The organism is Curtobacterium sp. MCLR17_042 (genome assembly GCF_003234695.1).
Taxonomy (GTDB): Bacteria; Actinomycetota; Actinomycetes; order Actinomycetales; family Microbacteriaceae; genus Curtobacterium; species Curtobacterium flaccumfaciens.
In genome coordinates this window covers 1-110,840 of the sequence record NZ_QKTD01000003.1, presented here as the reverse complement: position 1 = coordinate 110,840, position 110,840 = coordinate 1, and the positions used below count along the sequence as shown (strand labels likewise).

Genomic DNA, 110,840 nt, shown 5'->3' with positions numbered 1-110,840 from the left:
ACGCCCGCGGCATCTCCGACTCGCTCAAGAGCAACGTCGTGATGACGATCATCGAGGTCTCCGGCCTCGTCATCGTGATCGTCGTCGTGGCCGTGATGCTCGGCGGTGGCGGCGGCGACGTCTCCCGGATCGGGGCGTTCCCGTCGGAGGCGAACCCGGCCCTGGCGACCCTGAGCGCCGCGATCGTCGCCTACTACTCGTTCGTCGGCTTCGAGACGTCCGCCAACATCGCGGAGGAGGTCCGCGACCCCCGCCGCGTCTACCCGAAGGCCCTGTTCGGGGCCCTCGCCACGGCCGGTGTCGTCTACGTCCTCGTCGCCCTCGCCAGTGCGATCGCCCTGCCCGCGTCGGAGCTGTCCGAGTCCAGCGGCCCGCTGCTCGCGGTCGTCTCCGCCACGGGTGTCCCGATCCCCGACTGGGTCTTCAGCCTCATCGCCCTGGTCGCCGTCGCGAACGGCGCGCTGCTCACGATGATCATGTCGAGCCGCGTGACCTACGGCATGGCCGAGCAGCGGCTCCTGCCCGCCCTGCTCGCGAAGGTCCTGCCGAACCGGAAGACCCCGTGGACCGCCATCGTCGCCACCACGGTCGTCGCGATGCTCCTGACCCTGGTGGGCGACGTGGGCGTGCTGGCCGAGACCGTCGTGCTCCTGCTGCTCTTCGTGTTCATCAGCACGAACGTCGCCGTGCTGGTGCTCCGCCGCGACCACGTCGAGCACGACCACTTCCGGGTCTGGACGTTCGTCCCGGTGCTCGGGGTGCTGTCGTGCATCCTGCTGCTGACGCAGCAGAGCGGTCAGGTCTGGCTCTACGCCGCGATCCTGCTCGCCGTCGGCGTGGTCCTGTACTTCGTCGCCCGGTTCACCGGGCGCCGTTCCGGACGCGACCACGAGGCGGGCGTGATCCACTGACGTCACGCACCACGGGCCTCCAGGCAGACCGTCTGGAGGCCCGTGGTGCGTCCGCCGGTCCGCCCGCGTGGTCAGCGCAGGTCGCGCACCCAGGCCTCGATCGCGTCCGAGATCTGCTGGCGGGCATCAGCACGGCTGATGGTCGCCGTGCGGTCGCCGGGCTGGTCACCGTAGGCGCCGAAGTCGGCGTGGTTCGATCCCTGGATCTCGGTCATGGTGGCGGTCGACGGCAGCTTGTCCCGCGCGGCGTCGACCTTGGCCGGCGTCGACAGGCCGTCACGCGAACCGGAGACGCTCAGCACGTCGATGTACGACCGGCTGATGTCGTTCGCGCAGTAGCTGCCGAGCAGCAGCAGGCCGTCGGCGTCCTGGGCGAGCTGGCACGCGCGGACCCCGCCGAGGGAGTGCCCACCGACCCCCCAGCGTGTGACCGAGGGGGCGTGGGCCTCGAACGTCGCGAGCGGCCGGGTGTCGAAGAACGCGAGGTTCAGCGTCGGTTTCGTGATGACCACCGTCGTGCCGTTGGCGACCACCTGCCGGAACGTGGCCATGTAGGCGTACGGATCGACCTTCGCGCCGGGGATGAAGACGATCCCGACCCCGTCGGCCTGGCCGGTCGGGGTCATCACCACCGAGTCACCGGCGTCCCGGACCGCGATCCGGTCGTCGCGCCAGACCTGCAGGGCAGCGCTGCGGGTGCCCTGCATGACGATGTGCGCCCAGACGAGGAACACCACCGCGATCAGCACGACGACGGCGACGATCCAGGTGGTCCAGCGCAACGCTCGGTTCATGTGGCCACCGTACGGCGCATCGGAGCCGGCGGCGTTCGCTTCGTGAGCAGGAATGGTCGGGTGCGACGTGCACACCCGACCATTCCTGCTCACGATGTCGCCCGCAACGGGCGACCGTGCCGGACTACTCCTTGATGGCGGCGCGGATCTCGGCGGCTGCTGCGCCGACGTCCGAGGCGCTGTAGATCGCGCTGCCGGCGACGGCGATGCGGGCACCGGCCTCCTGCACCGAGGCGACCGAGGACGCGTTCACGCCGCCCGCGATCGAGAACGGGACGCCCGAGTCCTTGCCGGCGTCGAGCAGGGTCGAGAACGTGAAGCCCTCTTCCGCCTGCTCGTCGAGCCCGGCGTGGACCTCGACGAACTCGGCGCCGAGCGCGACGACCTCACGGGCACGGGCGGCCTTGTCGGAGACGCCGATCAGGTCGACGACGATGCCCTTGCCGTGCTTCTTGGCGGCCTTGACGGCGCCGACGATCGTCGAGTCGCCGGCGACACCGAGGACGGTGACCAGGTCGGCACCGGCCGAGAAGGCGATGTCGGCCTCGAGCTCACCGGCGTCCATGGTCTTGAGGTCGGCGAACACGATCTTGTCGGGGTGTGCTTCCTTGATCGCGGTGACGGCGGACAGGCCGGCGCTCTTGATCAGGGGCGTGCCGAGCTCGAGGACGTCGACGTGCGGCGCGGCCGCGGCGGCGAGCTCGAGGGCGGCTTCGGTGGTCAGGGTGTCCATGGCGAACTGGAGCTGCATGGGTGTGCCTTTCATTCGAGGTTGGCGTGACGGGGCCAGAGGTCGTCGGCGGACTGCCCGCCTCGGGTCCACAGGGCGTGGAACACGGCGTCGCCCACCAGGGCGACCGCCTGTTCGAAGAGGCCACCGGCGTACTGGGCCGAGGCGGTGCCGGAGCGGTCGGTCTTCGTCGCGGCGGGCAGCACGATCGTGACGTCCGCCAGCTCGGAGAGCGGGGAGTCGTCGGTGGTCGAGAGCGCCACGACGGATGCGCCGACCTCGTGCGCGGTGCGCGCGGCCTGCACGATGCCGGTGGTCGTACCGGAGCCGCTCGCGACGAGGAGCAGGTCACCCGGTCGGATGGCCGGGGTGGTGACCTCGCCGACGACGTGGGCGTCGAGCCCGAGGTGCATGAGGCGCATCGCGGTCATGCGGAGGGCGAGGCCGGAGCGACCCGCGCCGTGGACGAACACCCGGTCGGCGCCCTCGATCAGGTCGAGTGCGCGCTGGGCCGGGGCGTCGTCGAGGCGGGCTGCCAGGTCGCCGACCTCGCGGACGACCAGGTCGAGCGCTGCGGAGACGGTGGTTGCTGCCATGCCGTCGATCCTTCCGTCGCGCGTCCCGGTCCGCCGCTACCCGCCCCGGCAGGGGTCCCATCCCATCGGGTGGGCCCGTTCGCTCGGGTGGGACGGGTACGGTCGCGTCCATGGACGCATCGGTCGACACCCTGGAGGCCCGGGGCGGCTCCGCCATCCGGCTCGCGGCCGCCGAGCACGCCCGGACCGTCGCCGAGCAGGCGGACCGGCACGCGCTCACCCTGGAGTCCGTCCTCGCCGTGCTCCGGTCGTCGCGGGTCACCGACGCGGCCGCACGGGCCGAGGCCGTCGAGATCGCCTCGGCCGCCCTCGTCGACCTGCGCACCGTGACCGATCAGCAGCGGAGCACCCTGCTCGAACCCGTCACCGGCGCGTTCTCGCGGTTGCGCGCCGACCTTCGACCGCTCGTGCGCTTCGGGGACCTCGACGTGCAGTTCGTCGAGCCGCCGGCCACCGGCCGCGCGCTCCCGGGTGACGTCGCCCACGCGGCCCGGGCGATCGTCCGGACCGCGGTGCTCGCCCTGGTCGACGACGGTGCGGCGAAGCGGGTGCGCATCCAGTGGGACTGCGACGGCCGGAACCTGCTCATGCAGCTCCGGGACGACGGCTCCGGCACGCTCGACGTGCAGGACGACGCCATGCGACCGATCGCGGAGCGGGTCGTCACGCTCGACGGGCGGGTGCAGGTCGCGAGCACGCCCGGCTGGGGGTCCGTGCTCGACATCTCACTGCCGCTCGACCCGCGGCCGACCGAGGTGGACGCGGTCGACGACGGCGATCTGACCCCGCGGGAGCGCGACGTGCTGCGGCTCGTGGCGACCGGTGTCGGCAACCGGGAGATCGCCGAGGGGCTCGGCATCAGCGTCAACACGGTGAAGTACCACGTGGCGAACCTGCTCCGGAAGCACGGCGCCCGGACCCGGGCGGAGCTCGCGGCGTTCAGCTCCCGGGCGTGAACCGACGGGACCGCGACGAGGCGTCCCGACGAGACCGCGACAACGGGTACCGACGGTCGAGCGCGGGCTCGACGACGGTCGCCATCAGGAACTGCGAGAGCAGCCGCCCACCCGCCCAGTAGATGGGGATGACGAAGATCGCGGCCCCCGGCCAGATGCGCGAACCGATGAGCGCCAGGGTGCCGAGCGTCACGACGATGCCGACACCGGAGTACAGGTACTGCCAGCCGCGCGAAGCAGCGTCGCGCTGCGCCTGCTCGCGCTCGGCACGCTCGTCGAGACCGCGCACCCCGGGGTCGAGCGACGCCGGCTCCTCGGTGGCGAACAGGTCGCGCACGGGGACCTCGAGGGCCGTGGCCACCGCGGACAGCGACTCGAGGCTCGCGTCGTTGCCGCTCTCCATCCGTTGCACCGTCCGCACGGCGATGCCGCTCGTCTCGGCCAGTCGTTCCTGGGTCCAGCCCCGCAGTCGTCGGAGTTCACCGATCCGCATCTCGTTCATGTCCTGAACAGTAGGGACCCGCGGAACGGCGCACCACGACAGGGACCCGCCACCGACACGACAGTTCCCCGACAGCGGCCCGCCAGGGTGTCGGCGGCGGCGTCCCCTACGCTCCGGGGGCGAAGCGGTAGCCCATGCCGGACTCCGTCACCAGGTAGCGCGGGTGCGCGGGGTCGGGCTCGAGCTTCCGCCGCAGCTGGGCCATGTAGAGGCGCAGGTACCCGGAGTCGTTGCCGTGCGTCGGCCCCCAGACCTCGGTCAACAGCATCTCGCGGGTCATCAGGCGGTCGGGGTTCGTGACCAGGACCTCGAGCAGGCGCCACTCGGTGGGCGTCAGGCGGATCGCGGGACCCTCGGCCGGGGTGACCTGCTTCGCGACGAGGTCCACGAGCAGCGGTCCGATCGCGATCGTCGGGGTCTCCTCCGACGCCACCACCCGGCGTCGTCCGAGTGCCCGCAGCCGGGCGAGGAGCTCGTCCATCTGGAACGGCTTCGTCACGTAGTCGTCGGCACCGGCGTCGAGCGCGTCGACCTTGTCGGACGAGTCGGTCCGGCCGGAGAGCACCAGGACGGGCACCTGCGACCAGGCCCGGACGCCCTCGAGCACCCCGATGCCGTCGAGCCGGGGCATGCCGAGGTCGAGCAGCACCAGGTCGGGGCGCTCGGTGATGACGGCGTCGATCGCCTCGCGCCCGTCCCGAGCCGTGACGACGTCGTACCCGCGCGCCGAGAGCGTCACCGAGAGGGCGCGGACGAGCTGCGCGTCGTCGTCAGCGATCAGGACCTTCATCGGATCTCCACTCCCACGTGCCCGGCGATCGGGAGCCGCACCACGACGGTGAGCCCACCGCCCGGGGTGTCGTCGACCTCGATCGTGCCGCCCATGCCCTCGGTGAACCCACGCGCCAGGGCCAGGCCGAGCCCGAGGCCGGTCTCGTTGTCGGTGTCACCGAGCCGCTGGAACGGCTGGAACACCTCGTCGCGGCGGTCCTCGGGGATCCCGGGCCCGTGGTCGGCGACGCGGAGTTCGACCCCGCCGGCGAAGGCACTGGCGGCGACCCGGACGTGGGTGCCGTCCGGTGCGTACCGGGCGGCGTTGGCGAGCAGGTTCACGACGACGCGCTGCAGCAGGACCGGGTCGGCGAGCACCGGTGGCAGGTCGGCGGGCAGGTCGAGGTCGACGTCATCGGGGCCGAGCTCCAGCTCGTCGAGTGCGGGGGCGACCACCGTCTCGAGCGCGATCGCCGCCGGGGTGACCGCGAGGACACCGGCCTGGACCCGACTGACGTCCAACAGGTCTGCCAACAGCACCGCCAGCTGACCGAGGCTCTCGTCGGCGGTCGCGAGCAGCGCCTCCCGGTCGGCCCCGGACAGGTCGATGTCGGACGCACGCAGCGTCTGCACGGCGGCGGAGGCCGCTGCGATGGGTCGGCGCACGTCGTGGCCGACGGCCGCGAGCAGCGCGCTCCGGACCCGGTCGGCGGCGGCGATGCGCTCGGCGCCGACGGCGGTGCGGGTCAGCTCGCGGTGCTCGACGGCGGCGTCGAGCTGCTGCTCGACGACCCGCAGCAGCCGGCGCTGGGTCGGGTCGTCGGGCGCACCGGCGAACTCGAGCACGGCACCGGACGCCAGCGTCGTCGACGCGTCCGGCGTCGCACCGAACTCGCCGGAGGTCGCCGGCACCTCGTCACCCTGGCGGATCCGGACCCCGACGAAGCCGAAGGCTTCACGGGTGCGGTCGAGCAGTGCCTGCAGGGCGTCGTCGCCGCGGAGCACGCTGCCGGCGATGCCCATCAGGAGCCCGGACTCGGCCGAGGCCCGACGGGCAGCGCGCGACCGCCGCGCGGACCGGTCGACCACGAAGCTGACCAGCACCGCACTGATCACGTACATGACCAGGGCGAACAGGTGCCACGGCTGCTGGACGGTGACCATGTAGAGGGGTTGCACGAAGAAGTAATCGAGACTCAGCCCGGACAGCACGGCCGTGAACACCGCCGGCCACATCCCGCCCACGAGCGCCACGACGAGGACGAGCAGCTGGTACGCCAGCACGTCCACCGTGATGGCGTCCGGATCGCTGCCGATCGACAGCACCCACGTGAGCAGCGGCCCGACCAGGACCGACAGGACGAACGCGGCGACCACCCGGCCGCGCGACAGGCTGCCGCCGAGCTTCGGCAGGGTGATCCCGCCGCCGGCGCGCTCGTGCGTGACGACGTGCACGTCGATGTCACCGGACTCGCGGATCACGGTGTTGCCGATCCCCGGACCGGTCATCGCGGCAGCGAGCCGGCTGCGACGGCTGACCCCGATCACGATCTGGGTGGCGTCGATCGACCGCGCGAACCGCACCAGCGTGCTCGGCACGTCGTCGCCGACGACCTGGTGGTACGTGCCACCGAGCTGCTCGAGCAGGGTCCGCTGCTTGCCGAGCGCACCGGGGTGCCGGACGCGCAGGCCGTCGTTCGTCGTCACGTGCACGGCGGCGAGCTCGCCACCGGCACTGCGGGCGGCGATGCGGGCGCCGCGGCGCAGCAGGGTCTCGCCCTCGGGGCCGCCGGTCAGGGCGACGAGCACGCGCTCCCGGGTCTCCCACCGGTGCTCGATGCCGTGCTCGGCGCGGTAGGCCTTGAGCGCGTCGTCGACCTCGTCGGCGAGCCAGAGCAGGGCGATCTCGCGCAGTGCGGTGAGGTTGCCGAGGCGGAAGTAGTTCGACAGCGCGGCGTCGATCCGGGCCGCCGGGTACACGAGCCCGTCGGAGAGCCGCTCGCGCAGCGCTGCCGGGGCCAGGTCGACGACCTCGATCTGGTCGGCCGCGCGCACCACGGCGTCGGGGACGGTCTCGCGCTGCACGGTGCCGGTGATCTCGCGGACCACGTCGCCGAGGGACTGCATGTGCTGCACGTTGACGGTGGAGATGACGTCGATGCCGGCGTCCCGCAGTGCCTCCACGTCCTGCCAGCGCTTCTCGTTCGGGCTCCCCGGGGCGTTGGTGTGCGCGAGTTCGTCGACCAGCGCGACCTCGGGTGCCCGGGCGATGACGGCGTCGAGGTCGAGGTCGTCCAGGTCGACACCCCGGTGCGAGACGGTGCGGCGGGGCACGACCTCGAGCCCGTCCACCAGTGCCGCGGTGGCGGCGCGCTCGTGCGTCTCGACGACGGCGACGACCACGTCGCGACCCTCGTCGAGCAACCGACGCCCCTCTTCGAGCATCGTGTAGGTCTTGCCGACACCGGGCGCCGCACCGAGCAGGACCCGCAGCTTCCCGCGCTTCACGTGCTCATCCTCTCGCGTCGGGGGGTCGGTCTCCGCAAAACACCGGTGTTCACCTGTCGCACCGCGGTCTGCGGGTGTTCGACGCGCGAGCACCGGTGTCTTGCGGAGGGGTCACCCACGGTCAGGAGGACTTCGCCAGCGCCAGGTTCAGCGCGAGCACGTTCACCACGGGCTCACCGAGGAACCCGAGCTGCCGCGACTCGGTGTGCGACGCCACGAGCTGCCGCACGGTGGCGACGGACAACCCCCGAGCCGAGGCCACTCGAGCCGCCTGCTGCGACGCGTACTCCGGGCTGATGTCCGGGTCGAGCCCCGAACCGGACGCGGTCACGGCGTCGGCAGGCACCTGCGCGGCGGGGACCCCGTCGGCCTTCGCCAGCGCCGCACGACGCTCCTCGACGGCCTTGAGCAGGTCGGCGTTGTTCGGCCCGAGGTTCGAGCCGGAGGACGCCCCCGCGTCGTAGCCGTCCCCGGCGGCGGACGGCCGCGACTGGAACCAGCGGTCGGCCTGCTTGCCGGTGAACGACTGCCCGATCAACGAGGAACCGACGACCTTGCCGGACGAGTCCGTGACCATCGAACCGTTGGCCTGGTCGTGGAACGCCGCCTGGCCGACTCCCCAGACGGCGAGCGGGTAGCCGACGCCCAGGACGACGGTGGCGACGAGGGTGAGGCGGATGGCCACACCGGCGGAACGGAAGGTGGAACGTGCAGATGCCATGACTAGAACCCCGGGATGAGACCGACCACGAGGTCGATCAGTTTGATGCCGATGAAGGGGACGACCACGCCGCCCAGCCCGTAGACGAGCAGGTTGCGGCCGAGGATCGACGACGCTGCGGCCGCACGGTACTTGACGCCACGCAGGGACAGCGGGATGAGCGCCACGATGACGAGCGCGTTGAAGATGACCGCCGACAGGATCGCGGACGACGGGCTGTGCAGCCCCATGATGTTGAGCGCCGCGAGCCCGGGGAACGCCGCCTGGAACATCGCCGGGATGATCGCGAAGTACTTCGCGACGTCGTTGGCGATGGAGAAGGTGGTCAGGGCACCGCGGGTGATGAGCAGCTGCTTGCCGATGCGGACGACGTCGATGAGCTTGGTCGGGTCGGAGTCGAGGTCGACCATGTTGCCCGCCTCCTTCGCCGCCGTCGTGCCGGTGTTCATCGCGACGCCGACGTCCGCCTGGGCCAGGGCCGGGGCGTCGTTGGTGCCGTCACCGGTCATGGCGACGAGGTTGCCGCCCTCCTGCTCGCGCTTGATGTAGGCGAGCTTGTCCTCCGGGGTGGCCTCGGCGAGGAAGTCGTCGACGCCGGCCTCGTGGGCGATGGCGGCCGCGGTTCGGGGGTTGTCGCCGGTGATCATCACCGTGCGGATGCCCATCGACCGGAGCTCGGCGAACCGCGACGCCATGCCGTCCTTGACGACGTCCTTCAGGTGCACGACACCGAGCAGCGTGACCGCGCCCGTTGACGAGCGGCGACCGACGACGAGCGGGGTGCCGCCCTGGTCGGAGATCTCCGCGACGGTCGCGTCGATGGCCGAAACCACACCGGCTTCGGTGGTGTCCGCCCAGGCGAGCACTGCCGCAGCGGCGCCCTTCCGGATCTGTGAGCCGTCGGGCAGGTCGAGACCGGACATGCGCGTCTGCGCCGTGAACGGCACCTCGACAGCGCCGTCTGGCAGGCCGACGGCGGCGCCGTCCTCGCGCGCCAGGTCGACGATCGAGCGCCCCTCAGGGGTCGAGTCCGCAGCGCTCGACAGGGCTGCCGCTTCCATCAGCGAAGCCTCGCTCACGCCCGGCACCGGCACCACACGGGATGCCCGACGGTTGCCGTAGGTGATCGTCCCGGTCTTGTCGAGCAGCAGCGTCGTGATGTCACCGGCGGCCTCGACCGCGCGGCCCGACATCGCCAGCACGTTGTGCTGCACGAGCCGGTCCATGCCGGCGATGCCGATCGCGGAGAGCAGGGCTCCGATGGTGGTCGGGATGAGGCAGACGAGCAGGGCGATGAGCACCGGCACGCTGACCGTCGCGCCGACGAGTCCCGCGATCGGCTGCATCGTCAGGCAGACGATCACGAAGACGATCGACAACGAGGCGAGCAGGATGTTCAGCGCGATCTCGTTCGGCGTCTTCTGCCGTGCCGCACCCTCGACCAGGCGGATCATCCGGTCGATGAAGGTCTCGCCCGGCGTCGAGGTGATGCGCACCACGATCCGGTCCGACAGCACCCGGGTGCCGCCGGTGACGGCACTGCGGTCACCACCGGACTCGCGGATGACCGGTGCGGACTCACCCGTGACGGCCGACTCGTCGACCGACGCGATGCCGTCGATGACGTCACCGTCGCCGGGGATGACCTCGCCGGCGACGACCACGACCACGTCGCCCTTGGCCAGGTCGACGGACGCGACCTCCTCGGTCTCGTTGCCGGTCGCGGCCGCGTCGGTCGTCGCGTACCCGAGCACCCGACGGGCGCTCGTGGTCGAGCGGGTCTTCCGCAGGGTGTCGGCCTGCGCCTTGCCACGGCCCTCGGCCACCGACTCCGCCAGGTTGGCGAAGACGACGGTGAGCCAGAGCCAGACGGCGATGGCGATCGTGAACGCGGACGGCTCGACGACGGCAGCCGCCGTCGTCAGCGCCGCGCCGACCTCGACGATGAACATGACGGGGTTCCGCCACATGAGTCGCGGATCGAGTTTCCGCAGGGCGCCCGGGAGGCCCGCCACCAGTTGGCGGGGTCCGAATGCGGACGAGCGGGTGGCCGGTTCCACGGCGGTGCGCGGTTCCGACTCCGTGGTCACGGGGGTGGTCATGACAGTCCTTCTGCGAGCGGACCCAGTGCGAGCACCGGGAAGTAGGTGAGTGCGGTGACGATGACGGCGACGCCGCCGAGCAGCCCGATGAACAGCGGGCGGTGGGTGGGCAGCGTGCCGGCGGTCTCCGGCACCCGGTCCTGCGCGGCGAGGGACCCGGCGAGCGCCAGGACGAACACCATCGGCACGAAGCGGCCGAGCAGCATCACGACGCCGAGCGAGGAGTTCATCCAGGTGGTGTTCGCGGTGAGACCGCCGAAGGCCGAGCCGTTGTTGTTGGCACCCGAGGTGAAGGCGTAGAGCAGCTCGGTCAGCCCGTGGTTGCCGGGGTTGAAGATCGACGTCCCGAGCACCTGTTCGCGGACCCCGGGGATCACGAGCGAGAGCCCGGTGGCCAGGAGCACGAGCGTCGGCGTGACGAGGATGTACAGCGCCGCGAAGGTCATCTCCTTGGCGCGGATCTTCTTGCCGAGGTACTCCGGGGTGCGACCGACGAGCAGGCCGCCGATGAACACCGTGATGACGGCGAGCACGAGCATGCCGTACAGGCCGGATCCGACGCCGCCGGGGGTGACCTCGCCGAGCATCATGTTGACGAGCGCCATCATCCCGCCGATCGGGGTGTAGCTGTCGTGCATCGCGTTGACGGCACCGGTGGACGTCGAGGTGGTCGCGGTCGAGAAGAGCGTCGAACCGAGGATGCCGAAGCGGCTCTCCTTGCCCTCCATCGCGGCCCCGGCAGCGTGTGTGGCGACACCGCCGCCGCCGAGTTCGGCGATCGACATGACCGACAGCGACACGAGGAAGATCGCGCCCATCACGGCGAGGATCGCGTATCCCTGGCGGTCGTCGCCGACCAGGCGCCCGAACGTGCGCGGGAGCGAGAACGGGATGACGAGCATCAGGAAGATCTCGACGAGGTTCGTCCACGCCTGCGGGTTCTCGAACGGGTGCGCCGAGTTCGCGTTGAAGTAGCCACCACCGTTCGTGCCGAGCTCCTTGATCGCCTCCTGCGACGCGACGAACCCGTCCGGGATGTGCTGTGTGCCGCCGATGAGCGTGGTGACGTCGGTGCCACTCCCCCACGACTGGACGACCCCGCCGGCGACGAGGATGATCGCGAAGACGAACGCCCCGGGCAGCAGCAGTCGGCCGAGCCCGCGGACGATGTCCACCCACACGTTGCCGAGCGTGCCCGACTTGCGACGGGCGAACCCACGCACCAGGGCCACGGCGACCGCCAGGCCGACGGCTGCGGACAGGAAGTTCTGCACCGCCAGGCCGGCCATCTGCACCGTGTAGCCGAGGGTGACCTCGGGCGAGTACGACTGCCAGTTCGTGTTCGACACGAACGACGCCGCGGTGTTGAACGCCAGCGAGGGTCCGACGCCGGGCAGCCCCAGGTCGCCGGGCAGGACGACCTGGATGCGCTGCAGCAGGTAGACGAGCAGGAGCCCGGCGACGCTGAAGAGCAGCACGCCGCGCAGGTACACGGGCCACGACTGCTCGGCGTCCGGGTCGACCCCGATCAGTCGGTAGACCCCGCGCTCGACCCGGTTGTGGCGGACGGGCGTGAAGACCTTCGCCATCCAGTCACCGAGCGGGCGGTACGCGACGACGAGCAGCAGGACGAGGGTGGCGACCTGGGCGATGCCCGCCCAGACGTCCGCGGCGCCCACTAGAAGCGCTCCGGACGCACGAGCGCCCAGACGAGGTACACGACTGCGGCGATGCCGAGGACGGCGGCCGCGATGGTGATGCCGATCACAGCCGTTCCACCCCCTTGGCGATCAGTGCCACCACGCCGAACACGGCGAGGACACCGGCGACGACGAACACGTCGAACACGAGGGACTCCAGAAGATCTGCGGTGTCCGCGCCGGGTGACGCGGACCGGCACCACGAGTGGTGCCGAACCGATGCTGCGTCCTGCGCCGCGCCTCCAGGCCGCTCCTAACGGATCCCTGACGCCGCCCTGGCGGACGCATGCACGCTCCTAACGCGCGTGACCGAGGCGGCTCAGTCGGCCGCGGTCGCGAGTCGGGTCGACAGGTCGCGGACTGCGCCACGCAGCGCGTCCGGCCCCTCGACCCGGATCGGCACGGCCAGCCCGGCGATGACTCCGGCGAGCCCGCCCCACGACCACGACCCGAGGGTGACGCGGGCCCGGTCGTCCTCGAGCTGCTCGACCACGGCGTCCTCGGGCAGGTACGGCGCGATCCGCCGCGCATCGCCCGCGGTCATCGACACCGACCCGGTGCACGGCCACACGTCGTCGACCGCCGACCCCTTGAACCGCGCGGACACGAACGCGGCCGCATCGCCACCGGGGATCGGTCGCGGCGTGAAGGGGACGCGGGTGCGCATCCGGGGCGTGATCCGGTCGATGCGGTGCGTGCGCCAGTCGTCGCGGTCGGCATCCCAGTCGAGCAGGTACCAGCGACCGTTCCGGGCGACGACGGCGTGCGGTTCCACCCGGTGCGGAGTCTCGTCGTCGCCGTACCCGAAGCGGAAGACCTCCTGCAGGTGGACGGCCTCGCTCACCGCCACCAGGACCTCCGGGCCGGTGGTGGTCCGGCTCGTCGTGGTCACGGCCTGCACCGCGTCGACCCGGGACCGCAGCCGCGCGGGCATCACCTGCCGGACGGTCGCCAGGGCGCGGGCCGCCGACTCGGCGACGTCCGCCCCCGATGCCGGTGCCACGGCGAGCGCCAGGGCGATCGCCACCGCCTGGTCGTCGTCGAAGAGCAGCGGGGGCAGGTCGGAGCCGGCCTCCAGCCGGTAGCCGCCGGCCGGGCCACGGAGCGCCTCGACCCGGTACCCGAGCCCGCGGAGCCGATCGACGTCGCGGCGGACGGTGCGCGGACTGACGTCGAGCCGCCCGGCGAGCTCGTCCCCCGGCCAGTCGCGGTGCACCTGGAGCAGGGAGAGCAGCGCGAGCATCCGTGCGGAGGGTCCGGCCATGGCGTCCATCTTCGCCCGAGAAGCGGACACGATCTGACCGCATTGCCCGAGATCCTCGTTCCATGAGCATCGAAACGACAACCCACCTCAACTTCGACGGCAACGCCCGCGAGGCCCTCGACTTCTACGCATCGGTCTTCGGCGGCGAGGTCACCGCCGCCACCTTCGGCCAGATGGGCGCCCTGGACGACCCGGCCTGGGCGGACCGCATCGTCTTCGGGCAGGTCTCCACGGCGGCCGGCTTCCGCGTCATGGCCTTCGACGTCTGGCCCGGGCAGCCCTACGACCAGGGATCGAACGCCTTCTACGTGTTCGTGCACGGCGACGACACGGCCGAGATCGAGCGGTACTGGGCCGTACTGTCCGACGGTGCCGAGATCCGGCAACCCCTGGAACCCTCGGCCTGGGCACCGTTGGCCGGGCAGCTGCGCGACCGCTTCGGCGTGGTCTGGCAGCTCGACGTCGCCCCCGCTGGCGACTGATCCGTCCTGAGAGCCGCGGTCAGCGCGTCGGCGTCCACGTCGACACGGTGACCGCGGCCGTCACCGTCGCCAGCTCGAACACGGCGTCCGCCGCGACGTGGTGGTGGCTCGGCCCCATGTGCACGACGTCGTGGACGTCCTCCGCCGACAGCTCCATGGACCACGTCAGGTCCTCGGAGGACCGCAGCGCGAACGACGGCATCAGGGAGTCGTGCAGCCGGCGCTCCTTCTCCGGGTCCACGCTGATCGTCGCCTCGGCGAGTTCCGCCAGGTGGCCGGCCCGCGGGGTCACCACCGCGAGCACGCCGTCGGCGTGCAGCACGCGGGCGTACTCGGTCTGGTTGCGGGGTGCGAAGACGTCGAGCAGGACGGCGGCAGCGCCGTCGACGACCGGGAGGCGCTCGGTCACGTCCCCGACGACGGCCCCCGCGCGCTCGTGGGCGCGTGCCGCACGCCGGATCGCGACGGCCGACAAGTCCAACGCGACCCCGAGCCTCCCGTCCGCCGCGCGCAGCGCATGCGCCAGGTAGGTCCCCGGGCCGGAACCGACGTCGAGCACGATGCCGGGCGCGGTGGCGTCCGCGACGATCGCGGCGAGCGCCCGCTCGACGGGCGCGTAGTGGCCGCGCCCCAGGAACCGCAGCCGCGCGTCCACCATCTCCGGGGTGTCCGCGGTGAGTGCGCGCCGCTTCGCGGGCAGGAGCGTCAGGTGGCCCTGCTTCGCCTCGTCGAACCGGTGACCGTTCGGGCAGCCGACCTGACCGCCGTCGACGCGACCGAGGGGCTCGGCACACACGGGGCAGGCGAGCATCGGCAGCAGGTCGTCACGCACCGGCCCAGCGTACGGGCCTCGGTAGCCTGACCGGATGTCGCTGCAGCAGCTCTTCGGCCTCGACGGCCGCACCGCACTCGTGACGGGAGGCAGCTCCGGCATCGGCCGAGCGATCGCCACCGCACTCGCCGACGCGGGTGCCCACGTCCTCGTCGCCGCCCGGACGGCCGCGACCATCGACGCCACCGTCGCCGGCATCCGCCAGGCGGGCCGCTCGGCCGACGGCATCGTCGCAGACCTCTCCTCCCGCGCCGGAGCCCACGCACTCGCGGACGCCGCCGGGGACGTCGACGTGCTGGTGAACTCCGCCGGGATCAACCTGCGGCCGCCGATGCCCGAACTCGACGAGGCCACCTGGGACGCCACGATGGCCGTCAACCTCGACGCGCCGTTCGTGCTCGGGCAGCGGCTCGCACCCGGCATGGCGGCCCGTGGGTACGGGCGGATCGTGTCGATCAGTTCGCAGCAGGCCCACCGCCCCTTCGCCGCCAGCGGCGCGTACGGGGTCTCCAAGGCCGGTCTGGAGGCGCTGGCCCGGTCCCAGGCAGAGGCCTGGTCCGCGCAGGGGGTCACCTCCAACGTCCTCGTCCCCGGTTTCGTGCGCACCCCGCTCAACGAACGACTCGGGTCCGACCCGGCGACGGTCGCGGCCCTCGCCGCACGGACGCTGGTCGGGCGGAACGGGCTCGCGTCGGACTTCGCCGCGGCGGCGGTGTTCCTCGCCGGACCCGGGTCGGCCTACGTCACCGGGCAGTCCATCGCGGTGGACGGCGGGTTCTCCGTCCACTGACCTCGAGCGACGCCGATGCCGACGGCACGGTGCTGCGCGGCAGTACGGTCAGGACATGGCAGTCATCGAGCAGGCAACGCTCCGCCCCTCCAAGGCCGAGGCGCTCGCCGCCTGGCTCCCCGACCAGGCGTGGAGCGGCGTCGTCGCGGGATCGCCGCTCCAGGTCGTCGGGCAGTTCCGGTTCGACGACCCCGCTGGCGAGGTCGGCGTCGAGGTGCTCCTCGTCCGCACCGACGACGGCCGGGTCCTGCAGGCGCCACTGACCTACCGGGACGCACCGCTGCCGGGTGCCGACGCGTTCCTGGTCACCGAGATGGACCACTCCGTGCTCGGGCGACGGTGGGTGTACGACGCCGTGGGCGATCCGGTCCATGCCGACGTCCTGCGCCGGGCGATCGTCACCGGCGGACACGAAGCCTCGCTCGAGTTGGCCAACGGTGCCGGACAGCGGCCGAAGGACGCCTGGGCCAGCGGCAGCGGCTCCGCGCCAGACTCCCCCACAGTCACCTCGGTGCACGCGACGACGGGTGCGGTGACGTCGATCGCGACCGACCACGGCACGATCGTCATCGCTCGGGTCGTCGGTACGGCCCTGCCCGAGGGCGAGACGCTGACCGGGACGTGGACGGACGGCTCCGAGGTGCTCGCCGTCCTGCTGCCCGAACGCGCCTGAGGTACTGGCAGGGCCTGCCTGTGCCGGGGAGCGGCTGGCAGGATCGAGGGCGTGAAGACACTGGAGTTGCCACAGACAGACCTCACCGCCTCCGACGTCGTCGTCGGACTGATGCGGATCAACGACATGAGCGACGAGGACATCCGTTCGCTCTACAGCGCCTCGCGCGATGCGGGCGTGAACATGTTCGACCACGCCGCGGTCTACGGCGAGTGGCACGGCTGCGAGGAGCGGTTCGGCGCCGCCGTCACGCTGACGCCCGCGGAACGCGCCGAGATCGTGCTGCAGACCAAGGTCGGCATCCGGCCGACGCCGAAGGGCGCGTACTTCGACTTCTCGTACGAGCACATCCTCGAGTCCGTGCACGAGTCGCTCGAGGCACTGCAGACCGAGTACGTCGACGTCCTGCTGCTGCACCGCCCCGACGCCCTGGTCGAGCCGGAAGAGGTCGCGAAGGCATTCGACGAGCTGCACGCCGCCGGCAAGGTGCACCACTTCGGCGTCTCGAACCACACCCCCGGCCAGGTCGACCTGCTCAAGAAGCACGTCCGCCAGCCGCTCGCGTTCAACCAGGTGCAGCTGAGCATCACCCACGCCAACGTGATCTCGCAGGGCCTGACCGCGAACATGGGTGGCCTGGAGCAGTCGGTCGATCGCGACAACGACATCCTCAACTACTCGCGCATCAACGACATCACGCTCCAGGCCTGGTCGCCGTTCCAGAAGGGCTTCTTCGACGGCGTGTTCCTGGGCGACCGTGAGCAGTACGCCGACCTGAACGACGTGCTCGAGGAGGTCGCCGCCGCACACGGTGTCACCCCGACGGGCATCGCAGTCGCGTGGATCACCCGCCACCCCGCGCACTTCCAGGTCGTCCTCGGCACGACGAACCCGCAGCGCGTGCGGGACTCGGCAGCCGGCTCGGACGTCGAGTTGTCGCGCGAGGAGTGGTACCGGATCTTCACCGCGGCCGGACACACCGTTCCCTGAACCGGGACCATCCCGTGGGGTCGGGCAGGGTGGGATCGTGCTCCACGACCTCGCCCTGCCCGTCCGCCTGACCACACGCTCCGGCGAACTGACGCTGCGGAACGCGGTGGACGAGGACCTCGATGCGCTCATGGCGCTGTTGTCCGACGACCCGATCAGCGCCGCACGGGGTGACGTCGCCGCGTCGGAGGACCGCCCGCAGTACGCCGAGGCACTCCGGTCGATCCTGGACGACCAGGCGAACGCGCTGCTCGTCGCCGAGGACGCCGACGGACGGCTCGTCGGGACGCTGCAACTCACCCGGATCCCCGGGATGGCTCGTCGTGGTGCCACCCGGCTGCTCGTCGAGGCGGTGCGGGTCAGCAGTGCGCTGCGCTCCGGCGGCATCGGGAGTGCGCTGATGCGCTGGGTCACCGACGTCGCGGCGCCGGCCCTCGGGACCCCGCTCGTGCAGCTCACCTCGGACGCTGCACGGACCGATGCGCACCGGTTCTACGAGCGCCTCGGCTTCACCGGCTCGCACGTCGGGTTCAAGTACCGGGTCCCCGACCCTTCCGCGCGCTGACGTTCTTTCCCAGAACGCGTGCGATGCAAGGTGCTTTCGGGCGTACCGGGTCGAAAGTTTCGACCAGGTATGCCCGATTCGACCAGGTACGCCCGATTCGACCAAGCGCGCTAGTCGTCGGAGGCGGAACCAGCAGACCTCGGCGTCGGCACGTTCACGTCGACCGGGGACACCCCGGCGGGGTCGGCCGAGGCGCCGCCCACGACGTCGAACGAGATCCCGAGCATCGCCGGGTCCTCGTCGAGTTCGAGCCCGTCCTGGCGGACCTGGTCCTCCGGGATCGCACGGCCACCGGACGGATCCCACGAGTTCGCGATCGACATGCGCACGAGCATGCCCGAGCCGCTTGGCAATCGCCCAAGAAACCCCTGAGGGCCCCCGGACCGCTCAGCCGGCGAGGTCGTCCGGGTGCAGCCGATCGCCGGCGTGCGGACGCCGGAACACCGGGCCGCCGCCGGCCTCGTCCTCGTCGTGGTGACTGACGGGCGAGACGCTCGGGTCGGCGGAGTCGTCGCCGACGTCGGCGCCGCGGTCCTCCTCCATCTCGAGTTCGGACTCGTCACTGCCGTCCACGGGGATGGACCGGCCCTGCTGTTCGGGATCGAACGGTGCGCTCATCGACATGGGGCGAGCATGCTCCCGCTCGGTGAACGCCGGGTCAACGCTGTCCGTCGGCCGCGATGAGCTCGAGCTGCGTCAGCGTCAGGTCGGTGCCGGCGGTGAACGTGAACGACGAACCGCCGCCGAGGATCCGGAACACCCGGGTCTGACCGGCCCACGAGAACTCGGCGCCGTCGACCGCGGTGACGGCGTCGTCGAGGCCGACCTGCCACGAGTAGGACCCCGGCGATGCCACCGTCACGGTGTACAACGAGGCGGCGGGGCACGACACGTCGAAGGACACGGACTCCCCCGCGGCCAGCGACGTGACGGTGCGGCCGGTGTCGTCGGTGAGCGCCGAGGCTCCGACGGGCAGGACGTCCACCGGGGCGTCCCGGTACCCGTGCACGTCGGAGGCCGAGACGGGGCGGGTGTCCGACGCCCATCCCTGCGGTTCGTCGGACAGGGTGAACTCGATCCGCGACGCTGCCACGACCACGCTGTGCGGGATGGTGACCGAGGTCCAGGGCGCGCCGTCGACCGTCACCGACGCGACGTACGCGCCTGCGGAGCTGGCGGCGATCTCGATGACGGTGGGCGATCCTCCCGGCTGCCGCAGCACCGTCCTGCGGACCGACGGCGGCACGAGCACGTAGGTACCGGTCGACGGCGCGAGCGGGTACAGGCCGATGGTCGCGAAGACGTACCAGGCGCTCATCTCGCCGTTGTCCTCGTCGCCGGGGTAGCCCTGGCCGAGGTCGGACCCGACGAACAGACGCTCGAGCGATTCGCGGACGATGCGGTGCGCGTCGTCGTGGCGCCCGGTGAACATCGGGAAGAAGGGGATGTGGTGCGCGGGCTGGTTCGACAGCCCGAGCATGCCCATCCGGACGTCGCGGGCCTCGGTCATCTCGTGGATCGGGAACCCGTACGAGCCGGACCGCGCCAGGGCACCGGTCTCGGGGGTCGCGAAGAACGCGTCGAGAGCGGCGTCGAACCGCTCCGGCCCGCCGTGCAGGTCGACGACGCCGGCACCGTCGTGCGGCGCCGTGAACGCGGTGCCCCACGCGTTCGTCTCCGTGTAGTCGTCGCCCCAGTCGCGCGGGTCGAACTCGGTGCCGACCCGCCACGAGCCGTCGGGGTCGCGGCCGATGAAGAACCCACGCTCGGAGTCGAAGACGTGCCGGTACTGCAGGGACCGACGGGCGAACCACTCGGCCTCGGCCTCGTAGCGGGACAGGTCGGCGGGCGTCCGCGCCCGCGACGCGAGCAGGCCCGCCATGACGGCCAGACCCCAGTCGTTGATGGCCGCGTCCAGGGTCCACGACATCCCCTCGTGGGTCGCCGTGTCGACGTGGCCACGGAAGGCGCCCGGGAGGCTCCCCTTGCGTCCGACGCGCTCGTCACGCGGCGGGACGGTCGCGTTCCGCACCGCGCTCCGGTACGCCTCGGCCAGGTCGAAGCCGCGCACGCCCTTCACCGCGAGGTCGGCGAAGACGGTGTCGCTCGTGGTGCCGGTCATGCAGTCCTCGGCGCCGGGGGCACTCCAGCGGGGCGTCCACCCGCCGTCGTGGTGGTGTTCGACGAAGCCCTGCGCGAGTTCGCCCGCGGTCTCGGGGGTCAGGAGTCCGAGGAGCGGCCAGGCCGTGCGGTAGGTGTCCCAGAAGCCGTTCGTGGTGGTGAACGGCCCCTCGACGACCTCCGGCCCGGGCTCGTCGCGGATCGGGTCCGCCAGCACGGCGCCGTACGGGGAGCGGTGCCGCGGGGTGCCGGTCAGGGCCGTCTCACCGGCACGGTTCGGGTAGAGGAACAGCCGGTACAGGCCGGAGTACAGGCTCGTCAGCTGGTCGGGGGTTGCACCGTCGAAGGACAGCGTCGCGAGCTTCTCGGTCCACAGCGCCTCGGCACGGGAGCACATGGCGTCGAACGAGCCGGCGTCGTCGAGGTTCGCGCGGGCGTCCTCGATCGAGACGGTAGAGATGCCGAGCAGGACGTCGACCGGGCCGTCCGTGCCGCTGGCCTGCCCCACGGACAGCCAGCCGCGCAGCTCGTGTTCGCCGATCGTCGTGTGGTCGGCGGTGACCCCCGCGACCCGCAGGTGCACGTGGTGCGGCGGGGTGCCGGGGCGGTCGTCGAGGACGGCCTCGACCACGGCGGTGCCGTCGGTGATCGTCACGGAGACGTCGGACACCCGGCCGTGGTGGTCGAGCACGACGCTGCGGGTGCCGGTGAACCGGAACCCGAGGGCGAACTCCCCCGCGGTCAGCTCGGCCGTCACACCGTGCTCGAGGGCGACCCGGTAGCGGTGCGGGCCGTCCTGCTCGTCCTCGTGGTCGAACCCGAGCGCGCGGGCGGACCGGTCGACATCGGGGGTGTCGAGTGGCGAGGGCATCACCTGGAACACCCCGCGGTCGCCCATCCACGGCGACGGGATGTGACTCGTCGCGAAGGCCTGGATCGCCGGACGGAGTCGCCCCTGGTCGTCGAGCCGGTCGTGCTCCTGGTACGCGTACGGCCAGCGGTTGCTCGAGGCGTCCGTCATCGGCAGGCCGAACACGCCTCCGTGCGGGACGCCGACGAGCGGGGCGTTGTTGCCGCGGGAGAACCGGGAGGACGCGTGGGTGCCACGGGTCGTCCGGACGTGGCCGAGCGGGGTCGTCGGGGCCGGGCGCGCGGGACCGATCCGGACGGCGTCGAGCCAGCCGCGCAGTGCGGGACGCTCGCCGTCGGTGGCCGCAGCCGACGTGTCGGAACCGAGCCGGGCCTCCAGGCGGTCGACGACCAGCCCCGCGAACGGCGTGAGGTCGACCGCGCGGCGGTTCCACTGGTCCACCCACTGCTTGCGGGCCGCGTCCTGCGCGTCCGGGGTGACCGCGTCGCCGTACTGGTCGCGGACCGCGGCGTGGTCACGCAGCCGCGAGCCGTCGGTGAAGACGACGTCGACGGCGAAGGCCGTGGCGTCCCAGAAGTGCGGCAGGTCTGCTTCCGTCGGTTCCGACGCCCCCTCGGGCAGTGTCCGCTCGGGGAACCAGACCCAGGACAGCTCGTCGCCGGTGGTGATGGTGCGTCCGGTGCAGCCGGGGACGATCGCCTCGTCCACGGACGCTCCCGCTGGTCGTTCGACGAGCCAGGCCTCTGCCGAACCGAAGCCGACACCGTTCCGAGCGGCCACGGCCGTCGTCGGGCCACCGCTCCGTTGCAGTTCTCGCACGGAACGAGCCTATTTGCTCCAGGGACTGGACGAAAACCCGGCGTGTCAGTCCTTGTTCTGCCCGGGAGCGCTGCCGGACTTGCCGGGGGCGGTGTCCGACGTGGTGTCGACCGCGCCGGTGTCGGCCGCGCCCGTGCCGTCCTGCGGCTCCTGCACCGGGTTCGAGGCCGGAGTGCTCGGCTCCGGGCCGACGGGCGGGTCCTGCGTGGGCTGCTCCGGCTCGGTCGGTTCGCTCGGCTGCTCGCTCGGTTCCTCGGCGGGCTGCGACGGCTGCTGCTGCTCCTGCGAGGGCTGCTGCTCGGCGGGTTCGCTCGGCTGCTGTTCCTCGCCCGGGTCCTCGGACGGCTGCTGCTCGGTCGGCGCGGTCGACGTGGTGTCCGTCGGGGCCGGGGTGCCGTCGTCGTCGCCGTTCAGGGCGAACACCGCGACCCCGATGCCGATGAGCACCAGGACGATCACGATGATCGCGGCGATGAGCGGTCCGCGCTTCTTCTTCTCCGACTGGTCGTCCGGCCGGTCGCCCCGGACCGGGCGGGGCGGGACCGGCGGCGGGGTCGGCCCGCTCGGGCCCGATGCGCCGCGGCCGTTCGCCTGGGCGCCGAGCACGGTCGTCGAGACGTCGTCGGCGGCGTTCGGACGCTGGGTGTCGAGGACGCGGGTGGCGTCGTCCCCCGGACCCGCGCCGCCGTTCGGCAGTTCGCTCGCCGGCATCGCCTGCGTCCGGTCGTCGGCGTTCGCCGCTGCGGCGGCACCGGCGCCGACCGCGGCACCAGCAGCACCGGCGGCCGCAGCCGTCACCGCACCGGGTGTGCCGGGCAGCAGCTGCGTGGCGTTCGTCGGCTCGTCGCGGCCCAGCGCACGCAGGCGCTCAGCGGCCTCGGCTGCCGTCGGTCGCTCCACCGGGTCCTGCACGGTCATCACGTGCAGCAGGGTGCGCCAGGCCGTGGGCAGCTGCCGGTCGATCTCGGGCGAACGGGTCAGCCGGGCCGTGGCCGACTCGACCGCGCTGCCCGGGAACGGCTGGCGGCCGGTCATGCACTCGAGCAGCACGAGCCCGAGCGAGTAGACGTCGGCCTTGCCGGTGATCTCCTTCGCCAGGACCTGCTCCGGGGCAAGGTACGCGGCCGTCCCCATCACGGTCCCCGTCCCCGTCACCCGTGAGGCGTCGCGGAGCAGGGCGATCCCGAAGTCGGCGAGCTTGACGTGCCGACCGTCGCTCTCGAGCAGGACGTTCGCGGGCTTCACGTCACGGTGGACGATCCCCTGCGCGTGCACGGCGGCCAGGCCGTCGGCGACCTGCGCACCCAGGCGGGCAGCGGTCGCGGGGTCGAGCGGGCCCTCGCGCAGACGGGTCGCCAGGTCACTGCCCGGCACGAGTTCCATGACGAGGTACGAGTCGCCGTCGACGTCGTCGAGCGCGGCGTCGTAGAGCGTGACGAGCTCGGGGGCGCGCAGCGTCGCGAGGGTCTGGATCTCCGCCTCGGCGCGGGCGCGCTCACCGCGGTCGACGGGGCCGATGCGGAACACCTTGACCGCGACCTCGCGACCGAGTTGCTCGTCGACCGCCCGGTACACGGACGCCATGCCACCGTGTCCGAGCGTGCCCGTGACGCGGTACCTGCCGCCGAAGACCCGTTCTTCCATGCCCGGCAACCTACCGGTCGCGGCTGACGGCGCTCTGCCGTTCGGGGGCGGCGCGGCGGCGCCCGGCGACTTCGTGAGCAGAAGATGTCGGGTGCGGGCGAGCGACCCGACGTCTTCTGCTCACGAAGTGATGCGGTCGACGTCCGGCGCGGGCTCGGCACCGTGGTGGAGCGCCGTCAGGTACAACCGGTGCGCCGTGATCACGAGGGCGAGCCACGCGAGTCCGAGCGCCCACGCCGCCAGCACGTCGGTCAGCCAGTGGTGCCCGAGGAACACCCGCGATGCCCCGACCGACAGCACGAACAGGGTGCCCACGACGATCGTCCACACCCGCGTGACGACCCGCGACTGTCGCAGGAGCAGGAGGTACACGATCGTGCCCACGATCACCGTGGAGTTGAGCGTGTGCCCCGACGGGAACGACGGCGACGTCTCGTACGGCGGCACCGCGTCGGACAGCGGCGGACGTGCGCGACCGATCAGGTCCTTGCCCGCGATCGTCATGAGCAGCGAACCACCGCTCGCGGCGACGAGGAGCACCAGTGGCGTCCACGCACGGCGCTGGATCGTGAAGCCGACCAGGAACCCGAGCGCGACGATCGGCATCCCGATCGTGCCCGCGATGTCGGTCCACCAGGTGACGAGCGTGTCCGCCGTGGGTGATCGGAGTGTGAGCGCCCAGTCCAGGACGGGGCGGTCGAGCACCGCGACGTCGTCGGCTTCCCGCACGGCGTCGTAGACCTCGGAGGCGATCCACGTGGCGAGGACGGCGACGCCCAGGCCGATGGCGAGGGTCAGCAGCAGGACGGGCATGGCGCCGAAGCGCTTGCCGAGCGCGGTCCACACACTGGCGACACTGCGGCCGGCACGGGAGCGCCAACGGGTCAGGTCGACTTCGCCGACGGTGCGGTCGGCGGCGTCCCCGCGTTCGGTGTGCATCCGTCCACCCTGCCCGAAGCCGCCGGGAGCCGTCCCGGCCGAACGCTTCGCCGGTGGGTATTTTACATGCTACGTTGCAGACATCACGAAAGGGAGGTTGAACATGCGAGCAACGAAATGGCGAGGGATCACCGTCGCGGGCGGGGTACTCCTTGCAACCGTCGCCAGTGTCGGCATCACGGCACCAGCGAACGCGTCGACTGCGAGTGCCGTCGAGACCTACGGGCTCGACGGCATCACCGTGCAAGGGCTCCCGAAGTTCACGAACCATGCGGCGCTCCTCGACTACGTCGCGACGAACTCGGTCAGTACTCGGCTCGACGCGGAGACCGGCAGGATCATCTCGGTCGCACCTGTTCCTCTCGCTGAGCGACAGGCGAAGGTGTCCGTACGGAACACCTGCAAGTCCGGAGATGCGTACTGGGCAGCCGCTGCGACGCCGTACACGAACAACTGCTTCTACGGCTCCGCCGGGACCTACACGTTCCCGAGCGGAGGCACGTTCTCGCGGAAGTTCTACATGGGGAGTCACACGGCGCGCGGGGGCTGGAAGTACGGCGGCAAGCAGCACCACACTCCGAAGCAGGGGCCCGGATCGGTCGCGACGCTCGACACCGCGACACAGATCAACCGCGGCCAGCTCTACTGACCGTGCCCGCTCGGGTGCCCCGTGCCTTCCTCGAGCACGCGGCACCCGACCAGGCGCTGCGGCGACAGCCCGACTAGTCCTTCGCCTCCGAGTACGCCCCCACCACCCCGACCGACAGCGGGAACGTCACCGGGAAGTCCTGGAACAACAGCCGTCCGGCATCGACGGCGGCCTCCCGGATCTGCTGCGCCACCCACTCGGCGTGCTCCGCCGGGGCGTGCACCACGATCTCGTCGTGCACGAAGAACACCAGGTGCGGCCCGTCCGTCACGGCTCCGGGGAAGCGCGCGATCAGCCGCGAGCGCAGGGAACCCATCCACGCGAGCGCCCACTCCGCCGCGGTCCCCTGCACCACGAAGTTCCGGGTGAACCGCCCCCAGCTCCGGGCGCGGGACTCGACCGCACGCTGCATCGCCGGGGTCCCCTCGACCGTGTACGCCTGGTTCCGGGCCTCGAACCACGAGTCCTCGGGCACCGGTGAGGTCCGCCCGAGCAGCGTCGTCACGGGTTCGCCGCGCTCCCCCGCACGCGCGGCCCGTTCCACCATGTCGAGCGCCTGCGGGAACGCCCGGACCAGGCGTGGCACGAGCCGACCGCCCTCGCCCTGGGTCGCCCCGTACATCGCACCGAGCATCGCCACCTTCGCCTGCTGCCGGGTCTCGACCGCCCCCGACGCCACAACGCCGTCGTACAGGTCGCGCCCGTCGCCGGCCGCGGCCATCGCCCGGTCGCCGGACATCGCGGCGAGCACACGTGGCTCCAGCTGCGCGGCGTCCGCGACGACGAGCTTCCACCCGGGGTCGGCGATGACGGCCCCGCGGATGCCCTTCGGCAACTGCATCGCTCCCCCGCCGTCGGCCGCCCAACGGCCGGTGACGACACCGCCGACGACGTACTTCGGGTGGAATCGTCCGTCGCGGATCCAGTCGTCGAGCCAGGTCCAGCCGTTGGCGGTGAGCAGTCGCGCCAGGCGCTTGTACTCGAGCAGCGGCTCGATGACGGGGTGCTCGATCTCCTGCAGCTCCCACTTCCGCGTGCTCGTGACCATCAGGCCGACGCGGCGCAGCGACTTCAGGACGTCGGCGGGCGAGTCCGGGTTGAGACCGGGGTCGTCGAGGCGCTCGCGCACGACGGCGGCGATCTCCTCGAGGCGTCGCGGCCGCACCCCGTAGGGCACGCGCGGCCCGAGGGCGTCCTCGAGCAGCCGCTCGTGCACGTCGGCACGCCACGGCAGCCCCGCGTGCAGCATCTCGGCCGCCACGAGCGCACCGGCCGACTCCGCGGTGAGCAGCAGGCGGAGCGCGCCGGGAGCGCTCGACCCCGCCACCGCGGCGAGCTGGGAGCGGAACTCCGCCACCGGATCGACCTCGTCGTCGGGCGCGGCGGCGGTGAACAGGGCGTCGTCGAAGAGCTGGGCCTGCGTCGGCCGGACCACGCGGGCTTCCGCGACCGGGGCGTCCAGGGCGTCGGCCGGGGCGGCGGCGAGCGCGGATCCCCGTGCCGCGAGCGCGGCCCGCAGGACACGACGACCGAGGCGCAGGTCGACGCAGCGGCCGACCCGCCCGCCGGTAGCGAGCACGGCCGGGTACCAGCGCGCGGTGTCGTCCCACACCCAGCGCACGCCCGGTGCGTCGTGCGCCGCGACGAAGGCCGGGAGGCCCGGCTCGTCCAGGCGGATCGGCTCACCCCCGGCGGTCCCCGCGTCGGTCAGGGGCGTCGCGAGGACGCCGCCGTCGACGCGGCGGAGGACGAGGTGCACGACACGATCATGCCGTGCCCCACCGACCCCGGCGGACCAGGGCCGGAACGGGTGTCACTCGCCGGGTCGGACCGCCGCGGTGTCGGCGACGTCGATGCGGACGTCGCCGTCCTCGGCACGGGAGACCTCGACCCGCGGATCGGCGTCGTGCTCGTCGGATCCGGACATGCGGCGGAACGTGTCCTGTCGGCGTTCCTCGAACGTCATGTCGACGCCGTCGTCGAGGTGGTCGTGGTCGGGCTTCGTCATGCCGTGCACGGTACGCGGCCGCGGCTGCGCGCGGTCACGCGACCGGTGCCGTGCCGGTCCGCTCGGTCCAGTGCCCACCGCTCGCCCACCGGTCGAGCACGGCCGCACGCAACCGACCGGACGGCGCCGCGGACCGCGCGGTGGCCAGCGGCACCCCGAAGACGAACTTCGCGACGCTGGCGTCCCCCTCGGTCGCGTCGCGCTCCCCCGGCGGGACGAGACGGAAGCGCCGGGCGAAGTGCACGAGGTTGGCATCGGGACCGAGCGCGGCGGGCAGCCCCGGGTCGAGCATCCAGGAGCGGCACTGCCACCGGTCGGCAGCGAGCTGCGGTGCGAGGCCGCGCAGAACCTCGGGCGCGCGGGCGAACGAGCGGTCGCAGGCCACCGGGTCGAGCGGCCCGGTCTCCGGCACGTGCACGCCCCAGGCCGGCGTGCCGTCCGCCAGGTGGTCGCCGAGTTCGAACTGGAGGCGCCCCACGGCCACCACGCGCCCGGTCACCACGGCGACGAGCCACTCCACCCCGGTGCCGTGCAGTCCGTAGCGGGCGAGCTTGCGGTCGACGTCGGCGACGGATGCCTCGGCGAGCGCGCGCGGGAGGCCCCGCTCCGCGAGCGCGTCGGCGCTGTCCGGCACCGCGGCGCGGAGCGCCGCGACCAGCAGCGCGTCCCGCTCCGCGGGTCCGGCGTCGGCGACGGTGGCGGCCAGTGCGGCCGCCACCGTCGCGGAGTCGCCCGGTGACCCCACGGCGGCGGCGAGGACCGCGACGGACGCGGGGCGGGCCTCCAGGCCGGGGGTCGCGGTGGTCACTTCAGACCGGACGACGCGAGCCCGTCCATCACCCGACGCTGCAGCACGACGAACATGATGAGCACCGGCGCCATCGCCATCAGGCTGGCGGCCATCAGCACCGGGTAGTCGATCGTGCGGTCACTCGACAGGGTCGCGAGGCCGGCGGCGAGCGGCATGTCCTCGGCGCGGGTGGAGACCACGAGCGGCCAGAGCAGCTCGTTCCACGACCACAGCACGGTCGTGATCGCGAGCACGCTGATCGAGGGACGGGCCAGGGGCAGCATGATCCGCCAGAACGTCTGGAACGGGTTCGCGCCGTCCATCCGCGCTGCCTCTTCGAGCTCGGGTGGCATGTTCAGGAACGCGGTCCGCATCAGGAACGTGCCGAAGGCGCTGAACAGCCCGGGTGCGACGATCCCCATCAGGGTGTCGAGCCAGCCGAGCCCCTGCACGATCTGGTACTGCGAGATCAGGTAGACCTGCGAGGGCACGAGCAGGATCGACAGCACGATCGCGAGCAGTGCCGCCCGGCCGCGGAACCGCATCCGGGCGAAGGCGTACCCGGCGAGCGTGCAGAGGACGATCTGCGCGATCGTGCGGATGATCGTGACGTACACCGACGTGCCCAGCTGGCTGAGGAACGGCAGGCGTTCGAAGACCTGCGCGTAGTTCTGCCACTGCAGCTCCCCCGGCCAGAAGACCGGCGTGACGGACTGCACCTGCGCGTTCGTGGAGAGCGACATGATGATCTGCCACAGGAACGGGAAGGCCATCGCGAACCCGCCGATGCCGAGCACGACGTGGATCCACCAGTGGCTGCCGCCGCGACGGCCGGGCCGGCGTGCGGTCCGAGGCGGTGTGACGGTGGCGGTCATCCCTGGACCCACTTCCGTTGGACGCGGAACTGCACGAGCGTGACGATGCCGATGAGCAGGAAGATCACCATCGCGATTGCGGCCGCGAAGCCCTTGTCGTTGTCGATGAACCCGGCGCTGTAGAAGTAGAAGACGAGCGACATCGTCTTCGGGATCACCGGGTTGGTGCTGCCGAGGATCGCGTACAGCAGGTCGAACAGCTGGAAGCTCGAGATCGTCGTGACGATCACCACGAAGAAGATGCTCGGGCTGAGCAACGGCACGGTCACCGACCGGAACTGCCGCCACCGGCTCGCGCCGTCGAGCTCCGCGGCCTCGTAGAGCTCCGGCGGGATGTCCTTGAGCCCGGCGCCGAGGATGATCATCGAGAACCCGAGGGACGACCAGAGGCCGACCAGGCTCACCGCGATCAGCGCGAAGCCGGGGGTCGAGATCCAGTACGGTCCGTCGATCCCGAAGTTCCCGAGGAACCAGTTCACGATGCCGTAGTCGCCGTTGTACATGATGCGCCAGACCAGGGCGATCGCCGCGGGCATGGCGACGTACGGCAGGAAGAAGAGCACCCGGTAGAACTGCGCGAACCGCAGCCCCGGGGTGTTCAGCAGGCTGGCGAGCCACACCGCGATCGGGATCCCGGCGAGGACGATCACTGTGTAGATCACCGTGTTGAGCAGCGACTGGTACAGCTGCGGGTCACCGACGAGCCGGACGTAGTTGGCGACGCCGGTGAACGTGGCGCCCCCGAAGACGCCCCAGCTGGTGAACGAGTACCAGAACGTCTGGATGATCGGCCAGATGTAGAAGGTGCCGACGCCGACGAGCAACGGGAGCACGAAGAGCCACGGCCACCAGCCGTCGGTCCGTCGTGGCGCTCGGCCGCCGTCGGCTCGCGGAGCGGGGGCGCCCCGCCCGGACGAACGTGTCGTCCGGGCGGGGGCGGCTGCGGCCGGGGGCCGCTCGGTGTTGATCGTCACGCGCGGGTCCTACTTTTCCTTGGCGAGGGCGGCGTCCATCTTCTGTGCGAGGTCCTCTGCCACCTGGTCGACGGGCTTCGACCCGTCGAAGGCACTCGGCAGCAGGGTGGTCTCGAGGGTGTTCCAGGCGGCGGTGTTCTTCGACACCGGCAGCGGCTTCGCGTAGTCCACCGCGTCGAGGAACACCTGCAGGTCGGCGTCGGGCATCGTCTTCGTGAAGGCGCTCTGCGTGCCCTCGTACGCCGGGATGACCGCGCCCATGTCGCCCTGCTGCTGCTGGGCCGTCTCGCCAGCGAGGTAGACCTGCAGCGCCTGGGCGGCGGCCTTGTCCTTGCTCGCCTCGGAGACGACGTTCGAGACGCCGTGGATGACGGTCGCCTGCTCCTTGCCCTTCGGCAGCGGGTAGGCGACGACGTCCTTCTCCATCTCGGTTCCGGTCAGCGCGGAGCGGAACCAGCTGCCGCCCTGGTACATCGCGAGCTTGCCCGAGGTGAACCACTGGTCGGCCGTGGTGTCGGTGAGCTGCTTGATCGAGGGCGATGCCCCCGAGTCGATCAGATCGGTCCAGAACTGCAGGCCGTCCTCGGAGGCCTTCGTGGCGTACTCGGACTCGGTGCCGTCCGCGTTCACGACCGATCCCCCGGCCTGCAGGATCGTGTTGTAGTACGTCGTCTGGCCGTCCATGCCGCCGGCCGCCCCGTAGGCGCCCTTCGACTTGAGCTTCTCGGACAGCTCGGCGCCGGTCTGCTGGAAGTCGTCCCAGGTCCAGTCCTTGGACGGCAGGTCCATGCCGGCCTGCTCGAACAGCGACTTGTTCACCCAGACGCCGATGGTGTCGAAGTCCTTCGGCACGCCGTACTGGGTGTCGTCGTACGTGTACAGGTCGTTGAGCGCGCTCGAGTACTTCGACGCATCGATGTCACCCGACTCGACCTCGCCGGTGATCGGCGCGAGCTTGCCGTTGGCCGCGTACAGCTGGAAGTTCGGGCCGTTCATCCAGAACAGGTCGGGCAGGGTGTTGCTCGAACCCTGGGTCTGCAGCTTCGTCCAGTAGTTGGCGAACGGCGTGACGTCGACGCTCACCTTGATGTCCGGGTACTCCTCGTTGAAGCCCTTCAGGTTGGCCTTGATGGCCTTGACCTGGTTCTCGTCCCAGACGGCGTAGGTCAGGGACGCCTTGGTGTCCTTCGGCGCGGCCTCGTAGTCGCCGCCGGAGCCGGACGCTCCGGACGACGAGGAGCAGCCGGCAAGGAGCGCTGCCGCGCCGAGTGCGGCGACGGCACCGAGGAGGACGCGGCGCACGCCGGTTCCTCGGGTGGGGATGTGTGCGGTCATCGGGGTGTCCTTTCGCACGGCCGTCAGGAACCGACGGTCTGGGCGGGATGCGGGGTGGAGGGGGTGGAGTGCGGGGCGTTCGACGTGAAGTGCGCGATGGTCTCGGCCGGCAGGGGCGGGACGTCGATGGGGACGGACCCGTTGCGGAGCGAGCGCGTGGCCAGCGCGCCGGCGGCGACCGCGGCACGGGCCGCGATCGGGGAGAGCTCCGACGGTTCGCCGAACGCGACGGACCGCAGGAACTCGGTCATGGTGAGCAGGTCGGCATCGGCGTGCCCGTCCTGGACGCCGTCGATCGGGTACTCGCGGTCCCCCGCGGTGTCCCAGCCCCGGCGGTGCGTCCAGACCTTCACGACGCCACCACCGGTGTCGCCGATGTTCTCGAGGCGTCCCTCGGTACCGATGACGGTGTAGTTCCGCCAGTAGTCCGGGGTGAAGTGGCACTGCTCGTAGCTGGCCTGCACCCCGTTGTCGAGCGTCATCATCACCATCGAGACGTCCTCGACGTCGACGACGGGGTTCAGCCCGGTCTGGGCGAGCGGCGGCCAGTTGTCGTGGGAGAACCAGTCCCCCATGAGCTCGCCGCTGCGGTCGCGCCGGTCGGTGACGTCACCGTAGACCGACAGCGAGCCCATCCCGACGACCCGGGCGGTGTCACCCCCGCCGAGCGCGTGGATGACGTCGAGGTCGTGGCTCGCCTTCTGCAGGAGCAGGGAGTTCACCTTGCTGCGGTCGGCGTGCCAGTCCTTGAAGTAGTAGTCGCCACCGTTGCCGACGAAGTGCCGGCACCAGACGGCCTTGACCTGACCGATCTCGCCGCGGTCGACGATCTCGCGCATCAGGCGGACGACGGCGGCGTGACGGAAGTTGTGCCCGACGTACAGCGGCGTCCCGGTCTCCGCCGCGGTGTTCAGGACGGCGTCGGCGTCCTCGACCGTGATGGCCAGCGGCTTCTCGAGGTAGACGGCGATGCCCGCGCGGAGCAGGTCGATCGCGATCTCGGCGTGGGTCCAGTCCGGCGTGGTGACGATGGCCGCGTCGACGTGACCGGTGAGGTCACGGTGGTGTTCGACCACCAGGGCGTCCGGGTACTCGTCGTGCCCGCGGTCCCGGCCGGCCGCGGTCACGTCGGCGACGGCCACGACCCGGGCCTGCAGCGACGGGTCGTCCGCGGTTGCCTCGGCCACGTGGCGGGCGATGGCGGACCGCTGGCCCATCCCGATCACCGCGACGCGGAGTCCTGCGTTGTCAGCGCCCATGCTCATCGCTCCCTTGCGTGAATGTGACGCCCATGATGCCGAATCGATCATGAATGCACAATAGGCGCTCACGGATCGCTCACGCATCCGTGCCGGGGAGGGTTTTACACGATCGAAACGTCCGGACCGTTCCGGGGTGGCCGCAGGGGGTGCTCAGTCGGCGACGACGAGCTCCACGCCGGCGCTGGCCAGGTCAGCGGCGAACGAGGCAGGCACCGGCTGGTCGGTGACCAGGACGTCGATGCGGTCGAGCGGGCAGATCCGGGCGAAGGTCGACCGTTCGATCTTGGTCGAGTCGGCGACCACGACGACGCGTCGTCCGACCGAGGCGAAGTGGCGGCTGACCTCGGCCTCGCCCTCGTGCATGGTGGTCGCGCCGTACTGGCCGGTGAGCCCGTCGACGCCGAGCACCACGAGGTCGAGGGCGAACTCGTCGAGGGTGTCCCGGACGAGCGGCCCGACGAGCTCGTAGGACTGCCGCCGCGCCACTCCACCGGTGACCACGATCTTCACGTTGGCGCGGACGGACAGCTCGTACCCGACGTTCAGCGCGTTCGTCACGATCGTGATGCCGAACTCGCCGTCGGCGCGGATGAACCGCTCGCTCTTGCCGAGTTCACGCGCGACCTCGGTCGTGGTCGTCCCGCCGTTGAGGCCGACGGTCTCCCCCGGCTGCACCAGTCGGGCGGCCGCGCGGGCGATCGCCGTCTTGGCCTCGGCCTGCCGGGCGATCTTGTACTGCAGCGGGAGCTCGTACCCGGCTCCGAGCGCTGCCGCGCCCCCGTGCGTGCGCGTGACGAGCCGCTGGTCGGCGAGGGTCGCGAGGTCACGGCGGGCCGTCGCGGCGGAGATCCCGAGCAGCTCCCCGATCTCGGCGATCGACACGTTGCCGCGTTCGCTCACCAGTTCGAGCAGGGCGTTCAGCCGCTGTTGGGGGGTCATGACGGTCATCCTACGGCGTCACCACCGTCCCCCGGTGATCGGAAATGACGTTTTACCCTTCCCTTGCGCACGATCGCTCGCTACGCTTCCTGATCATCGATCACCCGGATCGATCCGGACCCGGAAGGCTCCCATGACCGACACCTTCGTGAGCGCTGAACTGGCCTCGCAGCCGGAGACCTGGCGTGCAGCCGCCGCGCTCCTGCCGACCTTCGCCGACGCGCTCCCCCAGCCGGGTGAACGCGTGGCCGTGATCGGCTGCGGCACGAGCTGGTTCATCGCCATGAGCTACGCCGTCGCCCGTGAGCAGGCGGGCCTCGGTGTGACCGATGCCTTCGCCGGGTCCGAGTACCCCGCGTCCCGGGAGTACGACCGCGTGCTCATGATCAGCCGCTCGGGCACGACGACCGAGATCGTCGACCTGCTGCAGGCCCTGCCGTCGCAGCGGACCGTCCTGATCACGGCCGTCGCCGACAGCCCCGCCGCGGCCGTCGCCGACCAGGTGGTCGCCCTGCCCTTCGCCGACGAGCGCTCGGTCGTCCAGACCCGCTTCGCCACCACGACGCTCGCACTGCTGCGGGCGTCCATCGGTGACGACGTCGACGCGCTCGCAGCCCAGGCCGAGACCGCGCTGACGGTGCCGATCGACGACCTGCTCGACGCCGAGCAGGTCTCGTTCGTCGGTCGTGGGGCCGCAGTCGGCCTGACGTTCGAAGCCGCGCTCAAGACGCGTGAGGCGGCGCAGTTCTGGGCCGAGTCCTACCCGGCGATGGACTACCGGCACGGTCCCATCGCGATCGCCCAGCCCGGACGGCTCGTCTGGTCGCTCGGTACCGCACCCGACGGCCTGGCCGACGAGGTCGCCGCGACCGGCGCCCGCTTCGTCCAGCACGACCTCGACCCGATCGCCGGACTCGTCGTGGTGCACCGGTTCGCCGTCGCCCTTGCCGAGGGACGCGGGCTGGACCCGGACAACCCCCGGTCGCTCACCCGGTCGGTCATCCTCACCTGATGGGTGGCGCAGGCGCGGTGCTCGGGGTCGACGTCGGCGGCACGGGCATCAAGACCCGGCTGACGACCGCCGACGGACTCGTCCTCGACGAGACCCGGGTACCGACGCCGCGCGACGACCCGGGCGCCGAGCGCCTCGCCGCCGTCGTCGCCGAACTGGCCGCACAGGCCACGCGACGGGCGCAGCTCGGAGCCATCGGGGTGGTGACCCCGGGCGTCGTCGACGAGACCCGCGGCACCGTGGACCTGTCCGTCAACCTCGGGTGGCGCGACGTCCCGGTGCGTGACCTCGTCCGCGCCGAACTCCTGCAGCAGGGGATCGACGTCCCGATCGCCTTCGGCCACGACGTCCGCGCCGGGGCCCTGGCCGAGGTCCGGGCCGGCGACCCGGCGCTCTCGCGGGGGTCGGTCTCGTTCGTGCCGGTCGGCACCGGGCTCGCGAGCGCCCTGGTGGTCGACGGCGTCGTCGTGTCCGGCGGTGGTTGGGCGGGGGAGATCGGGCAGGTCCGCATCCAGACCGGCCCGCACGCGGGCCACCGCGTCGAGGAGATCGCGTCCGCCGGGGGAGTCGCACGTCGTTCCGGCGCGCCGTCCGCACACGCCGCCATGCTCCTGGTCCGCCAGGGCGACCCCGCAGCCCGTGCGGTCTGGGACGACTGCGTCGCGGTCCTGGCCGACGCACTCGCCTGGACCACCGCGGTGGCCGGGGTCCACACGGTCATCGTCGGCGGGGGACTCGCCGAGTCGGGCCCGCTGCTGCTCGACCCGCTGCGCGACGCCGTCACGGAGCGTCTGCAGGGCGTCCGTGTCCCCGTCATCGTCGCCGCCCGGCACGGCGACGCAGCCGGCGCCATCGGTGCGGGGATCCTCGCACGCGCGCTGCTCGAGACCGAGACCGGGGTCCTGCTGTGACCACCCTCGTCCGAGCTCATCGCATCGTCACGGCCCAGGCGGACCTGCACGACGGCTGGCTCGTCATCGGTGACGACGACACCGTGCTGGCGACCGGCACCGGGGCCCCGATTCGCACGGACACCGCCGTCACCGTCGACGGCGCGGTCGTGCCCGGGTTCGTCGACCTGCACGCCCACGGGGCGCTCGGGCACGACTTCGCCGGGTGCTCCGCCGAGGACGCCCGTGTCGCCGCCGGACACCACCGGTCACGGGGCACGACCACCCTGGTCGGGTCCATCGCCACGGGCGAGCGCGCGGACACCGTGGCGGCCCTCACCCGGCTCCGTCCGCTCGTCGCGGACGGCACGCTCGCCGGGCTGCACCTGGAGGGGCCGTGGCTCGCGCCCGCTCGTCGCGGGGCGCACCGCGTCGACCTGCTGCACGCCCCGGACCCCGCCGAGGTCGATGCCTACTGCGACGCCGCGGGTGGCGCCCTGCGGATCGTCACGCTCGCACCGGAGCTCCCGGGTGCACTCGACGCCGTCGCCCGCTTCGTCGAAGCCGGGGTCGTCGTCGCCATCGGCCACACCGACGCCACCGCCGAGCAGACCCGCCGCGCGGTCGACGCCGGAGCCTCGCTCGTCACCCACCTGTTCAACGGGATGCCCCCGCTGCACCACCGCGCACCCGGGCCGGTCGGGGTCGCGCTCTCCGACGACCGCGTGCTGCTCGAGTGCATCGTCGACGGCCACCACCTCGACCCGGTCGCCGTCGACATCGTCCAGCGCAGCGCTCCGGGCCGGATGGTCCTGGTCTCCGACGCCATGGCTGCGACAGGTTGCCCCGACGGGGCGTACACGGTGGCCGGATCGGCGGTGACCGTCCGCGACGGGCTCGCCGTGCTCGCCGACGGTTCGTCGCTGGCGGGCAGCACGATCACGGTCGCCGACGCCGTCCGCCGCCTGCTCGGCGCCGGGACCGACCTGCCCGAGGTCGTCGCGGCGTCCGCGGGGCGTGCGGCACGCCTGCTCGGGGCACCTGCACCGCTCAGCGTGGGCGCCCCCGCCGACCTGGTCGTGCTCGACCCGGAGCGCGGCAGCGTCCGAACCCTGCCGACGGCGGTGGTCGCGTGATCCTCGTCGTCACCCCGAACCCGGCCGTCGACGTGACCTACCGGGTCGCCGAACAGCGCATCGGCGAGACCCAGCGTGTCCTCGAGGTCCAGCGGCGCCCCGGCGGCAAGGGCCTGAACGTCGGACGGGTCCTCGCCGCCACCGGTGTCCCGACCCACGCCGTGCTGCCCCTCGGCGGCGACGGCGGGCACTGGATCACCCACGCCCTCGACGATCTCGGGCTCGCCCACACCGACATCGCCGTCCGTGGCGAGACCCGCACGACCGTCACGGTGGTGGACGACCTCGCGCACCCGACGATGTTCGGCGAGCCCGGCCCCGTGCTCAGCCCCGACGAGTGGGACGCGGTCACCACCGCGGTCGAGACACTGCTCGACGGCGATGGCGGCGATGTCGGCGATGTCGGCGATACGCGCGGTACCGCTGATGCCCCGCCCGCAGCTGCCCTGGTCGTGTCGGGCTCCCTGCCCCGCGACACCGACCCCACGGTCGTCGCCCGCTGGGTCACCGCCGCCCGCCGCCGCGGTGTGCTCTCCGTGGTCGACTGCTCGGGAACGGCACTGCTGGCTGCCGCCTCGGCCGGGGCGACGGTCTGCAAGCCCAACCGCGAGGAACTGCTCGAGGCCACGCGCACCGACGACGAGCGCTCGGGGGCACTCCGGCTCCTCGGACTCGGCGCGACGGTCGTCGTGGTGTCCCGCGGATCCGACGGCATCGCCGCCCACACCGCCGAGCACGTGCTCGAGGTGCCGGCCGTCCCCGGGGTCTCGGGCAACCCGACCGGCGCCGGGGACGCAGCCACCGCCGGGCTCGTCAGTGTGCTCGTCAATGTCCTCGTCGGTGCTGGTCTCCCCGGGCCTGACGGCAGCATCCCGGCCCCCGACGACGCCACCCTGCTCCGAGCCCTGCGGTCCGCCGCCGCACACGGGGCCGCCGCCGTCCTCCAGCCGGTGGCCGGCGTGGTCGACCCGGCCGACGTCGACCGCTTCCTGTCCACCCCGCCCGCTCCCGCCCACAACCGAACGAGGACCCCCGCATGATCACCGACCTCGCCCTCACCGGCCTGCTCGACACCGCCCGCACGGCACGCCGCGGGGTCGGTGCGTTCAACGTGGTGCTGCTCGAGCACGCCGAGGCGATCGTCTCCGGCGCCGAGCTGGCCGGTCTGCCGGTGATCCTGCAGATCAGCGAGAACTGCGTCCGGTACCACGGCGGCCTCGCACCGATCACGACCGCGACCCAGGCGGTCGCTCGTGCTGCCGACGTCGAGGTCGTCGTGCACCTCGACCACATCGAGGACCCGGAGCTGGTGGCGGCCGGCGTCGACCTGGGCGTCGACTCGATCATGTACGACGGTTCGCACCTGGACTTCGCCGCCAACGTGGCGGCGACCCGCGAACTCGCTGCCCGTTGTCACGCCGCGGGCGTCGCGATCGAGGCCGAGCTCGGCGAGGTCGGCGGCAAGGACGGCGTGCACGCGCCCGGCGTCCGCACCGATCCGACCGACGCCGCCGCGTTCGTGGCCGACACCGGGGTCGATGCCCTGGCGGTCGCGGTGGGGACGTCGCACGCGATGCAGACCCGCGAGGCGTCGGTGGACCGTGACCTGGTCGAGCGCCTCCGTGCCGCGGTGCCGGTACCGCTCGTGCTGCACGGGTCCTCCGGCCTGTCCGACGACGAACTCCGCGGCGCCGTGCACGCGGGGATGACGAAGATCAACATCTCGACGCACCTCAACGGCCTGTTCACCCGTGCGCTCCGCACCGTGCTCGACGAGCGGCCGGACGTCGTCGACCCGCGCAAGTACGTGTCGGCGGGCCGGGACGCCATCGCCACCGAGACGGCACGGCTGCTGACGCTCCTGCACGCCTGACGCGCGAGCGGGCGCTCAGCAGAGCGGGACGTTCACCGCGAGCCCGCCCATCGCGGTCTCCTTGTACTTCGACGACATGTCCGCCCCGGTCTGCCGCATCGTCTCGACGACCTGGTCGAGCGACACGTGGTGCACCCCGTCGCCGCGCAGGGCCATCCGGGCGGCGTTGATCGCCTTGTTCGCCGCGATCGCGTTCCGCTCGATGCACGGGATCTGCACCAGGCCACCGATCGGGTCGCAGGTCAGCCCGAGGTTGTGCTCCATCGCGATCTCGGCGGCGTTCTCGACCTGCTCCGGCGTGCCCCCGAGGACCTCGGCGAGTCCCGCAGCCGCCATCGACGCCGCCGAACCGACCTCGCCCTGGCAGCCGACCTCGGCGCCGGAGATCGACGCCCGTTCCTTGTAGATCGACCCGATCGCGCCGGCGGTGAGCAGGAACCGCACGACGGCGTCGTCCCGTTCGGCGGCGGAGGCGTCGGCGACCGTGGGCACGTAGGTGAGCGCGTAGTACAGGACCGCGGGGATGATGCCGGCTGCGCCGTTCGTCGGGGCGGTGACGACGCGGCCTCCGGTGGCGTTCTCCTCGTTGACCGCCATGGCGACGAGGTTCACCCACTCCATCGCGAACAGCGGGTCGTGGTCGGGGTCCTCGCGGGTGAGCTGTTCGTGCCAGGTGGCGGCGCGACGGCGGACGTCGAGTCCCCCGGGCAGGCACCCGCCCCGGCGGACGGATCGGTCGACGCACGACTCCATCACGCCGTGGATGCCCAGCAGTCCGGACCGGATCTCGGCGTCCGTCCGCGTGACGGCCTCGTTCGCCAGGGCGACGCCGCTGATCGGCAGGCCGGAACCCGCACACGCGGCGAGCAGCTCCGCGCCGCTCGAGAACGGGTACGGCACGGCGTCGTCGACCGGGATCGCGGCACCGGCGACGGCAGCGGATGCGTCGGCCGCGGGCTCCGCCGCCTCGCCCCGTGCGATGAACCCACCACCGATCGAGTAGTAGGTCTCGTCGGCCAGGTCGGCACCGGCGGCGTCACGGGCACGCAGCCGCATGGCGTTCGGGTGCCGGGGCAGCATCGTCAGGGGGTGCAGGACGATGTCGGCGAGGCGGAACGGCACGCTCGCACCGCCGTCGAGCCGCAGGACACCGTCGCGTTCCAGGGCGTCGAGCGCGAGGACCATGGCATCGGGGTCGACGGTCTCCGGGTGCGACCCCATGAGCCCGGCGACGACGGCACCGAGCGTGCCGTGGCCCTGTCCGGTCGACGCGAGGGACCCGTACAGGTCGACCACCACGGACGCGACGGGCAGGCCACGGACGAGGGTGGCGAACTCGGCACCGGCCCGCATCGGGCCGACGGTGTGCGAGCTCGAGGGGCCGACACCGACGCTGAACAGATCGAAGACGGAGACCGGCACGCCGCCACACTAACCCGTCCGGACGGACCGGTGCTCAGCGCCGCCGACCACCCTCGGGCGGCATCACGAACCACAGCACGACGTACGCGATCCACAGCGGCCCGGGGAAGAAGCTCAGGATGACCCAGACCACCCGGACAAGGGTGCGGGACAGGTTGAAGCGATCGGCGAGACCGGCGCAGACGCCGGCCAGCAGACGACCGTTGCGGGGACGGGAGAGTGTGCTCATACCGACGACGCTACGCAACCCCGCCGGTCGAGCGCATCCGGGACGCACCCCGAGCGTGGTGGGGGAAACCCCCGGACCGGCCCTGAGCGGTCAGGGGATCAGGGGATGAGGACGATCTTGCCGCGGGTGTGGCCCTGCTCGAGTTCCTCGAAGGCGTCCTGCACACGGTCGAGCGGGTAGGTCGCGGCAATCGGCACCTCGATGGCGCCGTTCGCGACCTCCAGTGCGAGCGCCCCGAGGATCTCCGGGTCGGCGGTGTCCGCGCTGCCCGAGGCCTTCGCACCGACCTCGGCGGCCTCGTCGAAGGCGATGATCGTCTCGATGCGGTCGACCGGCACCCCGAGGGCGATGCCGAGCCGGACGTACTCGGCGCCGTGGGTGTCGATCACGGCGTCGATGCCGTTCGTCGCGAGTTCGGTGATGCGCTCCTGCAGCCCGTCGCCGTACGCGACCGGCCGTGCACGCTTGGAACGGAGCCACTCGTGGTTCGCCTCGGAGGCGACGGCGATGACGTCGATGCCCTCGTTCGCGAGCAGCTGGGTGACGAAACCGCCGACCCCGCCGGCGGCGCCGGACACCACGACGGTCTCGCCCGGACGCGGGTCGACCGCACGGACGGCTGCGGCCGCGGTGGTCGCGATGACGTCGAGGCCCCCCGCCACGGTCCAGTCGAGCAGGCGTGGCTTCTGGACGACCTGGACGGCCGGCACGGAGACGTACTCGGCCTGGCTCGCGCGGTCCCACGACCAGCCGATGACCTCTTCGCCCTCGTCGACGCCGTCCACCTCGGCCCCGACGGCCACCACGATGCCGGCGAAGTCGGTGCCCTGCCCGGACGGCAGGTCGCCGCCGAACGCACCCTGGCGGATGGCGGACTCACCGGGGTTGATGCCCGCGGCGCGGACGCGGACGAGCACCCGCCCGGGCGTCACCTCGGGAACGGGCACCTCGGCGACGTGCAGGACCGATCTGTCACCCCACTCGTCGAAGCGGACAGCGCGCATGGTCTCCGGGATCTCAGTCATCGGCACCGACGCTACCCCGGAGCGCGGCACGCGGTCTGCGTGGACCGCTCCATCCCTGCGAGGACGCGAAAGGGAGAGGGTGCGAGACTGGGGGCATGCCCATCCTGAACAAGGACATGCAGGTCTGCATGTCGCTGGCCGCGCGACCGAGCAACATCGGCACCCGGTTCCACAACTACCTGTACGACGAGCTCGGCCTCAACTTCCTGTACAAGGCATTCACCACGACCGATCTGCCCGGCGCCGTCGCCGGCATCCGCGCGCTCGGGATCCGCGGTTGCTCGGTGTCGATGCCCTTCAAGGAGGCGATCATCCCGCTGGTCGACCACATCGAGGACTCCGCCGCCGCGATCCAGTCGGTCAACACGGTCGTGAACGACGACGGCGTGCTCACGGCGTCGAACACCGACTACGAGGCGATCGCCGCCCTGCTCGGGTCGCACCAGGTCGACCCGGCTTCGCGGGTGCTGCTCCGCGGCTCGGGTGGCATGGCCAAGGCCGTCACGGCGGCGTTCCGCGGCGCCGGCTTCGACCGGTTGACGGTCGTCGCCCGCAACGAGCAGACCGGCCCGGCCCTGGCATCGCAGTACGGCTACGAGTGGGTCGCCGACGAGCGCGAGGCGGGGGAGACCGACCTGGTCGTCAACGTCACCCCGCTCGGCATGCGCGGCGACCAGCAGGACACACTCGCCTTCGCGCCGGAACGGATCGAGGCGGCGCACACCGTCTTCGACGTGGTCGCGTTCCCGTCGGAGACCCCGCTCGTGCGGGCGGGGCGCGACGCCGGCAAGCACGTCATCACCGGCGCCGAGGTCATCGCCCTGCAGGCGGCCCGTCAGTTCGAGCGGTACACGGGCGTCACCCTGACCGACGACCAGGTGGCGCGGGCCAGCGAGTTCTCGCGCGCCGAGTAGTCGACGCACCCACGGGGCGGACGGGAGGTGGGCCCCACCCGCCGGTTCCGGCGTGACGCGCCAGCGGCACGACGGCCGTGACGGGAGGGACGTGGCGGCGCCGCCACGGGCCTCCCGTCCGTTCGTGGGGACGTCTCAGGCGTTCGCCGCCCGCCCGACGGCCACCCACTCGAGGCGGCGGAGGGTCTCGCGGTTGCGGATCCAGATGAGCGGCTGCATGAGGAAGTCGGGTACGTACGAGCCTGGTCCGGCCACCGCGTTCTCGGTGATCGTGACCTTGCTGCCGTGCCGGTGCGGTTCGACGGTCAGCTCGACGCGGGCCTCGCCGATGGGCCAGCCCTTCGGCTGGATGACCATGCGGTGCGGCGGCTCCCACACCAGCGACGTCGTGACGTCGTTGATGACGATCGGCCACGCGCCGAACGAGTGGTGCAGGTGGGTACCGACCTGCGGCCAACCGGACTCCTCCTTGCGCATGCGCGAGGCCCCGACCACCCAGGTCGTGTAGAGCCACCCGTCGCCGAGCACGTCGAAGACGGCTTCGGGACGGCAGTGCAGGACGCGGACGTTCTTCGCCATGGTGATCAGCCTTCCGGGGTGAGGTCGACGTCCTCCGGCAGGCCGAAGGTGTGCCGGAGTGCGCTCTTCGCCGCGTGCCACCCGGCCATGCCGTGCACGCCGGGGCCGGGCGCGGAGGACTCGGAGCACAGGTACATGCCGCCGCCCATCCGCCACGGGTCGCTGGACAGGACGGGGCGCTTGACGAGCTGCCAGAAGCTCGCGGCACCGGCGGCGATGTCGCCACCGACGTAGTTCGGGTTGTACTCGCCCATCTGCACGGCGGTGCGGGAGCTCGACGACAGGATCGTGTCGCGGAACCCCGGCGCGAACCGCTCGATCTGGCGGGTGACGGCCTCGGTCGGGTCGACGTCCGACCCCGCGGGGACGTGCGCGTAGGCCCAGAAGACGTGCTTGCCCTTCGGGGCGCGGGTCGGGTCCACCACGGTCGGCTCCGCGCCGAGCACGTACGGGCGCTCGGCGTGCTGGCCGTGCGCCACCGCCCGTTCGGCCTCCGCGATCTCCTGGCGGGTCCCGCCGATGTGCACGGTCCCGGCCTTCCGCAGCGACTCGTTGGTCCACGGCACCGGGTCGGACAGCGCGAAGTCGACCTTCGCCGCCGCGTTGCCGAACCGGAAGCGCCGCAGTGCGCCGTGCTTCGGGGTCGGGATCTGCTTGCCCGCGATCCGGAGCATGCCCGGCACGCTCGTGTCGAACAGCACCGCCTTCGCCGGGGTGAGGTCACCGAGCGACCGGACCTCCTGCCCGGTGACGATGCGGCCGCCGTGCGCGACGAGGTCCGCGGCGAGCGCGTCGACGATCGCCTGGCTGCCACCGATCGGCACCGGCCAGCCGCGGGCGTGCGCGTACGAGCCGAGCGACAGGGCAGCCGCCGCGGTGGACAGGGACGGCAGGTGCTGGATCGAGTGCGCGGCGACGCCGGACACCATCGCCGGGGCGGCCTCGCCGCGGAAGCGCAGGTTCCACGCGGGGGTGCCCTGCTCGAGCGCCCGCAGGCCGAAGCGCAGGACCGTCAGGGGGTGCCGCGGCACGTGCAGCAGCGCGTCGGTCGCGAAGTCGGCGACCTGGTCCGCGTTCTCCGCCAGTGGGGCCATCAGCTGCTTGAAGGCCGGCCCGTCCACCCCGAGCTCGGCGGCGGTGCGGTCGAGGTCCTGGTAGGCGATGCCGGCGCGGCCGCCGTCGAGCGGGTGGCCGTACTGCACCTCGGGCAGGCGGAGCTCGATGCGCTCCTCCATCCGGAACAGCCGGAAGAACTCGGACTGCAGGGCCATCGGGTGCACGGCGGAGCAGACGTCGTGCAGGAAGCCGGGCAGGGTGAGCTCGGCCGTCCGGGCGCCGCCGCCGATCGTGTCGTTCCGTTCGACGACCTCGACCGACAGTCCGGCGCGTGCGAGCGTCACCGCTGCCGCGAGCCCGTTCGGTCCCGCTCCGACGACCACCGCATCAACCATGCACCGAGCCTAGGGACTCGTGACTGCGTGTGGTGTCGGTCAGATCACCGAGGCGCCTGTCGACACCGCCACCCGCTTCCGAGCCAGGACGTCGTCGATACGGTGCGCACCGGTGATGAACGCTGCTGCGTCGGGGTCGATCGTTCGATCATCGCGCCCCTCGTCGCACCCCTCTGAGACAGCAATCGCCCCAGGAGTCCGGCGAGCCGAATGGTCCTGGGGCGTTACTCGATGAGCCTATCGAAGACGGGCCGGTATATCAAGTACCGGTCAGGTGCGCGAGGTGTCGGGGTCGGCCGGGTCCGACTCGTCCTGGTCACCATCGGCGTCGTCGGGCTCGTCGGCGTCGACCGGGGTCGATCCGACGGGGTGCTCGGCGAGCAACTCGGCGAAGTCCTCGTCGAGCATCTGCTGCAGCCGGTCGTCGCGGCCGATCTCGTAGTCGTCCGCCGGGCGCTGGGCCCAGCCGAGCCGCCCGACGACGGTGGTGCCGATGTCGTCCCAGGCGCGGGCCCGCGCGGCGAGCACGATGCCGTCGACGAAGTGCTGGTCGTCGCGCCGCTTGTCGAGCATGGTGGCGAGCTGCTCGTACGTGGCCTCGCGCATCCGGAGCTTCAGGTCGTCGCCCCGCCGGTAGTCGTGCTGGTGGCGGGAACGGCCCTTCTGCTTGCTCGAGGTGGAGCGGATCTCCCGCATGCGTGCCGCGTCGCCCCGCTCTTCCTCGGCCATGCGGTGGAGTTCCTCGCGCGTGGCCTCGGCGATGAGCGCGTGGTCGAAGTACCCCTGGTCACGCAGGGCGTTCGTGATGATGCGGTTGGCCACCGCGATGGTGACGGCGGCCTTCGCGATGAGGAAGCCCTCGTCGACCGCCCGCTTCAGTTCGACCTGGCTGATGGGTCGATCGCGCACGTCGTGGTTGCGTCGTCCGAACAAGGCCATGCTCCGACGATACCGGCGACCGGTGTCGGTCGGCCTGCACGAGGGAGTCGTTCGTCAGAGCAGCAGGCCGTACACCGCGACGTCGACCCGCTCGGGCCCGAGGGGCAGCGCGCCACGCAGGGTGCCCTCGTGCACGAAGCCGAGCCGCTCGGCGAGCCCCCGGCTCCGCGCGTTGTCGACCGCCGTCCGGATCTCCATCCGGGCGGAGCCGCGCGCCCGGGCGACCCCGATCAGCACCGTGGCTGCCCGCCGGACGACACCACGGCCCTCCTGTCCGGCGTCCACCCAGTAGCCGAGCGATGCCTGGCCCAGGTACGGGTCGAACGTCAGCGAGGCCACCCCGACGATCCGGTCGTCCTGGCGGATGACGCAGGGCAGCGCGCGGTCCATCGCGAACTGGCCGAGCAGGCGCTCGGTGTGCAGGGCGATGGTCTCGCGGGTCTGCGGATCCCATGCCCAGGGCTCGGCGGCCCGCAGACGATCGGTGTTGGCGTGCACGAGTGCGAGCACCTGGTCGACCGTCGTCAGGTCGCGCAGCGTCAGCGTGGAGCCGTCACCGAGGTCGCGTCCGAACGTCGTCACCGTTCCGACACTAGGCAGCCCTGCCTGTCACTCGTACCGGAGCGCCTCGATCGGGTTCTGCCGTGCGGCTCGTCGTGCCGGCAGGGTGCCCGCCAGGAACGCGATGAACATCACGACGAGGATGATCGTGGCGACCGACCCCGGCGCGAACTGCATGATCTGCAGCCCCGGCAGGTCCTTGAGGAGCGTGCCGGCCAGGACGTTCGAGATCCCGGTGCCGAGCAGGATCGCGACCCCGGCGCCGATGGCACTGCCGAGGAACCCGATGAACACCGCCTCGAGCGAGAACAAGGTGTAGACCTTGCCGCCGCCCATGCCCATCGCCTTCATCAGGCCGATCTCGCGGGTGCGCTCCTGCACGCTCATGAGCAGGGTGTTGATGATGCCGAAGCCGGCGGCGACGAGCGCGATCACGGCGAAGGCGTTCAGGACCCCGACGATGCCGCTGATGACGGTCTGGAACTGGCCGAGCTGGTCCTGGATGGTCTGGCCGAGGAACCCGTCGTCGGCCAGGGACTTCTTGACCGTGGTCACGGATGCGCCGGTGTCGAGCGTCGCCGTGGCGCTGGCGTAGGACGTCGCGATCGAGTCGGGCTTGCCGATCTCCTGCGCGGCCTGCATGGCGTCGGTCAGTGCGGCGTTCGCCCCGGCACCGCTGCCGAACAGCGACTCGTTCTGCACCCCGACGACGGTGGCGGTGAGCGTGTGCTCCTTGCCCTGGTAGTCGTCGACGGCGATCGTGAGCTCCTTGCCGACGGCGGCCGAGGCGCTGCCGAGCCCCATGTTCTTCAGGTAGTCGGTCGGCAGCATCACCTGGTTGGCGTCGGTGTCGTCGTCGAGCTGCTTGCCGCTCGCCAGGTCGGCGTCGAGCTCGCCGGCGTTGGCCGTGAGCGACACGACGTACTTGCCCTGGTCGCCGTACTCGGCGTACTTCGGTGCGAGGGCGATCGCCGGACGGAGGCTCTTGATGCCGTCCGTCTTCTCGATCGCGTCGACGTCGGACTGCGACAGGTACGAGAACGACGCGGGGCCGCGGTCGACGCTCTGACCGGACGCCTCGGGGTCGTACTTCGCCGGGCCGCTGTCGGTCGAGGTGCTGTCGACCGCCTTCGTGATGGTCAGCGAACCGGTGTCACCGATCGAGGAGACCTGGCTGTCGATGTAGTTGCTGACGCCCGTGCCGATGGCCGAGGTGAGCGTGATCGTGAAGGCGCCGATGAAGATCGCGATGACGGTCAGGGTCGTGCGCAGCTTCGAGCGGAAGGTGTTCGAGACCGCGGTGCGCAGGAGGTCGAGGAAGTTCATGCGGAGTGCCTTCCGTGCGTGGCAGACGCGTCGACCGCGTCGTCGGGTCCGCCGACGATCAGGCCGTCGCGGACGTTCACGCTGCGGTCGCAGCGCGCGGCGAGCTCTTCGTCGTGCGTGACCACGACGAGCGTGATCCCCCGCTCGCGCTGCAGCCCGAACAGCATGTCCTCGACAACCTGCCCGGTGTTCGTGTCGAGGTTGCCGGTCGGCTCGTCGGCGAAGATCACGCTCGGCTCACCGACCAGCGCCCGGGCGATGACCACGCGCTGCTTCTGGCCGCCGGACAGGTCGTTGGCGTCGTTCTTGGCTTTGTCGGCCAACCCGAGGGCGTCGAGCGCCGCCATGCCCCGTCGCTTCCGCTCGGCTCCGGAGACACCGGCGATCTTGAGCGGGAGCACGACGTTGTCGAGCACCGAGGTCTTCGGCGTCAGGAAGAACTGCTGGAACACGAACCCGAAGGTGCTGTTCCGGGTGCGGTTGACCTGCCGCGCTCCGAGCGTCGCCGCGTCGGTGCCGTCGAGCAGCACCTGTCCGGCCGACGGCTTGTCGAGCAGTGCGAGCAGGTGCATCAGCGTCGACTTGCCGGAGCCGGACTTGCCGACGATCGCCAGGCTCTCGCCCTGGTGCACCGCCAGCGACACCCCCTTGAGCGCGTCGAACCGCGTCGCGCCGCGGCCGTAGGTCCTGGCGAGGTCACGGGCCTCGAGCACGGGAGTGGTCATGGGTTCACCGTAGTGTCCGATGCACGACTGCAAGTTTGCGTTTGCTGTAGATCATGTGACGTTCCGGTTACAGTCGGGCCATGCCCGACTCCGCGACGCCGTCAGAACTCGGTCTCCGTGACCGTAAGCGCATCGAGACCCGCAACCGCATCGCCGAGGCGGCTCGGTCCCTGGCCCTCGAGCAGGGCGTCGACGGCACCACGATCGAGCAGATCGCCGCGCGGGCCGACGTCTCCCCGCGGACGTTCTTCAACTACTTCGAGAGCAAGGAGGACGCGGTCCTCGGGCACACCGAGCTCGACCTCGAACCCGCCACCCTCGAGGCGCACCTGGCGGCCGTCTCGGGGGAGCCGGCGGCGCAGGCAGTCGTGGACCTGGCGTTCCTGGTGTTCGGGTCGTCGTTCGGCGACGAGCACGAGCGGCTCGAGCGCAAGGCCGTGATCGTGCGGTTCCCGCAGCTGATGCGTCGGCAGGTCGCGCGGATGACCACCGTTGCCGAGGCGATGACCGGCGCCGTGCGCACGATCCTCGAACGCGACCCGGCCTGGGGCCCGGAAGCCGCGACCCCGCAGGCGGCCGAGATGCTCCTCGGCATGTGCATGACGGGGCTGCGCAGTGCCGCTCGGCACGAGGGTTCCGACCCGGAGCAGGTGCGGGCGGCGGTGGTCGCGTCGATCCGCGACACGGCTGCGCGCATCGCCGCGGCCTGAGACGCGACCACGAACGCAGGGGAGGCACGGTGCCAGCTGGCACCGTGCCTCCTGTCCGTGACGTGGATGCGTCGAGAACGGTCAGGGCTTCGTGATGAAGCCCTCCTTGACCATCCAGTCGAAGGCGACGTCGGCCGGCTCACGCCCCTCGACGTCGACCTGACGGTTGAGTTCCTGCAGCACCGCGTCCGTCAGCTTCGGCGAGATCTGGTCGTAGATCCCCTCGAGCTGCGGGTACTCCTTGAGCGTCTTCGAGTCGATGACGGGCGCGACGTTGTAGGCCGGGAAGAACCCCTTGTCGTCCTCGAGCACCGTCAGTCCGAGCGACTTGATGCGGCCGTCGGTGGTGAAGACCTCACCGAAGTTGCACTTGCCGCGGTCAGTGGCCGTGTAGACCGTGCCGGTGTCGAGGATGCTGACGTTGCTGCTCGGGACACCGTTCGACCCCGAACCACCGAGCTCCAAGCCGTACTTCTTGAGCATCGGCTTGAAGCCGTCGGCACGCGAGTTGAACTCCGACTCCACGCAGAACGTGCGCTGGTCGACCGGCAGCTTGGTGATGTCGGAGAGCGTCTTGACGTCCCCGAGCTCCTTGACGGCCTCGTTGCGGACGGCGAACGCGTAGGTGTTGTTCATCGGCGCCGGCTCGAGCCAGGTCAGCCCGTTGCCGGCGTCCTCCTTCTTCACCGCCGTCCACTGCTCGGTCTTGTCCGGGATCCCCTTCGTGTGCCCCATGAAGGTCAGCCAGGCGGTACCGGTGTACTCGTACGTGAAGTCGGCCGCGTGCGAGGTCATCAGCTCACGGACCGCGACGCTGCCGGGCACGTTCGTCTCGTCGGTGACGTCGAACCCTGCGGCCTTGGCGGCGAGCACGGCGATCTTGCCGAGCACGAGCTGCTCGGTGAAGTTCTTCGACGTCACGGTGATGTGGGCACCGGCCGGCAGGTCGTCGATGCGCTGGATGGAGCCGGCGCCGGCCTCGGGCACGAACGACGTGGCGGGTTGCAGGCCGCACCCGGTCAGGACGAGGGCGGTGGCACCGGCGACGAACGCGGCGGCTCCGACCCGGGTGCGGGTGCGGCGGGTGCTGCGGGTGCGGCGGGTCATCGGAGTCCCTTCGGTCGTGCGACCGTCTCGACCACGCGGCCGAGCCAGTCGATGGAGAGGGCGAGCAGGGCGACGAGCAGGGCCCCCGAGACGAGCACCTTCGGCAGGAACAGCGTCACGCCCGTCGTGATGAGCAGACCGAGTCCGCCCGCACCGACGAAGGTCGCCAGGCTCGCCGTGCCGACGAGCAGCACGAGGGCGGTCCGGATGCCAGAGAGCATCACGGGCACCGCGAGCGGCAGTTCGACGCGCATCAGCACGCTGAAGGCGCTCATCCCCATGCCGCGACCGGCCTCGACCAGGCGGTCGTCGACGCTCTGCACGCCGATCATGGTGTTCCGGAGCACCGGCAGGATCGCGTAGAGCACGAGCGCGATGACGGCGGACGAGCTGTTCAGGCCGAGCCAGGCGGCGAGCAGCACGATGAGGCCGACGGCCGGGGCCGCCTGCCCGAAGTTCGCGACGGCGAGCACGTACGGGCTCGCCCGGCGCAGCGGCCCGCGGGTGAGCACGACGCCCAGCGGGATGCCGATCACGAGCACCAGGACCGTCGACTGCAGGGTCAGCACGAGGTGCTGGCCGGTCAGGGCCAGGATGTCCGCCGGGTTGAGCGTCGTGCGCTCCGTCGGGGTCAGGTCCGCCGTCGCGAGCCACACCGCGAAGCCGGCCAGGACGACCAGGATCGCGATCGGCTGGAAGAGCAGGCCCTTCCACGAGGTGCTCGCACCGGTGGCGGGGCCGGCAGCGACAGCACTCACAGGTCTTCCCCCGTGGGCATCGCAGACACGGGCGACGACGGCATGGTCTCGATCGGGTTCGTGTTGGTGCCGACCGGCGTGTACGCCTGGTCGTCGGCGGCGGTCGCGCGCGAGCGGGTGATCGCCTCCATCACGGTCTCGACGGTGATGACCCCGCGGAACGCGTCGCGACGACCGGTGACGAGTGCAGCTCCGGCGCTCGAGACGAGCATGGTGTCGAGCGCGTCGTTGAGGGTCGCGGCCTCGCCCACGACGGGCAGGCCGGGCTCGACGCCGTCGGGGATGCGGTCGAGGCGCTCGAGCTGGCGGCGCGACGGCCACCCGATCGGGCGCTGGCGGTGGTCGACGACGACGGCGTGCTGGTGCCCGCCGGCCTCGTTCATCCGCTGCAGCACGGCCTTGACCTCTTCGCCGGGCGAGCAGGTCACGGCCGACTCGACCTCGACGTCGCGCACGCGGTTCAGCGTGAGCTGCTTCAGGCCCGCACCGGAACCGATGAAGTTCTCGACGAACTCGTTCGCCGGCTCGGCCAGGATCCGCTCCGGGGTGTCGTACTGCACGATGTGCGCGCCCTCGGTGAAGATGACGATCCAGTCGCCGAGCTTCACGGCCTCGTCGAAGTCGTGCGTGACGATGACGATCGTCTTGTGCAGTTCCTCCTGGATGCGCAGGAGCTCGTCCTGCAGGCGCTGGCGGGTGATCGGGTCGACCGCACCAAACGGCTCGTCCATGAGCAGGACGGGCGGGTCCGCCGCGAGCGCACGGGCCACGCCGACGCGCTGCTGCTGGCCGCCGGAGAGTTCGCGGGGGAACCGGTCGCGGTAGGTGTCGGGGTCGAGCGAGACCAGGTCGAGCAGCTCGTCGACACGCGCCGCGATCTTCTCCTTCGACCAGCCGAGCATCTTCGGCACGATCGCGATGTTCGCCGCGACCGTCATGTGCGGGAAGAGCCCGCCGGCCTGGATCACGTAACCCATGCGGCGGCGGAGCTCGTCGCCGTCGATGCCGGTGACGTCGTCGTCGCCGACGACGATCCGGCCCTGGGTGGGCTCGATCAGGCGGTTGATCATCTTGAGGGTCGTCGTCTTGCCGCAACCGGACGGGCCGACGAGCATGACGATCTTGCCGGCCGGGATCTCGAGCGTGATGCCGTCGACGGCGGGCTTCGACTGCCCGGGGTACCGCTTGGTGACCTCGTCGAGCAGGATGCTGCGCCCGGTGACGTCCCCGTCGGGCGCGGTGGTGGTGGCGGAGTCAGTGCTGGACACGGATACCTCTCGAGATGGTCAGGCGGCCGAGGCCGATGAGGAGCAGGTCGAGGACCAGGGCGAGCAGGACGACGCCGACCACCCCGACCACGACGGAGAACAGGGCGTTGGCACCGCCGAGGCGGGACAGCCCGGAGAAGATGAAGCCGCCGAGCCCGGGGCCGAGCGCGTACGCGGCGATGGCGGCGATGCCCATCACCATCTGCGCGGCAACGCGGACACCGCTCAGGATGATCGGCCACGCCATCGGCAGCTCGACCTGCAGCAGGGTGCGGAACCGGCTCATGCCGATGCCACGCGCCGACTCGACGACGGCAGGCGGGATCTCGGCGAGACCGACGACCGCGTTGCGCAGGATCGGCAGCGCGGCGAAGAAGACGACCGTCACGACCGACGGCAGGACGCCGAAGCCGAGCGGGACGATGAGCAGGCCGATGACGGCGAACGACGGCAGGGTGAGGCCGATGGCCGACACCCCGTTCGCGAATGCGGTCAGGCGCGGGCTGCGGTAGACGAGTGTGGCGAGCACCACGGCGATGACCGTGGCGAGGACGACGCACTGGACGACCAGTGAGAAGTGCTGCCACGATGCGAACCAGATCTGGTTCCATCGCTCCACGACGTACTGGAACACGGGTGGGCGCTCCCCTTCCGGTCGGCTGAACTGCCCACAGATCGGGGCACGAGCTCGGCCAAAGCTACGCAGCAGCTGGACCGGTTGTACAACGCAACCCCACCGAGACGACGGTTTCCCTTGCAGTTGCGAGGATGACAACCCCTGATCAGCAGGGGTTCACCAGGGCGAGCCTGGGAGAACGGTAACGATCGGTCTGCGTGCTCGGCTATGCGCCCAGGCCGCGCAACCCCGCTCGCTCCGCGATGTCGACGAGCTGCTCGCGCCACCGGACCCATTCCTCCGGGGACTTGTCGGCCAGGTTGCCGTCACCGTCCCCGGCCAGGCCGTCGAGCATCTCGCGCACGATGTCGGCGTGCCCCGCGTGCCGGGCGGTCTCGTACGCCATGTGCACCAGGATCCGGTGCAGCGTGACCTCCCGGTGCCCCTCCGGCCACCACGGCACGGTCCCGGTGGCGGTGAGGTCGAGCGACTCGATCGTGGCGTCGGCGTGTTCGGCACTCCGGTGGTGGAAGGCCACGATGTCGGCCATGGTCTCGTCGAGCGAGGCGTACATGTCCTCGCCGTCCTCCGACTCGAGCCAGGCGGGCTGGTCCGGCAACGGCCGCCCGAACACCTCGCCGAAGTAGCCGGCCTGGACCCCGGCGACGTGCTTCACCAACCCGAGGACGTTCGTGCCCGTCGGCGTCACCGGCCAGCGTGCCTGGCGCTCGGCCAGCCCGTCGAGCTTGGCCAGCAGGGCGGCACGGTGCTTCTGCAGGTACCGGTGCAGCGTCCGCTTCACCGCGGCGTCGGCGGCAGCGGCGTCCGCGCCCGCGCCGTCCGCGGCCGCCGCACCGTCGGGGTTCCGCGCCGCCCCTTCGTCCGACAGCAGGGCGTTGCCGCACGCCGCCAGGGTGCTGGTGCTCGCGGGGTGCACCTCGGGGACCGCTTCGACGTCGCTCATGCCCCCGATCGTGCCACCCGGAGCTCCTGCAGGCGCGTCGACTCCTGCACGGCGACCCGTTCGGCCGTCAGCAGCAGGCCGGCGACCTCGGCGCCGGTGCGTGCCGGGGCGTCGTTCCAGCTCGTCAGGTCGCGCACCCGCCCCATCCGGATGTCCGGCGCGGGGCACCACAGCACGGGCTCACCCTCGTCGCGGGCGAGGGCGTGCCACACGACGTCGAGCGCGTGCTGCACCCGGGGAGCGTGCACCGCGTGCGGCCCGCCGGCGGCGGACACGACCGCGCCGACCAGGCAGGCGCCGACGAGCGGCCGGCCCTGCACGTCCATCGCGGCGGCGCTGGAGGCCTTGCGCTCGCGGCCGTGCTCGTCGAGGTAGGCGAACCAGGCGTGCTGGACCCACCCGCGTTCGACGACCGCGCGGGCGTCGGAGAGCAGGTGGACGAGTTCGCCGAGTTCGCGGACCCGGTCGTCGACCCGTCGCGCGCGGGCGGCGGCGCGGCGGTCCGACAGACGGTCGAGCAGGCCGCGGAGACCGCGTCGCTCGGGTCGGACGGGGGCGGGGGAGGCGTCGGTGGCGACGTCGTGCTGGACGCGGAGCTCGAGGGTCATGACGGCCCCTCCGATCGGCTGTGCACGGATGGTGCGGTCACGATAGCCCCGCGGGGACTCAGTCGTCCAGCACCGCGTCGATGCTCCGTCGCGCGACGCTCCGGAAGGCGCGTTCGTCGGCGGTCGCCAGCGCGGACGCGAGCGCGACCGCCCACCCCCGTGCGCGCAGCCAGGTGGCGTCCGGGGCCGCGACGCGCGCCCGGAACGCGGAACGCCCCGGTACGTCGAGCGTCAGCCAGGCGGTGGCGAGGTCGACGGCCGGGTCGCCCGCGGTGACGTCCCCGAAGTCGACCACGGCCGACAGTCGGTCGACACCGTCCGACGAGTCGACGAGCAGGTTGAAGGGGTGCAGGTCGCCGTGCACCCAGACGGGAGGCCCGGCGTGCGCGGGCACGGCCGCTGCGGTCCGCCACAGCGTGGCCAGCTCTCCGGCCCTGTGCACGCCGTGCTCGTCGAGTCGCGTCAGCACGGCGTCGCTCCGCGACACGAGCGGCACCGCACGGAACGGGTTCACCGGGGCGTCGGTCGGGGCGGCAACGTGCAGGAGCCCGACGAACGCGGCGAGCGCCTCGGCGACGGGGACCCCGGCTGCACGTTCACCGATCGCCGTACCGGGCAGCCACGGCACGATGCTCCACGACCACGGGTACCCGAGGGCGGGGCGTCCGGTGCGCACCGGGGCCGGCACCGGGACGACCGATCCGACCCGGGCGGCGATGTCCGGCAACCAGCGCTGTTCGTGTTCGACGAGCCGAGCGGCCAGCTCCCGACGGGGGACCCGGACGGCCAGGTCGTCGCCCAGGCGCAGCACGACGTTGTCCCAGCCGTTCGCGACGACCTCGAGCGGGAGGCCCGCCAGGTCGGGGTGCTGGTCGCGCAGCAGGGACCGGACGAGCGGGACGTCGACGTCGACCTCGGCGGCGGGTGTGGGCACCGCGTCAGGCTAGTGGGCCGCCGGACACATGCCCGCGAACTGGGGCCGGTGCCGCGACACCCTTCTCGGTAGTCTCAGAGGCGAGGTGACGTGGGTGTTTCCCTGGGGGGACCCGCGTCACTCCGGAGCGATGAGCGCGACGAGCCGCGGGATCTCCGGACGCAGCCGTTCGGTGACGAACGCGTCCAGCAGGACCGTCCAGAGTTCCCGCAGGCCCGCGAACAGGTCAGCCCGGCGGGTCATCACGTCCGAGACGGTCTGCACGCCGGTGTAGGCACGGACGACGACCCGGCCGACCAGGTCCGGGTCCCACCGCGGGTCGATCTCGCCCACCTCGACGGCCTGCCGCGCGAACCCGGCGACCACCGTGGTCCAGTCGGTGTACGGGTCCTGCCGCGCGACGTCGCTCGCGGCCACGTCGGTCGACAGCCGCACCCCGGCGCTCACGACGACCTCGGACGTCATCTGGACCGCGAGCCCCTGGCACAGCCACATGATCGACTCGAGCGGGGTGGTGCCCCGGGCCACCGCGGCCTCGCCGTAGCGGCGCGAGATCGCGTGCTGCTCGGCGACGACGGCCCCGGCCATGTCGGCCTTCGACGTGAAGTGGAAGTACAGCGCACCCTTGGTCATCCCGATGCGTTCGGCGATGCCGTCCATCGAGGCACCGACGTACCCGCGTTCGTCGAACTCCGCGGCCGCGCCCTCGATGATCGCCGTGCGGGTCGCGAGCGACCGCTGCTGCCGGGTCGGTCGGTCCTGCGCCATGGGGTCCGATCGTAGTCAGCGCACGCTGCCGCCGGGGTGCACTGGCCGCATTCGGCATGCGTTCGGCCGGGTGCCCTACGGTCGGTCGCCATGGACGGATGGCGGAACCCTGCGCGCTGGGCACGGACGGGACGGTGGCTGCTGCTGCCGATCGCGGTGCTGGACTGGGTCGCGCTCGCGCCGCAGACCATCGTGGTGCTCGCGTTCCTGATCGCCGTCGTCGGGCTCGCCGGCATGGGTGCGGCCCTCGTCGTGCACATGCTCCGTCGGTCCCGTGGGGCGATGGCCGGCCTCGGCGTGGTGATGCTGCTCGGCGGGCTCGTCGTGTTCGGCCTCGACCCGTTCCCGGGCTCGTTCCCGCTCATCCAGTCGTGGTGGCCGGAGTCCATCACGCAGCCGCAGCACGTCGGCAGCGCGTACTGGCAGCTCGCCGGCCTGGGCATCGAGCTGGCCGGGTTCGCCCTGCTCGCGACCCTGCTCGTGGTCTCGCTGACCGGGACCCCGCGCCCGCGGCCGGACCGCTTCCGCTCCTGACGCGCGCGGCACGATCAGCTGGCGCGGCACGACCGGATGGCGCGGCACGCACGCTCAGTGTCGCGTGAGCACCACCAGCGTGACGTCGACCACGGCGTCGGTGGGGACGGCCGTGCGCACCCGTTCGACCACGGTGGCCCCGTCCGGAGCCGAGCGCACCAGCGCGGCGAGGTCGTCCAGGTGCCGGAGCCCGTCCAGCGACAGGACGCCCTGGGTGCAGATCGCCAGCCGGTCCCCGGGTTCCAGGTCGAGCGCGCCGGGCGACCGGGGGATCGACTCCGGTTGCAGCCCGAGCGGCAGGTCGAGCGGGTGCAGGACGCGAGCCGGACCGTCAGCGGGGACGAGCACCGCGAGGCCGTGGCCGGCGTCGCCGAAGTCGACGTGACCCGACGTCGGGTCGAGCCGCAGGTGGAAGAGCGAGCCGACGGCGTCCGCAGCCGACAGGTCGGCGGTGACCTGCGCCTCCAGGCCGACGATCGCGTCCGACATGTCGGTGCCGGTCCGTGCCGCCACGGCACCGCGGACCGCCGCGGCGAGCAGGCCCGACGCCGGGCCGGCGGCGCTCACCCGGCCGACGGTGACGTGCAGCGCACCGTCCGGTGCGACGCGCCAGTCGGCGACGTCACCCCCGCCGTCGTCGTGCTGGGCCACCAGGACGTCGAGGTCGTACCCCGGCACCGCCACCGGGTCCGGCACCAGGCCGTCGAGCACCCGACGGACCCGCCCGCGGTCGATGGCGACGCCGAGCTCGCGCTCCGCCCACCGGGCCAGGTCACCCAGCAGGGCGACGTCGTCCGGCGAGAACGTACGCGGAACCGCGTCCATCAGGCACAGCGTGCCCACCCGGGTGCCGTCGACCATGGTCAACGGTGCGCCCGCGTAGAACCGGATGCCGTGCTCGGCCACCGCCGCCGTGTGCGCGAACCGGGCGTCGAGCGACGCGTCCGGGATCACCATCGGTTCGCGGGTGAGCACCGTCGACGCGCAGAACTGCTCGCTGGCGGGGACACTCGACCCCTGGTGCCAGCCGAAGGTCGACTGCGTGGTGACGAGGTCGTGGTGGACGAGGTTGAGGAAGGTCAACGGGACGTCGAACGCCTCGTGGGCCATGCGGGTGATGCGGTCGAAGCGCTCCTCGGGTCCTGATCCCAAGATGGCGAGCGCCTCGATCACCGCGGTGCGCTTGTCCGCACCGTCGAGATGGTTGGTCACCCGGCCTGTCTACCCCCATCGTCCGACAGGAACCAGTCCCGTGGGTGGGGGTCAGCCGTCAGCTCGCGGCGCTCGGACACCGGGGCGGCCCAGGCGGCGGCGTTCGACAGCACGCGCTGGATGTCCGGGTGGTGGTAGACGGGGTACTCCTGGTCGCCGGGCGAGAAGTAGAAGACCTTGCCGAGCCCCCGGCGGTACGCGACGCCGGAGCGGAAAACCTCGCCGCCCGCGAAGGTCGACAGGAACACCTCTTCGTCGGGGCGCGGGATGTCGAAGTACTCGCCGTACATCTCCTGCCGGTCGATGACGATCGGGTGCGGGACCCCGGCGGCGATCGGGTGCTCGGGCGCGACGGTCCAGACGAGTTCGCGCTCGCCGTCGTTCCGCCACTTCAGCGAGCAGGTCGTGCCCATCAGGCGCTTGAACGGCTTGGAGTAGTGGCCGGAGTGCAGCACCACCAGGCCCATGCCGGCGTGCACGGCGTCGACGACCAGGTCGACGACGGCGTCGCTCACCTCGTCGTGGGCGGCGTGGCCCCACCAGAACAGCACGTCCGTGGTTGCCAGTCGTTCGGCGGTGATGCCGTGGTCGGGTTCCTGCAGGGTGGCGGTGGAGACGTCGGCCCCGGGCTGCAGCTGCCGGAGCGCCTCGGCGATCACGGTGTGCATACCGTCGGGGTAGTGCCCGACGACCGTCGCGTCACCGCGGGTCTCGTGCACGTTCTCGTTCCAGACGACGATGTTCAGGGGACGGTTCTCGGTCGACGGCGACATGGGACCCACGCTACCCGTGATCGCTTTGCGCAGGTCCTGGCGTTTTCTGATCGTTTGGCCTACCTTCAGATCACAATCGCGCAGGCGACGGTGCCAGGGGGTGCCGGTCACCGCCCGCGCCGAGGACAGGGGCTCGTCCGATGCAGCACCGCACCATCACCACCGTCGCACTCGCGGCGGCGCTCGCGCTCGCCGTACCGACCACCGCGTGGGCATCACCCACCGGTCACCACACGAAACGGAGCACGACCACCTCGACCGTGACCTACACGGCGAGCGACGCGGTCATCCCGAACCCCTCGCGCGGGTTCGACCACACCACCGAGACGCACTACCGCGCCGACGGCACCGGGTACACGCCGCTCGACGCCGCGACACTCCGGGGCTACCGGGCCGAGGGCGTCACGCAGGTCGTCCGGGTGTTCTACATGGAGGCGTTCGTCCAGCAGCGGCAACTCAGCCCGGCCTGGCTCGCGCTCGTGCAGCACGACTACGACACCGCGCGCGCAGCCGGCGTGGGTGTGATCACCCGGTTCGCGTACGTCCAGGGTGGCTCGTACCCGTACTCGGCGCCCTACGGTGACGCCGACCTGCCGACCGTGCTCGCGCACATCGAGCAGCTCACCCCGACGCTCCGCCGGAACGCCGACGTCATCCCGACCCTGCAGGGGGGATTCATCGGGCTCTGGGGCGAGGGCTACTACACCGACCACTTCGCGAGCGACCCGGCGAACCCAGGCGTCCTGACCGAGGCCGACAAGGACGCCCGACGACAGGTCCTGCAGGCCGAACTCGCCGCCCTGCCCTCCAGCCGCTCGGTCCAGGTCCGCACGATGCAGATGAAGCAGGACGCACTCCGCACCCCGTCCGGCACGGCCGGGGCGCTCACCCCGGAGCAGGCGCACGACGGATCGGCAGCGTCGCGCATCGGGCACCACAACGACTGCTTCCTCGCCTCGCCGGACGACTTCGGCACGTTCCTGAGCAACCCGCTGTCGCTCGACCAGGACTACCTGGCCGCGGAGTCGCGGTACGTCCCCGTCGGTGGTGAGACCTGCGCCGTGAACGCGCCGCGGACCGACTACCCGTCCGCCTCGGCCGAGATGGCGAAGTACCACTACAGCTACCTCAACCTCGACTACAACAAGGACGTCCTGGCGACCTGGGGTGCGGGGGGCATGACCGACGCCGCGAAGAAGCTCGGCTACCGCTTCACGATGACGTCGAGCACCGCCACCTCGGGCGCGAAGCCGTCGGTGGCGGTGTCGATCCGGAACGACGGCTGGGCGGCGCCGTACAACAGCCGCCCCGTGCAGCTCGTCCTGACCGACGGCGATCGCCGGGTGACCGTGCCCGTGGCCGCCGACGCGTCGTCCTGGCAGCCGGGACGGACCGTGACCGTCCGGGCGTCGCTGGCCGACGTGCCGAACGGGCGCTGGAGCGTCGCACTCGCCCTGCCCGCGCCGGAGGCCTCGGTGGCGGCGGACCCGGCCTTCGCGATCCAGACGGCGAACACCGGCACGTGGGACGCGAGCACGGGTGTGAACCGCCTCGGCCAGACGGTGGTCGTGCGGCACTGAGCGGACCTGCAGCGCGCCCCGGGTCGGACGATCCGGGGCGTTCTGCTGTCTGTCAACCGGGTCCGCCACGATTGACGGCATGACTCCGCGCTCCCTGTTCCGCGCCGCCGCGGTCGCCGAACTCGTGACCTGGACCCTGCTCATCCTCGGGATGGTGCTCAAGTACGGCCTGGACGCCGGCGACTGGGGCGTCCGGATCGGCGGTGGGGTGCACGGCTTCGTGTTCCTGGCGTACCTGGTGGTCACGACGGTCGTCGCGGTGAACCAGCGGTGGTCGTTCGGTGCCCTCGTGCTCGGCTGGGCCAGTGCCGTCGTGCCGTACGCCACGGTGCCGTTCGAGGTCGCGGTCGCCCGCCGCGGCATGCTCGAGGGGTCCTGGCGCCGCTCGCCGGACGCCCACTCCGGCATCTGGGACCGTCTGCTGTTCTTCGTGGTGCGTCGGCCCGCCGTGGCCGCGGGCATCGGGGTCGTGGCCGTCGCCCTGGTCTTCACCGGGCTGCTCGCCGCCGGCCCGCCCGTGCCGTCCCGCGGCTGACGCGACGAGCGCCCACGCGTCACTTCGTGAGCAGCAATGGTCGGGTTCGTGGTGCGGACGCGACCACGGACGGACGGGAGGCCCGGCGCCAGCTGGCACCGGGCCTCCCGTCCGTCGGCTGGTGCGCCTAGAGCGCTGCCAGCGCCGCGTTCAACGTGGCGGACGGGCGCATGACCGCGCTCGTCTTGGCGTCGTCGGGGCGGTAGTAGCCGCCGATGTCGGACGGGTGGCCCTGCACCGAGACGAGCTCGTCGACGATCGTGTGCTCCTGCTCACCGAGCTTCGCCGCGAGGTCCGCGAACGACGCCGCGAGCTCGGTGTCCTGGGTCTGCGCCGCGAGCTCCTCGGCCCAGTACTTCGCCAGGTAGAAGTGGCTGCCGCGGTTGTCGATCGAGCCGAGCTTCCGACCCGGGGACTTGTCCTGCTCCAGGAACGTCCCGGTGGCACGGTCGAGGGTCTCGCCCAGGATCTTCGCCCGCTCGTTGCCCGTCACACCGGCGAGGTGCTCGAGGCTGACCGCCAGCGCGAGGAACTCGCCCAGGCTGTCCCAGCGCAGGTAGTTCTGCTGCACGAGCTGCTGCACGTGCTTCGGCGCGGAACCGCCGGCACCGGTCTCGAACAGGCCGCCACCGCCCAGCAGCGGGACGACGGAGAGCATCTTCGCCGAGGTACCGAGCTCCATGATCGGGAACAGGTCGGTCAGGTAGTCGCGCAGGACGTTGCCGGTGACCGAGATGGTGTCCTCGCCGCGGCGGATGCGCTCGAGCGAGAAGCGCATGGCGTCCTCGGGCGCGAGGATCTCGATCTGCAGGCCCTCGGTGTCGTGCTCGCCGAGGTACTGGCGGACGAGTCCGATGAGGTTCGCGTCGTGCGCGCGGGTCTCGTCGAGCCAGAACACGGCCGGCGTCGCGGAGGCACGGGCGCGGGTGACGGCGAGCTTCACCCAGTCGCGGATGGCGACGTCCTTGGTCTGGCAGGCGCGCCAGATGTCGCCGGGCTCGACGTCGTGCTCGATGACGACGTCACCCGAGGCGGTCGCGACGCGGACCACACCGGCGCCGGGGAGCTCGAACGTCTTGTCGTGCGAGCCGTACTCCTCGGCCTTCTGCGCCATCAGGCCGACGTTGGGCACGGAGCCCATCGTTGACGGGTCGAAGGCGCCGTGGGCGCGGCAGTCGTCGAGCACGGCCTGGTAGATGCCGGCGTAGCTCGAGTCGGGGATGACGGCGAGGGTGTCGTGCTCGTCGCCGTCCGGGCCCCACATGTGGCCCGAGGTGCGGATCATCGCCGGCATCGAGGCGTCGACGATGACGTCGCTCGGCACGTGCAGGTTCGTGATGCCCTTGTCCGAGTCGACCATGGCGAGCTCGGGGCCGTCGGCGATGCCCTGCTTGAAGGCACGCTCGATCTCGGCGCCGTTCGGCAGCGCACCGAGGCCGGCGAGGATCGAGCCGAGGCCGTCGTTCGGGGTCAGGCCCGCGGCGGCGAGGTCGGCGCCGTAGCGCTCGAACACCGACGGGAAGAACGCCTTGATGACGTGCCCGAAGATGATCGGGTCGGAGATCTTCATCATCGTGGCCTTGAGGTGCACGGAGAACAGGATGTCCTCGGCGGCGGCGCGCTGGATCTGCTTCCGCAGGAACGACTCGAGTGCGGCCACGTGCAGCACGGTGCCGTCCACGACCTCGCCCTGCAGGACGGGGATCGACTGCTTGAGGACCTGCTCGCTGCCGTCCTCGGCCACGAAGGTGATCGTCAGGACGTCGTCGGCGGGGGCGATCCAGGACTTCTCGTTCGACCGGAAGTCGTCGACGCCCATGGTGGTGACGTTCGTCTTCGAGTCACGCGACCAGGCGCCCATGCGGTGCGGGTGCTTGCGGGCGTAGTTCTTGACGGACAGGGGTGCGCGGCGGTCGGAGTTGCCCTCGCGCAGCACCGGGTTGACGGCGCTGCCCTGGACACGGCCGTAGCGGGCGCGGACGTCGCGCTGCTCGTCGGTCGTGGCCTCGTCCGGGTAGTCGGGCAGGTCGTAGCCCTGCGCCTGCAGTTCCTTGATCGCGACCTTGAGCTGGGGGATCGACGCCGAGATGTTCGGCAGCTTGATGATGTTCGCCTCGGGGGTCTTCGCCAGGTCGCCGAGCTCGGCGAGGGCGTCGTCCAGGCGCTGCTCGTCGGTGAGCCGCTCCGGGAACTGGGCGATGATCCGGCCGGCGAGCGAGATGTCGCGGGTCTCGACGTCGACACCCGCGGTGCCGGCGAAGGCCTGGATGACCGGGAGGAAGGAGTGGGTGGCGAGGAACGGCGCCTCGTCCGTGAGGGTGTAGATGATCTTGGCCATGCTGGCGGGTACTCCCTTGTTCGACCGTCGGTACGTCCACGGTACTCGTGGCGCAGGATGTCTCGACATCAAGATACATGGCCCCCGCTTCCGCGCGGCAGGTGCTCGGCCGACACCCTGGAGGCGCACTGTCGACACATAGGAACGGAGCGTGGACTGGTCTTCCGCAGCACCAGAGCGAGGGAGAGCGCGCATGACCACCACACGGCAGACCCCGGACGACTTCGGCTGGACCGCGGAGGACCTGCGGTCCGCCTACGCCTCGGACGGCAGCGGCCCCTACCGCTACGCACCGGACGGCTCCGGCCCGTTCTCGTACGACCCCGACGGCTCCGGTCCCTGGCTCGTCGGCCCCGGACCCGACGGAGCCTGAGCCTCAGTCGCCGATCGAGACGCGGAACACCCGGACGCCGGCGGCACGGAGCCCGGCGAGGCCGAGCCGCATGCGCAGGGGCCGGAAGGGCCGACGGAACCCGGACGACGCCGACGCGGCATCGATCTGGTGCAGGACCTCGGACGTCAGGGTGCGCTCGAGCTTCGGCGCCAGGCGGGTCACCCCGGACACCGTGACGACGATGCGGACGGCGTGCGGCGCGAGCATCGGTGCGATGAGCTCGGCGGCCGCCTGCGCCCGGTGGAACGCGGGGTCGTCACCGGGGCGACGGATCGCGATGACGGCCAACGCCGCGTCCCACGTCTCCTCGGGGTCCGGCAGGTCGTCGACCCCGATGACCCGCATCCGCGCGGCGTCGATCCCGGCGCGCACGGCCGCGGCCCGGAGCACGGGGAGGAGTTCCTGGGTACCCGCCAGCACGACGTCGGCCGACGCCAGGTCGACCGTTCCGTACCGCTCACGCGGCGATCGGGCCATGGTGCGGGTCCTTCCGTCGCTTTCCCCTGACCGTACCGATGCGGAGGGCCCGGGGGACGCTTCCGCCCGCGGTGATCAGGCGCCTCCCAGCGCACTCGGTAACGAAAAGATCACGAAAGGGCCTGTACAAAGCGACAGAGTCGTGCAGAATGGTGGGCGGCCATGACGACTGCACCCGAACTCGACCAGCACCCGGAGACCCCGGTGGTGCACCTGTCCCGTCGCGCCGCCCTCGAGGCCGAGCGCGCAGCGGCCCGCGGACCGCAGCGTCGCAGCAAGACGGCGCCGGTCGCGAAGACCGCCAAGCCCGAGAAGCCGACCAAGGCAGCGAAGGTCGCGAAGCCGGCCAAGGCCCCGAAGGTCGCCAAGGCGCCGAAGGCCGCGAAGGTCGCCAAGCCCGTGCAGGCCGTCGTCCTCGCGACCGCGTCCTCGGCCACCGAGCCGGCCGGCCGCCGCTCCGCAACCGCACGCGCCACCACCGAGCACGTCGACGACCGCATCCAGCGCGTCGTCCGTCGCCCCGCACCCAAGGTGACGCGCGTCGCCAGCGCACCCCGGGCCTCCCGGTCGGCCCGCGCCGGACGCATCACGCTCACCAGCGCCGCCGCCGCCATCGCGATGTTCGCCGCCTCGGCGATGCCCGCCCACGCGAGCGCCGGCACCTCGATGGCCACCTCGACCATCGCGCCCGTCGTGCGCACCCAGGACTACGCCGTGACCCAGGCGGTCACGGCCGCCGGGTTCGACCGTGACGGGTTCACCGTCGGCGGCGGCTCGACCGTCACCACGAAGACCGCTGGTTCCGCCGACACCGCGGCGACCGCGGGTGGCGCCGTCTCGTTCGGCGGCGCGGTCCGCTCGCCGTTCCCCGGCCCGGTGCAGATGAGCTCCGGCTTCGGGTACCGCTCGGCACCGTGCGGCGCGTGCTCGTCGCTGCACCAGGGCCTCGACTTCACCCCGGGCATGGGCACGCCGATCGGCGCCGTCGCCGCGGGCAAGGTCCGGGTCTCGGGCACGTACTTCTCGTACGGCAACGCGGTCATCATCGACCACGTGGTCGACGGCCGTCAGGTCTCCACGCTCTACGGCCACATGATCCCCGGCTCCTCGCCGCTCAAGGTCGGCGACACCGTCGCGGCCGGGCAGTTCATCGGGCTCGTCGGGTCCTCCGGCGTCTCGACCGGTGCGCACCTGCACCTCGAGGTCCTGATGGACGGCGTCACGCCGATCGACCCGAAGGCGTGGCTCGAAGCCCGCATCGGTCGCTCGCTCACGCTGTAGCGACCGCGCCCCGCAGCGACCGCTCCCCGCAGCGACCGCTCCCCGTCGCGACCCGGGATCCACAGCCGCTGTCGAGCGGCAGCACGGTGATGTCCCAGTCGGCCTGTGCAGACTCACAGGCATGGACGATCCCCACAGACCGCCCGCCCGTCGTCGATCCGAGGCGGCTGCCCGCTGATGGGCGCCGACACCTGGATCGCCTTCGGGCTCGTCATCCTCTTCGTGCTCGTCGGCGGGGTCTTCGCGGCCGCCGAGATCGCACTCGTCTCCCTCCGCGAATCCCAGCTGCAGCAGCTCGAACGCCGCGGCCCCCGCGGGATGCGGGTCGCCGAGCTCGGCCGTGACCCCAACCGGTTCCTGTCCGCCGTGCAGATCGGCGTGACCGTCGCCGGCTTCTTCTCCGCCGCGTACGGTGCGTCCTCGATCGCACCCGACGTCGCACCGCTGTTCCAGGGGCTCGGCCTCGAGCAGGGCGCGGCCGAAGCCGTCGCGCTGGTGCTGATGACCCTCGTCATCGCGTACCTGTCGCTCGTGTTCGGCGAGCTCGTACCGAAGCGCCTCGCCCTGCAGCGTGCCGAGGGCTTCTCGATGGCCGTCGCCCCGACCCTGGAGCGCTTCGCGGTGCTGATGCGGCCGGTGATCTGGCTGCTCTCGAAGTCCACCGACACCGTCGTGCGACTGCTCGGTGGCGACCCGAACGCCCGCAGTGAGTCGATGAGCACCGAGGAACTCCGCGGCCTGGTCGACGAGCACACCGGCGTCGACGAGCAGGGACGCCGGATCGCCCGCAGCGCCCTGGACGCCGGTGACCGCATCCTGCGCGAGTCGATGCGCCCCTGGTACGACGTCTCGACACTGGACGCCGGCCTCTCCGTCGCCGAAGCCACCGACCAGGCCATCGCAGCCGGGCACACCCGGTACCTCGTGACCTCCGGCGGGCGTGACGAGGTGCGGGGGTTCGTGCACCTCCGTGACCTGCTGCGTCCGGTCGACCCCGCCGCCCCCGTCGCCACGCTCGTCCGGCCGGTGCTCGCACTGCCCGAGACGAAGTCGCTGTCGAGCGCGATCGCGGACATGCGCACCGACGGCCACCAGATCGCCCTGGTGGTCGACGAGTACGGCGGCAGCGCGGGCATGGTCACGCTCGAGGCGCTGCTCGAGGACCTCGTCGGCCGCATCCGCGACGAGTGGGACTCCACCGAGCACGACGAGTCGGTGCTGGCGCACGACGGCGTCGACGGCGCCACGGTACTCGAGGACCTGGCTGCGGACGGCGGCCCGGTCCTGCCGGACGGCGACTACGAGACCGTCGGCGGGCTCGTGCAGGTGCAGCTGGACCGCGTACCCGAGGTGGGCGACGTGGTCCTGGCCGGCGGCCACCGCCTCGAAGTGACCGCCATGGACGGTCACCGCGTCGCGCGGGTGCGCATCGGGGCCGACGCCGCGCCCTGATCGCGGGACAGAGCGGGGGAAGCCCCTGGCGCAGGCGGTCGCAACACCCCGCGGGACGCCGGCGAGCGGTCACAGGCCGTCGTCTACGGCGCCACCAGCCGACAGGTCGCGACCACACGGCGGGCGGCACGCGACGTGTCGCGACCGGTCGGGCACGGCCGGTCACGCAACGGAACGCGACCAGACGGCGTACGGGAGGCGCGTGGCGGGGCCGCCCCGCGCCTCCCGTCCGCTCCGGGCGGTCGCAACACCCCGCCAGACGCCGCGAGCGGTCACAGGCCGTCGACTGCGGCGCCACCAGCCGACAGGTTGCGACGGGACGGCTCACGGCACGCGACGTGTCGTGACCAGTCAGCGACGGCCGGCGGCCCCGCCGCGCCTGACCGGCTGACGGGTACCGCCCGTGCCTGCCGGACGCACGGCCCGGGCACGTACGCTCGTCGCATGGGTATCGACGTGCGCAACGAGATCCGCGACTTCCTGTCCTCCAGGCGGGCGCGGCTCACCCCCGAGCAGGTCGGCATGCCGTCGTTCGGCGGTGGGGTCCGACGCGTGCCCGGGCTGCGTCGGCACGAGGTCGCCATGCTCGCCGGCGTGAGCGTCGACTACTACACGCGACTCGAGCGCGGCTCGCTCAAGGGCGTCTCGGACAGCGTGCTCGAGGGCCTGGCGAGCGCCCTGCAGCTCGACGAGGACGAGCGAGCGCACCTGTGGGACCTCACGCGCCTGGCGAACTCCGGCGCGAAGGTCATGCACCGGAACGTGCCGACCCGCGTGCGCCCCGGCGTGCAGCGGCTGCTCGACGCCATCACCGGCGCACCAGCCTGGGTGCGGAACGAGCGCGGGGACGTCGTCGCGACGAACGAACTCGGCCGGGCGCTCTACGCACCACTCTTCGCCGGTCCCGGACGCCCGGTGAACACCGCACGCTTCACGTTCCTCGACCCGGCCGCCCGCGACTTCTTCCCGGACTGGGCACAGACCGCGAAGGACGCCGTGGCCGTGCTCCGGACCGCCGCGGTGTCGAACCCCTGCGAGCCGGGGCTCATCACGCTCGTCGGTGAGCTCTCCACCCGGAGCGAGGAGTTCCGCGGCTGGTGGGCGGCCCACGACGTCCGGATGCAGCGCACCGGCAAGAAGCGCATCGACCACCCGATCGTGGGGGAGCTGCGGTTGTCGTACGAGGCGCTCGACCTGGTCGCCGATCCCGGCCTGACGCTGTTCTCGTACTCGGCCGAGCCGGGCAGCGAGTCCGAGCGGTCGCTCGCGCTGCTCGGCAGCTGGGCCGCGACGGAGCGGGCCGAGCAGTACGCGGCCCTGCGCGAGTCGGAGTCCGAGTCCGAGTCGGTCGACTGACCTGGCCCGCCGACGGGCAGGTGCGTCAGCGCCGTGGTCGGACCGTCAGGCCTGGGGCGGCACGTCGCCGTCGAACAGCTCCGGCGAGCGCATCCGCTCGATGCGCAGCTGCCGCTCCGTCGCCGACAACCGCAGCACACGGATCGCGGCGAACACGAGCACGATGAGGGCGACGGCCAGCACGGCGAGCGCCAGCACGAACAGGGCGTAGAGGACGACGACGAATCCGAGACCACTGTCTGCGAGCATCCGTCGAACATAGCAGCGCGGGTTCGGAGGGTGGGGACGTGACGAGGACGACGGACGGCTCAGCAGGGGATGCGGACCACCGGCAGCACCGCCGGCCCGAACCCGCGTTCGCCCGTGCGGTCGCGAAGGCCCTCGGAGACGCCCGGGCCGTGCTCGACGTCGGGGCCGGCGCTGTTTCCTACGCACCGACCGACCGCGACGTGACCGCCGCGGAACCGGCCGGAGACCTGCCCTTCCCCGACGACACCTTCGACGCCGCGATGACGACCTTCTCGCTGCACGAGTGGCACGACCTCGAGCGCGGGCTCGCCGAGGTGCGTCGGGTGACCCGGGGCCCGATCGTGGTCCTGACGTTCGACCCCGATCGCATCGAGCGCTCCTGGCTCGCCGAGTACGCGCCCGAGGTGCTGGCGGCCGACGCCCGTCGCCACCCCGCACTGCCGCGGATCGCCGACGCACTGGGCGGCGACACCGTGACGAGCACCCCGTTGCCGATCCCGTTCACGTGCGTCGACGGGTTCGCCGAGGCGTACTACGCGCGCCCCGAGCGGCTGCTCGACCCCGGCGTGCGCCAGGCGGACCCGACGTGGGGCCTCGTCGACGAGTTCACCGTCCGGCGGTCGGTGGCAGCGCTCCGGACCGCGCTGGAGTCGGGGGAGTGGGACCGGCGGCACGGGTCGCTCCGCATCCGCCCGACGTACGAGGGCTCGGTCGTCCTGGTCACGGCGACGCCGAACCGACCGCGGGCGGACCGGGCCGGGCTTGACACCCGGTCGTAGGCTGGTCGGGTGAGCTTCCAGGAGGTGGTCGGCGCCCGTATCGCCGGCATCAGGGCGTGAGGCCCTCGGTTGTGCCCTCGGGTGCGGCCGCCCTCGTCGAACCCTGACCTCCTCCGCCCGGTGCGGTGTGCGTCCGCACACCCCGGGCCTGCACGAAAGCGATCACCCATGCTCCCCATCGTGGAGAAGACCCTCCGCACGTCCTTCGTCAACGCCTCGCGCAAGGAGGTGTCCGACCTCACGCTGCCCGCCGACTTCGAGACGCTCGACTGGGACGCGCTCGACTACCTCGGCTGGCGCGATCCGAAGATCGGTCGGCGTGCGTACGCCGTCGTGCCGACCCTGGACGGCGACCTGATCGGCATCCTGTTCCGGCAGGCCGAGGCCGCGCCCCGCTCCCGTGCCCAGTGCTCGTGGTGCCAGGACGTCAAGCTGCCGAACGACGTCGCGTTCTACAGCGCCAAGCGATCCGGGCCGGCCGGACGCAACGGCAACACCGTCGGCACTCTGGTCTGCCAGGACTTCCAGTGCTCGCGGAACGTCCGGAAGCTGCCGCCGCCCGCCTACGAGGGCTACGACGTCGAGGCCGCGCGCCTCCGGCGCATCGAGGACCTGCAGGTCCGGGCCGCGTCCTTCGCCGCCGAGGTCTGAGACGCCGGCGTCTCGCGTCCGCTGACGCGACTGACGACGGACGGGAGGCCCGGTGCCAGCTGGCACCGGGCCTCCAGGCCGTCAGGTGGTGCGTCTACCGACCGATGGTCGACATGTCGGGGTAGCGGTCACCGGTCGGGACCGGCAGCGCCGACAGGCGCGTCAGCTGGTCCGTCGTGAGGGTCAGGTCGGCTGCGCCGACGTTCTCCTCGAGGCGGGAGACCCGCTTCGTGCCGGGGATCGGGACGATGTCGTCGCCCTGGGCGAGCAGCCAGGCGAGCGACACCTGCGCCGGGGTGGCGCCGGCCTCGGTCGCGATGTCCTTGACCGCGTCGACGATGCGCATGTTCTGCTCGAACGCCTCCTGCTGGAAGCGCGGGTTCGCCAGGCGGAAGTCGTCGGAGTCCAGGTCGGACGGCTTCGTGATGGCACCCGTCAGGAACCCGCGGCCGAGCGGCGAGTACGGCACCAGGCCGATGCCGAGCTCGCGCAGGGTGTCGAGCACGTCGCCCTCGGGGTCCCGCGTCCACAGCGAGTACTCGCTCTGCAGCGCGGTGATCGGGTGGACGGCGTGGGCCTTGCGGATGGTGTCGGCACCGGCTTCGGACAGTCCGATGTGCCGGATCTTGCCCTCCTGCACGAAGCCGGCGAGCTGGCCGATGACGTCCTCGATCGGGACGGCCGGGTCGACGCGGTGCTGGTAGTAGAGGTCGATGTGGTCCGTGCCCAGGCGACGGAGGGAGCCTTCGAGCGCCTCGCGCACGGACTCCGGCTGGCTGGAGAGACCGCGCTGCTGCGTCGGGGTCTCCTCACCGGCCTCGTGGCGGTACAGGCCGAACTTGGTCGCGATGACGACGTCGTCGCGACGGCCCTCGAGCGCACGGCGCAGGAGTTCCTCGTTCGTGTAGGGGCCGTACGCCTCGGCGGTGTCGAACAGGGTGACGCCGAGGTCGATCGCGCGGTGGATGGTGCGGATCGACTCGTCGTCGTCGGTGCCGGCGCCCGTGTAGAAGGCGCTCATGCCCATGGTTCCGAGGCCGATCGGTCCGACCTCGAGGTCTGCGAGCTTGCGTGTCTGCATGCTGCAGGTCTACTCCCGGTCCCCGTGACGGCGGGAGGCACTGGCTGTACCCGCCTCGGCACCGCTACGCTGCGAGGGACGGGGCAGACGCCCCGGGCTCGGGGGAGTGTCGTGGTCGTCATCTGGATCGTCATCGCCGTGGTCGTCGTCATCGGCGCGGTGCTGATCGTGCTCGAGGTGCAGAACCGTCGTCGTCGGCGGGCGCTCGAATCGATCGAAGACCTGTCGGATCCGCGTGACAGCGCACGCGCCGCGGCCGAAGCCGATGCGGCGCACTCCAGGACCGAGGGGCTCGCCAAGTCCGCACACCCCGGCATCACGGGCGCCGGCGGCGGCTTCCCCGGCTGAACCGCCCGACCCCGCCGCTTGCCGGTTGTCGGGAGCGGCTGGTCGTGTGTCGGCAGACGGCCGCGCGCTTCGTGAGGTTCCTCCAAGGTGCTCGCACGAGTGCTCCGCGCGCTGGTGTGATCAATCCGTGAACCTGTACTTCCGACTGCTCCTGCTGCAGCTGCGCACCCGTCTGCGCGCTCGGGTCGGTGGACGCCGCCGAGCGTCGCTCTGGGACGAGGTCCGGACGCCGTTCCGGGTCGCTCCCACCGACCTCGACCCGCTGCGGCACGTCAACAACGGCAAGTACCTGTCGATGCTCGACCTCGGTCGGCTCGACCTGATGCTCCGCTCCGGGTACTGGGCAGCACTGAGCGAGCACGGCTGGTACCCCGTCGTCTCGGCGCAGACGATCACGTACAAGCGGTCGCTGACGCTCGGGCAACGGTTCGAGCTCCGCACCCACGTGCTCGGGGTCGACGACCGTGCCGTGTACCTGGAGCAGACGTTCGTGCGGCAGGGTGCCGTGATGGCCCGCGCCGTGGTGCAGGCACGGTTCCTGCGGCGTTCCGGCGGGACGGTGCCGACCGCGGACCTGCTCGAGGCGGCGGGTGGCGCGGACCGCGACCTGACCGTGCCCGACTGGGTGCACGACTGGGCGAGTGCGACCCGGATCAGCAGCAGCGCGGCCTGACCCGCGCGGCCGGCCGGTCCTACGATGACCGCATGGACATCGGCGACCTGGTGCTGCCGGACGTCGCCGCGTGGCGTGCCTGGCTCGACGACCACGAGCACGAACCCGACGGCGTGTGGCTCGTCCTCGCCAAGAAGGGCGTCACGGAGCCGACGACGCTGACCTACGACACGGCCCTCGACGAGGCGCTCTGCTCCGGGTGGATCGACGGGCAGCGGCGCGGGCGCGACGACACGACCTACCGCCAGCGGTTCACCCCGCGCCGGAAGGCCTCGCTGTGGTCGCAGCGGAACCTCGGCCTGGTCGCCGCACTCATCGCCGAGGGGCGGATGCGGGAGCGCGGGCACGCCGAGATCGAGCGCGCCAAGGCTGACGGCCGATGGGACCGCGCCTACGCCGGATCCGCCACGGCCACGGTGCCCGAGGACCTGCAGGCCGCACTCGACGCCGCCCCCGCAGCCGCCGCGCTGTTCGCCGAGCTCGACGCCACGAACCGGTACGCCGTGCTGCACCGCATCACCACCGCCCCGAACGCCACGGTGCGGACGAACCGGCTCACCAAGCTCGTCGGCGGACTCGAACGCGGCGAGACCCCGTACCCGCGGCCCACCCGTCCGTAGACCCTGCGAACCCGGAAAGCGGTCGGGGGACACCGACTCAGGGACCGGCAACGCACCGGGCGTAGACCGGGGACATGACCACAGGCACTGACACCACGAACCGTCCGGCCGCGTCCTCCGGCACCTTCCGCATCGGCGGCGACCTCGAGGTCAACCGGCTCGGCTACGGCACGATGCAGCTCACCGGCCCCGGCGTCTGGGGACCGCCGAAGGACCACGACGAGGCGATCCGCGTCCTCAAGCGCGCAGTCGAGCTCGGCGTGAACTTCTTCGACACCGCCGACTCGTACGGCCCCTACGTCGCCGAGGAGCTCCTCAAGGAGGCCCTGCACCCCTACGGCGACGACGTCGTCATCGCCACGAAGGCCGGCCTCACCCGCACCGGCCCGAACGTCTGGCCGCCCGTCGGCCGCCCGGAGTACCTGCGGCAAGAGGCGGAGATGAGCCTCCGCCGCCTGGGCCTCGAGCGCATCGACCTGTTCCAGCTGCACCGCATCGACCCGAAGGTCCCGCTCGAGGACCAGGTCGGCGAGCTGAAGAAGCTGCAGGACGAGGGCAAGATCCGCCACATCGGCCTGTCCGAGGTCTCCGTCGACGAGGTCAAGGCCGCGCAGGAGATCGCCACGATCGTCTCCGTGCAGAACCTCTACAACCTGCAGAAGCGTGACGCAGAGGAGCTGCTCGACTGGTCCGAGGAGCAGGGCATCGGCTTCATCCCGTGGTTCCCCCTGGCCACGGGTGGCCTGACCGGCGAGGACTCGCCGCTCACCGAGATCGCCGAGCGCAAGGGTGCCACCCCGGCGCAGCTCGCGCTCGCCTGGCTGCTGAAGCGCTCCCCGGTGATGCTGCCGATCCCCGGCACGTCGAGCGTCGCGCACCTGGAGGACAACCTCGCGGGTGCCACCGTCGAGCTGACCGACGACGAGTTCGAGGAGCTCGCGAAGCTGGGTCACTGACCCGGGGACATGACCGGGGGTCGCGAACGCGACGATCGGTCGGACGGGAGGCGCGGTGCCAACTGGCACCGCGCCTCCCGTCCGTTTTGAGCCCTGTTCAGATCCGTGCTTGCGCACGCATACCGGGTATGTGCATACTCGGTATGGCCACGGTGGCCCGAGACAGGGGAAGTGTCATGAGCGTTCGGATGGGCGTACTCGCGCTGTTGGTGGGGGGACCCGGCTACGGGTACCAGCTCCGGGGGGAGTTCGAGCACCGCACCGGCGGGAGCTGGCCGCTGAACATCGGCCAGGTCTACACGACCCTCGACCGCCTGGAACGCGACGGCCTCGTGGCCCGCGGCGACGCGGACGACGACGGACACGTCGTCTACACGGCGACCGACGCGGGTCGGGCCGAGGTGGCGCGCTGGTTCAGCGAGCCCGTGCCGGCGAAGCGCGGCCGCGACGAGCTGGCGATCAAGTTCGCCCTCGCCGTGACCGTGCCCGGGGTCGACGTCGCCCGGCTGGTGCAGGTGCAGCGCGGTGCCGCGATCCGGAACCTGCAGGACCTGACGCGGCTGAAGCGGACGACCGACCCGTGGACGGACCTGGCGTGGTCGCTCGTGCTCGAGTCGATGGTGTTCCAGGCCGAGGCCGAGGTGCGCTGGCTCGACCACGTGGAGTCGAGCGTCGCGCGGTACCGGCCGGACGAGCACCCGGCGGCGCCTGCCGGTGCCGACGCTGCCGCTGCCGCTTCCGCTCCCCGGAGCGCACGGTGACCGCCGCACCGCTCCTGCAGCTCGACGCCGTGAGCGTGCACTACGGCTCCGGCGCGAAGGCCGTCACGGCCCTGGCCGGCATCGACCTGCGGGTCGAGCGCGGCGAGATGGTGGCCGTGATGGGCACCTCGGGGTCGGGCAAGTCGACGCTGCTCGCCTGCGCCGGCACCCTGCTGCCGCCGACGAGCGGTGAGGTGCTGATCGACGGCGCCTTCGTGTCCGACCGTCCCGCCAAGGAGCTCGCAGCGCTGCGGCGCCGGCTCATCGGGTTCGTGTTCCAGGACTTCAACCTGATCCCCTCGCTGACCGCGGTCGAGAACGTGGCACTGCCGCTCGAGCTGGACGGGTGGAAGGCCTCGCAGGCCCGCCGCGCCGCGGAGCTCGCGCTGGACAACGTCGAGCTGTCGCACCGCGCCGACGCCTACCCGGACGACCTGTCCGGCGGCCAGCAGCAGCGCGTCGCGATCGCCCGCGGCGTGGTGGGCGAGCGCCGGCTCGTGCTCGCCGACGAACCGACCGGAGCCCTCGACTCGCAGACCGGCGAGGTCGTGCTCCGCATGCTCCGTCGGCACGTCGACGCCGGAGCCGGCGCCCTCCTGGTGACGCACGACGCCCGGCACGCGGCCTGGGCGGACCGGATCGTGTTCCTGCGCGACGGTCGGGTGGTCGACGAGACCGTGTACTCGGGCGTCGAGGCGGCGCTGACGGACCGGACCGCCTCGTGAGCCGGGGTCGGCGTGCCGGGACCGGCCGGACGCCGTTCGCCCTGAGACCGGCGCTCCGTCTGGGGCGTCGACTGGCGTTCGCGAAGGCAGGCCGCGCGGCACTGATCATCGCGCTCATCGGGATCCCCACCGCCGGGTTCGCCGCCGTCGCCGTCGTCGTGCAGTCGACGCAAGCCACGGTCACCGAGCGGCTCGACTACGACCTCGGCCGTGCATCGGCGCAGATGCGGGTGTCCGGCCCGGACCTGCCCGGCATGGTGCAGGACCCGGTGCAGTGGGAGTTCACCGACTCGAAGCGGAACAGCCCCGTCACCAAGTCGGACGAGGACTCCCCGTTCACGAACGTCCTGGCCCACGTGCCCGACGGCGCCCTGTCGATCCCGGTGGGCAGCACGCCCGTCGTGCTCCAGGGTGCGCACGGCCCGGTCGGACTGACCGCCGTCGAGGGCAGCGTCTGGGACCCGTCGCTCGAGGGCCACTGGCACGTGCTCGACGGTTCCACCCCGACCACGCGCAGTGAGCTCATGGTCACGCCGGCGACCCTCGAACGCCTCGGGGCGCGGATCGGCGACACGGTGGACCTGACCGACCCGGTCACCAAGCGCTTCACGATCACCGGGACCATGACCGACCTGGGGACGGACCCGGGTTCGCAGGGCGTGTTCCTGCCCTGGGGCACGACGCTCTCGACGACCGACACCACCGACGACGTCGGGCTCACCGACGTCACCGTGTACCTGCCGTCGGACGCCCCGACCTGGTCGGAGATCCGGCAGCTCAACGCGCACGGCATCATCGTGCAGTCGCGCCCGGTCGTGCTCGACCCGCCCGACGCCCGGCTCCCCGGCGGGCAGCTGGGCTCGTCGCTCGGCTGGTACCTCGGGGCGATGGGACTGCTCGGCGTCTTCGCGATGTTCGAGGTCGCCCTGCTCGCCGGGGCCGCGTTCCTGGTCGGCACCCGGGCGGACACCCGCTCGTACGCCATCGTCACGAGCGTCGGTGGGGACAAGCGGTTCGTCCGCACGATCGTCGCCGGGTCGGGCGTGGTGCTCGGCCTCGTCGGCGCGGTCCTCGGGGTCGCCGCCGGCACCGGGATCGGCGTGCTCGCCTACCGACTGATCGACAACGGCAACGTGGCGTCGTTCCCCGGGTTGCACGTGCCGCCGCTCCTGCTGCTGTCCATCGCCGCCGCGGGGGTGCTCGCCGGACTCGTCTCCGCGCTCGTCGCCGCACGGTCGGCGACCCGGATCAACGTGCTCGCGGCACTGCGGGGCTCGCTCCGTCCGGTACCCGTCAGCCGTCCGGCCCGCCGTCGTCGGCGCATCTGGGGCCCACTGCTCGTGGTCCTCGGCGCCGTGATGACGATGGCGTGCGGCGTCGGCGTCCTCATGCTCAACGACCGCCCGGTGCAGCACGACCGGTGGGCCTACGTCGTCGGTGCCGGCGTCGCGATCGGGCCGTGCCTGATGCAGCTCGGCATCGCCATCTGCTCACCGTGGCTGCTCGCCCTGATCACCCGGCTCACCTCGCGGGCCGGTCTGTCCGCCCGGCTTGCCGCCCGCGACGCCCGCCGCAACCCGGTCCGCACGGTGCCGGTGCTGGCGAGCGTGATGAGCGTCGTGTTCGTGGCCTCGGTCGTGATCACGTGGAGTGCTTCGAGCCACGCCCAGTACGTCCGCGGCTACGAGTACACGACGGCGGTCGGGGTTGCGACGGCCGAGGTGCAGCTGATCGGCACGGAGGGCATGCCCCAGGGCCACGACCCGGCCTTGACGGCGCACGCTGCGAAGATCGCGACACGCGTGTTCGACCACGACCGGATCCGAGTGCTCGGGGTCGTCAACGCCAGCGCGGGCGACACCCCCTCGACCGTCACGGAGCCGCACCGTTGGCAGGGCCGCGCGTGTCCGTCGAACAACACCACGAACTGCGCGGTCTACCTGGAGAGCGGCGACTCGATGGGTCCGCACATCTGGACGGGCACCGTCGACGACTACGCCGTGCTCACCGGCCACCGCCCGTCGGACGCGGTGCGGGATGCGCTGGAGGGCGGCAAGGCAGTGTCGCTCTGGCCGGAGTACGCCCACGACGGCGCGGTCCGGATCGACGCGTTCCACGACCGCACGTGGGAGAGCCCGCCGATCACGGCGAAGACGAAGCCCGACTCCAGCGTGTCGATCCCGGCCGTCCTCGACGTGCAGACCCCGCGGATCCGGGTCGGTGTCTTCATGACGAAGGCGACCGCGGCGCAGTACGGGGTGGTCGCCGTCGACGGCATGCTCGTGACGAAGCTGCCCGGCGACATCGGCCCCGAGCAATGGGACGCGCTGAGTTCGGCGTGGCAGAGCTTCGGCGGCGACGACCGTGCCCGGTCGGACGGACCCCAGTTCACCTACGAAGCCGGCCCGATCGACAACGAGGCGATCATCCGGGCGATCGTGCTCGCACTCGCGGCGGCCGTCACCATCGGTGCGACGGCGGTGGCGATCGGACTCGCACGGTCCGACGGTCGGCGGGACGACGAAGTGCTCGACGCCATCGGTGCCGCACCACGCCTGCGCCGTGGGGTGTCGACCTGGCAGGCGGCGATCCTGGCCACGGTCGGCTCGGTGATCGGGACACTGCTCGGGCTCCTGCCGATCCGCGCCCTGACCCTGCGGTTCACCGAGAGCCCGGTCGGGGTGAACCACATGCCGTTCGTGCCGGATTGGCCGGTGCTGGCCCTGCTCGCGGTCGGTCTGCCCCTCGTGGTGACGGCCGGGGCGTGGCTGACCTCGCGGGGTCGGCGGCGGGTGGCGGTGCGACGGGCGCACTGATGCGCGCGCTGCCTCGCGCTGCCTCGTGCGCTCCGCTTCGTTTGGTGAGCAGAAGATGTCGAGTCGCCTGCTCGGACTCGACGTCTTCTGCTCACGAAGTGACCGGCAGACCGCTCCCGGCGAACAGCGGGCCGACGGCGAGCGTCCCCACGAGCCAGGCGACCACGATCGCGTCGACAGGCCACACGGGCCCGAGGGAGCGGTCGGCTCCCGGCACCCCGAGGATCCGGCGGCGGTACAGGACCACCGCCACCGCCAGGCAGACCCATCCCACCACCATGATCGGCAGTTCGATCAGGAGTGGCACGATCCCGAGACCGATGCCCCACCAAATCGCTGGCAGTGCGGACACCACCGCCATCACCAGGTAGGACAGGACGACCAGGCAGTTCTCACGTCGGTCGAGCTGGTCGTCGGGCAGCCGAGGACGACGCAGCATCCACACCGTCGCCGCAATGGCGTTGATGCCGATGCCGATCCGCCCGAGGCCGAGTCCGACGAACTGCCCGAAGTCCCACCAGTTCGATCCGGATCCGGTGTCCGGTGCTTCGTACCGGGTGTGCCCGGCGACGTGCAGGAACACGAGTCCGCCTGCGACGCCGAGCAAGTACAGCAACCACGTCCAGCGGGGGAGCCGGAGTCGACGGAGCGCCGCTGCGACGAACAGCACCGACGTCGGCATGAGCAGCATCAGGGCTGCCCAGGCTGCACCGTCGAAGGCTCGTGGTTCCACGCCGCGACGCTAGCGGGAGCGTCGAGCAGCGCGGCGCTCTGGTGTCCCGCCTACGACTCGGGACCCATCGCCCCGCACGCACCCCGGGACGGACCGGAGGCCCGTGGCGGCGTCGCCACGGGCCTCCAGTCCGTCATGGAGTGAGCAGAAGGCGACGGGTCGGGTTTCCGGACTCGTCGCGTTCTGCTCACTCGATGCCACTCACGCGAGCTCGGGCAGCGCCTCCGCGTAGGTGCGGAAGTCGCCGCGCTCCGTGTGGATCGCCCACAGGCGGTCGGCGATGGACTCCCCGGAGTGCTCGGGCTGGCCGTCGTCGATGCCGAACGGGATGATGAGCTGGCCGACGTGGACGTCCTCGTCGCGCACGGCGTCGTGCAGCAGCTGCGCGTAGGCGCTCTCGGCGGCGAAGGCGACGGACGTGCCGGTGACGCGGGCGCCCGGTCGGACCGCGCTGCCGCCGTTCACGAACAGGATCGTCCCGTGGCCGATGGCGCGCATGCCGGGCAGCACCTGGCGGACGGCGTTGACCGAGCCGTAGACCGAGAATTCGATCGGGCCGACCAGGTCGTCCGCCGTGGTCTCGAGCACGGGGCGCATGTACTCCTTGGCGGGGAGCGGGCTGTACTGCAGCACCTCGATGGGGCCGAGCTGCTCCGTGGCGCGCTCGAGTGCGGTGCGCAGGGAGTCCCCGTCTCGGACGTTCGCGGCGAACCCGGCTGCGGTGTGGCCGCGCTCGCGCAGCTCCGCGGCGAGGCCGTCCAGCCGGTCCTGGTTGCGGGAGATCAGGGCGACGGCGAAGCCCTCACGGGCGAAGCGCTCGGCGACGGCGAGGCCGAGGCCCTTGCCGGCGCCGACGATGGCGATGGTGGTCATGCGGTGTACTCCTCGTCGCTCACGTGCTCGAGCCAGGTGGTGGTCGTCGCCGGGTCGGCGGCGGCCTCGAGCATCGCGAGGTGTTCCATGTAGTCGGTGGGGGTCGCGCCGTGCCAGTGTTCCTCGCCGGCGGGCGTGTAGACGGTCTGTCCAGCCTGCACCTCGATGACGCGGCCGTCCCGGGTGCCCATCCGCGCGACGCCCTCGGTGACGTGCAGGGTCTGGCCCTTGGCGTGCGAGTGCCACGCGGTGCGGGCGCCGGGCAGGAACCGGACCTTGGCGACGGTCATCGTCTGACCGGGCTCCTTCGGCGAGGCGATGGCGTCGAGGTACACGTCGCCGGTGAACTGCTCGGGCGGGTTCTTGACGGTCGGCTGCTTCGGTTCGATCTGCATGCCGACGACGGTAGGCCGCCGTGCGCACCGTCGGGAGGTGCCGACAGACCCCCTCAGGGGTTTCCCGAACGCAGCGTGTGTGATCGACCCACGACCCCGGGAGGATCATCGTGGACACACCCGCCGGAACGCCCCGCAGCCGCCGCTGGTCGGTGGCCGGCCTCGCCGCCGTCGCGGCGCTGGCCCTCACCGCCTGCACGAGCGGCGACGGAGCAGAGCGGGACGGATCCGACCGGGGAGGCTCGCCGTCGGCGCGCGCGACAGCACCCGCCGACCTGTCGGCCGGGCAGGTGGCGCTCGACGGTGACACCACCGACGTGGTCACCGGCCTGGAGGCCCCCTGGTCGGTGGTCCTGACGGGTGACGACGGCGACGCGCTGGTCAGCGAGCGCGACTCGGCCCGGGTGCTCGAGCTGCGGTCCGACGGCACCACCCGCCAGGTCGGCACGGTCGACGGTGTCAGCCACGGCGGCGAGGGCGGACTGCTCGGGCTCGCGCTGCAGGACGACGACCTGTTCGTCTACTCCACGGCCGACGACGGCAACCGGATCCAGCGGTACGAGCTGACGGGGAGCACCGGGTCGTGGGGGCTCGGCGAGGCGACGACGATCATCGACGGCCTGCCGAAGAACACGTTCCACGACGGCGGGCGGATCGCGTTCGGGCCCGACGACATGCTCTACGCGAGCGTCGGGGACGCCGGCGCGAGCACGGACGCGCAGGACGAGGAGTCACTCGCGGGCAAGATCCTGCGGCTCACCCCGGACGGCGACGTCCCCGCCGACAATCCCATCGACGGCTCGCCGGTGTGGAGCCTCGGACACCGCAACGTGCAGGGCATGGGGTGGTCGTCGGACGGCACGATGTTCGCGTCGGAGTTCGGTGAGAACACGAACGACGAGCTCAACGTGATCGAGCCCGGGTCGAACTACGGCTGGCCCGAGGTCGAGGGCACCGGTGGCGAGGACCAGGGCTTCGTCGACCCCGTGCAGCAGTGGTCCACCGACGAGGCGTCCCCCAGCGGCCTCGCCGTCGTCGACGACACGGTGTTCGTCGCGAACCTGCGGGGCGAGGTGCTCCGGGCGGTCCCCGCCGACGACCCCGGCACGGCGACCGAGTACTTCGCGGGGGACTTCGGCCGCATCCGGACGGTGCTCGAGGGCCCGTCGGACACGCTCTGGTTCGTCACGAACAACACCGACGGCCGTGGGACGCCGTCGAGCGGGGACGACCGGATCGTGTCCGTCCCGTTCACGCGCACGTGAAAGGGGTTCCCGCAGCCCCTCGCTCGCGCCGGACGGGGCGAAGTACCGTGACGGCATGAACCACCGCGACGAAGCGCGCGACTTCCTCTCCAGCCGTCGCGCCCGCATCACCCCCGAGCAGGCCGGCGTCGAGACCTTCGGCACACGGCGCCGCGTCACCGGGCTGCGTCGCGAAGAGGTCGCACGCCTGGCCGGCGTCAGCATCGACTACTACACGCGGCTCGAGCGCGGGAACCTGCAGGGGGTCTCGGACAGCGTGCTCGACGCCATCGGCCGGGCCCTGCAGCTCGACCCCGCCGAGCAGGAGCACCTGCGCGACCTGTCGCAGCACCAGAACGAGACCCCGCGTCGTGCCGGTCGTGTCGTGCCCGTCGCTGCCGTCCGACCCGAGCTGCAGTACCTGCTCGACGTCGTCACGGACGCCCCGGCGATGATCATCAACAACCGGCAGGACATCGTCGCCGCGAACGCGCTCGGCTTCGCGATGCACTCGGACCTGGTCGCGGCACCGGCGCGGCCGATGAACTTCTCGCGCTTCATCTTCCTCGACCCGCAGGCGCGGAACTTCTACCAGGACTGGCAGCGGGCCGCGCACACGAACGTCGCGATCCTGCGCCGCGAAGCGGGCCGGACGCCGAACGACAAGGACCTCGCCGCGCTGATCGGCGAGCTGTCGATGCGGAGCGACGACTTCCGCGAGCTCTGGGCAGCGCACGACGTCCGACGCCACTACGCCGGCGTGAAGTCGTTCCGGCACAGCGTCGTGGGGCCGCTCGAACTGCACTTCCAGACGCTCGAACTCGCCGAGGACCCGGGGCTCGCGCTCACGATCTACCCGGCGACGCCGGGCAGCCCGACGGCTGACGCCCTGCGGGTGCTGGCTTCGTGGGCGGCGACCGAGGGCATCGCGGAGCGGGCGCGCCAGCTCGCCTGACGCGGTGGTCGCGTCCACCGCATGGTCGGGCGCGGCCCGCTCAGCGGTGACGCGCCAGCGTCACGCGGGCCGCGCCGACCGAGCCTGCGAGGGAGGACGGGGCGGGCCCGCACCGCGCCTCCAGGCCGCTCGTGGTCGCGTCAGACCTCCGGGATCACCCGGTCGAACCGGCTCGTGTCCGTCCCGTCCGGGTCCGGGCCGTTGCGACGGCCGGTGTCCAGGGCGTCGAGCCGCGCGAGCTCGTCGTCCGTCAGCGCGAAGTCGAAGACGGCGAAGTTCTCGGCGATGCGACCGGGGTTCGTCGACTTCGGGATCGCGTTCCGCCCCTGCTGCACGTGCCAGCGGAGCATCACCTGCGCCGGCGTCCTGCCGTGCGCCTCGGCGATCGACCGGATCGTCGGGTCGTCCATCACGCTGACCCGCTCGTCGCCCCAGCCGGGGTAGAACGTGATGCCACCGATGGGGGACCACGCCTGGTCGAGGATGCCGTGCTCGGCGTCGGCCCGCTGGACGTCCGGCTGGGTGAAGTACGGGTGCAGTTCGACCTGGTTGAGCGCCGGGATGACGTCGGACTGCTCGAGCAGGGAGCGCAGGTGGTGGGGCATGAAGTTGCTCACACCGATCGCGCGGACCCGGCCGTCGGCGTACAGGCGCTCGAGGGCCCGGTACGCCTGCACGGTCTGCTCGAAGCGGTCGGGAGCGGGCTGGTGCAGGATCAGCACGTCGATCGTGTCGAAGCCGAGCTTGCTGGTGGCCTTGTCGAAGGCGTGCAGGGTCTGGTCGAAGCCGTAGTCCGAGACCCAGATCTTGGTCTCGACCACGATGTCGTCGCGGTCGACGCCCGAGGCGCGGATGCCCTCGCCGACCTCGCGCTCGTTGCCGTACGCGGCGGCGGTGTCGATGTGGCGGTACCCGGTCTCCAGGGCCGTGCGGACGGCGTCCACGGTCTCCTCCGGGGCGCTCTGGAACACGCCGAAACCGATGGCGGGGATCTCGAGTCCGTTGTTCAGGGTGACTGTCTCCATGCCGACGACGCTACGCCGCCGACCCCCTGCTGACGGGTACCAGCAACCCCTGCTTCCGGCACCCGGCCGGCCGTACCGTGGACGCATGGACACCAGAAGCGAAGTGCGCGACTTCCTCCGCACACGCCGCGAGCGCGTCACGCCGCAGCAGGTCGGTCTGCCCGACTTCGGTGGGGTCCGCCGCGTCAAGGGACTGCGGCGCGAAGAGCTCGCACTGGTCGCGGGGATGAGCGTCGACTACTACGTCCGCCTCGAGCGCGGAAACCTGACCGGGGTCTCCGAGAGCGTCCTCGAGTCGTTGTCCCGCGCGCTCCTTCTCGACGATGCCGAGCACACGCACCTGTTCGACCTGGCCCGTCTGCAGAACGCTTCGGGTGCCTCACGCCGGACGATCCCGACGTCGAAGGTCCGGCCGAACGTGCAGCGGGTGCTCGACTCGATCAGCGCCCCGGCCTGGGTCCGCAACGGCCGGTTCGACTTCCTCGCCGGCAACGCACTCGCCCGCGCGGTGTACTCGCCGCTGTTCCTGTCGCCCGCCGGCACCCCGAACACCGCGCGTTTCGCGTTCCTCGACCCGCGCGGTCAGCAGTTCTGGCGAGACTGGGACTCGGTCGCCGGCGACGTGGTCGCCGCCCTGCGCGCCGAGGCGGCCCGCTCGCCGTACGACAAGGGACTGACCGACCTGATCGGGGAGCTCTCCACCCGCAGTGATGAGTTCCGGCGGCGCTGGGCCGCACACGACGTGATGCGGCACCGGAGCGGTGTGAAGCGCGTGCACCACCCGGACGTGGGCGACATCGACATGAGCTACGAGACGATGGAGCTCGTCACGGACTCGGGGCTGACCATGGTCGTGTACGGCACCGAGCCCGGGTCGGCGTCCGAGGAACGGCTGCAGCTGCTGGCGAACCTCGCGGCGACGAGCGCGACCGGTGCGACGAGTGCGGCGGCTGCTTCGACCGCTTCCGTCGCCGGTGCTGCTTCCGTCGCTGGTGCTGCTGCCGCTGCTGCCGGGGAGGACGCGTGAACGAGACCGAGTCCGTCGAGACCGTCGTCCCGGCTCCGCCGACCGGGTTCCTCGGCCGACTGCGGTTCCGGTGGCGTGCCGAGCAGGAGATCCACGAGCTCACCCGCGACCGTGAACTCGAGGAGCGTGTCCGAGCCGAGGCAGCGGTGCGGCTCACGCCCGGGCCGTGGCACCTGGGGGAGCTGTTCCGGCGACGATGACGGCTGAGGGGGGAGGACAGCACCTGTCACGGCTCCGCGGTCGGCCCTAGCGTCGAGGACATGACCTTCGCCGACACCGACCCCGAGTTCGCCCGGTACCACGCCGACTTCGTGGACGAGACCCTGCGGAACGCATCACTCAGCGAGCACGACCGCGTGGTCGTCCAGCTCGGTGCGACGATCGCGGCCGGGGCGCCGACGGCGTTCCGCGATCTGCTGGACGAGGCCCTCGACGGCCCGCTCTCGCCCACCGAGGCGAAGGAGATCGTCTACCAGGCCGTGGCCTACGTCGGTTCCGCACGCGTCGGCGACTTCCTGACGATCACCAACGCCGTACTGGTCGCCCGCGGGGTCACCCTGCCGCTGGCCGGACAGTCGACGACGACCCCGGCGGACCGACTCGAGCGCGGCCGAGCGGTGCAGGGCGCCGTCGTCGGTGCGGACCGCGTCGACGCAATGTACGAGAACGCCCCCGCGGACGCCGTGCACTTCCAGCGGTTCCTGTCCGGCAACTGCTTCGGGGACACCGTCGGCCGGGACGGCCTGTCGCTGCCCACCCGTGAACTCCTGACCTTCGCGCTGCTCGCGGCGCTCGGCGGCGCACACGCACAGGTGCAGGGGCACGTGGCCGGCAACCTGAACGTCGGGAACACCCGCCAGCAGATGCTGGACGTCCTGACCGTGCTCGTCCCGCTCATCGGCTACCCGCGCACGTTGAACGCCCTGGCCGCCGTGAACGAGGGAGCACCCGCAGCATGACCACCGACCACTCGATGTCGACCGGCCGGACCCTGCTGTTCGCCGTCGCCGGGGGAGCAGCGGTGGGCAACCTGTACTGGTCGCAGCCACTGCTCGACGACATCGCATCGTCGCTCGGCACCTCGGCGTCGCTCGCCGGGCTGCTCGTCACGCTGACCCAAGTCGGCTACGCCCTCGGCATCCTGCTCGTCGTGCCGCTCGGGGACGTCCTCGACCGCCGGCGCCTGATCCCCTGGGTGCTCGTCGCCTCCGCCGTCGCGCTGCTGCTCGCCGCGATCGCTCCGGCCTTCGCGACGCTCCTGGTCGCCCTGGCACTGGTCGGGCTGACCACGGTCGCCGGGCAGCTCCTCATCCCGCTTGCCGGGGACCTCGCCGACCCCGCGCAGCGCGGACGCGTCGTCGGCACGATCGCCTCCGGGGTGCTCACCGGCATCCTCGTGTCGCGGACGATCAGCGGCCTGGTCGCGGACGCGTTCGGGTGGCGCGCGATCTACGTGCTCGCCGCCGTCGTGGCGGTGGTCCTGGCCCTGCTGCTGCGGCGCGCCATCCCCGAACTCGAGGCCCGCGGCGGGGTGGCGTACCCGCAGCTCATCCTGTCGGTGTTCCGTGCCGTCCGGACCCACCGGACCGTGCAGGTCACGCTCGTGATCAGCTCGTCGGTGTTCGCCGTGTTCACGATGTTCTGGACCGCCCTGACGTTCCTGCTGAGCAGCGACCCCTACGACTTCTCCACCAGCAGCATCGGACTGGTCGGCCTGGTGGGGCTCGCGGGTGCCGTGGCGGCGCAGCGGGTGGGGCGACTGCACGACCGCGGGCTGTCGGTACCCGTCACCGGGGGAGCGATCGCGCTCCTGCTCGTCTCCCTGGTCGTCGCCGGGATCGGTGCGCACTCGATCGTCGTGGTGCTGCTCGCCGTGCTGCTGCTCGACGTCGCCGTGCAGGCCGCGAACGTGCTCAACCAGACCCGGCTCTTCTCGGTGGACCCGGCCGCGCGGAGCCGGCTCAACACGGCCTTCGTCACCTCGAACTTCATCGGCGGGGCGATCGGCTCCGCGCTGGCGTCGGTGCTGTGGAACGCCGGGGGCTGGACGGCGGTCACGATCGGTGGCGCGGTGCTGACCGGGTTCGCCGCGACGGTCTGGGTCGTGCACCGGAACCGTGGGCTCGTGGTCGAGCCGGAGCGGGCCTGAGTCAGATCGCCAACTCGACGTCACGGCCGTTGACCGTGACGATGATGCGTGGGTTCTCGGCACCGGTCGCGGTGATGTAGCTGCGGAGGGTGGAGAGCAACATGTCCTCGCGCCGTTCCATCTGCGAGACTGCCCCCTGACTGATGCCGAGCTCGTGTGCGATCTCGGCCTGCGTGCGCTTCCCCGCTTCACGAACCATCGCCAGGCTCATCGCGTGGACTCGGTCGAGGTCGTCGGCCTCGGTCTCGAGCGCGGCAACAGCGTCCGCGATGTCCGGCTGCCGCAGGAGACGCTCGACGCGGTCGTTCCCGCGGACGAAGTCCTTCTTGCCCATCATCGTTCCTTCGTTTCGTCGAGCCAGCGGTCGATCAGTCGGTCGGCTCGGGTACCCACAGTGTCGTAGAAGACGTCACCCATCGATGCCTTGTCGCCCGAGAACAGCGCCACCACGACCCGGTCCCGAGTCGGCGGGAACCAGCAGATGACGCGCAGGGCGACACCCGGAACGTAGGGATGCGAGACACGCCACACGAGGTGCTTCCGTGACTGGCGAACTCGCTTGATCATCGCCGTGTCCTGGACCGGTGCCTCCTCGAGGTCTCGGAGTCGCTTCAGCATGAACGTGAGGAGCTGCAGTCGCTTCCGTCCACGCGGGCTCGTGTCGACCTCGAGACGATCGAGCTGGTCGTTGAACTCGCGCGGCCAGTCGATCTCCATGCGGTGACATTACCCACAACTGATAATAGCTGCAACTAATAACGCTCGCAAGGGGTTCCGCAGGGCTCAGACCCCGGGGCTCAGCGGACCAGGGGGTTCGCGACCTCGAGCTCGCCGTGGTCGACGAGCCAGCGCACGGCGTCCAGCACGGTCTCCTCGGCGGTGAACGCCGGTGCGTAGCCGAGCAGACGACTCGCCTTCTCGGTGCTGAAGACCTGGCTGCGGGACAGGTGTTCCCAGCTGGCGTCAGCGTGCTCCGGAGCCGTGGCCTCGCGGAACCGGTCCCACGTGACGGGGTCGAGCCGGGCCTCCTGGCCGAACCACGACGCTGCCAGGTGGGCGTACCCGCGCGCGGTGAGCGCCGTCGGAGCCGTGACGAAGAAGTCCTCGCCCGCCGCCGCATCGCGGTGCTCGACCGCGAGCTGGAACGCCTGCGCCACGTCGTCGGCGTGTACGTGGGCCATCGTCTCGGCACCGAGACCGGGGACCTCGAGCGGTTCGCCGGCGGACAGCTTCGTCAGCACCGAGGTGTCGAGGTTGCCGAGCGGACCGATCGGTGTCCAGCCCGGGCCGCTGATGTGACCGGGGTGCAGCGACGTCGTGACCAAACCGCCTGATGCGGTTTCTTCCTTGAGCATCCGGGCGATGGCGTCCTTCTGGACGCCGTAGTCGCCGAACGGCAGGGTCGCGTTCTGCTCGGTGATCGGCAGCACGTGCGAGACGCCGGCGCGCCAGATCGAGCCGCAGTGCACCAGGTGCGTGCCGGTGCCGCGGAGCGCGTCGACCAGCGCTGCGGCCGAGGACTCGGTGAAGCAGACGAGGTCGACGACGGCGTCGGCACCGAGGGCGGCGATGCGGCTGCCGAAGGTGCCGTCGCGGTCCTCCTGCTCGCGGTCCGCGGTGATCCGCTCGACCTGCTGCCACTCCGGGGCGTCGGCGTACGGGGTGCTCGTGCCGCGGGTGACGGCGACGACGCGGTGCCCCGAGCGGACGAGACGGGGGACGAGGAACGAGCCGATGTGGCCGGTGGCTCCGATGACGACGATGTGCATGGTGGCCACCGTAGGCCGAGGCGTGCGCATCGTGAGCAGGAATGGTCGGGTGCGGCGGTGCGACCCGACCATTCCTGCTCACGAAACGCGCCCGCGGCGACCGCGGCGCCCACGCCGCCCGCGCCCGGCACGCTCAGTCGGCGGTGATGACCTTCACGGAGCCGGCGATGGTCGCGGCGTCCTCGGCGAGCGCGACGACGGGGTCGGGCAGGCCCGCACCGCCGAGGGCCTTGCGCGCACCCCAGCCGACGAAGCTGCCGACGAGGGCACCGACGCCACCGAGGATCGCGCCCTCGATGCGCAGGTCACGCTTGCCGGTGGTGCCGAGGGCGGCACCGGCGAGGGCACCGGACGCGACACGTCCGAGCAGCGCCGAGGGGGCGATGCGGTTCGGGGTCTTCGGCAGCTTGTCGCCGATGAGCTCACCGATGGCAGAGGCCACGAGCAGCCCGCGGCCGACCGGGGTGCTGAAGACCTTCCACTGCTGCCACGAACCCTTCAGCGAGGACCGGTCGTGGTTCAGTGCGAGGACGGCGAGCGGGGTGGCGCTCCGGCCGCCGCTCATGATGCCGAGGACCAGGGTGCGGACCAGGGTGTGCTGCTCGTGCTGCTTGCTCATCGTGACTCCTGTCGTGTTGCCCCCGACGGTACGCACGGTGACCTCGGGTGTTCCGAGCATCGCGGGCGACGGGCGGACGTCGGGCGTTCCCCGGGCACGGAGCCGCCCGGAGTAGCGTCCGGCCCATGAGCAACGTCATCGTCTTCGGCGGCCACGGCAAGGTCGCACTCCTCGCCACCCGCATCCTGTCCGAGCGCGGACACACGGTCACCTCCGTCATCCGGAACGCCGACCAGTCCGACGAGATCCGAGCGCACGGCGGCGAACCGCACGTCGCGGACATCCAGCAGCAGTCCCTGAACGACTTCGCCGAACTCGTCCGCGGGCACGACGCCGTGGTGTGGTCGGCCGGTGCCGGTGGCGGGTCCGTCGACCGGACCTGGGCGATCGACCGCGACGCTGCGGTGCTGTCGATCCAGGGGGCGAAGCAGGCCGGCGTCGACCGCTACGTGATGGTGTCGTTCTCGGGCTCGCAGCTCGACCACGGCGTCCCGCAGGACCAGGACTTCTTCGCGTACGCGCAGTCGAAGATGATCGCCGACGCCGTGCTCCGCGACTCGGGGCTGCAGTGGACGATCGTCGCCCCGAGCACCCTGACCGACGACGAGCCGACCGGCTCCGTCGACTGGGACGGCTCGTCGACGCAGGTGCCGCGCGGTGACGTGGCGCACGTGGTCGCCGACGTGGTCGAGAACCCAGGCACGGCGGGCAACACGTTCCGGTTCAACACGGGGTCGACGCCGGTGGCGGAGTTCCTGCGCGCCGACGCGGCCTGACCGAGACCGACCGCGCCGACGCGGTCTGAGCAAGACCGACCGCGCCGACACGGTCTGACCGAGACCCACAGACGGACGGGGTCGCGGCGGTCATCCGCCTCGACCCCGTCCGTGTCCCTGCAGAACGTCGAGCTCAGTAGAGCGTCGAGATGCCCGTCATGTCGCCACGGCCGAGCGTGCGGCCGTCGAGCTCGCAGTAGCCGCCGGACGGCTCCATGACCTGGCCGGTGCCGGTGGCGACGTGGTCGAGGCCGTACAGGTGGCCCCACTCGTGCGTGGCGACGACCTGGGTGTCGAAGCGCGCGCCCGAGCAGGTGGCCGTCGAGCTCCACTTGAAGCCGGTGGCGTAGCGCTGGTCGGCCTCGCGGGCGTTGCCGTTGCCGTCGAACCAGACGCACGTGACGCCGAGGGTCCCGGTCGGGAGCTTGCCCCAGCCCATCACGTTGTAGCCGTTGTTCCGCGAGCAGCCGCCCTGGTCGGTGAGGTTGGGCTTCTGGGTCGCGAGACGCAGGTAGTCGTTCTTCGCCGTCGACGTGACGGTGCGGTCACACGCCGAGATCGTGCCGTTCCAGGCGTTCGCCCCCTTGCGCAGGGCGTCCTTGGCGTACGTCGACTTCTGGTCGGTCTGGTTGTAGTACCACTTGACCGTGCTCGGCCAGGTGTAGCCGGACGCCTTGTACGCCGTGCTCGTGCACTTCGTGGTCGCAGCGGTCGTCGCGGCGGGGGCTGCCTGTGCCGTCGCGGCCTGGCTCTGCGCACGCTCCTGCTGGACGGCGGGGGCCGAACCGGTCCAGGCCTCGTCGACGCGGACGGCGACACCGGCGGAGCCGTTGTTCGCGATGAGGACGTCGGCGAGTTCGGGCGCCCCGGGGGCGGCCGAGCTGCTCGCCATGACGCTCTCACCCGGCGCGGGGAGCGCGAAGGTGCGGCCGTCCGGCGTCACGACCGTGCCGGAGGTCGCCGTGCAGCCGCTCTCGAGCGTCTGCACCGACAGGGTCCCGGGGGCGCAGCTCGCGCCGGCCCCCGGGGTCGCCGCCTGGGCGGGTGCTGCGGTGATGGTGAGACCGGCGAGGATCGCGACGATCGCCCCGGTGCTCAGCGCGTTCCTGACAGGACGCATGGTTCCCTTCCAGCGGCAGGCGACGTGCCCCCGCTCCTGATCGGGGTCCATGCTCGCCGATGACCACGCAGCGGGTCCAGGACTGCGCTGCGGGGACACACCCCCAGTCAGGGGCGGCGCTCAGGCCATCTGCGCGTAGAAGCGCTCCGGCGCATCGGCGAGCGACGCCTTCACCATCCGGCTCCAGTCGTCGACGAGCACCTCGGCCACGCCACGCTCCACACCGTCGAGTGCCGCTCGGGCCACGTCCGTCGGGTCGGTCTTCGGACCGTCGTAGTCGCCCATCATGTCGGTGTCGGCCGCACCGAGGTGGAGTCCCTGCACGCTGATGCCCCGGTCGGCGAGCTCGAGGCGGACGGCGTTCGTCATGTTCCACTCAGCCGCCTTCGCCGCGGCGTAGCCACCCGCGCCGGGCGCCGCGAACCACGACAGGGCCGACAGCACGTTGACGATCGCGCCGCCGCCGTTCCGCTCGATCACCGGTGCGAAGGCGCGGATCATCGACAGGCTGCCCCAGAAGTGCGTGTCCATGGCCTTCCGGACGATGGTCAGGTCGTCGGTCACCAGGGAGCCCTGCGTCGAGATGCCGGCGTTGTTCACGAGCAGCGTCACGTCGCCCGCGGCGGCGGCCACCGCGTCGACCGAGGCCTGGTCGGTGATGTCGAGGGGCAGCGCGACGACGCCCTCGACGTCGACGAGTTCGGGGCGGCGTGCGGTTGCGTAGACCTTCGACGCCCCGCGCTCCAGCAGCTCCAGGGCGAAGCGGCGTCCGATGCCCCGGTTCGAGCCGGTGACGAGTGCGACCGATCCAGCGATCTCCATGGTGTCTCCTCCTGCCGCGCGGGTGTCTCCCGCAGCGGCTCGGCTACGCTAAGACCTCACATCCATGTCAGGGGCAAGCCCCGGATCGGAGCACCATGCGCATCGGTGACCTCGCGGCAGAGACCGGCGTCAGCGTCCGCTCGCTGCGGTACTACGAGGAGCAGGGGCTGCTCACCGCGTCGCGCACCGCGAGCGGGCAGCGGGTCTACACGGACGCCGCCGTCGAGCGGGTCCAGCTCGTGCAGCAGCTGTTCGCCGCCGGGCTCGCGAGCCGCACGATCGTGCAGCTGCTGCCCTGCGTCGACCGCGGGGAGTCGACACCGGAGTCGTTCGCGCTGCTCATCGCGGAGCGGGACCGGATCACCGCGCAGCTGGCCGAGCTCGAGGCGGTCCGGGGGCGGCTCGACCAGGTCATCGCGATCACCGAGCACCCCACCGCCGAGCACTGCCCGGCACTGCGTGACCGGCCTGCGGAGCCGGTCGCGGCCTGAGACGCGGCACCGGGACGGACTGGAGGCCCGTGGCGGGTCCGCCACGGGCCTCCAGTCCGCATCCTGGTCACGACCAGGGCCGCGGATGCGGCGTCAGGGCTGGAACACCTGGATCTGGTCCAGCTCGGCGAACCCGGTCCCCTTGGTGAAGGTGAGCGTGTTCGCGCCGGCCTTCAGCGTGACCGTCTTCTGCGCCCATCCGAACCGGCCCCAGTTGACGGTCGGCGCGTAGCTGACCGACCCGGCCGAGGCGCCGTTGACCGCGAGCGCGTGCGTGCTCGTCGCACCCGTGCCGTTGTCGTACCGGACGTTCACCGTGTACGTCCCCGCGGTCGCGGCCTGCACCGTGAACTGCACGGAACTCGTCGCGTTGTTGATGTTGCCGACCTTCGCGCCGCCCACCGCGTCGGCCTGCGTGACGGTGCTCGTGTCGTTCCGGGCCGCGGACTCGGCCTCGTACCGCTGCGCGTTGATCGGGATCGACCCGACCCGCACGTCGTTGTACGTGGTGGTGAGGTTCTCGACGTTCGTCGCCTGGTACAGCGTCTTGCCGTCGGCGCTCGAGTCGAAGCCCTGGGCGAAGCCGCTGAACGTCCCGCCCTCGGCATCCCGCGCGTCGTACGTCACCGCGTACGGCAGCTGCTCCCACGAACCCGTGCCCTGGTTGCGGTTCACGACGAAGTTCTGGCCGCCGTCGATGTTGCCCGCGCTGTCGAGGGACCACTTGGACGAGACGACGATCATGCCGTTGGCGTTGCCGGCGGTCGGCACCCAGCGCACCTCGGGCGACGACCCGACCCCACGGCCGTCCGGCAGCGCGATCTTGGTGCCGATGCTCGTCTCGGGGCTCCAGTTCAGACCGTCCGGTGAGGTCTTGAAGTACACCGGCGCCGTGTTGTTCGTCTGGCTCGGGCGGTTCACGACCTCGAACGTCGCCACGTAGTTGCCGTTCGGAATCCTCGTCACCGTGATCATGCCCGGACGGTCGCTCTTGTTGGTCGGTGCGGACACGTTGACCAGGGGACCCCAGGTCAGGCCGCCGTCCGTGGAGCGCCGGTAGCTGACGGCCTGCAGGACGTTGTTCGCCTTCTGCCGCTCGTCCGAGAAGTAGGTGACCAGCCCGCCGTTCGCGTCGACGGCGACGGACGGCTCCCACACCGTCGAGGTGGTCGAGGTCGGGCTCGGGTCGTAGGTGGCCGGACCGCCGGTGTCGACGGTGCTCACGAAGGACCAGGTCAGCCCGTGGTCGAGGCTCTTGTACATGACCAGTCGGCTGCTCGAGCGGTCGGTGGGCATGATCATGCCGCTCAGCAGCAGCGTGCCGGCCGGCATCGTGCCGAGCTGGACCGGGGTCTCGTACAGCGAGGGCTGCGCGGTGCGGGTGAGGGTCGGGAACTGCGTGCTCGGCTTGACCGTGGCGACGCGGCTCCACGAGGTGCCGTTGTCCGTGCTCCGGTAGATCGGGTAGACCTGCACGCCGTTCTCGAGCACGAGCTGGTCGAAGGTGACGAACTGCTGGCCGTTGGCCGACCCGCTGTTCTTCAGGACGATGTTCTTCGCGTAGGTGGTGCCGGCAGCGCGGCCGCCCTCGGGGTTGAACGAGGAGCCCGCTGCCGGCGAGTACACGAGGGCTCCGTTGCCGGTCGTGACCGCCTGGGCGGGGAGGGGGCCGGTGACACCGGCGACGAGGGCTGCCGCGGCGGCGGCAGCGGTGACGACGAGCGCGAGCGTTCGGCGTCGACGAGGCGCCGGAGCGGCGCCGAGGCGGAGGGACATGGTGCTCCGTTCGGTAGGTGGTGCAGTGGTGGTGCGCGGAGGCGGACTGGAGGCGCGGGACCGACCCGACCCGCGCCTCCCGCCCGTCACGGGGTCGCGGACAGGGCCGCTGCCACGGCCCGTTCCTGTCGCGTGTGCGCAGCGAACGCGTCGGCGACCGGGTTGCGGCGACGGTCGAGGCCGCCGGCGCCGTCCTCGACGAGGTCGAAGAGGCCCATCGTGAGCAGGTGCTCCTGGCGTGGGGCGTCCGTGTGCCGCCAGGTCCACTCGTACATGTCGAACAGCGGCCACCAGGTGTAGCCGACGACCGGCACCCCCTCGTCGCGGAGCTCCCGCACGGCCGTGACCGACGCGTCCAACCAGCCGATGCGCTCCTCGACCGAACCGGTGACGCACGTCTCCGTGAGCATGACCGGGGCGCCGTAGCGCTCGGCGTAGGTGGTGAGCACGTCGCGGAGCCCCTCGACGCCCGTGTCCTCGTAGGGCCGCGGGTCGGCGAACCCGCCGCCGTGGTGCACCCCCGCCTCGAACACCTCGGTGGAGTGCAGCGGGTAGTAATTGACGCCCATCACGTCGGGCCGGACCGCGTGCTGCTGGAACCAGTCGAGGTCGGCGTCGGTGACGCCCCCGGACCGGAGCCGACCGACCAGGGGGTGCGCGTCGTCGACGCCCCCGGTGACCAGGTCCTCGACCAGGAACGTCTGGGCGCGCAGGCGCGCGACCGTCTCGCGGTGTTCCGGGGCCTCGACGTCGCCCACGTACCGGATGCCGGCGTCCACGTGCACGAAGGTGGCGGCGTCTCCGAGCTCACGCGTGATCGCGTGCTGCGTCGAGACGAACCCCTTGGCCAGGGCGGACGCGATCCGGGCCGACCCCTCGGCGCCGGTCAGGTACGGGGGCCAGTAGCCGTACTCACCCGAGAACAGGGCGTGGATGACGGGCTCGTTGACGGGCGTGTAGTCGGTGGCGACGTCCCCGTACCGCGCCGCGAACCGGGCGGCGTACTCGGTGACGTGCGCCGGGTAGTCGGGGTGGGCGAACTGCCCGTCGAGCCAGAGCGGTGTGCCGTAGTGCAGCAGGTCGACCACGGGCCGCAGGCCGGTCTCGCGGAACCGCGCCATGACGCCGTCCACCCACGACCAGTCCCAGACGCCCGGCTCGGGGGCGACCCGGTACCAGGGCACGCCCCAGCGGAGCAGCTCGGCGCCGACGTCGACCGCCAGCCCGAGGTCGGCGGCGTACTGCCGGTAGTGGTCGGTCAGCTCGTACTCGTCGATGGGCCGTTCACCCGGTCGGGCCTGCGGGACGAAGGTGTCCTCGATGCCCAGGGCGAAGTGCAGCCTGCCGTCGTCGGACCAGTGCATGGTGTCTCGTTTCGTGGTGGGCACGGCCGCTCCGGGCTCGTGCGGTGTCGTCGTCACTTGAGCCCGGTGCTGGCGACGCTCTCGATGAAGCGGCGTTGCACGAGCAGGAACATGACGGCGAGGGGCAGCACGGCGATCAGGGCGCCGGCCATCATCACGCCCTGCGGGATGATCCCGCCGGGTCCGGTCAGCAGGGTGAGGCCGGACGTGATGGTCCCCATGTCCTGGTCGGTGGTGAACACCAGCGGCCAGAGCAGGTCGTTCCAGTTGTTGACGAAGGTGAAGATGCCGAGGGTGAGCAGGGCGGGGACGGCGTTCGGCAGGACGACGCTCCGGAAGATCCGCCACTCCGAAGCCCCGTCGATCCGCGCCGCGTTGTCCAGGTCGCGGGGGAGCGACACGAAGAACTGCCGCAGGAAGAAGATCCCGAAGGCGTCGGCCGCCCGAGGAGCGATGAGCCCCGCGAACGTGTTCACCCACCCGAGGTCGGACACCAGTTGGTAGATCGGGATGAGCGTCGCCTGGAACGGGATCATCAGGCTGGCGACGATCACGATGAGCAGCACCTTGCTGCCCCGGAAGTCGAGCCGTGCCAGGGCGTAGGCGGCGAGCGCGTCGAACGCCAGTGCGAACACCGTCACACCGCCGGCGAAGGCGAAGCTGTTCAGGATGAGCCGCCCGAACGGCAGCTGCGTGAAGATCGCCCGGAAGTTGTCGAGCGTCCAGGTGTGCGGGAACAGCGTCGGCGGGTAGGCGTTGACCTCGCTCGCCGGCTTGAACGCGGTGAACACGATCACGAGCACGGGGAGCAGCACCGCCAGGGTCACGACGCCCACGGCTGCGAAGCCGAGCCACCGCATCGACGGCTGTCGCCGGGCCACGGTGCGACGGCGCACGGCGGTCGCGGGACGGGGGAGCGCGGTCATGATGCGGTGTCCTCTCCGCGCTTCCCGAAGAACAGGAACTGCACGAGGCTGAGCAGCAGGGTCGCGAGGAGCAGCACGTACGCCAGGGCGCTCGCGAACCCGAGGTCGAGGTCCTTGAAGCCGGACTGGTAGATCTGCATGACGATCGTCTCGGTCGACCGGTACGGACCACCGCCGGTCAGGACGTAGATCTGGTCGAACGCCTGCAGCGCGGCGATGAGGGCGACGATCACGACGAACGCCATCGTGTTGCTCAGCATCGGGAAGGTGACGTTCGCGAACCGCTGGCGGCCGTTCGCGCCGTCGAGCTGCGCGGCCTCGTACAGGCTCGTGGGGATCTCCTGCAGCCCGGCCAGGAAGATCACCATGTAGAAGCCGAAGTTCTTCCACACGGCCACGAGCACCACGGTGGGCATCGCGAGCGTCGGGTCCTGCAGCACGTTGCCGAGCCGGATGCCGACGAGCTGCAGCCAGTGGTTCAGCAGGCCGATCTGCGGGTCGAGCAGGTACGACCACGCGAACGCGGCGACGGCCAGGGACACGATGAACGGCAGGAACAACGCCGACCGGAAGAACCCGCGGAACGGCAGGGCCGGGTGGTTCAGCACGAGGGCGAGCACCAGGGCGACGACGATCGCGACGGGGGTGAAGAGCACCGAGTAGAGCGCGGTGTTGCCGATGGACCGCAGGACGTCGGGGTCGGTGAAGACCCGGACGTAGTTCGCGAAGCCGATGAACGACGGGTCTCCGAACCCGCTGGCGTCGGTGAACGACAGCCGGAGCGCCGAGAGCATCGGCCAGAGCACGAACGCCCCGAGGATGACGATCGCGGGTGCGAGGAACCCGACGATGGTGGCGCGGCGGCGGAACGTGCCGTTCAGGGGCGATCGTCCGCCGAGCTGGCCCGGTGGTCGGTACCGACGGCGTCGGCCGAGTTGCTGCGTGGTCACGAGGGTCCTCCGAGGGCCGCTGTTGCTACTTCAGGGCCGACTGCACGTCGGCGTCGGCGGTGGCGAGGAGCGATCCGGGGTCCCCGCCCGCCATCGCCTTCTGGGTCGCGGTGTCCACGGCGGTGAGCACGTCAGCGCTGTCGACCACACCGGGCAGGAGCGGGACCGTGGTGCCCGGCAGCCCGGTGAGCGTCGCGACGGTCGGGTTCTCGTCGACGTCCGCGGCGGTGACGTCGGTGCGGAGCGGCGGCCAGCCGGACCCGAGGGCCCACTTCGTCGCGACGGACTGCTCGTTGAAGTAGCGCAGGAACCGCTCGGCTGCGGCCTGCTTCGCGTCGTCGGTCTGGGCCGTCACACCGAGCGAGATGCCGATGGCCGAGGCCACCTGTGCCTTCGGGCCCGCGGGGATCGCGGCGATGCCGTAGTCGATGTCCGACGCCTTCGCGACACCGGCCATCCAGGGGCCGCCGATCTCCATGGCGGTCTTGCCGGCCGTGAAGAGCTTGTCCGCGGCGATGCCGTCGACACCGGTCGGCGAGATCTTGTCGTCGCGCACCGCCTTCGCCCAGTACTCGAGCGTCTCGGCGTTCGCGGCGGAGTCGATGGTGGACTTCGTGCCCGCCTCGTTCGTGATCGATCCGCCGTTGCCGGCGAACAGGCTCGGCCAGATGCCGTTGCCGACGGTCTGGTGGTCCGGCAGCACGAGCCCGTACTGCTCGGGGGTGCCGTCGCCGTTCTCGTCCTTCGTGAGCTTCTTCGCGTCGGCAACCCACTCGTCCCAGGTGGTCGGGAAGGAGTCGATGCCGGCCGCTGCGAACAGCTTCTTGTTGTAGATCACGGAGAGCGGGACGAACCCGCTCGGCACGCCGTACTCCTTGCCGTCGACCCGTTCCATCGCGACGGCCTGTTCCTTCAGGTCCCCGGTGTTGTTGGCGTCGTCGGCGTAGAAGTCGCTGAGGTCGACCAGCGCCTTCTTCTGCGCGTAGACCGGCAGCCGGTCGGAGGTCATCGCGACGAGGTCCGGGCCCTTCTTCGCGGACAGGGCGGGGAGCATCGTGTCGTCGATCACGGCCCAGGTCTTCGTCTGGGTCGTGATCGTGACCTTGTCCTGCGAGGCGTTGAAGTCCTTGACGATGCCGTCCAGGACCTTGCCGTCGGCCTCGGTGTAGCCGTGCCAGAACGTCAGGTCGACGTGGCCGCCGTCACCCGACGATCCGGGGGAGCCGGCGCACCCGGCGAGGGAGAGCGACGCCGCTGCTGCGAGCGCGACGACCGCGATGTGCTTCTTCATCGAAAACCTGCCATCCGTCCGGCACGTCGGTGTGCGGACCTCGTCCATCCCGGATTTACACCGGTGTAAATGTGGACAGTAGCCGGTGCTCGACCGCCCGGTCAAGGGGTCGGGGAGCACCCGTGGTCAACGGGTCAGGCAGCAACCGGACGCAACGGTCCGGACGACGCCCGGACGACGAGTGCGTGCGGGGAGCGCAGCACCCCCGGCGTCGCCGGGGCGCCCTCCTCGAGCTGGGCGACGAGCACCCCGACCGCCGTCGCCGCGACGCGGTCCAGGTCGGCCGACACCGTGGTCAGCGCCGGGGTCGAGTACGCCGACTCCTCGATGTCGTCGAACCCGACGACCGCGACGTCGTCCGGCACGGTCCGGCCCGCGAGCTGCAGGGCACTCATCGCCCCGAGCGCCAGCGCGTCGTTGCAGCAGACGATCCCGTCGACCGGCACGCCGGCGTCGAGGAGCTGCCGTGCAGCCGCCGCTCCCTCGGCCCGGTGCCACAGCGCGGTCGGCACCACCCGCTCGGGCGCGAACGGCAGGCCGTGGTCGTCGAGTGCCTCGCGGTAGCCCCGCAGTCGCTCCTGCGCCGTGCGCACGGGTCCCGACGGGTCGGAGCCGATGAACGCGATCGACCGACGACCGGCGTCGAGCAGATGCGCGGTCGCGTCCCGCAGCGCGTCCGCGTTCGACATCGCGATGAACGGCACGGGGGCGTCCGGGATCGGCTCACCGAGCACGACGAGGGGGAACTTCACCTCGAGTGCGGCGGCGTCGCTCGGCCGGACGGTCAGCGGGCTGTAGATGATGCCGTCGATCGAGTGCTCGCGCATCCGGGTGATCGCGTCCGCCTCGCGCACGCCGCTCGCGGTCTGCTCGATGAGCACCGTGTACCCCACGGCTCCGGCAGCGCGGATGACCGCGTCGGCGAGTTCGGCGAAGTACGCCTGCCGCAGTTCCGGCACCGCGAGCCCGAGCACCTTGGAGCGTCCGGCGCGGAAGTTCCTTGCCGAGACGTTGAGCTCGTAGCCGAGCTCGTCGACGGCGGCCATCACGCGGTCACGGGTGCGGACGGAGACGTGCTCGTAGCCGGACAGCACGTTCGAGACGGTCTTCTTCGAGACACCCGCCACGGCGGCGACGTCGCTCATCGTGGGCGGAGAGCGGTGCCCCTGCGCCATCGGGCGCCCCCTCTCACGTGCGGACTGCGTTCGGCAGGAACCTACCGCACCAGCGTGGTGCGGACCGGACGGGAGGCCCGTGGCGGGCCCGCCACGGGCCTCCTGTCCGGGCTCGGCCGGCTCAGGCGCCGGTCTGCTCCGTCGGCGCCGCCACGGGCTTCGACTGGCTCGACCCTCGTTGCCGCAGGGACACGGTGGCGATCACCATCACCGAGATGACCAGGAACTCCGACTGCCAGTTCTGCATCGACTCGAACCAGAACTGGCTCGTGCCCAGGTATCCCCACGCCGAGACCACGCTGTCACCGTGTTCGAGCTGCTCCTCGTTGTAGGCCGCAGCGCCACCGATCACGTGCCCGACGACACTGCCGAGGAACAGCACCGCGAACAGGATCAGCAGCGAGTTCTCGTACAGCACGAGCACGATCCCGCCCCGGCGCACCGGCCACGGGGCCTTCGGGTCGTCGGCGTGCTTCCGGGGGTCCTCGTCCTGCGGGCTCTGTTCGTCCAGGGGCTCGGACTCGCTCGACCCCTTCTGGAACAGGAACACCGTGAACACGATGTACGCGCCCATCTGCAGGAACTCGCTCTCCCAGTTCTCGAAGGTGGCCTCGGCGAAGTCGCCGCTCGTCAGGAAGCCCCAGAGCGACACGGCCGCCTCGCCGTGCTGGAGTGCGTCTGCCGCGGACACCCGCCACCCGGCGAACACCATGCCGACGAAGCACACGACGAAGACGGCGACGTTCGCGAGGAGCAGGCCGTGCCGTCGGACGCGCTGCCACCCACTCGATCCGTTGTGCAGGCCGAGGGTCACCGGGTCCTCCGTTCGTCGTGTCGACGCCATCCTCGTCCGGGCGCGACGAACGCCTTCGCAGGAGCACCGGACCGGTCGCGGCGGTTCCGTCAGCGACTCAGAGCGTGATGCCGGTGGCCTCGGCGAGCGCGGCGAGCAGGTCGGTGCGGAACCGCTGGTCGGCCACCGCCGGGTGCGGTTCCTGCCGCTCCCCGTGGAACCAGTAACCGCCCGTCACGGTTTGGTTCGGGTCGGTCGCGAGCGTCTCCTGCGTGCGGTGTCCGAGCTCGAAGTCGTCCGGAGCGCCGGCCCCGCCCATCTTGGTCGCCACCCAGCCCGGGTCGACGGCGTTGCTCAGCACGCCCGGGCGCCGGAGCGGCACCTCGGCGGCGAGCGCCGTCACGAACAGCTTCGTGTCGGAGTACGAGTTCGTCTCCGAAGCGCCGGTCCAGTCGACGGTGTCCAGCAGCGGGCGGCCGCCCCGGTGCATCCCGCTGCTCAGGTACACGTGCCGCTCCGGCGAGCGCAGCAACGCGGTGAACAGGTAGGGCGCCACGACGTTGACGGGCACCAGGGAACGGCCCGAGATCACGCCGGCGTTGTGCACGACGGCGTCGAGCGGGGTGCCGGCGTCGAGTTCCCGGGCGGTGGCGATCACGGCGTCGCGGTCCGCCAGGTCGGCGACGACGAGTTCGGCGCCGCGCTCCACCAGGTCGGCGACCGCCTCGGCGCGGGCCGTGTTGCGCGCGTGGACGACGACGTCGTGCCCGCTGCGGAGCAGCGAGTCGGCGGTTCCCCGCCCGAGGCCGTCGGTGGATCCGGTGACGAGGATGCGTGCCATCCGCCCATCATGCGCCCGACCGCTGCGGCGGGTCCGGCAGGTGGACCGGGAACGGGCGGACGGGAGGCGCGGTGCGGGCCCGCCACGGGCCTCCCGGCTGTTCACCGGCCGGCTACAGGGCCGCGGTACGGTCGCTGCATGAGCAGCTTCCTCGAGCCCGTCGACGCCGTCGGCGTCGGTGACGCGACGATCGTGCCGGACGCCACGCGACCGGTCGCGGCGGTCGTCACGGGCGACGACGTGCGGTGGGTGACGTGGCCGGACGCCCCGTTGCCGGACGGTGCGGTCGACGAGGTCGGGGTCCTCGCGACCGACGAGGGGGCTTGGGTGGTCTACGTGTCGCGCGAGGACGCTGAAGGCGACCTCGACACAGAGTCGCGGACGGCCGTGCACGTCACGCCGACCGGGGTGACGTGCGCGGTCGACCTCGGTGATCGACGCGTGCTCGGGGCGGACGTCGAGGGGTTGTGGATCGGCGACCCGCGTGACGCGTCGATGTGGATGGGTGAGGACGAGGACGAGGACCCCGAGGACGAGGGCCTCGAGGATCCGGAGGACGACGACGGGGACTCGGACGACCCGCTCGACGGCGTCGACCCGGAGACCCTGCCGTGGGCGCCGTCGGAGCCGTTCTGGCCGTCGCCGGAGGAGTGGGCGGCGACGCTGGCGGCCGGCGAGGAGCCGGAGGACGACGACCCCGAGCTGCTGGACGAAGACGATCACGACGTCCGCCCCCGCTACTTCTGGAGTGCCGGACCCGACGCCGACGACGAGGACGACTTCCCTCGCCGGTCGGGACCACCGGCCGATCCCGCGCCACCCTTGCCGACCCCGCCGACCGAGCTCGTGCTCGTCCGGACCGACGGCAGCCGGACGACGATCACCGTCGACCACCTGGTCGAGGACGTCCGCCGCACCGGCTCGGTCCTCACCATCCGGTACATGCCCACCGGACCCCGGCGCACGCCCGATCTGACGGGCGGGTTGACCTACCACTACGACGCTCGGGAGGTCGACCTCGACGTCGCTGCCGGCCTACCCAGCGCCGTCACCACCGATGACCTGCCGTCCCGCCCCGCGAGCGACGAGGACGATACGTCGTGGGAGGACGAACAGGAACGTCTGGAAGCAGCCCTCGCACCGTGGGCGGAGCGCTTCGACCTGACCGACGTCGAGGGCGCGCACTGGCCGTTGCACGACCTGGACGCTGCCGCACGGGAGCGCGCGGTCGCGGACCTCGTGGACGTGTTCGAGGCCCTCGACCAGCCCGGCATCCTGTGGACCCGCGACCACCCGGAGCCCCGCCGGTCGGCGAGTGACTACCGGGCGGTCGAGGTCACCGTCGAGGGGGAGTGGCCGGCGACCGAGCTCGTGGTGTCGTTCGAGCACCGCGCCGTGCCGTACCTGCGGCTCCGTCGGCGCTACCGGGTGTTCGACGACGCCGGGCACGTGGAGGACTGGACCTACGTCACGGTGCACCTGGAGGAGGAGATCGCCACCGGCCACATCGCTGACCGGTCGGACGCGGTGGACGGGGTGCTCGACATCTGACGGGCTCGCCCTGCCGGGCCGTCGGTCAGGGCGTCTCGTGGGCGAGCTCGGGGTAGAGCGCCTCGATCGGTGCTCCCAGGTTCGCTTTCACGTGCGCGCTCAGGTCGTCTGCGATGACCTCGTACTCGTCCTGCTCGACGCCGTCCAGCACCATCTCCGCGACGGCTGCCGGGGACGTCTTCGCGGCGTCGGTGTGCGCAGCCATCCGCGTGTCCACGTACCCGACGTGCACGCCCGTCACGAGCACCCCAGCCGGCGCGAGTTCGAGTCGGAAGGCGTTGGTGGCAGCCCAGAGTGCCGCTTTCGACGCACTGTAGGAGCCGCCGTACGCCAGCCAGCTGGCGACGGAGTGGATGGTGACGAGTGCTGTGCTGCGGGCCGCGACCAGGAGCGGTGCGAACGCCTGTGCGACCTGGACCGGTGCGAAGAAGTTGCTCTCCATCACCTGCCGCAGGTCCCGCTCGTCCAGGTCGAGCATGCTCGCCGTGGGCGGGAGAACGCCCGCGTTGTTGATCACGACGGTGACGTCCTGGGCTGCGGCGACGGCGGCCGCGATCGAGGAACAATCGGTGACGTCGAGCCGCAGCGGCACGATGCGAGGGTCGTCCCAGTCGCGGGGTGTGCGTGCGGTCGCGTAGACCTTGGCGGCGCCGCGTTCGAGCGCGACACGGACGAGTTCGGTGCCGATCCCGCCGTTCGCTCCGGTGACCAGGACGACGGCGTCGTTGAGAGAGGGCATGGGGTCTGCTTCCTGTCGAGTGGGGAGGACGATGATCAGCGGGCGGAGGGCAACAGCGGGCGGAGTGCGCGGACGAGCACGCGGTCGAGGGCACGGTCCGGGAGGATCCGGGCCAGTCGGGTGAGGAGCGCCGCGTCACGCCCGATCGTGTACCGGGTCTTCGGGCGCGGGTGGGTCGCGGCAGTCACGATGGTCTCCGCCGCGACGGCAGCGGTGACCCCGTCGCGCAGGAAGGTGTCCGACTGGGCGAGGATCGCGTGGATCAGCCCGCCGTACCGACGCTGCTGGTCCGGGGTCATCGCGTCGGCCAGGCGCCGCGCGGTCGTGCCACCGCGCCCCACCATCTCGGTCTTGACTGCTCCGGGCTCCACGATCACGACTCCCACGCCGTCTGCCGCGAGCTCTCGGCGGAGTGCGTCGCTGACGGCCTCGAGCGCGAACTTCGACCCGGAGTACGCGCCGTAGGTCGGCTGGGCCAAGCGACCGCCGAGGGAGCTCATCATGACGACACGACCACGGCTCCGGAGCAGCGCGGGCAGCAGGGCCTGCGTCACGGCGATGTGGCCGAAGAAGTTCACGTCGAACTGGCGCCGCCACTCGTCCATGGGGAGCACCTCGACCGGCGCGTTCACCGCGATGCCCGCGTTGTTGACCACGGCTGCCAGCGGGTGACCGTCCGCGTCGACCACGGCGGCGAGTTCCGCGATCTGCGCGGGGTCGGTGATGTCGAGGATGACGGGGCGCACGGTCGCGGACTGCAGGGCTTGGCCGTCCTCGGGCCGTCGGACACCGGCGAGCACACGGTGGCCCCGGGCAGCGAGCGCACGGACGGTCGCTGCACCCATGCCGGTCGAGGCTCCGGTCACGACGAAGAGCGAACCAGTTTCAGTTGACGTTGTCATCTGGGTAACGTAGCACTTCGGATGACATTGTCAACTGTATGATCGTGGGATGGTCAGCCGAGCAGAATCCGCTGCGATCACGCGCCGTTCGCTCCTCGATGCCGCCAGGTCGCTGCTCGACGAGGGCGGGCCGCAGCGTGTCACCCTCCGCGAAGTGGGGAACCGAGCCCAGGTGTCCCGTGGTGCCGCGTACCGGCACTTCGCGGACAAGGAGAGCCTGCTCGCCGCGGTCGGCGCCGAGAGCTGGGACCGCATCGCCGAGGAGCTCGCACAGATCGGGGCGGGGGGACACCGGTCGTCCGAGGCCGTCCTCCGGGCGGCACTCGAGGCCCTGATGACGGTGGCGAAGGACGAGCCGGAGGTCTACCGGATGATGTTCACCCTGCCGGCCAACGACCCGGACGAAGCCATCGCCGCTGCAGCGCGGGCCCAGGCCGAGTTCCTGGCCATCGTGGGTGACGTGGTCGGCACCGAGCGAGCACACCTCTACGGCGCGATGCTGCTCACGAGTGCGCACGGGATCGCCAGCATGGACGCGAGCGGACACTTGTCACCGCAGATGTGGCAGACGACGCCGGACGAGGTGGTCGCCGCGCTGGTCCAGCTCGTCGCAGAACGGTCCTGAACCGGGCGGCTCCGGACTCACCGGCGAGCGCAGTGCTCACCGTGCCGCACGCCCACTCATGTGGCGTGCGGGTCCGAGGACCACGGTGGTCTGGGCACTGAGGTCCTGCAGCAGCTCCTCGGTCGACAGTCCCTGGTGGACGGTGGCGGTCAGCCCGATGTGCAGCACGGCGGTGACCACCCGGGCGAGCACCGGGGCGTCGACGGTCGTGACCCGGGCGTGCCGCTCGAGCACCGCGGCCACCCCGTCCTCGAGACGCTGGGCCAGGGCGAGTCCGCGGTGCCGGTTCGGTTCCGCCGGGTCGCCGAACACCAGCTCGTGCAGGTAGGTCCGACCGTTCTCGGGATGCTCCCGGACACAGCGCACCACCGGTCCGAGCAGCGCGAGCACGACCGGCACGGCACCGGCATCGTCGGGGGCTGCCGCGACCGCCACGAGACCGTCGTCGATCGCCGTTGCGAACCGCTCGTTCTGCACCATGATCAACAGCTCGGCCTTGGTCGCCGCGTACCGGAACAGGGTGCCGACGGCGACGTCCGCCCGGTCGGCGATCTGCTGTGTGGTGACACCGCTGACGCCCCGCTCCAGGAACAGGGTGCGTGCGGCATCGAGGATGCGCCGGGTCTTGTCCTGCCGTCCGCGTTCCCGCCGACCGAGGGTGGATTCCATCGCGCTCCTTGACAACTTTAATGAGTATGCTCATTATTGAGCATACTCGGACATGCCGAGTCGCACCACACGAGACGAGGACGGCGATGGACGACGAGCCGCACACCGAGCGCACCATGTCGACGACGACCCGCGCGATCGCCGTCCCGGGCGGAACCGTCCTGGCCCGCACACTCGGCAGCACCACCGCGGGCATCCCGCTCGTCGTCCTGACCCACCTCGCCGCCAACCTCGACAGCTTCGACCCCGAGCTCGTCCAGCCGCTCGCCGAGCACGGTGGCGTGGTCCTGCTCGGCTACCGCGGAGTCGGCGGCGCCGAAGGACGCGCCCGCGACTCGATCGAGGAGATGGCCACCGATGCCCTCGCAGCGATCCGGGCACTCGGTCTCGACCGGATCGACCTGTTCGGGTTGTCGATGGGCGGGATGGTCGCGCAGGAGATCGTCGAGCGCGCCCCCGGCCTCGTGGAGCACCTCGTGCTGGCCGGATCAGGACCGGCTGGCGGGCCCGGTCTCGCACACATGACCGGTGTCGTCGTCCGCACGATCCTGCGGGGACTGGTCACCGCCACCGATCCCACGACCCTGCTGTTCTTCACCAGGACACCGGCAGGACGCCGTGCCGCTGCCGACTACCGGGCACGACTCGCCCGTCCGCGTGCCGACCGAGACCGTGCGGTGAGCCCCACCGTGTTCCGGGCACAACTCCGCGCGGTCCGCCGGTGGGGCGATCGGCCCCTCGTGCCGACGCCGTCCGGGTTCACCGGGCCCGCGTTGCTCGTGCACGGCGACTCCGACCGGATGGTCCCGGTCGCCAACGTCGACGTCCTGCGCGATCGGTTCCCGCACGCCTCGGTGCGGATCGTCCCCGACGCCGGGCACGGCGTCGTCTCCCAGGACCGGACGGCCGTCGTCGACGCGGTCCGCGACCTGCTCGGCCAGTAGCCCCCAGTACCCCCCATACCCTCACGACCACAGGAGCACCAGACCCATGCGCGCGTTCATCTTCGACGACTACAAGCAGCCCCTCCACGGAGCCGACGTCCCCGAGCCGGTGGTCGGCGACCACGACGTGCTCGTCGCGGTCGCCGCCGCCGGGCTCAACCAGCTCGACGAGAAGCTCCGGCTCGGCGAGTTCAAGCTGATCCTGCCGTACAGGACCCCGCTGACCCTCGGGCACGACGTCGCCGGCACGGTCATCGCCGTCGGTGCCGCGGTCCGCCGGTTCGCCGTCGGCGACGAGGTCTTCTCGCGACCGCGTGACCACCGCATCGGCACCTTCGCCGAGCGCATCGCCATCGACGAGTCCGACGTCGCACACGCCCCCGCGAACACGAGTCCGGTCGAGGCCGCGTCGCTCCCGCTCGTCGCCCTGACCGCGTGGCAGGCCCTGGTCGAGCGCGGAGACGTGCAGGCCGGGCAGAAGGTCCTGATCCACGCGGGCTCGGGCGGCGTCGGCACGATCGCGATCCAGCTCGCCAAGCACCTCGGTGCACACGTCGCCACGACCGCGTCGGCCGCCAACGGCGACTTCGTCCGCAAGCTCGGCGCGGACGTCGTCATCGACCACCGCACGCAGGACTTCGCCCAGGAGCTCTCCGGGTACGACCTCGTCCTCGACAGCCTCGGCGGTGAGAACCTCGAGCGGTCCCTCACCGTGCTGCGACCGGGTGGCAAGGCGATCAGCATCAGCGGCGCCCCCGACCCCGCCTTCGCGCGGGCGGCCGGGCTGAACCCCGTCCTCCGCCTGGTCATCGCCGCCATCAGCCGGAAGATCCGCCGCCGGGCGAAGCGGCTCGGGGTGACCTACGAGTTCCTGTTCATGCGCGCCGACGGGCAGCAGCTCCGCCGGATCGCCGACCTGGTCCGCGACGACGTCATCCGGCCGGTCGTGGGTGCCACGTTCCCCTTCGACGAGACCCCGCAGGCACTCGAGTCGATCACCACGAGCCGGGTGCGCGGCAAGACCGTCGTCACCGGCGCCTGAGCACCTTCCCCTCCACGCACCACCTGACGAACGGACCACGACCATGCACGACGCAGCAGCACCCGTCACCTCCTACGCACTGGCACCGGCGAAGACCGTGCAGGCCGGCGGGATCACCTTCGCCTACCGCGAGCTCGGCCCGGTCGAGGACGTCCCCGTCGTGTTCTTCGTGCACCTCGCCGCGACCCTGGACAACTGGGACCCGCGCATCGTGGACGCGATCGCCGCGCACCGGCACGTGATCACGTTCGACCAACAGGGTGTCGGCGCCTCGTCGGGCACGGTGCCGCGGACGATCGAAGCAGCAGCTGACGACGCGCACGCCTTCATCACCGCGCTCGGGTACGACCAGGTCGACGTGTTCGCGTTCTCGATGGGCGGGATGATCGCGCAGGACCTCGTCGTCGCGCACCCGGGTCTCGTCCGGAAGCTCGTGCTCACCGGCACCGGACCCCGCGGCGGGAAGGACATGGACAAGGTCGTCACCACCACGTACTTCGACGTCCTCCGTGCCACGCTCACCCGGTCGGACCCGAAGGAGTTCCTGTTCTTCAACCGGGACGCCGTCGGCAAGCGCGCTGCCAAGGCGTTCCTCGCGCGGCTGCAGGAACGCACCGTCGACCGTGACGCACCCATCGGCCTGCGGGCGTTCGGGACCCAGCTGCAGGCCATCAAGCGCTTCGGCCGCTCGACGCCGTCGGACCTGTCCGTGATCACGCAGCCCACGCTCATCGCCAACGGCGACCACGACCGGATGGTGCCGTCGGTCCTGTCCGAGGACCTGCACCGCCGCATCGCCGGCTCAGAGCTGGTCATCTACCCGAACTCCGGCCACGGCGGGGTGTTCCAGTACTGGGAGCAGTTCGCTCAGGTCGCGGCGGAGTTCCTGCGGCGCTGACCCCGGCGCGCACTGCACCGATCAGCTCGGCAGGACCGCCCCGACCTGTGCGCGGATCGTCGCCACCACCTCGGCGACGCTCGTGCCCGGGTCGGCGCTGGACACCATCGTCACGAACAAGACCGCGGAGACGACGTGCGCCAGGGTCGCCGCCCGGTCCTCGTCGAGACCGCCGTGCTCCGCGATGAGTCCCGCCACCGTGCGCTCGGTCTCGCCCGCGATCGTCAGGGCCTCGGCGTGGTTCGGTTCGCCCGGGTCACCGAACGCCATCTCCCGCAGGTAGGTGCGTCCGTTCTCCACCTGCACCCGGTTGCACGCGACCACCGGTTCGACCAGGGCGACCACGGCGTCGACGAGCGTGGGTGCGTCGGCTGCGGCCCGTCGCCCCAGCTCGAGGGCCTCGCGGTAGTGCTCGTTCTGCACGAGCAGCAGCAGTTCGCCCTTGTTCTTGACGTACAGGAAGAGCGTGCCGGCACCGATGTCGGCACGTTCGGCGATCTGCTGCGTGGTGACCTCGTCGACACCCTGCTCGGCGAACAACTCCTTCGCCGCAGCGACGATGCGCTCGAGCTTGACCTGCTTGTTCCGCTCGCGTCGTCCGGACGGCTGGGTCACCTGCACGACTGCTCCTCCGGGTCCGGGAACGCCCCTCGGGCGACGGGGCACCGACAATCATCCCAGGCCACGAAGCGTGCGGCCCGCTGGTCCTGTACGTTTCCTGTGTAGACATCCCCTGACCAGAGAGGACGCGGCGCCATGAGTGACGGCACGCCCCAGTACAACCAGCAGAACCCGAACCCCTACGCCGCCGGCGGGCAGCCCTACGGCGCTCCGATGCAGCCGTCGTCCGACCGCTTCAACGTCATGGCGATCGTCGGGTTCGTCCTGGCCTTCGTGGTGAACATCGCCGGCCTCGTGGTGTCGATCATCGCGCTCTCGCAGATCAAGAAGACCGGGGAGCGCGGCCGCGGTCTGGCCCTCGCCGGCATCATCATCAGCGCCCTGTCGCTCGTGTTCGGCATCATCTGGGTGATCTTCGTGATCGCTGTCGTCGCGAACGCTCCGGCGGGCAGCATGGGCAGTTACTGACACCCACCAGCACCAGAACGGAGGCCCGTGGCAGCTCGCCACGGGCCCCCCGTCTGTCCGGTGTCGGTTCCGAGCGTGGCCTCAGCCGATGACGCCGGTGTGCTCGAGCACGATGTTCAGACCGATAAGGATCAGGACGACGCCACCCGCGATCTCCGCCGGCTTGCCGAAACGGGCACCGACACGACGACCGACCAGGACCCCGACGAACGACAGCACCGCGGTGGTGATCCCGATGAGCAGCACCGCGCCGCCGATCGAGACGGGCAGGAACGCCAGGGTGACGCCCACCGCCAGGGCGTCGATGCTGGTCGCGACCGCCAGCACGAGGAGTTCCCGGACCGGCAGCCGATCGGTGTCCTGCTCGGTGTCCTCGTGCTTCGAGAACGCCTCCCACAGCATCTTCCCGCCGATCAGCGCGAGCAGCCCGAACGCGACCCAGTGGTCGAAGGCCGCGATGTACTGCGCGAACGCCGACCCGAGCAGCCAGCCGAGCAACGGCATCACCGCCTGGAACACCCCGAACGTGAGCGCGATCACGATCGCGTGCCGCACGTCGAAGCGCTTCATGTGCAGGCCCTTGCCGAGGGCGACGGCGAAGGCGTCTGCGGAGACGCCGAGCGCGATGAGGAAGAGGGCCCAGAAGGACATGGGGGTGCGCCTTTCGAGACGGTCGGATGGAGACTCCGACGTCTCAGGACCTGACGATCCTGGCACGGTCCCGGGCACGAAAATGCCTGATCAGCGGGATTCGTCGCCCCGAATCCGCGGGTTGGTGGGCCCGGTCCGCCAACCCGGCCCACGTTCTCGACGTGACCAGGGGACGGACTGGAGGCCCGTGGCGGCGGCGCGCTGCGCCTCCAGGCCGGCAGTCAGTGCGTCAGGAACCGGCGGCCGCGTGCGCGGCGACCTGGCTGGCCGTCAGTTCGGCGCCGTAGACGGCGGCGTACCGCATCGACCCGGTGAAGTACGGGTTGTTCGTGGAACCCGGCCACCCGCTGACGACGTCGTAGCCGACGCGGAAGTACCCGGTGAAGTTCTCGGGGCTCTTGAAGGCCGTGTTCGACGCGACGAGCGTGCCGTCGACGTACAGGCGCATGCCGTTGGTGGGCGACATCGTCGCCACCGTGTGGTGCCAGGCGCCGTCGTTGACAGCCGTCGGCGACGTGATGACCTGGGTGGCGCCGTTGTACGTGCCGAACGCGAGCTGGCCGGTCGTGGTCAGGTAGAGCTTCCGGTCGTGCTGGCTCGACGCTCCGGTCTGGCTGCTGCCGAAGCCGATGAGCATGCCGCCGGCGACCGTGGTGCGGAACCAGACCTCCTCGCTGAAGGTCGTGGGGTTGGCGTACGAGCGCGGGGTGGAGACGTAGCTCGTCGAACCGTTGAGCGCGTAGGCGCTCCCGCTGTCACGCGGGCAGGCGTTCGGGCTCGGCGTGGTCGCGGTCATGGTGCCCTGGTAGGTGCCGTTCGCGCCGCGGCCCGACCAGTCGGTGGCCGTCTTCGAACCCGAGGCCTCGGTCAGGCGGTAGGCGAACAGGGCGTTCGCGGTGTCCGCGCCGACGGCACCCGTGCACGTGAAGTACGGGGCGGTCGCGGCCGTGTTCGCACTGTTGGCCAGGCGTGCGGTGTAGGCCGAGCGGGTCGGGGCGAACTGGTTCAGCAGAACGACGACGGCCAGGGCGACCACGAGGAGGACGGCGACGACGCGACCGTCGCGCAGGCGACGGAGGATCACGAGGGACGCACCGCCTCGACGCGGCCGACCGCCAGGCACGCCACGAGCGGCACGAGGCACACGGCGAACAGGGCGACCCAACCCAGGGGGTCGAGGTCGATGTTCGACATGAGCTGGTAGTGCCCGTTCTTCGTCAGCTCGTGGATGACGACCTTGCCCATCTGGCCGTCGACCAGGTGGACGCTGTTGCCGCCTTGGGCGTCGACGCGGACCGGGAAGATCCCCGACGAGATGACGGTGGCCTCGACGCCGGTCGGGCTCGAGGTGTTCGTGATCGTCGTCACGTTGACGAACGGCTTGAACACGAACGCCGCGTACGCAACGGTGAGGGCGCTGCCCGCGATCCGCAGGCACGTGCGGGTCACCCGGTCGGTGAACGCGCTGGTCAGGGTCAGGATGATCAGCGTGCCGATGAGCAGGATCGGGGCGGCACGGAGCAGCCAGCCGATGCGCGGGACCAGGAGCGCGGGGGTGCCGATCACGTCGGCCTGGGTGAGCGTCCACGGGTCGGTCGCGCCGTTGACGTCACCGCGGGTGTGGATGCCGCCGTCCGCGTCGATCGAGACGATGCGGTGGGTGTAGACGACGTCCGGGTTGGCGGAGGTCTCGAACGAGACGATGTCGCCGACGCTGAGCGTGGCGACGTCCACCGGCAGGTCGAGCACGAGGGTGCCGACCGGGGCGGCTTCGCCCATCGAGGGGGTCTCGACGACGAACCAGCGGCCGCCGGCGGAGAGGAACAGGACGGCGGCGGTGAGGAGCAGTGCGGCGATCGCGGCGACCGACCAGGCGAGGACCGTCTCGGAGCGGGTGACCTGACGGCCGCGGAGGACCGGGCGGTCGAGCATGCCGCTGAGCGGGATCGCTGCGGTCTGGCTCATGGGCGCTGCTCCGGACGGTCGGGGTGGGGCGGTGGTGGGGCTGGTCGTGCTGGTCTTGCTGGTCTTGCTGGTCTTGCTGGGGTGGCGACGCTCGGCCGGAGGGGGGTCGGCCGAGCGTCGCCGGTCTGGGGG

118 protein-coding genes (1 of these 118 running past the window's edge) are annotated in these 110,840 nt (G+C 71.5%); 45 read left to right on the top strand and 73 right to left on the bottom strand.

The genetic code is table 11. The features are described from left to right. Positions 1-911, top strand: the 3' portion of a protein-coding gene (locus DEJ02_RS04885; RefSeq protein WP_111032205.1) for an APC family permease. It extends 445 nt beyond the left edge of the window; only the last 911 of its 1,356 coding nucleotides appear in the window; its start codon lies off the left edge, out of view; the stop codon is at positions 909-911. Positions 912-982: 71 nt separating this feature from the next. Here DEJ02_RS04885 and DEJ02_RS04880 read toward each other — a convergent pair whose 3' ends face one another. The 3 genes from DEJ02_RS04880 to hxlB form a co-directional block, all read right to left on the bottom strand. After that, positions 983-1,705, bottom strand: coding sequence for an alpha/beta hydrolase (locus DEJ02_RS04880; RefSeq protein WP_111023339.1), 723 nt, complete (start codon positions 1,703-1,705; stop codon positions 983-985). Between the two features lie 124 nt (positions 1,706-1,829). Beyond that, positions 1,830-2,456, bottom strand: a complete 627-nt coding sequence (hxlA, locus tag DEJ02_RS04875) for a 3-hexulose-6-phosphate synthase (RefSeq protein WP_111032204.1) — start codon at positions 2,454-2,456, stop codon at positions 1,830-1,832. An 11-nt stretch (positions 2,457-2,467) separates the two neighbouring features. Continuing rightward, positions 2,468-3,031: a 6-phospho-3-hexuloisomerase gene (hxlB, locus tag DEJ02_RS04870; RefSeq protein WP_071406216.1), complete on the bottom strand. Its 564-nt coding sequence runs from the start codon at positions 3,029-3,031 to the stop codon at positions 2,468-2,470. A 110-nt stretch (positions 3,032-3,141) separates the two neighbouring features. On the opposite strand from hxlB, the gene DEJ02_RS04865 reads away from it, so the two are divergent. Next, on the top strand, positions 3,142-3,987 hold the full coding sequence (locus tag DEJ02_RS04865; protein WP_017887946.1) for a LuxR C-terminal-related transcriptional regulator: 846 nt from the start codon (positions 3,142-3,144) through the stop codon (positions 3,985-3,987). On the opposite strand, the gene DEJ02_RS04860 is transcribed toward DEJ02_RS04865, so the two are convergent. The 8 genes from DEJ02_RS04860 to DEJ02_RS04825 form a co-directional block, all read right to left on the bottom strand. Next, positions 3,971-4,489 carry a helix-turn-helix domain-containing protein gene (locus tag DEJ02_RS04860; protein ID WP_027466794.1) on the bottom strand — a complete coding sequence of 173 codons (519 nt, stop codon included), beginning with the start codon at positions 4,487-4,489 and terminating at the stop codon, positions 3,971-3,973. The two genes, DEJ02_RS04865 and DEJ02_RS04860, sit on opposite strands and share 17 nt — an antisense overlap. Positions 4,490-4,595: 106 nt before the next feature. Further along, positions 4,596-5,279, bottom strand: a complete 684-nt coding sequence (locus tag DEJ02_RS04855) for a response regulator (protein WP_027466795.1) — start codon at positions 5,277-5,279, stop codon at positions 4,596-4,598. Beyond that, positions 5,276-7,768, bottom strand: a complete 2,493-nt coding sequence (locus tag DEJ02_RS04850) for an ATP-binding protein (protein ID WP_111032203.1) — start codon at positions 7,766-7,768, stop codon at positions 5,276-5,278. The genes DEJ02_RS04855 and DEJ02_RS04850 overlap by 4 nt, the downstream gene beginning before the upstream one ends. Positions 7,769-7,889: 121 nt before the next feature. Further along, complete coding sequence (gene kdpC / locus DEJ02_RS04845; protein WP_111032202.1) at positions 7,890-8,489, bottom strand: K(+)-transporting ATPase subunit C; 600 nt, start codon at positions 8,487-8,489, stop codon at positions 7,890-7,892. 2 nt (positions 8,490-8,491) lie between these two features. After that, entirely contained in the window at positions 8,492-10,591 is a 2,100-nt protein-coding gene (gene kdpB / locus DEJ02_RS04840; RefSeq protein WP_071245581.1) for a potassium-transporting ATPase subunit KdpB, read from the bottom strand. Beyond that, positions 10,588-12,270 (bottom strand): potassium-transporting ATPase subunit KdpA, encoded by a 1,683-nt coding sequence (gene kdpA / locus DEJ02_RS04835; RefSeq protein WP_111028926.1) that lies wholly within the window; start codon positions 12,268-12,270, stop codon positions 10,588-10,590. Before kdpA ends, kdpB begins: the two co-directional genes overlap by 4 nt. Next, positions 12,270-12,359: a potassium-transporting ATPase subunit F gene (locus DEJ02_RS04830; RefSeq protein ID WP_017887940.1), complete on the bottom strand. Its 90-nt coding sequence runs from the start codon at positions 12,357-12,359 to the stop codon at positions 12,270-12,272. The genes kdpA and DEJ02_RS04830 overlap by 1 nt, the downstream gene beginning before the upstream one ends. A gap of 251 nt (positions 12,360-12,610) precedes the next feature. Further along, positions 12,611-13,555 carry a YafY family protein gene (locus DEJ02_RS04825; RefSeq protein WP_111032201.1) on the bottom strand — a complete coding sequence of 315 codons (945 nt, stop codon included), beginning with the start codon at positions 13,553-13,555 and terminating at the stop codon, positions 12,611-12,613. A gap of 62 nt (positions 13,556-13,617) precedes the next feature. Between DEJ02_RS04825 and DEJ02_RS04820 the strand changes: the two genes are divergently transcribed. Next, positions 13,618-14,037, top strand: coding sequence for a VOC family protein (locus DEJ02_RS04820; RefSeq protein WP_111032200.1), 420 nt, complete (start codon positions 13,618-13,620; stop codon positions 14,035-14,037). Positions 14,038-14,056: 19 nt separating this feature from the next. On the opposite strand, the gene DEJ02_RS04815 is transcribed toward DEJ02_RS04820, so the two are convergent. Next, entirely contained in the window at positions 14,057-14,869 is an 813-nt protein-coding gene (locus DEJ02_RS04815) for a putative RNA methyltransferase (RefSeq protein WP_111032199.1), read from the bottom strand. A gap of 34 nt (positions 14,870-14,903) precedes the next feature. Between DEJ02_RS04815 and DEJ02_RS04810 the strand changes: the two genes are divergently transcribed. The 4 genes from DEJ02_RS04810 to DEJ02_RS04795 are packed head-to-tail and all read left to right on the top strand — an operon-like array spanning position 14,904 to position 17,887. After that, positions 14,904-15,659, top strand: a complete 756-nt coding sequence (locus tag DEJ02_RS04810) for an SDR family NAD(P)-dependent oxidoreductase (RefSeq protein WP_111032198.1) — start codon at positions 14,904-14,906, stop codon at positions 15,657-15,659. A 55-nt stretch (positions 15,660-15,714) separates the two neighbouring features. Further along, on the top strand, positions 15,715-16,332 hold the full coding sequence (locus DEJ02_RS04805) for a hypothetical protein (RefSeq protein WP_111032197.1): 618 nt from the start codon (positions 15,715-15,717) through the stop codon (positions 16,330-16,332). A gap of 51 nt (positions 16,333-16,383) precedes the next feature. Then, the gene (locus tag DEJ02_RS04800; RefSeq protein WP_111032196.1) at positions 16,384-17,322 is read left to right on the top strand and encodes an aldo/keto reductase family oxidoreductase; all 939 of its coding nucleotides are present in this window, start codon (positions 16,384-16,386) and stop codon (positions 17,320-17,322) included. 37 nt (positions 17,323-17,359) lie between these two features. Beyond that, positions 17,360-17,887 carry a GNAT family N-acetyltransferase gene (locus tag DEJ02_RS04795; protein ID WP_111032195.1) on the top strand — a complete coding sequence of 176 codons (528 nt, stop codon included), beginning with the start codon at positions 17,360-17,362 and terminating at the stop codon, positions 17,885-17,887. 110 nt (positions 17,888-17,997) lie between these two features. Here the strand turns inward: DEJ02_RS04795 and DEJ02_RS04790 are convergent, their stop codons facing one another. The 5 genes from DEJ02_RS04790 to DEJ02_RS04770 form a co-directional block, all read right to left on the bottom strand. Further along, the gene (locus DEJ02_RS04790) at positions 17,998-18,210 is read right to left on the bottom strand and encodes a hypothetical protein (protein ID WP_139179591.1); all 213 of its coding nucleotides are present in this window, start codon (positions 18,208-18,210) and stop codon (positions 17,998-18,000) included. Between the two features lie 64 nt (positions 18,211-18,274). Further along, entirely contained in the window at positions 18,275-18,511 is a 237-nt protein-coding gene (locus DEJ02_RS04785; protein ID WP_111032194.1) for a hypothetical protein, read from the bottom strand. 34 nt (positions 18,512-18,545) lie between these two features. Next, positions 18,546-21,698, bottom strand: coding sequence for a GH92 family glycosyl hydrolase (locus DEJ02_RS04780; RefSeq protein WP_258378659.1), 3,153 nt, complete (start codon positions 21,696-21,698; stop codon positions 18,546-18,548). Positions 21,699-21,743: 45 nt separating this feature from the next. Beyond that, on the bottom strand, positions 21,744-23,342 hold the full coding sequence (locus tag DEJ02_RS04775; RefSeq protein WP_111032192.1) for a serine/threonine-protein kinase: 1,599 nt from the start codon (positions 23,340-23,342) through the stop codon (positions 21,744-21,746). 120 nt (positions 23,343-23,462) lie between these two features. Further along, positions 23,463-24,281 (bottom strand): phosphatase PAP2 family protein, encoded by an 819-nt coding sequence (locus DEJ02_RS04770; protein WP_111032191.1) that lies wholly within the window; start codon positions 24,279-24,281, stop codon positions 23,463-23,465. 103 nt (positions 24,282-24,384) lie between these two features. Here DEJ02_RS04770 and DEJ02_RS04765 point away from each other — a divergent pair, with 103 nt between their 5' ends. Beyond that, positions 24,385-24,930: a hypothetical protein gene (locus DEJ02_RS04765; protein WP_111032190.1), complete on the top strand. Its 546-nt coding sequence runs from the start codon at positions 24,385-24,387 to the stop codon at positions 24,928-24,930. A 73-nt stretch (positions 24,931-25,003) separates the two neighbouring features. Here DEJ02_RS04765 and DEJ02_RS04760 read toward each other — a convergent pair whose 3' ends face one another. The 8 genes from DEJ02_RS04760 to DEJ02_RS04725 form a co-directional block, all read right to left on the bottom strand. Beyond that, positions 25,004-26,689: a bifunctional 3'-5' exonuclease/DNA polymerase gene (locus DEJ02_RS04760; RefSeq protein ID WP_111032189.1), complete on the bottom strand. Its 1,686-nt coding sequence runs from the start codon at positions 26,687-26,689 to the stop codon at positions 25,004-25,006. Between the two features lie 54 nt (positions 26,690-26,743). Continuing rightward, positions 26,744-26,938, bottom strand: a complete 195-nt coding sequence (locus DEJ02_RS04755) for a hypothetical protein (RefSeq protein ID WP_017887924.1) — start codon at positions 26,936-26,938, stop codon at positions 26,744-26,746. 34 nt (positions 26,939-26,972) lie between these two features. Further along, the gene (locus DEJ02_RS04750; protein WP_111032188.1) at positions 26,973-27,746 is read right to left on the bottom strand and encodes a hypothetical protein; all 774 of its coding nucleotides are present in this window, start codon (positions 27,744-27,746) and stop codon (positions 26,973-26,975) included. Beyond that, the gene (locus DEJ02_RS04745) at positions 27,743-28,603 is read right to left on the bottom strand and encodes a carbohydrate ABC transporter permease (RefSeq protein ID WP_181433258.1); all 861 of its coding nucleotides are present in this window, start codon (positions 28,601-28,603) and stop codon (positions 27,743-27,745) included. The genes DEJ02_RS04750 and DEJ02_RS04745 overlap by 4 nt, the downstream gene beginning before the upstream one ends. Next, positions 28,600-29,577, bottom strand: a complete 978-nt coding sequence (locus DEJ02_RS04740) for a carbohydrate ABC transporter permease (protein WP_111028912.1) — start codon at positions 29,575-29,577, stop codon at positions 28,600-28,602. The genes DEJ02_RS04745 and DEJ02_RS04740 overlap by 4 nt, the downstream gene beginning before the upstream one ends. A 9-nt stretch (positions 29,578-29,586) precedes the next feature. After that, positions 29,587-30,912: a sugar ABC transporter substrate-binding protein gene (locus DEJ02_RS04735; RefSeq protein ID WP_111032187.1), complete on the bottom strand. Its 1,326-nt coding sequence runs from the start codon at positions 30,910-30,912 to the stop codon at positions 29,587-29,589. A 23-nt stretch (positions 30,913-30,935) separates the two neighbouring features. Next, positions 30,936-32,177 (bottom strand): Gfo/Idh/MocA family protein, encoded by a 1,242-nt coding sequence (locus DEJ02_RS04730; protein WP_111032186.1) that lies wholly within the window; start codon positions 32,175-32,177, stop codon positions 30,936-30,938. 147 nt (positions 32,178-32,324) lie between these two features. Beyond that, positions 32,325-33,113 carry a DeoR/GlpR family DNA-binding transcription regulator gene (locus DEJ02_RS04725; RefSeq protein WP_027466817.1) on the bottom strand — a complete coding sequence of 263 codons (789 nt, stop codon included), beginning with the start codon at positions 33,111-33,113 and terminating at the stop codon, positions 32,325-32,327. A 133-nt stretch (positions 33,114-33,246) separates the two neighbouring features. On the opposite strand from DEJ02_RS04725, the gene DEJ02_RS04720 reads away from it, so the two are divergent. From DEJ02_RS04720 to DEJ02_RS04700, 5 genes are read left to right on the top strand one after another with little or no spacing between them, the layout of a single operon-like run. Further along, the gene (locus tag DEJ02_RS04720; RefSeq protein WP_111032185.1) at positions 33,247-34,125 is read left to right on the top strand and encodes an SIS domain-containing protein; all 879 of its coding nucleotides are present in this window, start codon (positions 33,247-33,249) and stop codon (positions 34,123-34,125) included. Next, positions 34,125-35,036 (top strand): ROK family protein, encoded by a 912-nt coding sequence (locus DEJ02_RS04715; protein ID WP_111032184.1) that lies wholly within the window; start codon positions 34,125-34,127, stop codon positions 35,034-35,036. The genes DEJ02_RS04720 and DEJ02_RS04715 overlap by 1 nt, the downstream gene beginning before the upstream one ends. Continuing rightward, positions 35,033-36,151, top strand: a complete 1,119-nt coding sequence (gene nagA / locus DEJ02_RS04710; RefSeq protein WP_111032183.1) for an N-acetylglucosamine-6-phosphate deacetylase — start codon at positions 35,033-35,035, stop codon at positions 36,149-36,151. The genes DEJ02_RS04715 and nagA overlap by 4 nt, the downstream gene beginning before the upstream one ends. Next, positions 36,148-37,191 (top strand): 1-phosphofructokinase family hexose kinase, encoded by a 1,044-nt coding sequence (locus DEJ02_RS04705; RefSeq protein WP_111032182.1) that lies wholly within the window; start codon positions 36,148-36,150, stop codon positions 37,189-37,191. Before nagA ends, DEJ02_RS04705 begins: the two co-directional genes overlap by 4 nt. After that, positions 37,188-38,024: a class II fructose-bisphosphate aldolase gene (locus DEJ02_RS04700; protein WP_111032181.1), complete on the top strand. Its 837-nt coding sequence runs from the start codon at positions 37,188-37,190 to the stop codon at positions 38,022-38,024. The genes DEJ02_RS04705 and DEJ02_RS04700 overlap by 4 nt, the downstream gene beginning before the upstream one ends. A gap of 15 nt (positions 38,025-38,039) precedes the next feature. Here DEJ02_RS04700 and DEJ02_RS04695 read toward each other — a convergent pair whose 3' ends face one another. The 3 genes from DEJ02_RS04695 to DEJ02_RS04685 all read right to left on the bottom strand — a co-directional run bounded on the left by DEJ02_RS04695 (position 38,040) and on the right by DEJ02_RS04685 (position 40,700). Then, on the bottom strand, positions 38,040-39,446 hold the full coding sequence (locus DEJ02_RS04695) for an L-serine ammonia-lyase (protein ID WP_111032180.1): 1,407 nt from the start codon (positions 39,444-39,446) through the stop codon (positions 38,040-38,042). A gap of 34 nt (positions 39,447-39,480) precedes the next feature. Beyond that, a complete protein-coding gene (locus DEJ02_RS04690; protein WP_027466823.1) occupies positions 39,481-39,675 on the bottom strand; it encodes a PspC domain-containing protein in 195 nt (64 codons plus the stop codon). Positions 39,676-39,773: 98 nt separating this feature from the next. Then, complete coding sequence (locus DEJ02_RS04685) at positions 39,774-40,700, bottom strand: NADP-dependent oxidoreductase (RefSeq protein WP_071406237.1); 927 nt, start codon at positions 40,698-40,700, stop codon at positions 39,774-39,776. 95 nt (positions 40,701-40,795) lie between these two features. On the opposite strand from DEJ02_RS04685, the gene DEJ02_RS04680 reads away from it, so the two are divergent. Next, positions 40,796-41,614 (top strand): shikimate 5-dehydrogenase, encoded by an 819-nt coding sequence (locus tag DEJ02_RS04680; RefSeq protein ID WP_111032179.1) that lies wholly within the window; start codon positions 40,796-40,798, stop codon positions 41,612-41,614. 135 nt (positions 41,615-41,749) lie between these two features. Here the strand turns inward: DEJ02_RS04680 and DEJ02_RS04675 are convergent, their stop codons facing one another. From DEJ02_RS04675 to DEJ02_RS04650, 6 genes are all read right to left on the bottom strand, one after another. After that, positions 41,750-42,193: an SRPBCC family protein gene (locus tag DEJ02_RS04675; protein WP_111032178.1), complete on the bottom strand. Its 444-nt coding sequence runs from the start codon at positions 42,191-42,193 to the stop codon at positions 41,750-41,752. Positions 42,194-42,198: 5 nt separating this feature from the next. Further along, positions 42,199-43,644 (bottom strand): NAD(P)/FAD-dependent oxidoreductase, encoded by a 1,446-nt coding sequence (locus DEJ02_RS04670; protein ID WP_111032177.1) that lies wholly within the window; start codon positions 43,642-43,644, stop codon positions 42,199-42,201. Positions 43,645-43,914: 270 nt separating this feature from the next. Beyond that, the gene (locus DEJ02_RS04665) at positions 43,915-44,583 is read right to left on the bottom strand and encodes a hypothetical protein (protein WP_111032176.1); all 669 of its coding nucleotides are present in this window, start codon (positions 44,581-44,583) and stop codon (positions 43,915-43,917) included. Positions 44,584-44,637: 54 nt separating this feature from the next. Beyond that, positions 44,638-45,165: a GNAT family N-acetyltransferase gene (locus DEJ02_RS04660; protein WP_181440275.1), complete on the bottom strand. Its 528-nt coding sequence runs from the start codon at positions 45,163-45,165 to the stop codon at positions 44,638-44,640. Between the two features lie 27 nt (positions 45,166-45,192). Then, on the bottom strand, positions 45,193-46,470 hold the full coding sequence (locus DEJ02_RS04655; RefSeq protein WP_111032174.1) for an ABC transporter permease: 1,278 nt from the start codon (positions 46,468-46,470) through the stop codon (positions 45,193-45,195). After that, a complete protein-coding gene (locus DEJ02_RS04650) occupies positions 46,467-47,195 on the bottom strand; it encodes an ABC transporter ATP-binding protein (RefSeq protein ID WP_031260145.1) in 729 nt (242 codons plus the stop codon). Before DEJ02_RS04650 ends, DEJ02_RS04655 begins: the two co-directional genes overlap by 4 nt. An 80-nt stretch (positions 47,196-47,275) precedes the next feature. On the opposite strand from DEJ02_RS04650, the gene DEJ02_RS04645 reads away from it, so the two are divergent. After that, complete coding sequence (locus tag DEJ02_RS04645) at positions 47,276-47,905, top strand: TetR/AcrR family transcriptional regulator (protein ID WP_111032173.1); 630 nt, start codon at positions 47,276-47,278, stop codon at positions 47,903-47,905. A gap of 81 nt (positions 47,906-47,986) precedes the next feature. Here DEJ02_RS04645 and DEJ02_RS04640 read toward each other — a convergent pair whose 3' ends face one another. The 8 genes from DEJ02_RS04640 to DEJ02_RS04605 form a co-directional block, all read right to left on the bottom strand. After that, positions 47,987-49,012 carry a glycine betaine ABC transporter substrate-binding protein gene (locus tag DEJ02_RS04640; protein ID WP_071406245.1) on the bottom strand — a complete coding sequence of 342 codons (1,026 nt, stop codon included), beginning with the start codon at positions 49,010-49,012 and terminating at the stop codon, positions 47,987-47,989. Continuing rightward, on the bottom strand, positions 49,009-49,770 hold the full coding sequence (locus tag DEJ02_RS04635; protein WP_111032172.1) for an ABC transporter permease: 762 nt from the start codon (positions 49,768-49,770) through the stop codon (positions 49,009-49,011). Before DEJ02_RS04635 ends, DEJ02_RS04640 begins: the two co-directional genes overlap by 4 nt. Continuing rightward, positions 49,767-51,038 (bottom strand): ABC transporter ATP-binding protein, encoded by a 1,272-nt coding sequence (locus DEJ02_RS04630; protein WP_111032171.1) that lies wholly within the window; start codon positions 51,036-51,038, stop codon positions 49,767-49,769. Before DEJ02_RS04630 ends, DEJ02_RS04635 begins: the two co-directional genes overlap by 4 nt. Next, positions 51,025-51,672: an ABC transporter permease gene (locus tag DEJ02_RS04625; RefSeq protein WP_071245638.1), complete on the bottom strand. Its 648-nt coding sequence runs from the start codon at positions 51,670-51,672 to the stop codon at positions 51,025-51,027. Before DEJ02_RS04625 ends, DEJ02_RS04630 begins: the two co-directional genes overlap by 14 nt. Positions 51,673-51,880: 208 nt before the next feature. Then, positions 51,881-52,618, bottom strand: coding sequence for a DinB family protein (locus DEJ02_RS04620; RefSeq protein WP_111032170.1), 738 nt, complete (start codon positions 52,616-52,618; stop codon positions 51,881-51,883). Next, positions 52,615-53,226, bottom strand: a complete 612-nt coding sequence (locus DEJ02_RS04615; RefSeq protein ID WP_027466837.1) for a hypothetical protein — start codon at positions 53,224-53,226, stop codon at positions 52,615-52,617. Before DEJ02_RS04615 ends, DEJ02_RS04620 begins: the two co-directional genes overlap by 4 nt. 58 nt (positions 53,227-53,284) lie before the next feature. Then, positions 53,285-54,160 carry an aminoglycoside phosphotransferase family protein gene (locus DEJ02_RS04610; protein ID WP_111032169.1) on the bottom strand — a complete coding sequence of 292 codons (876 nt, stop codon included), beginning with the start codon at positions 54,158-54,160 and terminating at the stop codon, positions 53,285-53,287. Positions 54,161-54,277: 117 nt separating this feature from the next. Further along, positions 54,278-54,928, bottom strand: a complete 651-nt coding sequence (locus tag DEJ02_RS04605) for a ScbR family autoregulator-binding transcription factor (RefSeq protein ID WP_111032168.1) — start codon at positions 54,926-54,928, stop codon at positions 54,278-54,280. A gap of 90 nt (positions 54,929-55,018) precedes the next feature. Here DEJ02_RS04605 and DEJ02_RS04600 point away from each other — a divergent pair, with 90 nt between their 5' ends. Next, the gene (locus DEJ02_RS04600; RefSeq protein ID WP_111032167.1) at positions 55,019-55,462 is read left to right on the top strand and encodes a disulfide bond formation protein B; all 444 of its coding nucleotides are present in this window, start codon (positions 55,019-55,021) and stop codon (positions 55,460-55,462) included. Positions 55,463-55,516: 54 nt separating this feature from the next. Here DEJ02_RS04600 and DEJ02_RS04595 read toward each other — a convergent pair whose 3' ends face one another. Beyond that, positions 55,517-56,674, bottom strand: a complete 1,158-nt coding sequence (locus tag DEJ02_RS04595) for a PP2C family protein-serine/threonine phosphatase (RefSeq protein WP_111032166.1) — start codon at positions 56,672-56,674, stop codon at positions 55,517-55,519. Beyond that, positions 56,671-57,447: a ThuA domain-containing protein gene (locus DEJ02_RS04590; RefSeq protein ID WP_258378658.1), complete on the bottom strand. Its 777-nt coding sequence runs from the start codon at positions 57,445-57,447 to the stop codon at positions 56,671-56,673. Before DEJ02_RS04590 ends, DEJ02_RS04595 begins: the two co-directional genes overlap by 4 nt. A 140-nt stretch (positions 57,448-57,587) precedes the next feature. Here DEJ02_RS04590 and DEJ02_RS04585 point away from each other — a divergent pair, with 140 nt between their 5' ends. Beyond that, positions 57,588-59,027, top strand: coding sequence for a DUF4832 domain-containing protein (locus tag DEJ02_RS04585; RefSeq protein WP_111032165.1), 1,440 nt, complete (start codon positions 57,588-57,590; stop codon positions 59,025-59,027). A gap of 79 nt (positions 59,028-59,106) precedes the next feature. After that, entirely contained in the window at positions 59,107-59,562 is a 456-nt protein-coding gene (locus tag DEJ02_RS04580) for a DUF3817 domain-containing protein (protein WP_111032164.1), read from the top strand. 127 nt (positions 59,563-59,689) lie between these two features. On the opposite strand, the gene DEJ02_RS04575 is transcribed toward DEJ02_RS04580, so the two are convergent. Then, positions 59,690-61,900, bottom strand: coding sequence for an NADP-dependent isocitrate dehydrogenase (locus DEJ02_RS04575; protein ID WP_111032163.1), 2,211 nt, complete (start codon positions 61,898-61,900; stop codon positions 59,690-59,692). A gap of 193 nt (positions 61,901-62,093) precedes the next feature. Here DEJ02_RS04575 and DEJ02_RS04570 point away from each other — a divergent pair, with 193 nt between their 5' ends. Then, entirely contained in the window at positions 62,094-62,273 is a 180-nt protein-coding gene (locus tag DEJ02_RS04570; RefSeq protein ID WP_111032162.1) for a hypothetical protein, read from the top strand. A gap of 3 nt (positions 62,274-62,276) precedes the next feature. Here the strand turns inward: DEJ02_RS04570 and DEJ02_RS04565 are convergent, their stop codons facing one another. After that, complete coding sequence (locus DEJ02_RS04565; protein WP_071406257.1) at positions 62,277-62,771, bottom strand: hypothetical protein; 495 nt, start codon at positions 62,769-62,771, stop codon at positions 62,277-62,279. Positions 62,772-62,933: 162 nt separating this feature from the next. Here DEJ02_RS04565 and DEJ02_RS04560 point away from each other — a divergent pair, with 162 nt between their 5' ends. The 3 genes from DEJ02_RS04560 to DEJ02_RS04550 all read left to right on the top strand — a co-directional run bounded on the left by DEJ02_RS04560 (position 62,934) and on the right by DEJ02_RS04550 (position 66,860). Continuing rightward, on the top strand, positions 62,934-64,052 hold the full coding sequence (locus DEJ02_RS04560; RefSeq protein WP_111032161.1) for a M23 family metallopeptidase: 1,119 nt from the start codon (positions 62,934-62,936) through the stop codon (positions 64,050-64,052). 177 nt (positions 64,053-64,229) lie between these two features. Continuing rightward, positions 64,230-65,504: a hemolysin family protein gene (locus tag DEJ02_RS04555; protein WP_111032160.1), complete on the top strand. Its 1,275-nt coding sequence runs from the start codon at positions 64,230-64,232 to the stop codon at positions 65,502-65,504. 444 nt (positions 65,505-65,948) lie between these two features. Then, a complete protein-coding gene (locus tag DEJ02_RS04550; RefSeq protein ID WP_071406260.1) occupies positions 65,949-66,860 on the top strand; it encodes a helix-turn-helix transcriptional regulator in 912 nt (303 codons plus the stop codon). A gap of 45 nt (positions 66,861-66,905) precedes the next feature. On the opposite strand, the gene DEJ02_RS04545 is transcribed toward DEJ02_RS04550, so the two are convergent. Continuing rightward, positions 66,906-67,109, bottom strand: coding sequence for a hypothetical protein (locus DEJ02_RS04545; RefSeq protein WP_017887883.1), 204 nt, complete (start codon positions 67,107-67,109; stop codon positions 66,906-66,908). A gap of 38 nt (positions 67,110-67,147) precedes the next feature. Here DEJ02_RS04545 and DEJ02_RS04540 point away from each other — a divergent pair, with 38 nt between their 5' ends. Together DEJ02_RS04540 and DEJ02_RS04535 are read left to right on the top strand one after the other, a co-directional pair. Next, positions 67,148-67,888, top strand: coding sequence for a class I SAM-dependent methyltransferase (locus tag DEJ02_RS04540; RefSeq protein WP_111032159.1), 741 nt, complete (start codon positions 67,148-67,150; stop codon positions 67,886-67,888). Between the two features lie 168 nt (positions 67,889-68,056). Continuing rightward, positions 68,057-68,539, top strand: coding sequence for an FBP domain-containing protein (locus tag DEJ02_RS04535; protein WP_111032158.1), 483 nt, complete (start codon positions 68,057-68,059; stop codon positions 68,537-68,539). Positions 68,540-68,633: 94 nt separating this feature from the next. Here DEJ02_RS04535 and DEJ02_RS04530 read toward each other — a convergent pair whose 3' ends face one another. Then, positions 68,634-69,620: an aldo/keto reductase gene (locus DEJ02_RS04530; protein WP_111032157.1), complete on the bottom strand. Its 987-nt coding sequence runs from the start codon at positions 69,618-69,620 to the stop codon at positions 68,634-68,636. A gap of 111 nt (positions 69,621-69,731) precedes the next feature. Here DEJ02_RS04530 and DEJ02_RS04525 point away from each other — a divergent pair, with 111 nt between their 5' ends. From DEJ02_RS04525 to DEJ02_RS04495, 7 genes are all read left to right on the top strand, one after another. After that, the gene (locus DEJ02_RS04525; protein ID WP_111032156.1) at positions 69,732-69,968 is read left to right on the top strand and encodes a hypothetical protein; all 237 of its coding nucleotides are present in this window, start codon (positions 69,732-69,734) and stop codon (positions 69,966-69,968) included. A 127-nt stretch (positions 69,969-70,095) separates the two neighbouring features. After that, complete coding sequence (locus DEJ02_RS04520) at positions 70,096-70,641, top strand: acyl-CoA thioesterase (protein WP_111032155.1); 546 nt, start codon at positions 70,096-70,098, stop codon at positions 70,639-70,641. Positions 70,642-70,673: 32 nt separating this feature from the next. Further along, positions 70,674-71,261 (top strand): YdeI family protein, encoded by a 588-nt coding sequence (locus DEJ02_RS04515; protein WP_111032154.1) that lies wholly within the window; start codon positions 70,674-70,676, stop codon positions 71,259-71,261. Between the two features lie 74 nt (positions 71,262-71,335). Then, positions 71,336-72,217 (top strand): aldo/keto reductase, encoded by an 882-nt coding sequence (locus DEJ02_RS04510; RefSeq protein ID WP_027466858.1) that lies wholly within the window; start codon positions 71,336-71,338, stop codon positions 72,215-72,217. 176 nt (positions 72,218-72,393) lie between these two features. Beyond that, positions 72,394-72,978: a PadR family transcriptional regulator gene (locus tag DEJ02_RS04505; RefSeq protein ID WP_258378657.1), complete on the top strand. Its 585-nt coding sequence runs from the start codon at positions 72,394-72,396 to the stop codon at positions 72,976-72,978. After that, entirely contained in the window at positions 72,975-73,703 is a 729-nt protein-coding gene (locus DEJ02_RS04500) for an ABC transporter ATP-binding protein (protein WP_027466859.1), read from the top strand. Before DEJ02_RS04505 ends, DEJ02_RS04500 begins: the two co-directional genes overlap by 4 nt. Next, a complete protein-coding gene (locus DEJ02_RS04495) occupies positions 73,700-76,519 on the top strand; it encodes an ABC transporter permease (protein ID WP_111032152.1) in 2,820 nt (939 codons plus the stop codon). Before DEJ02_RS04500 ends, DEJ02_RS04495 begins: the two co-directional genes overlap by 4 nt. Positions 76,520-76,610: 91 nt before the next feature. On the opposite strand, the gene DEJ02_RS04490 is transcribed toward DEJ02_RS04495, so the two are convergent. The 3 genes from DEJ02_RS04490 to DEJ02_RS04480 form a co-directional block, all read right to left on the bottom strand. Then, positions 76,611-77,252, bottom strand: coding sequence for a hypothetical protein (locus DEJ02_RS04490; protein WP_111032151.1), 642 nt, complete (start codon positions 77,250-77,252; stop codon positions 76,611-76,613). A 201-nt stretch (positions 77,253-77,453) separates the two neighbouring features. After that, a complete protein-coding gene (locus DEJ02_RS04485; protein WP_027466861.1) occupies positions 77,454-78,125 on the bottom strand; it encodes an SDR family oxidoreductase in 672 nt (223 codons plus the stop codon). Then, positions 78,122-78,520 carry a cupin domain-containing protein gene (locus DEJ02_RS04480; RefSeq protein ID WP_111028874.1) on the bottom strand — a complete coding sequence of 133 codons (399 nt, stop codon included), beginning with the start codon at positions 78,518-78,520 and terminating at the stop codon, positions 78,122-78,124. The genes DEJ02_RS04485 and DEJ02_RS04480 overlap by 4 nt, the downstream gene beginning before the upstream one ends. A 110-nt stretch (positions 78,521-78,630) precedes the next feature. Here DEJ02_RS04480 and DEJ02_RS04475 point away from each other — a divergent pair, with 110 nt between their 5' ends. Both DEJ02_RS04475 and DEJ02_RS04470 read left to right on the top strand, forming a co-directional pair. Continuing rightward, the gene (locus DEJ02_RS04475) at positions 78,631-79,785 is read left to right on the top strand and encodes a sorbosone dehydrogenase family protein (protein ID WP_111032150.1); all 1,155 of its coding nucleotides are present in this window, start codon (positions 78,631-78,633) and stop codon (positions 79,783-79,785) included. Between the two features lie 55 nt (positions 79,786-79,840). Further along, positions 79,841-80,719, top strand: a complete 879-nt coding sequence (locus DEJ02_RS04470) for a helix-turn-helix transcriptional regulator (RefSeq protein WP_111028872.1) — start codon at positions 79,841-79,843, stop codon at positions 80,717-80,719. 140 nt (positions 80,720-80,859) lie between these two features. Here DEJ02_RS04470 and DEJ02_RS04465 read toward each other — a convergent pair whose 3' ends face one another. After that, positions 80,860-81,744: an aldo/keto reductase gene (locus tag DEJ02_RS04465; protein WP_111032149.1), complete on the bottom strand. Its 885-nt coding sequence runs from the start codon at positions 81,742-81,744 to the stop codon at positions 80,860-80,862. An 85-nt stretch (positions 81,745-81,829) separates the two neighbouring features. Between DEJ02_RS04465 and DEJ02_RS04460 the strand changes: the two genes are divergently transcribed. From DEJ02_RS04460 to DEJ02_RS04445, 4 genes are read left to right on the top strand one after another with little or no spacing between them, the layout of a single operon-like run. After that, positions 81,830-82,771, top strand: coding sequence for a helix-turn-helix domain-containing protein (locus DEJ02_RS04460; RefSeq protein WP_181440274.1), 942 nt, complete (start codon positions 81,830-81,832; stop codon positions 82,769-82,771). Further along, positions 82,768-82,971, top strand: coding sequence for a hypothetical protein (locus DEJ02_RS04455; protein WP_111032147.1), 204 nt, complete (start codon positions 82,768-82,770; stop codon positions 82,969-82,971). Before DEJ02_RS04460 ends, DEJ02_RS04455 begins: the two co-directional genes overlap by 4 nt. A gap of 60 nt (positions 82,972-83,031) precedes the next feature. Then, entirely contained in the window at positions 83,032-83,730 is a 699-nt protein-coding gene (locus DEJ02_RS04450) for a carboxymuconolactone decarboxylase family protein (RefSeq protein ID WP_111032146.1), read from the top strand. Further along, positions 83,727-84,920 carry an MFS transporter gene (locus tag DEJ02_RS04445; protein ID WP_111032145.1) on the top strand — a complete coding sequence of 398 codons (1,194 nt, stop codon included), beginning with the start codon at positions 83,727-83,729 and terminating at the stop codon, positions 84,918-84,920. Before DEJ02_RS04450 ends, DEJ02_RS04445 begins: the two co-directional genes overlap by 4 nt. 1 nt (position 84,921) lies before the next feature. Here DEJ02_RS04445 and DEJ02_RS04440 read toward each other — a convergent pair whose 3' ends face one another. The 4 genes from DEJ02_RS04440 to DEJ02_RS04425 all read right to left on the bottom strand — a co-directional run bounded on the left by DEJ02_RS04440 (position 84,922) and on the right by DEJ02_RS04425 (position 87,308). Further along, entirely contained in the window at positions 84,922-85,257 is a 336-nt protein-coding gene (locus DEJ02_RS04440) for a sigma factor-like helix-turn-helix DNA-binding protein (protein ID WP_110865336.1), read from the bottom strand. Then, on the bottom strand, positions 85,254-85,637 hold the full coding sequence (locus tag DEJ02_RS04435) for a hypothetical protein (protein WP_110892923.1): 384 nt from the start codon (positions 85,635-85,637) through the stop codon (positions 85,254-85,256). Before DEJ02_RS04435 ends, DEJ02_RS04440 begins: the two co-directional genes overlap by 4 nt. A gap of 80 nt (positions 85,638-85,717) precedes the next feature. Next, the gene (locus tag DEJ02_RS04430; RefSeq protein ID WP_111032284.1) at positions 85,718-86,689 is read right to left on the bottom strand and encodes an NAD(P)-dependent oxidoreductase; all 972 of its coding nucleotides are present in this window, start codon (positions 86,687-86,689) and stop codon (positions 85,718-85,720) included. A 133-nt stretch (positions 86,690-86,822) separates the two neighbouring features. Continuing rightward, on the bottom strand, positions 86,823-87,308 hold the full coding sequence (locus DEJ02_RS04425) for a DUF4126 family protein (protein ID WP_163342984.1): 486 nt from the start codon (positions 87,306-87,308) through the stop codon (positions 86,823-86,825). Between the two features lie 125 nt (positions 87,309-87,433). On the opposite strand from DEJ02_RS04425, the gene DEJ02_RS04420 reads away from it, so the two are divergent. Next, the gene (locus DEJ02_RS04420; protein WP_111032143.1) at positions 87,434-88,084 is read left to right on the top strand and encodes an NAD(P)H-binding protein; all 651 of its coding nucleotides are present in this window, start codon (positions 87,434-87,436) and stop codon (positions 88,082-88,084) included. 133 nt (positions 88,085-88,217) lie between these two features. Here the strand turns inward: DEJ02_RS04420 and DEJ02_RS04415 are convergent, their stop codons facing one another. Together DEJ02_RS04415 and DEJ02_RS04410 are read right to left on the bottom strand one after the other, a co-directional pair. Next, positions 88,218-89,204 carry a matrixin family metalloprotease gene (locus DEJ02_RS04415; protein ID WP_111032142.1) on the bottom strand — a complete coding sequence of 329 codons (987 nt, stop codon included), beginning with the start codon at positions 89,202-89,204 and terminating at the stop codon, positions 88,218-88,220. A 120-nt stretch (positions 89,205-89,324) separates the two neighbouring features. After that, positions 89,325-90,026: an SDR family oxidoreductase gene (locus tag DEJ02_RS04410; protein WP_111032141.1), complete on the bottom strand. Its 702-nt coding sequence runs from the start codon at positions 90,024-90,026 to the stop codon at positions 89,325-89,327. A gap of 95 nt (positions 90,027-90,121) precedes the next feature. Here DEJ02_RS04410 and DEJ02_RS04405 point away from each other — a divergent pair, with 95 nt between their 5' ends. After that, positions 90,122-90,517 carry a MerR family transcriptional regulator gene (locus DEJ02_RS04405; protein ID WP_071404104.1) on the top strand — a complete coding sequence of 132 codons (396 nt, stop codon included), beginning with the start codon at positions 90,122-90,124 and terminating at the stop codon, positions 90,515-90,517. Positions 90,518-90,610: 93 nt separating this feature from the next. Here the strand turns inward: DEJ02_RS04405 and DEJ02_RS04400 are convergent, their stop codons facing one another. The 8 genes from DEJ02_RS04400 to DEJ02_RS04365 form a co-directional block, all read right to left on the bottom strand. Further along, the gene (locus DEJ02_RS04400; RefSeq protein ID WP_111032140.1) at positions 90,611-92,293 is read right to left on the bottom strand and encodes a CBM35 domain-containing protein; all 1,683 of its coding nucleotides are present in this window, start codon (positions 92,291-92,293) and stop codon (positions 90,611-90,613) included. Between the two features lie 86 nt (positions 92,294-92,379). Then, complete coding sequence (locus tag DEJ02_RS04395) at positions 92,380-93,657, bottom strand: family 1 glycosylhydrolase (RefSeq protein ID WP_111032139.1); 1,278 nt, start codon at positions 93,655-93,657, stop codon at positions 92,380-92,382. A gap of 53 nt (positions 93,658-93,710) precedes the next feature. Further along, positions 93,711-94,583, bottom strand: a complete 873-nt coding sequence (locus DEJ02_RS04390) for a carbohydrate ABC transporter permease (RefSeq protein WP_111032138.1) — start codon at positions 94,581-94,583, stop codon at positions 93,711-93,713. Beyond that, positions 94,580-95,533, bottom strand: coding sequence for a carbohydrate ABC transporter permease (locus DEJ02_RS04385; protein ID WP_111032137.1), 954 nt, complete (start codon positions 95,531-95,533; stop codon positions 94,580-94,582). Before DEJ02_RS04385 ends, DEJ02_RS04390 begins: the two co-directional genes overlap by 4 nt. Before the next feature lie 25 nt (positions 95,534-95,558). Beyond that, positions 95,559-96,824 (bottom strand): ABC transporter substrate-binding protein, encoded by a 1,266-nt coding sequence (locus tag DEJ02_RS04380; protein WP_111032136.1) that lies wholly within the window; start codon positions 96,822-96,824, stop codon positions 95,559-95,561. 134 nt (positions 96,825-96,958) lie between these two features. Continuing rightward, positions 96,959-97,969 (bottom strand): LacI family DNA-binding transcriptional regulator, encoded by a 1,011-nt coding sequence (locus DEJ02_RS04375; protein WP_111023453.1) that lies wholly within the window; start codon positions 97,967-97,969, stop codon positions 96,959-96,961. Between the two features lie 151 nt (positions 97,970-98,120). Beyond that, positions 98,121-98,813 (bottom strand): DUF6766 family protein, encoded by a 693-nt coding sequence (locus tag DEJ02_RS04370; RefSeq protein ID WP_258378656.1) that lies wholly within the window; start codon positions 98,811-98,813, stop codon positions 98,121-98,123. A 97-nt stretch (positions 98,814-98,910) separates the two neighbouring features. Then, positions 98,911-99,633, bottom strand: coding sequence for an SDR family NAD(P)-dependent oxidoreductase (locus DEJ02_RS04365; RefSeq protein WP_111032135.1), 723 nt, complete (start codon positions 99,631-99,633; stop codon positions 98,911-98,913). 138 nt (positions 99,634-99,771) lie between these two features. Between DEJ02_RS04365 and DEJ02_RS18415 the strand changes: the two genes are divergently transcribed. Continuing rightward, the gene (locus DEJ02_RS18415) at positions 99,772-101,184 is read left to right on the top strand and encodes a hypothetical protein (RefSeq protein ID WP_181440273.1); all 1,413 of its coding nucleotides are present in this window, start codon (positions 99,772-99,774) and stop codon (positions 101,182-101,184) included. A 25-nt stretch (positions 101,185-101,209) separates the two neighbouring features. Here the strand turns inward: DEJ02_RS18415 and DEJ02_RS04355 are convergent, their stop codons facing one another. Together DEJ02_RS04355 and DEJ02_RS04350 are read right to left on the bottom strand one after the other, a co-directional pair. Then, complete coding sequence (locus DEJ02_RS04355) at positions 101,210-101,923, bottom strand: SDR family oxidoreductase (RefSeq protein WP_111032134.1); 714 nt, start codon at positions 101,921-101,923, stop codon at positions 101,210-101,212. Between the two features lie 35 nt (positions 101,924-101,958). Further along, complete coding sequence (locus tag DEJ02_RS04350; RefSeq protein WP_181440272.1) at positions 101,959-102,825, bottom strand: SDR family oxidoreductase; 867 nt, start codon at positions 102,823-102,825, stop codon at positions 101,959-101,961. A 49-nt stretch (positions 102,826-102,874) separates the two neighbouring features. On the opposite strand from DEJ02_RS04350, the gene DEJ02_RS04345 reads away from it, so the two are divergent. After that, positions 102,875-103,450 carry a TetR/AcrR family transcriptional regulator gene (locus tag DEJ02_RS04345; RefSeq protein ID WP_111028855.1) on the top strand — a complete coding sequence of 192 codons (576 nt, stop codon included), beginning with the start codon at positions 102,875-102,877 and terminating at the stop codon, positions 103,448-103,450. Between the two features lie 36 nt (positions 103,451-103,486). On the opposite strand, the gene DEJ02_RS04340 is transcribed toward DEJ02_RS04345, so the two are convergent. Further along, a complete protein-coding gene (locus DEJ02_RS04340) occupies positions 103,487-104,119 on the bottom strand; it encodes a TetR/AcrR family transcriptional regulator (RefSeq protein ID WP_111032132.1) in 633 nt (210 codons plus the stop codon). A gap of 86 nt (positions 104,120-104,205) precedes the next feature. On the opposite strand from DEJ02_RS04340, the gene DEJ02_RS04335 reads away from it, so the two are divergent. From DEJ02_RS04335 to DEJ02_RS04325, 3 genes are read left to right on the top strand one after another with little or no spacing between them, the layout of a single operon-like run. Then, positions 104,206-105,063 carry an alpha/beta fold hydrolase gene (locus DEJ02_RS04335; RefSeq protein ID WP_181440271.1) on the top strand — a complete coding sequence of 286 codons (858 nt, stop codon included), beginning with the start codon at positions 104,206-104,208 and terminating at the stop codon, positions 105,061-105,063. 46 nt (positions 105,064-105,109) lie between these two features. Further along, the gene (locus tag DEJ02_RS04330) at positions 105,110-106,105 is read left to right on the top strand and encodes an NADP-dependent oxidoreductase (protein WP_111032130.1); all 996 of its coding nucleotides are present in this window, start codon (positions 105,110-105,112) and stop codon (positions 106,103-106,105) included. Between the two features lie 43 nt (positions 106,106-106,148). After that, positions 106,149-107,003: an alpha/beta fold hydrolase gene (locus DEJ02_RS04325; protein WP_111032129.1), complete on the top strand. Its 855-nt coding sequence runs from the start codon at positions 106,149-106,151 to the stop codon at positions 107,001-107,003. Between the two features lie 21 nt (positions 107,004-107,024). Here the strand turns inward: DEJ02_RS04325 and DEJ02_RS04320 are convergent, their stop codons facing one another. Beyond that, entirely contained in the window at positions 107,025-107,624 is a 600-nt protein-coding gene (locus tag DEJ02_RS04320) for a TetR/AcrR family transcriptional regulator (RefSeq protein ID WP_111032128.1), read from the bottom strand. 135 nt (positions 107,625-107,759) lie between these two features. Between DEJ02_RS04320 and DEJ02_RS04315 the strand changes: the two genes are divergently transcribed. Continuing rightward, positions 107,760-108,092, top strand: coding sequence for a DUF4190 domain-containing protein (locus tag DEJ02_RS04315; protein WP_111032127.1), 333 nt, complete (start codon positions 107,760-107,762; stop codon positions 108,090-108,092). An 81-nt stretch (positions 108,093-108,173) separates the two neighbouring features. Here DEJ02_RS04315 and DEJ02_RS04310 read toward each other — a convergent pair whose 3' ends face one another. From DEJ02_RS04310 to DEJ02_RS04300, 3 genes are all read right to left on the bottom strand, one after another. Continuing rightward, positions 108,174-108,743, bottom strand: coding sequence for a manganese efflux pump MntP family protein (locus tag DEJ02_RS04310; RefSeq protein ID WP_027466883.1), 570 nt, complete (start codon positions 108,741-108,743; stop codon positions 108,174-108,176). 229 nt (positions 108,744-108,972) lie between these two features. After that, entirely contained in the window at positions 108,973-109,827 is an 855-nt protein-coding gene (locus tag DEJ02_RS04305; RefSeq protein WP_111032126.1) for a LamG domain-containing protein, read from the bottom strand. Then, positions 109,824-110,708: a S26 family signal peptidase gene (locus DEJ02_RS04300; RefSeq protein WP_111032125.1), complete on the bottom strand. Its 885-nt coding sequence runs from the start codon at positions 110,706-110,708 to the stop codon at positions 109,824-109,826. Before DEJ02_RS04300 ends, DEJ02_RS04305 begins: the two co-directional genes overlap by 4 nt. Positions 110,709-110,840: the final 132 nt, after the last annotated feature.

Coding starts and splice junctions, on each gene's coding strand:
- DEJ02_RS04400 (WP_111032140.1), bottom strand. CDS start 92,293: ATGTCCCTCCGCCTCGGCGCCGCTCCGGCGCCTCGTCGACGCCGAACG.
- DEJ02_RS04860 (WP_027466794.1), bottom strand. CDS start 4,489: ATGAACGAGATGCGGATCGGTGAACTCCGACGACTGCGGGGCTGGACC.
- DEJ02_RS04505 (WP_258378657.1), top strand. CDS start 72,394: ATGAGCGTTCGGATGGGCGTACTCGCGCTGTTGGTGGGGGGACCCGGC.
- DEJ02_RS04480 (WP_111028874.1), bottom strand. CDS start 78,520: ATGCAGATCGAACCGAAGCAGCCGACCGTCAAGAACCCGCCCGAGCAG.
- DEJ02_RS04580 (WP_111032164.1), top strand. CDS start 59,107: ATGACTCCGCGCTCCCTGTTCCGCGCCGCCGCGGTCGCCGAACTCGTG.
- DEJ02_RS04785 (WP_111032194.1), bottom strand. CDS start 18,511: ATGTCGATGAGCGCACCGTTCGATCCCGAACAGCAGGGCCGGTCCATC.
- DEJ02_RS04805 (WP_111032197.1), top strand. CDS start 15,715: ATGGCAGTCATCGAGCAGGCAACGCTCCGCCCCTCCAAGGCCGAGGCG.
- DEJ02_RS04310 (WP_027466883.1), bottom strand. CDS start 108,743: ATGTCCTTCTGGGCCCTCTTCCTCATCGCGCTCGGCGTCTCCGCAGAC.
- DEJ02_RS04655 (WP_111032174.1), bottom strand. CDS start 46,470: ATGAACTTCCTCGACCTCCTGCGCACCGCGGTCTCGAACACCTTCCGC.
- DEJ02_RS04435 (WP_110892923.1), bottom strand. CDS start 85,637: ATGGAGATCGACTGGCCGCGCGAGTTCAACGACCAGCTCGATCGTCTC.
- DEJ02_RS04395 (WP_111032139.1), bottom strand. CDS start 93,657: ATGCACTGGTCCGACGACGGCAGGCTGCACTTCGCCCTGGGCATCGAG.
- DEJ02_RS04430 (WP_111032284.1), bottom strand. CDS start 86,689: ATGCACATCGTCGTCATCGGAGCCACCGGCCACATCGGCTCGTTCCTC.
- DEJ02_RS04615 (WP_027466837.1), bottom strand. CDS start 53,226: ATGACCCTCGAGCTCCGCGTCCAGCACGACGTCGCCACCGACGCCTCC.
- DEJ02_RS04550 (WP_071406260.1), top strand. CDS start 65,949: ATGGGTATCGACGTGCGCAACGAGATCCGCGACTTCCTGTCCTCCAGG.
- DEJ02_RS04650 (WP_031260145.1), bottom strand. CDS start 47,195: ATGACCACTCCCGTGCTCGAGGCCCGTGACCTCGCCAGGACCTACGGC.
- DEJ02_RS04825 (WP_111032201.1), bottom strand. CDS start 13,555: ATGGCCGGACCCTCCGCACGGATGCTCGCGCTGCTCTCCCTGCTCCAG.
- DEJ02_RS04730 (WP_111032186.1), bottom strand. CDS start 32,177: ATGAGCATGGGCGCTGACAACGCAGGACTCCGCGTCGCGGTGATCGGG.
- DEJ02_RS04585 (WP_111032165.1), top strand. CDS start 57,588: ATGCAGCACCGCACCATCACCACCGTCGCACTCGCGGCGGCGCTCGCG.
- DEJ02_RS04390 (WP_111032138.1), bottom strand. CDS start 94,583: ATGACCGCGCTCCCCCGTCCCGCGACCGCCGTGCGCCGTCGCACCGTG.
- DEJ02_RS04810 (WP_111032198.1), top strand. CDS start 14,904: ATGTCGCTGCAGCAGCTCTTCGGCCTCGACGGCCGCACCGCACTCGTG.
- kdpB (WP_071245581.1), bottom strand. CDS start 10,591: ATGACCACCCCCGTGACCACGGAGTCGGAACCGCGCACCGCCGTGGAA.
- DEJ02_RS04515 (WP_111032154.1), top strand. CDS start 70,674: ATGGACATCGGCGACCTGGTGCTGCCGGACGTCGCCGCGTGGCGTGCC.
- DEJ02_RS04330 (WP_111032130.1), top strand. CDS start 105,110: ATGCGCGCGTTCATCTTCGACGACTACAAGCAGCCCCTCCACGGAGCC.
- DEJ02_RS04605 (WP_111032168.1), bottom strand. CDS start 54,928: ATGGCGCAGGACCGACCGACCCGGCAGCAGCGGTCGCTCGCGACCCGC.
- DEJ02_RS04600 (WP_111032167.1), top strand. CDS start 55,019: ATGGACGGATGGCGGAACCCTGCGCGCTGGGCACGGACGGGACGGTGG.
- DEJ02_RS04855 (WP_027466795.1), bottom strand. CDS start 5,279: ATGAAGGTCCTGATCGCTGACGACGACGCGCAGCTCGTCCGCGCCCTC.
- DEJ02_RS04485 (WP_027466861.1), bottom strand. CDS start 78,125: ATGACCACCATCGCCATCGTCGGCGCCGGCAAGGGCCTCGGCCTCGCC.
- hxlB (WP_071406216.1), bottom strand. CDS start 3,031: ATGGCAGCAACCACCGTCTCCGCAGCGCTCGACCTGGTCGTCCGCGAG.
- DEJ02_RS04575 (WP_111032163.1), bottom strand. CDS start 61,900: ATGGCCAAGATCATCTACACCCTCACGGACGAGGCGCCGTTCCTCGCC.
- DEJ02_RS04375 (WP_111023453.1), bottom strand. CDS start 97,969: ATGAGCGACGTCGCCGCCGTGGCGGGTGTCTCGAAGAAGACCGTCTCG.
- DEJ02_RS04745 (WP_181433258.1), bottom strand. CDS start 28,603: ATGACCGCCACCGTCACACCGCCTCGGACCGCACGCCGGCCCGGCCGT.
- DEJ02_RS04510 (WP_027466858.1), top strand. CDS start 71,336: ATGACCACAGGCACTGACACCACGAACCGTCCGGCCGCGTCCTCCGGC.
- DEJ02_RS04645 (WP_111032173.1), top strand. CDS start 47,276: ATGCCCGACTCCGCGACGCCGTCAGAACTCGGTCTCCGTGACCGTAAG.
- DEJ02_RS04670 (WP_111032177.1), bottom strand. CDS start 43,644: ATGGTTGATGCGGTGGTCGTCGGAGCGGGACCGAACGGGCTCGCGGCA.
- DEJ02_RS04590 (WP_258378658.1), bottom strand. CDS start 57,447: ATGTCGCCGTCGACCGAGAACCGTCCCCTGAACATCGTCGTCTGGAAC.
- DEJ02_RS04465 (WP_111032149.1), bottom strand. CDS start 81,744: ATGGAGACAGTCACCCTGAACAACGGACTCGAGATCCCCGCCATCGGT.
- DEJ02_RS04445 (WP_111032145.1), top strand. CDS start 83,727: ATGACCACCGACCACTCGATGTCGACCGGCCGGACCCTGCTGTTCGCC.
- DEJ02_RS04570 (WP_111032162.1), top strand. CDS start 62,094: ATGACCACCACACGGCAGACCCCGGACGACTTCGGCTGGACCGCGGAG.
- DEJ02_RS04530 (WP_111032157.1), bottom strand. CDS start 69,620: ATGCAGACACGCAAGCTCGCAGACCTCGAGGTCGGACCGATCGGCCTC.
- DEJ02_RS04620 (WP_111032170.1), bottom strand. CDS start 52,618: ATGAGCGACGTCGAAGCGGTCCCCGAGGTGCACCCCGCGAGCACCAGC.
- DEJ02_RS04680 (WP_111032179.1), top strand. CDS start 40,796: ATGCCCATCCTGAACAAGGACATGCAGGTCTGCATGTCGCTGGCCGCG.
- DEJ02_RS04535 (WP_111032158.1), top strand. CDS start 68,057: ATGCTCCCCATCGTGGAGAAGACCCTCCGCACGTCCTTCGTCAACGCC.
- DEJ02_RS04365 (WP_111032135.1), bottom strand. CDS start 99,633: ATGGCACGCATCCTCGTCACCGGATCCACCGACGGCCTCGGGCGGGGA.
- DEJ02_RS04460 (WP_181440274.1), top strand. CDS start 81,830: ATGGACACCAGAAGCGAAGTGCGCGACTTCCTCCGCACACGCCGCGAG.
- DEJ02_RS04340 (WP_111032132.1), bottom strand. CDS start 104,119: ATGGAATCCACCCTCGGTCGGCGGGAACGCGGACGGCAGGACAAGACC.
- DEJ02_RS04420 (WP_111032143.1), top strand. CDS start 87,434: ATGAGCAACGTCATCGTCTTCGGCGGCCACGGCAAGGTCGCACTCCTC.
- DEJ02_RS04690 (WP_027466823.1), bottom strand. CDS start 39,675: ATGAGCACACTCTCCCGTCCCCGCAACGGTCGTCTGCTGGCCGGCGTC.
- DEJ02_RS04300 (WP_111032125.1), bottom strand. CDS start 110,708: ATGAGCCAGACCGCAGCGATCCCGCTCAGCGGCATGCTCGACCGCCCG.
- DEJ02_RS04720 (WP_111032185.1), top strand. CDS start 33,247: ATGACCGACACCTTCGTGAGCGCTGAACTGGCCTCGCAGCCGGAGACC.
- kdpC (WP_111032202.1), bottom strand. CDS start 8,489: ATGGCATCTGCACGTTCCACCTTCCGTTCCGCCGGTGTGGCCATCCGC.
- DEJ02_RS04675 (WP_111032178.1), bottom strand. CDS start 42,193: ATGGCGAAGAACGTCCGCGTCCTGCACTGCCGTCCCGAAGCCGTCTTC.
- DEJ02_RS04410 (WP_111032141.1), bottom strand. CDS start 90,026: ATGGAGATCGCTGGATCGGTCGCACTCGTCACCGGCTCGAACCGGGGC.
- DEJ02_RS04880 (WP_111023339.1), bottom strand. CDS start 1,705: ATGAACCGAGCGTTGCGCTGGACCACCTGGATCGTCGCCGTCGTCGTG.
- DEJ02_RS04440 (WP_110865336.1), bottom strand. CDS start 85,257: ATGATGGGCAAGAAGGACTTCGTCCGCGGGAACGACCGCGTCGAGCGT.
- DEJ02_RS04335 (WP_181440271.1), top strand. CDS start 104,206: ATGGACGACGAGCCGCACACCGAGCGCACCATGTCGACGACGACCCGC.
- DEJ02_RS18415 (WP_181440273.1), top strand. CDS start 99,772: ATGAGCAGCTTCCTCGAGCCCGTCGACGCCGTCGGCGTCGGTGACGCG.
- DEJ02_RS04665 (WP_111032176.1), bottom strand. CDS start 44,583: ATGGCCTTGTTCGGACGACGCAACCACGACGTGCGCGATCGACCCATC.
- DEJ02_RS04640 (WP_071406245.1), bottom strand. CDS start 49,012: ATGACCCGCCGCACCCGCAGCACCCGCCGCACCCGCACCCGGGTCGGA.
- DEJ02_RS04350 (WP_181440272.1), bottom strand. CDS start 102,825: ATGACAACGTCAACTGAAACTGGTTCGCTCTTCGTCGTGACCGGAGCC.
- DEJ02_RS04700 (WP_111032181.1), top strand. CDS start 37,188: ATGATCACCGACCTCGCCCTCACCGGCCTGCTCGACACCGCCCGCACG.
- DEJ02_RS04725 (WP_027466817.1), bottom strand. CDS start 33,113: ATGACCCCCCAACAGCGGCTGAACGCCCTGCTCGAACTGGTGAGCGAA.
- DEJ02_RS04685 (WP_071406237.1), bottom strand. CDS start 40,700: ATGACTGAGATCCCGGAGACCATGCGCGCTGTCCGCTTCGACGAGTGG.
- DEJ02_RS04790 (WP_139179591.1), bottom strand. CDS start 18,210: ATGTCGATCGCGAACTCGTGGGATCCGTCCGGTGGCCGTGCGATCCCG.
- DEJ02_RS04450 (WP_111032146.1), top strand. CDS start 83,032: ATGACCTTCGCCGACACCGACCCCGAGTTCGCCCGGTACCACGCCGAC.
- DEJ02_RS04775 (WP_111032192.1), bottom strand. CDS start 23,342: ATGGAAGAACGGGTCTTCGGCGGCAGGTACCGCGTCACGGGCACGCTC.
- DEJ02_RS04315 (WP_111032127.1), top strand. CDS start 107,760: ATGAGTGACGGCACGCCCCAGTACAACCAGCAGAACCCGAACCCCTAC.
- DEJ02_RS04735 (WP_111032187.1), bottom strand. CDS start 30,912: ATGACCGCACACATCCCCACCCGAGGAACCGGCGTGCGCCGCGTCCTC.
- DEJ02_RS04380 (WP_111032136.1), bottom strand. CDS start 96,824: ATGAAGAAGCACATCGCGGTCGTCGCGCTCGCAGCAGCGGCGTCGCTC.
- DEJ02_RS04865 (WP_017887946.1), top strand. CDS start 3,142: ATGGACGCATCGGTCGACACCCTGGAGGCCCGGGGCGGCTCCGCCATC.
- DEJ02_RS04755 (WP_017887924.1), bottom strand. CDS start 26,938: ATGACGAAGCCCGACCACGACCACCTCGACGACGGCGTCGACATGACG.
- DEJ02_RS04545 (WP_017887883.1), bottom strand. CDS start 67,109: ATGCTCGCAGACAGTGGTCTCGGATTCGTCGTCGTCCTCTACGCCCTG.
- DEJ02_RS04325 (WP_111032129.1), top strand. CDS start 106,149: ATGCACGACGCAGCAGCACCCGTCACCTCCTACGCACTGGCACCGGCG.
- DEJ02_RS04415 (WP_111032142.1), bottom strand. CDS start 89,204: ATGCGTCCTGTCAGGAACGCGCTGAGCACCGGGGCGATCGTCGCGATC.
- DEJ02_RS04345 (WP_111028855.1), top strand. CDS start 102,875: ATGGTCAGCCGAGCAGAATCCGCTGCGATCACGCGCCGTTCGCTCCTC.
- hxlA (WP_111032204.1), bottom strand. CDS start 2,456: ATGCAGCTCCAGTTCGCCATGGACACCCTGACCACCGAAGCCGCCCTC.
- DEJ02_RS04820 (WP_111032200.1), top strand. CDS start 13,618: ATGAGCATCGAAACGACAACCCACCTCAACTTCGACGGCAACGCCCGC.
- DEJ02_RS04560 (WP_111032161.1), top strand. CDS start 62,934: ATGACGACTGCACCCGAACTCGACCAGCACCCGGAGACCCCGGTGGTG.
- DEJ02_RS04765 (WP_111032190.1), top strand. CDS start 24,385: ATGCGAGCAACGAAATGGCGAGGGATCACCGTCGCGGGCGGGGTACTC.
- DEJ02_RS04425 (WP_163342984.1), bottom strand. CDS start 87,308: ATGAGCAAGCAGCACGAGCAGCACACCCTGGTCCGCACCCTGGTCCTC.
- DEJ02_RS04715 (WP_111032184.1), top strand. CDS start 34,125: ATGGGTGGCGCAGGCGCGGTGCTCGGGGTCGACGTCGGCGGCACGGGC.
- DEJ02_RS04565 (WP_071406257.1), bottom strand. CDS start 62,771: ATGGCCCGATCGCCGCGTGAGCGGTACGGAACGGTCGACCTGGCGTCG.
- DEJ02_RS04470 (WP_111028872.1), top strand. CDS start 79,841: ATGAACCACCGCGACGAAGCGCGCGACTTCCTCTCCAGCCGTCGCGCC.
- DEJ02_RS04405 (WP_071404104.1), top strand. CDS start 90,122: ATGCGCATCGGTGACCTCGCGGCAGAGACCGGCGTCAGCGTCCGCTCG.
- DEJ02_RS04555 (WP_111032160.1), top strand. CDS start 64,230: ATGGGCGCCGACACCTGGATCGCCTTCGGGCTCGTCATCCTCTTCGTG.
- DEJ02_RS04355 (WP_111032134.1), bottom strand. CDS start 101,923: ATGCCCTCTCTCAACGACGCCGTCGTCCTGGTCACCGGAGCGAACGGC.
- DEJ02_RS04770 (WP_111032191.1), bottom strand. CDS start 24,281: ATGCACACCGAACGCGGGGACGCCGCCGACCGCACCGTCGGCGAAGTC.